Below are 110,130 nucleotides of genomic sequence, written 5' to 3'. Positions count from 1 at the left end.
CGCGCACCCACCCCCAGCCCCTCCCTGCAAGCAGGGAGGGGAGTGAGTTAGAAAATGCCTCTTCCCATCGTCGCCATCATCGGACGTCCGAATGTCGGCAAGTCGACCTTGTTCAACCGGCTCGTCGGCAAGCGGCTGGCGCTGGTCGACGATCAGCCCGGCGTGACGCGCGATCGCCGCGAGGGCGAGGCGAACCTGCTCGGGCTCGAATTCCGGGTGATGGACACCGCGGGCTATGAGGACAAGGACGTTGCCACGCTCCCCGGCCGGATGCGCGCGCAGACCGAGGCCGCGGTGCGCGATGCCGATGTCTCGCTGTTCCTGATCGACGCGCGGGCGGGGGTGACGCCGCTCGACGAGGAGATCGCCCGCTGGCTGCGCAGCACCGACCGTCCGGTGGTGCTGATGGCCAACAAGGCGGAGGGAAAAGCAGGCGAATCGGGCATAATCGAAGCGATGGCGCTGGGCCTGGGCGATCCGATCCCCTTCTCCGCCGAACATGGCGAGGGCGTCGCCGATTTGTTCGAGGCGCTGCTGCCGCATGTCGACCGCGACGAGGAAGAGGAGGCGCCCGAGGACGCGGAATCGCCCGATGCCCCGCTCAAGCTGGCGATCGTCGGCCGGCCCAATGCCGGCAAGTCGACGCTGGTCAACCGGCTGCTCGACGAGGATCGCATGATCACCGGCCCCGAAGCCGGGATCACGCGCGATTCGATCTCGATCGACTGGGAATGGGAAGATTTCGAAGGGGCGAAGCGCAAGGTCCGCCTGATCGACACCGCCGGCCTGCGCAAGAAGGCGCGCGTCGAGGAGAAGCTCGAAAAGCTCTCGGTGATGGACACGCTGCGTGCGATCGACTTCGCCGAAGTCGTGGTGCTGCTGCTCGACGCGACCCGCGGGCTCGAGGTGCAGGACCTCAAGATCGCCGATCGCGTGCTCCAGGAGGGCCGCGCGCTCGTCATCGCGCTCAACAAATGGGACGTCGCCGAAAACGCCTCCAGCCTGTTCAACGGCGTCAAGGGCGCGCTCGACGAGGGGCTGGCGCAGGTCAAGGGCGTGCCCTTGCTCACGGTCTCGGCCGAGACCGGCAAGGGGCTCGACATGCTGATGAAGGTGGCCTTCGAGACGCGCGAGGCCTGGTCGCGCCGTGTCTCGACCGGCCAGCTCAATCGCTGGTTCGAGCGCGCGATCGAAGCCAATCCGCCCCCCGCACCCGGCGGCAAAAGGATCAAGCCGCGCTACGTCACCCAGAACAAGTCGCGCCCGCCCAGCTTCATCCTGTTCGGCACGCGCGTCGACCTGCTGCCGGTCAGCTATCAGCGCTATCTGATCAACGGCTTGCGCAAGGAATTCGATTTCGGCGCGGTGCCCGTGCGCTTGACGCTGCGCGCGCCCAAGAACCCGTTCGATCACGACAAGAAGGGCTGACGCGCGCACCGCAGCGGAGGGCATCAACGCCCTGTTTACGTTCCCGATCTATGATCGCTCCGATACCGTCGGGGGGTATGCTTTGGGTATGAACGTGACGATCGGCAATGATCCGCTGGTGAACTGGGAGAATTTCCAGCAGGCGCGCTCCGAGCTGGGGGCGAACTTCGTGCGTATCCTCGGCTATTTCCGCGAGGACGGCATCAAGTCCGTCGACAGGATCGAAGACGCGATGCGTGGCCACAACGCCACCGCGATGGTGATCCCGGCGCACACGCTCAAGGGCGAGGCGCGCCAGTTCGGCGCCGATCCGCTGTCCGATCTGGCCGAGACGATCGAGATGATCGCGCGCGGCTGCATCGAGCGCCGCGAGACGCCGACCGAGGCGCTCGAACATGTCGTGAAGCTGCGCCCGTTGTTCGAAACCACGCTCGACATGCTCGAGCGCGAGGCAAATCCGCTGGTGGCGCGCAAACCGGCCGCGTTCGGGCGTCGGCCGGTTCTCTGAAGCAGCGTAGTGCTCCTGCGAAAGCAGGAGCCCAGGACCGCAAGCGATTCCTTCGTGACTCTGGACTCCGGCTTTCGCAGGAGCACGAAAGCGCTAGCTCGCTTCTTCGGCCTTGCTGTTGAGCTGGATGTAATTTTCCAGCCCCATCCGCGCGATCATGTCGAACTGGCGCTCGAGCGTGTCGACATGCTCTTCCTCGCTCTCGAGGATGTCCACGAACAGGTCGCGGGTGACGAAGTCGCGCACCGCCTCGCAATGCGGGATCGCTTCCTTGAGCACGGCGATCGCCTCGACTTCCACCGCCAGGTCGGCGCGCAGGATCTCCTCGACAGTCTCGCCGATGCGCAGGCGGCCGAGCAACTGGAAATTGGGAAGTCCTTCGAGGAATAGGATGCGCTCCGCCAATTTGTCGGCGTGCTTCATCTCGTCGATCGATTCGTGGCGCTCGAGCTCGGCGAGCTTCCGGACGCCCCAATTGTCGAGCAATCGGTAGTGCAGCCAATATTGGTTGATCGCGGTGAGCTCGTTCTTGAGCACCTCGTTGAGGAATTCGAGGACCTTTGCGTCGCCCTTCATGGCCGTCATCCCTATGCTTTACGGGGATGCCATAGCGCTAAAACAGGGGCGCGAAAACCGCAGAAATCCGCGGTTTTTTAGTTGCGAACGCTACGCAGCCGCACGCTCGGCGTTGATGATCTCGCGGGCAAAGGGCACGCACTGGCCGCATTTCGGGCTGCGTCCGAGCGCGCGATACGCCTGGCACGCACTGGTCGCGCCCTCGCGGGCTGCCGCACGCACGTCATGTTCCCGGATTGCATTGCAAACGCAGACGACCATCTGACCCTCACGCCTCGATGGTGGGGATGTACGGCTATTGAGACCGATTCGCAAGGGTATTGCGAAGCATTCGCACTTAAGCAGAGGCTGCTCCGCGCAATCTTTGTGGACTTCCCCGCGCCAGGCTACGCCACAGCCATTCGAACGGCCCGAATCGGAACCGCGCCAGCCAGGGCTTCGACCAGAGCAATATCATCGCCCAGATCGCGAGCACCACCGGATAGAGCTGCCAGCGCGACAGATGGCCGAACCAGCCGAATCCGTAGCCATAGAACAAGGTGGTGCAGATCAGGCTGGTCAGCAGATAATTGGTGAAGGCCATCCGCCCCGCCGCGGCGAGCCGTTCGGTGAGCGCTCCGCCGGGCTTCGCGAGCAGCAGGATCAGGCATGCCCAGCCGGCGATCATCGGCGGGCGCAGCGGCACTGTCAGCGCCCAGCCGCCGAGCGCTACCGAGAACAGGCTGAACTGCGCGAGGATCTGGTAGACCGCGAGCGCGCCGTAGAGCGGCAGCGCGATGCCCCAGCAGACCAGCAGCCAGCGCCGATAGCGTTCGCGGGTCCAATCCCCGCGCAGCATCCCGCTGCGGAGGCCCGCCATGCCGAACAGCATATAGGCCAATGTCTCGGGCCCGAAGAACCACAGCATCGCCAGCGGCGTCGCCGCATGCTCGGCAAAGCGCGCGTGCAGGATGCCTGCATAGTTGCCGCGATACAGTGCCAGCTCATGGGCGATCTCGCTCGGCGCGGGTATGCCCATCATCCGGTTGAGCGCTTCCAGCTCTTGCCCGGCGTGGATCGTGCCCGGCAGCCCCGCGAAGATCACGGTCGTGGCGAGGATAAGCCCGGCGCCCAGCCCCAGCAGATGCTCAACGGGGAGGCGGCGCAGCCCATAAGCGAGCATGCCGATCAGCGCATAATGCGCGAGGATGTCGCCGTGCCAGACCAGCCAGAGATGCGTCAGCCCGAACGCGAGCAGCCAGATCATCCGCCGGTAATGGACGCTGGCGGCATTCTTGCCGCTCGCTTCGGCGCGCTCGATCACGAGCAGCATCGAGGCGCCAAACAGGAAGGAGAAAAGCCCGCGCATCTTGCCGTCGAACAGCACGAAATTGATTGCCCAGACGCCCAGATCGGCGCCGTGCCAGCCGCCATAAGCGCGCGGATTGAGATATGCAGCTTCGGGCAGCCCGAAGCTCACTATGTTGAGCAGCAATATGCCGAGCACCGCCACGCCGCGTACCACGTCGAGCGAGGCGAGGCGCGCCGCCGGCAGGTTCAGGCTGGTGGCGGGCGGGTCCATAAAGGGACGGCTACAGCCAGGTCGCGAGCTGCTCCAGCGACTTCTTTTCCAGCGCATGCGCCGGAATGGTCGCATCGGTGGAAGGATAGCCCGCCACGATCACCATCACCGGCTTCTCGTGCTCGGGGCGGCGGCACACGCGATTGAGGAAGCGCATCGGGTTGGGCGTATGGACCAGGGTCGCGATCCCGGCCTGATGCAACGTGGCGAGGAGCAATCCGCAGGCAAGACCGACACTCTCGGTCACATAGTAATTCTGCTTCAAACTGTCGGGATCGAGCCCGCCGCGGCGCTGGCCGAAAGCGACGATCAGCCACGGCGCGGTTTCGAGAAAGGGTTTTTCGGCGCCCGTGCCGAGCGGCCACAATGCCTCCAGCCATTCGCTGCCGGCGCGGCCTTCATAGAAAGCGCGTTCCTCTTCCTCGGCGGCGACGCGGATCGCACTCTTCGCTTCGGGCGCGGACACGACGCAGAAATGCCAGGGCTGGTGATTGGCGCCGTTCGGCGCAGATCCGGCCGTGACCACCGCCGCCTCGATGATCTCGCGCGGCACCGGCTTCTCGCTGAACGCCCGGCAGCTGCGGCGGGTGCGCATGGCATCGCGGAACGCACGCGCGCGTTCGACGCGTTCGGCGTCAGTCATCTCGGGATAAGGCTGCCATGGCAGCGCCTCTGGATCGGGCATATTTCAAATGGTGCACAATCCGGAAAGCAAAAGCGAGTCAGAGCTTATCCTGAGCTATGGCAGAACGATTTTCCTTGCGGATCACTAGCTTGAGACCAGACCATGTCTCGTCGACCGCACATATTTTGATATCGACCAGGCCCCTTGGCAGCGCGATTTCGCGGATCACGTCCTCGGTCACGTCGGTTTCGACCTTGGCCGCCTTTTTGGGCCACGAGATCCAGATGAAGCCATTGGGCGCCATCAGCGGCTGCAAGGCGGCGAGCTCGTTCTCGAGCTTCCGGCGCTCGGTGACGAAGAGATGCGCGTATTGAAGCCCGTCGGATGCGGTCGGCTGTTCCTCCACCTGCGCGGCTCCGGGATCGATCGTCTCGCGCACACTGGCGGGCATGTTGTGGAACCAGCAGCGCATCCCGCGCTTGAGCCCGAGCTTGTCGGCGAGCGGCGTATCTGAATAGCCTGCGGTCATCGGCATGCCTCCGAGGGCACACCTTAGACGCAATCGGCGGAGGGGGAAGGGCTCTTCTCCCTCTCCCCTTCAGGGGAGAGGGTCGGGGAGAGGGGAAGTGCGGCGGATGCGGGGCTCTGGCCCCTCTCCCGCGCTTCGCTACGCTCGCTTGCCCTCTCCCCTGAAGGGGAGAGGGATTTCGCATCACGCCAGCGCGGCGTCTTCGCCCATCAATGCCGGGAAGAAGCCTTCGTGCGCCGTGCGGAGGTCGGCCAGCGATACCGTCCAGTCGCCTTCGTCGAGCTCGAAGATCAGGCGCTCCTTGATCGTCCGGCCGAGATGATCGGCGGGGACGTCGGCCTTGTGCGCCGCGACCATGAAGTCGGCGAGGCACGAATCGCAGACGGTGACGATGTAGAGCCCCTGATCCTCGCCGAACAGCGAGCCGGCGATGCCGAAGGGCTGCGGCTCGTTGACCAGCGCGCCGATTCCCGAGGCGAGCGCCATCTCGGCGACCGCCACGGCGAGCCCGCCGTCGGAGACGTCGTGGCACGCGGTGATCGCTCCCTTGGCGATCTGTTCGCGGATGAAGTCACCGGTGCGGCGCTCGGCGGCGAGATCGACGGGGGGCGGGGGGCCATCCTCGCGGCCATGCACTTCGCGCAGCCAGATCGACTGGCCGAGATCGCCGCCGCGCTCGCCGATCGTGAGGATGGTGTCGCCCACGCCCTTGAAGGCGATGGTGCAGCTGGTGGAATAGTCCTGGAGCAGCCCGAGCCCGCCGATCGCCGGAGTGGGGAGGATCGCCGATCCGCCGCCGGTGGCCTTGGACTCGTTGTAGAGCGAGACGTTGCCCGACACGATCGGGAAGTCGAGCGCGACGCACGCTTCGCTCATCCCTTCGAGGCAGCCGACGATCTGGCCCATGATCTCGGGGCGCTGCGGATTAGCGAAGTTGAGGCAGTTGGTCACCGCGAGCGGCGTCGCGCCGACCGAGGTCAGGTTGCGCCAGGCCTCGGCAACCGCCTGACGGCCGCCTTCGACCGGGTCGGCGAAGCAATAACGCGGGGTGCAGTCGGTGGTGATCGCGAGGCCCTTCTGCGTGCCGTGGACGCGGACCACTGCGGCGTCGCCGCCCGGTCGCTGCACCGTGTCGGCACCGACCATGTGGTCATATTGCTCCCAGATCCAGCGGCGGCTGGCGATGTCGGGCGAGCCCATCAGCTTGATCAGATCGGCGGCGGGATCGCTGCTCTCGGGCACGTCGGTCAGCGGCGCGCGCTTGGGCGTCGGGACGTGCGGGCGATCGTAGAGCGGCGCTTCGTCGGCGAGCGGGGCGAGCGGGATATCGGCGACCGTGTCGCCCTGCCATTTGAGCACCATCCGGCCGGTGTCGGTGACGTGGCCGATGACGGCGAAGTCCAGTTCCCACTTCTCGAAGATCGCCTTGGCGAAATCCTCGCGGCCGGGCTTGAGCACCATGAGCATGCGCTCCTGGCTCTCCGAGAGCATCATCTCGTACGGCGTCATGCCGGTCTCGCGCTGGGGCACGTCGTCCATGATCAGCTCGATGCCGACGCCACCCTTCGACGCCATCTCGACTGAGGAGGAGGTAAGGCCCGCGGCGCCCATGTCCTGGATCGCGACGATCGCGTCCGATGCCATCAGCTCGAGGCAGGCCTCGATGAGGAGCTTCTCGGTGAAGGGATCGCCGACCTGGACGGTGGGGCGCTTCTCTTCCGAATCCTCGCCGAAATCGGCCGAGGCCATCGTCGCGCCGTGGATGCCGTCGCGGCCGGTCTTCGAGCCGACATAGACGATCGGATTGCCCACGCCCGATGCGGCCGAATAGAAGATCTTGTCGGTCTGCGCGACGCCGACCGTCATCGCATTGACGAGGATGTTGCCGTCATAGGCCGGGTGGAAGTTCACTTCGCCGCCCACGGTCGGCACGCCGACGCAGTTGCCATAGCCGCCGATGCCGTGGACCACGCCAGCGATCAGGTGGCGCATCTTGGGATGGTCGGGCCGGCCGAAGCGCAATGCGTTCATGTTCGCCACCGGGCGCGCGCCCATGGTGAACACGTCGCGCAGGATGCCGCCCACGCCGGTCGCCGCGCCCTGATAGGGCTCGATATACGAGGGGTGGTTGTGGCTCTCCATCTTGAAGATCGCCGCCTGGCCGTCGCCGATGTCGACCACGCCGGCATTCTCGCCCGGGCCGCAGATCACCTGGGGACCGGTGGTGGGGAGCTTCTTCAAGTGGATGCGCGAGGATTTGTAGCTGCAATGCTCGGACCACATCACCGAGAAGATGCCGAGCTCGGTCAGATTGGGCTCGCGCCCCATCGCGTGCAGGACGCGCGCATATTCCTCGGGGGACAGGCCGTGCTCGGCGACGATCTCTGGCGTGATTCCGGTCATGGCCGCAGCCCTTAGCGGGGCGGTGCGCGAGGGGCTAGTCCCGCGCGCCGCTTCGTAACGCTCGGGTAACGCGTTGCGCCCTAGCTTGCGGCCATGGGATTCCTCATCCGGCCGATCAGCACTCGCTGGCCCGCATGGCGCGGCGCCCTGCCGGCCGCGGATCGCGCCATAGATGCCGGCCCGGCCGGCAGCTGGCAATGCGACCTCGCCGACAACTCCCTGCGCTGGTCGCCTGAGATATTCGACTTGTTCGGCCTGCCCCGCGGGACCGCGCTCGATCGGCGCGCGGTGGTCGAAATGTATGTCGACGAATCGCGCGAATTGATGGAGCGCCTGCGCGCGCGGGCGATCGCCGAGCGCGGCAGCTTCACCATCGAGGCGCAGATCCGCCGTCCCTGCGGAGAATTGCGCTGGATGCGGTTGACCGCCGATGTGCTGTGCCGCGGCGGTCGCGCGGAACTCCTCTACGGTTCGAAGCAGGATATCACGGCGGAGATGCTGGCACGCTGAGCGCCGCGCGGATCTCAGAGGATCTCGCGCACCACTTCCTGCGGGCGGCAGAGGCGTACGCCCTTTTCGGTCTCGACGAGCGGGCGGTTGATCAGGATCGGGTGCGCCATCATCCCATCGAGGATCGCCTCGTCGCTCGCTTCCGGCAGGCCGAGCTCGGCCGCCAGCGGCTCCTTGGCGCGCAGCCCTTCGCGCGGGGTGATGCCGGCGCGTTCATAGAGGGCCACCAGCTTCTCGCGGGAAGGCGGGGTCTTCAGATATTCGATCACCTCGACTTCGATGCCGGGCGTCTCTTCGAGAATCACCAGCGTCTTGCGCGAAGTGCCGCATTTCGGATTGTGCCAGATCGTCGCCTTCACGCGTCCTGCTTCGCCAGCCACTCTTCGAGCCACTTGATCGTGTACGCGCCCTGCTGGAATTCGGGGTCGTCGAGCAGCGCCTGATGCAGGGGGATCGTCGTCTTCATCCCCTCGATCACGAACTCCTCCAGCGCGCGCCGCAGCCGCATCAGGCAGCGTTCGCGCGTCGAGCCATAGACGATCAGCTTGGCGATCATGCTGTCGTAATAAGGCGGCACGCGGTAGCCGGTGTAGAGACCGCTATCGACGCGGACATGCATCCCGCCCGGCGCGTGGAACTGCTTCACCGTGCCCGGCGAGGGCGCGAAGGTGCGCGGATCCTCGGCGTTGATGCGGCATTCGATCGCATGGCCGTGGAAGTTGATCTGGTGCTGCTCGCAAGACAGGCCATGGCCCTCGGCGACGCGGATCTGCTCGCGGACGAGATCGAGCCCGGTGATCATCTCGGTCACCGGATGCTCGACCTGGAGGCGCGTGTTCATCTCGATGAAGTAGAACTCGCCATTTTCCCACAGGAACTCGATCGTCCCTGCGCCGCGATAGCCCATATCGGCCATCGCCTTGGCGCAGATCCCGCCGATCCGCTCGCGATCGGCGTGGCCGAGCACGGGGGAGGGGGCTTCCTCGAGCACTTTCTGGTGGCGGCGCTGGAGCGAGCAGTCGCGCTCGCCCAGATGCACGGCATTGCCGTTGCCGTCGCCGAACACCTGGATCTCGATATGGCGCGGATTGCCGAGATACTTCTCGAGATAGACCGTGGCGTCGCCGAACGCGGCCTTCGCCTCGCTGCCCGCCTGCTGCATCAAGGTCTCGAGCTGATCCTCGGACGTGCACACCTTCATGCCGCGCCCGCCGCCGCCCGAAGCGGCCTTGATGATCACCGGATAGCCGGCCTTGGCGGCGATCGCCTTGGCCTCGGCCAAATCGCTGATCGCGCCGTCCGATCCGGGAACCAGCGGCAGCCCCAGCGCGCCCGCGGTGCGCTTGGCTTCGATCTTGTCGCCCATCGTGCGGATATGCTCGGGCTTGGGCCCGACGAAGATGATCCCGTGCGCCTCGACGATCTCGGCGAACTGCGCGTTCTCCGAAAGGAAGCCATAGCCCGGGTGGATCGCGTCGGCGCCCGAGATCTCGGCGGCCGAGATGATGTTCGGGATATTGAGATACGAATCGGTCGCGCTCGGCGGCCCGATGCAGATGGCTTCGTCCGCCAGCCGCACGTGCATCGCGTCGGAATCGGCGGTCGAGTGCACCGCGACGGTCTTGATCCCCATCTCGTGGCAGGCACGATGGATGCGCAGCGCGATCTCGCCGCGATTGGCGATCAGGAGCTTCTTGATTTCGGCCATGCTTACTCGACGACCACGAGCGCCTGATCGAATTCGACCGGCTGGCCGTTCTCGATCAGGATCGCCTTGACGGTGCCCGCGGCCGGAGCCTGGATCGGGTTCATCACCTTCATCGCCTCGATGATCAGCAGCGTGTCGCCCGCGGCGACCTTGTCGCCCACGGATACGAACACCTTCGCCTCGGGATTGGGCTTCAGATAGGCCGTGCCCACCATCGGCGACTTGACCGCGTTCGCGGCAGCGGCGGCCGGCGCAGCTGCCTCGGCAACGGCAGGCGCAGCGGCAGTGACGGGCGCCGGAGCGGCGGCCGCAGGTGCATATTGCATCGCCGGCGCGGCGGTCACGGTGCGCGCGACGCGCACGCGGCGTTCGCCGTCCTCGACTTCAATTTCGGTAAGCTGCGTCTCGTCGAGCACGGCGGCGAGCTGGCGGACCAGCTCGATATCGACGTGCATCGCCCCTTGTTTCTTATCTTCGGCCATTGCGACCCTTTATCCGATGAAAGCGCGCGCTCATGTCAGAGACGCGCGGCGGCTTCAAGCGCAAGCATGTACGACAGCGCTCCGAAGCCGGCGATGGTTCCGCGTGCGGCACGACCGACATAGCTGATATGCCGGAATTCCTCGCGCGCATGCGGGTTCGAAAGATGGACTTCGATCACCGGCGTCGTGATGCTCTTCACGGCATCGTGCAACGCGATCGAAGTATGCGTGTACCCGCCCGGGTTGAGAATGACCGCCTTGGCGCCCCGGGCCTGCGCCTCGTGCAGCCAGTCGATGAGGTGCCCCTCATGGTTCGACTGGCGCAGGTCGATATCGAGGCCGAGCTCGCGTGCCCGGTCCTCGAGATCGCCCGCGATATCGTCCAGCGTTGCCGAGCCGTAGATCTCCGGCTCGCGCAGTCCCAGCAGATTGAGGTTGGGGCCGTTGAGGACGTAGATCGTATCGGCCAAGCCGGTGCCTTTCAGTTGCGGGTCTCGTGGCCACGTCCCTATATGAGCCCGCGTCCCCGATCAAATTTCCCAAGGACCCCCATGCACACCGACGGTACCGTCAGCATAGTCGTCAACGGCGAGCACAAGCGCGTCACCGCCGGCCTCACCATCCTTCAGCTCGCCGAGCAATTGGGGATGGTGCCCGAGAAGATCGCCGTCGAGCGCAATCTCGAAGTGGTGCCGCGCTCGACCCTGGGTGAGGTGTGCGTCGCCGACGGCGACGAGCTGGAGATCGTCCATTTCGTCGGCGGCGGCGATCATGCGCGGCCGGTGGAGGACGACAACTGGAGCGTCGCCGGCAAGACCTTTCGTTCGCGGCTGATCGTCGGCACGGGCAAGTACAAGGATTTCGAGCAGAACGCCGCGGCGGTCGCCGCCTCGGGCGCCGAGATCGTCACCGTGGCGGTGCGCCGGGTGAATGTCAGCGATCCCAATGCGCCGATGCTCACCGACTATATCGATCCGAAGAAGATCACTTATCTCCCCAACACTGCGGGCTGCTTCGATGCCGAGAGCGCGATCCGCACGCTGCGGCTGGCGCGCGAGGCAGGGGGCTGGGATCTCGTCAAGCTGGAGGTGCTGGGCGAGGCGCGGACGCTCTATCCCGACATGGTCGAGACGCTGCGCGCCACCGAAGTGCTCGCCAAGGAAGGCTTCAAGCCGATGGTCTATTGCGTCGACGATCCGATCGCGGCGAAGCGGCTCGAGGATGTCGGCGCAGTGGCGATCATGCCGCTGGGCGCGCCGATCGGATCGGGGCTCGGCATCCAGAACCAGGTGACGATCCGGCTGATCGTCGAGGGCGCGAAGGTGCCGGTATTGGTCGATGCCGGCGTCGGCTCCGCCTCGGACGCGGCAGTGGCGATGGAGCTCGGCTGCGACGGCGTGCTGATGAACACCGCGATCGCCGAGGCGAAGGACCCGGTCATGATGGCCGCCGCGATGAAGGCGGCGGTCGAGGCCGGCCGGCTGTCGTACCGCGCGGGCCGGATGGCGAAGCGGCGCTACGCCGATCCGAGCAGCCCGCTGGCAGGGCTGATCTAGCGTTTGCAGGGGCGGCGGGGGCTTGAGATCAACGGTCGCTTTCCAACCCCAATAGCCGCCATTCGCCTTGCAATGTAGGATTTGCTTTGCTTGCCTCGGGCGGTCGGTAGCCCCGGCCGCTCTTTCCTATCGTCGAGTCTCATCGCATCGCGCCCGCGTGTCGGAGGTGGCGCATCGGCGCGAAGGCGCCGCGTCGCCGTCGCATCATTGGCGCGTCGCAGCCGCGTGCGTGCGGCGTCCCCGTCGCGCCCGCGCCGCGCAACTGCAGCGTGCGCGGCGCATGACTGCCGCGTTCCCGGCGCAAAGCCGGCGCGTCGCAGGCGTTTCGGCGTCGCATCCCGCGAAAAATCCGAAAATGAGTCAATCAGTCAACCGACGGCGCGTTCGTGCAAACCTGCATTTCGCCTAACCTTTACTAACCTTTCGCGTCCCGATTGCTCAGCGCCCTTTGCGCGCCAGCCAGATCGCCCTTCCGCCGGTCCTGTGATCATGCGGCACGAATGCCACTTCGATCAGCCCATATCCGGCGAACAGCGCGCGATATTCGGCCGGGGCGAGGCTGGCATGGTAGAGTTCGTCGCCGAACTGGCAGCCGATCGTCTCGTCGCGCGCCGAACCGGTATTGAACAGAAAGGCGCCGTCGGGGGCGAGCAGCCCCGCCGCCTTGACCACCATCGCTGCCTGGTCCTCCGGGGGCAGATGGAAGATGCTGTCCCATGCGATCACGCCGTGGAACGGACCTTCCACCACGGCGTCGCGCATGTCGCCGCAGATCCAGCGATGTCCTGCGAAGCGCGTGCGTGCGAGCGCGATCATCCGTTCGGAGACATCGACGCCAGTCACCTGCCGCTCGCGGTCGATCAGGTACCGCGCGATGGGCTCCCCCGCGCCGCAGCCGAGGTCGAGGATCCGGCCTCCCCTCGGCACGGCGAGCAGGAAGCGGTCGAGCCAGCTCTGCTCGACGAAGTTCTGGCGGCGCGCTTCGTCGAAGGCATGGGCATGGCGCTGATAATGTTCGCGAATTCGATCGGGCATCAGGAACCCTCACCCGGCGCGGACCGTTATTGTGTCGGACTTGAGAAACAGGGCGCAGCCACGCGCCGATCCGCGGTCAGGAGTTTGGAATCATGGGTGAACTCGTCGACAAGATCAAGGGCAACCTCGATGAGGCGGCCGGCAAGATCAAGCAGCAGAGCGACAATCCCGACACCCGCGACGAGGGTGCCGCGCAGGAGATCAAGGGCAAAGGCGAGCAGTTCGCCGGCAAGGTCAAGGGCGTGCTCGGCGACGATATCTGAATACGATCACCGTTGAGGGCGAAAGGGGCGGTCTCGCAGGAGGCCGCCCTTTTTGTGTCAGTCGGGCCCTCTTGCCTTAATCGGGAACGTAGAACGACCACAGGCCGCTCGGCAGCTTGCTGGCGGCGAAGCGGACCGGCTTGTGGGAGGCGCCTATCTCGCAGATCATGAACGACTGGGTCTGCGCGGGTTCGAGCGGATTGGGCAGGTTCACGGTCTTGCTGCCGAGCCAGCGCCATTCCTGTTGCCACACCTTCACGCCGGAAAGCGCGAGATGATCGCCCTCGCTGCCGATGTGCGCCGTCTTCCAACCCATTTCAGTCTCCTTGCCCTTATTATAGAGGGCCCGGGACCGGTCAGGCGCCGCGGATCGCGCTGATTGTCGTCCCCGGCGTGATGAATTCGACATCGGTCTTGAGGTGGAGCAGCCGGACGCCCTTTTCCGCCAGCGCGCGCTCCAGCGCGGGAGCGAATTCCTCGGTCCGCTCGACCGTCTCCGCCCAGCAGCCATAAGCTCGGCCGAGCGCAGCGAAGTCCGGGTTGTGCAGCCGCGTGCCCGATAGGCGGGCCGGATATTCGCGCTCCTGGTGCATACGGATCGTGCCGTACGCGCCGTTGTCGATGACGAGTACGAGAATGTCGGCATTGTGCTGCACCGCGGTGGCGAGTTCCTGTCCGTTCATCATGAAATCGCCGTCGCCGGCGAGCGCGACCACCTGCCGCTCCGGTGCGCGCAGCTTGCCCGCGACTGCGGCGGGAACGCCATAGCCCATCGCGCCCGCGGTCGGCGCCAGCTGCGAGGGTTGCGGCCCGTAGTGCCAGTAACGGTGCCACCAGCTCGAGAAATTGCCCGCCCCGTTGCAGATGATCGTGTCCGCCGGCATTGCCTCGCGCATCGCCGCGACGCACTGGCCGAGATCGAGCGCCACGCCTTCCCGCGGCTTGGGGGTGGACCAGTCGAGCCATTCGGCATGCGCTTCGGCAGCGGCGCCGCCGCGGATCGGCGGGATGTTCTCCAGCGCCGCCGCGCCGGCGAAGCTCGTCATATCGGCACAGATCGCGATGTCGGCGCGATAGACCCGGCCAAGCTCGTTCGGATCGGGATGGACGTGGATCAGCGTCTGGCCTGGATGATCGGGGGTGATCAGCGTGTAGCCGTCGGTCGTCGCCTCGCCGAGCCGCGCGCCGACGGCAAGGATCAAGTCCGCTCCCTTGATCCGCGACGCCAGTTTCGGGTTGGGACCATAACCGAGATTGCCCGCATAGACCGGCGATCCGGCGGGCAGTGCGTCCTGCCGCCGGAACGCGCAGGCGACGGGCAGGCCGGTCCGCTCCGCGAAATTGGCAAAGGCCGCACCGGCCGCCGCCGTCCAGCCGGCGCCGCCGACGATCACCACCGGACGCTCGGCCTGCCTGATCAGCGCGGCCATCGCCTGCATCGCGTGCCGGTCGGGTGCCTGGGTCACGCGCGGCAAAGGCGGGCGGTCGATCGCTTCGACCTCATCGCACAGCATGTCCTCGGGCAATGCGATCACGACCGGTCCGGGCCGCCCGCTCGTCGCCACGTTCCAGGCGCGCGCGACATATTCCGGAATCCGCGCCGCGTCCTCGATCCGCGTCGCCCATTTGGCGAGCGGCGCGAACATCGCCGGGAAATCGACTTCCTGGAAACCCTCGCGGTCGCGCATGCCGCGGTCGACGTCGCCGATGAACAGGATCATCGGCTGCGAATCCTGCATCGCGACATGGACGCCGATGCTCGCATTGGTCGCTCCCGGCCCACGCGTCACGAACGCCACGCCCGGCCGTCCGGTCATCGCCCCGTCGGCGCACGCCATGAAGCCGACGCCGCCTTCCTGCCGGCACGTCACCACATCCACGGGCGTGTCGTGCAGCGCGTCGAGCACCGCGAGGAAGCTCTCGCCCGGCACGTGGAAGATACGGTCGCAGCCCTGTGCGACCAGATTGTCGACGAGGATCCGGCCCCCGGTTCGTTTCGCGGTCATCCCCGCTTCCTAGCGCGGCTCGCCCGTCCCGCGTAACCCCCAGCCTGTACGCCGGCTATGCCGCGGTGGAATGGCGCCCGCTCACGACGCCCATTGCGCGCGCAATTCGGCCTCGCTGCCGTTGAAGTGGTTATAGTCGATCTTGCCGCCCGCATTGCCGGGAATGCCGGGCACGGTCGATGCCTTCTCGGCATATTGCCACAGCCAATAGCTGGGCCAGCTCTTCTGGACATGCGCTGTCGGATTGTACTCGGCGAGCCACAGCCGGTGCGCTCCGAAGAAGGGGTCGACATTGTCGCCGAGCTTCTCCTTGATCAAATGCCCGCTGTAGAGCACCGCCCGGCGCCCCAGTTTCTCGTGGATCCGCTCGAGGAACTCGCGCGCCTGATCGAAGTTCATCTGGAACTTGGCGTCGAGCTCATAGTCGAGCGCGACCAACGTGTTCGGGCCGGGCTGCGCCTTGAGGAGGAAATTGTCGACCTGCGCCTTCACCGGCGCGTTGGTGCCCCAATGATAGGCGCCCCAGAGCAAGCCGGCGCCTTCGGCGGCGGCGCGACGCTCGGTATAGGCCTTGTCCTTGCCCGTCTGGCCGGTGGTCGCCTTGTGGATGATCCCGAGCACGCCGGCGGCACGCGCCTGCGCGAAGCTGTTGACCGCATTGCCGTTATAGAGGTCGATCACCACCGGAATCCGCGGCGCCTCGGCCGAAGTGGCGATCGGTGCGCGTGGCGCCGCTGCCGGAGCGGGGGCGGGCGCCGGAGTGGGCAGGGGTGTGGGAGCCGGCGTCGGGGCTGGTGCCGCCCCGGCGGCGAATGGCGTGAGCGGTCCGCATCCGCCGGCCCAGACATAGGCATTCTCGTCGGTCCTGTACCATAACGGGTTGCCGTCGACCGAGAGCCCCGCGACGATCGCGCGGACGTTGAGCGGCGTCCCCGCGAGCACTTTGCGGAGCACCGGCGCATCGGTGGTGGCGGCGCCCTGGCGCAGATTGACCTTGGCGGTGGTGGTGACCTGACCCGAGATCAGGATTTGCGGATGCTGCGGCATGGCTCAGCCCACCGCGTCGTCGGAGGTCGGCCCCATACCGGGCGCCGAGGTTGCGTTCGGTTCGGGCGGCGCTGCTGCGGCCGTGCCGACGCCGACCGCCTCCTGCCCGGCCGGCGTGGCCTGCGAGGGCATGGCCCGGCTCATGAAGCCCTCGATGAAATCGGCGCCCGAATAGCCGGCCCCCAGCATCGCGGCGATCTGCGCCGACGCGACTGCATGGATATTGTCGATCAAGCTCACGCTCGCCAGCGAACCCGCGATCGCGCCGATCACCAGCGAGGTCACGAGCCGGCTCGGCTCGATCGCTTGCGACATCGTGGTCGTGCTGTTGCTGACGGCATCGTTGAGCTTCTTGAGGCCGACGATGCTGCGAATAGCCTGGCCAAGCGCTCCCAACATCGCGCCGAGCCCGAGAAGCTGCATCCATGTAGTTGCGTCGAGTGTCGTTTCCACAGTTCAGCTCCCCTTTTGCCGACTGCCGAGTCTCTATTTGCGAGGATTGCATAGCTGCGCGGGAATGCAAGCTCTCTTCTTGCGATTTTCCTGATGCGCTGTGTGATGCAGCGCCGTGCGCGAACATCCTGCGGAAGCGTTCGCGGGAAGCCCATAAAAAAGGGCCGCGCGGCGGCGCCGCGCGGCCCTGACGTTTCCGCCCTGGATCAGAAGCGGTAGCCGATTCCTGCAACCACCTGGTCGCGGTTCAGATCGACCTTCTCGTAGCGCGAATAGCGATACTCGACCTTGCCGTAGAACTTGCCGAAGCTGCGCTCGAGACCGGCGCCGAGGCGGTAGCCATCGTAATTCTCGCCGGTGCCGGCAAAGCTGACGCGGGCATTGGTGTAGCCACCCTTGCCGTAGACGAGGATCGAGCCGGGGACGACGACGCCCAGGCGCGCGCCGGCATAGAGGTCGCGGCCGGCGCTGACGCCCGTTTCCTCGGTGGTCGCGCCGGTGATCTCGGCGTCGGCGCCGATCACCACGTTGCCCAGCTGCTTGTCATAACCGATCGCGCCGCCATAGGCGAAGCCCGACTGGCCGTCGCCGAGGCCACCGACATGGTCCCAGCCAGCGACGACTTCGGCGCGTGGGCCGGTGAAGCTGCCGTCCTGAGCGAAAGCGGGGGTTGCCGTCGCCGCCATCAGGGCGAGCGCCGTCGTTGCGAGAATACGCATTGTTCTTCCTATCTTTTGGACTTGGTACTTTAGGGTCGGATGGCCATCCGAGCGCCGAGATAGGCTTCCGTTTCGCAGGTGCAATATGGCAATTCAATTACAGTCTGCGCTGTGACTCTTTTGCCACAGCGCAAGATTCGAACGAAAGTTGAAACTTGGTTCAGGTTTGCTTGACCCGCCCTTGCGCGCGGGATTATCGCCGCGACGGGCCAGGAGAGAATCGCAGACCATGAAGAAGCTCTATGCGAACGCCGACGCAGCGCTTGACGGGTTGCTGTTCGACGGCATGACCTTGTGTGCGGGCGGTTTCGGCCTGTGCGGCATTCCCGAGCGGCTGATCGATGCGATCCAGGCCGCGGGCGTCAAGGACCTTACCATCGCCTCGAACAATGCCGGCATCGACAATGAAGGGCTCGGCAAGCTGCTCCGTTCGCGCCAGGTGAAGAAGATGATCTCCTCCTATGTCGGCGAGAACAAGGAGTTCGAGCGCCAATATCTCGCGGGCGAGCTCGAAGTCGAATTCTGTCCCCAGGGCACGCTCGCCGAGCGCTGCCGCGCGGGCGGAGCGGGGATTCCCGGCTTCTACACCAAGACCGGCGTCGGCACCCAGGTCGCCGAGGGCAAGGAATCGAAGGTCTTCGACGGCGAGGAATATATCCTCGAGCGTGGCATCCGGGCCGACCTCTCGATCATCAAGGGCTGGAAGGCCGACGAGAGCGGCAATCTCATCTTCCGCAAGACCGCGCGCAACTTCAACCAGCCGATGGCGACCGCGGGGCGGATCTGCGTCGCCGAGGTCGAGGAAGTGGTCCCGGTCGGCAGCCTCGATCCCGATCAGATTCATTTGCCGGGCATCTATGTGAAGCGGCTGATCGTCGGCGCGCCCTACGACAAGAAGATCGAGTTCCGCACCGTCCGCACCCGTGAGGCAGCATGAAAGGGCGGCCGGCGCTGATTTGCACGGCGCTTGGGGCCGCCGGGCTGGGGCTTTCGGGATGCGCGGCGGCGCTGGTCGCGGCGCCGCTTGCAGCCGGCGCGGGCGTGTACAAGTCGGCGCAGGATAGTCCGAACAGGAGCGAGCGCAGGCGCGCCCGGCAGCAGGCGCCGAAGCCGGGACAGGTGCTGACCGCGCCCGATGGCAGCAAGGTACAGGTCACCACTCTGACCGCGCTGCCTCCGCCCAGCGGCGCGCCGACCGGGCCGGGACCGGTTGCGGGCACGGCGCCCGCAGGCATGCAGTTCCTCTACGGCTCGGGCGAGGCGGCGGCGCTCAGCCTCCAGGCCTATCAGGCGCTGTGGAATTATCTGAAGGTCGAGATCGGCTATCGCCGTGACAAGACGCAGATCCGCTCGGTGGTGCTCGCGCCCGGCTCGACGCTCGACAATCCGCGCTTCGAAACCTGCGGCAAGCGCCCGCTCGCGGTGGTGCTCGATATCGACGAAACTGCGTTGCTCAATCTCGGCTACGAGCGAGACGAGGCGATCCGCGGCGGCAGCTATGATGCGGCGCGCTGGACGCGCTGGGAGCAGACCGGCGCCGACAAGGTGGAGGCCGTGCCCGGCGCGGCGGAAGCGCTCGCCGCCGCGCGCCGCGAAGGCTTCACGGTGATCTTCAACTCCAATCGCTCGATCGCGACCGCCGCGCAGACTCAGGCGGCGCTGGATCACGCCGGTCTTGGTCCTGCGGACCTCTTCGACACCTTGTGGCTGCGCGGCGAAGGCGAGCCGAGCGGCAAGGACGCCCGCCGCCAGAAGATCGCGCAGCGCTTCTGCATCGTCGCGATGGCCGGCGACCAGCTAGGCGACTTCAGCGACCTGTTCAACGCGGCGGATGCGCCGGTGCTCGCGCGGCGCAACAGCGTCGGCGGCACCTTGCTCGCGCCGCTCTGGGGTGCGGGCTGGTTCATGCTGCCCAATCCGGTTTACGGCACCGGGCTGAAGGGCGGCGTCCCCGATATCTTCCCGCCGGACGCGCATTGGACCGATCCGGGACAAGGAGCAACGCGATGAGCTTCGGACGCAAGGGCGTAGTCGCCAACGAACTCGATATCTCGGGCGCAACGCATCTGCTCCAGGGCAGCCGCGAGTTCCTGCGCATGTGGTCGCGGCCCGGCGGGCAGGCGACCTGCCTGATCGATCCCGCCGCGCTCGGCGCCGATCCCGCGGTGTTCGGCATCGCCCTGGTCGACAGCGTCCGCCACGGGGCGCGCGCCTGGGCGAATGCCTGCGGCATCAGCGAGGAAGAGGCGCTCGCCCGTATCTGGTTCGGCGTCGATGCCGAGCGCCAGTCTCCCACCGATCTTGGCAAGGAAGTGCATTGATGCCCTGGACCCGTGACGAAATGGCCGCGCGCGCGGCGAAGGAGCTGAAGGACGGCTTCTACGTCAATCTCGGCATCGGCATCCCGACCCTAGTCGCCAATCATATCCCCGAGGGCGTCGAGGTCACGCTCCAGTCGGAGAACGGCATGCTCGGCATCGGGCCGTTTCCTTATGAGGGCGAGGAGGATCCGGACTTGATCAACGCGGGCAAGCAGACCATCTCGGAGCTGCCCAGCTCGGTCTATTTCTCGTCGTCGGACAGCTTCGCGATGATCCGCGGCGGGCATATCGACCTGACCGTGCTCGGCGCGATGGAGGTCAGCGAGAAGGGCGACATCGCCAACTGGATGATCCCCGGCAAAATGATCAAGGGCATGGGCGGCGCGATGGACCTCGTCGCGGGGGTCAAGAAGATCATCGTGGTGATGGAGCATAACTCCAAGGCCGGCGACCCCAAGTTCATCCCGACCTGCACCTTGCCGCTCACCGGCAGGAACGTGGTCGATATGATCATCACCGATCTGGCCGTGTTCCAGCGCGCCGATCACGACAGCCCGTTCCGGCTGATCGAGCTCGCGCCGGGCGTGAGCGAGGAGGAAGTCGCGGCGAAGACGACGGCGGCCTATGATGCGGCGTTGGTGGCCTGAAAGAGGCGCCGGGCCGTCTCTGCAGGGAATGCGGATCGCGTGAGGCGCCGGTCGGCCGCAAAGCTGTTGAACCGATGGCTTTGTCGTGTGCACCAATGTCTGTGACGAAGCTGACCACTCCCCTCGCGCCCGATCGGCCTGCGTTGACGCTGTCCGGGGCGAGGCGTAGCCTCGGCCGATGATGGGCTGGTTCCGCCGCCGCTATCTCGACCTTCTGGGCTCGATCTACATCTACAACGAGCATCGCGGCTACACGAGCATCGATCGGGTGCTCGAGGCGGTACGCGCGCGCTCGCCGGACGATTTTGCGCTGATCGCCGCGATCGAGAAGCACCGCGCCGACGAGCGCAAGCACTATCTCATGTTCAAGCGCTGGTTCGAACTCCAGGGCAAGATGCCGCTCAGGGTCGATCGCACCTGCGGCCATATCGACCGCTTCGTCGAGATCATGTTCCGCCGCACGATCGACGATCTCGACACCGATGCGATCATCGCCAGCGACGACGAGTTCGAGAAGCTATGCCGGGTGATCTCGCTGACCGAGCAGCGCGGCTACAAACAGGTCGACATCCTGCTGCGCCATCCGCTGGTGACCGGCGACAAGGTGCTGATGAAGATCTTCAGGATCATCGAGAAGGACGAGCCCAGTCATTGGGCGCCCTATGACGGCTGGCTCAAGGCGAACGGCAAGCGCGATCCGAAATGGTGGGAGCGCGCGATCGACACCTTCATCCACTCTGAGCTGCTGTTCCTCAAGCTGCCGGTCTTGTTCCTCAATCCGTTCGTGGCGCGTCGCACTGACTGGGCCGATGCACAAGACCCAGCGCAGCGGCTGGCGACGCCGCTTCCCGCGGGACTGTAGTACGGGGCGGACCGAAGCCCGCCCCGACCCCTCACTTCACGACGCAGCACCAGCAGATCAGCTGGCCGTCCTCGGCGTCGAAGCGCTCGCCGTTCCGGACGAAGCCGTTGCGTGCAAGCACCTGTTGCGACGCCAGATTGTCGATCGCTGTCTCGGCGGTGATCGCCATGACATGCGGTGCCGCGCGCGCCCATGCGACCACGGCGCCGATCGCCCGCGTCGCGATCCCGCGGTGCTGGCGGCTAGGGGCGATGCCATAGCCGATGTCGATGCTGCCCCCTTCAGGCGGGCGCGTGATCGAGCACAGCCCGACGACCTCGCCCTCCTCGACGATGAGCCAGGAGGCCGGCGCGAAATCGGCGCCGATACGCTCCGCCAGCCCGGCGAGCATCTGGAGGATTTCGGGCGGCGCTATAAGGGTGTCGGCGAGTGCCAGCCCGCGCGGCGCACGCTCGTTCAGAAGCGCGGCATAGTCCGCCGCATTGGTTTCGATGATCATCTGGAGCCTCTGTAGATGCGGGAAGCCGGCAAAGGGCCGGCATTCGCTCTTGCGTCAGCGCCGCATCGTGCCCAACGTCGACGCTCGGCCGCGCAAGCGGTCGGAGGCGGCGGGGGTGAGCAAAGGCGATCTCCTGTGAGGCTGGCGGCGGTTTGCTGTGTCGTGCGCGGTTTGTAAAGCCGCTGGCATATTTCACGCCGCCGCGACGTCGGCTATCGCGCCCTTATGCGTATCCTCCTCACAGGTTCTTCCGGCTGGCTCGGCCGTTTCCTCGCGCCGATGCTGCGGGCCCGCGGCGATGTGGTGATCGGCCTCGACGTGGCGCCGGGCATCGATACCGACGTAATCGGCTCGGTCGCGGATCGCGCGTTGATAGACCGCGTCTTCGCCGACTATGGCATCGAGGCGGTGATCCACGGCGGAGCGCTCCACAAGCCCGATATCGCCCGCTATCCGGCGCAGGCGTTCATCCATGTCAACGTCACCGGTACGCTCAACCTGCTCGAAGCAGCGGCAAAGGCGGGTCACGACCGCTTCGTATTCACCTCGACCACCTCGCTGATGATCTCGACCGCGATCCGCAACGAACTCGCCGATCACGCCGTCTGGCTGGACGAGACCAGCGGCCCGCTCGAACCGCGCAACATCTATGGCGTCACCAAGCTCGCCGCCGAGCAATTGTGCCGCCTCGCGCAGCTCGAAAGCGGGTTGAACTGCGTCATGCTGCGCACCAGCCGCTTCTTTCCCGAGGACGACGACACGCATCGCGATCTCTCGGGCGAGAACATGAAGGCCAATGAGCTGCTTCACCGCCGGTTGACGGTGGAGGATGCCGCCCGAGCACACATCGCCGCGCTCGATCGGGCGCCCGAAATTGGCTTTGGCAGTTTCATCATATCGGCACCGACACCGTTCAACCGCAGCGAATGCGACGAACTCAAACGCGACGCCGCGACAGTAATCGCTCGTCATTTCCCCGATGCACCTGCGTTATACGCCGCCAAAGGCTGGGAACTGCCCAAATCCGTCGGGCGCGTATATGACGCCGCGCGAGCAGAGCAAGTTTTGGGCTTCCGCTGCGAGACGGATTTTAATGCGGTCGTGGAAGCATTGCGGAGTGGCGCCGCGCTTCCATTCACGCATGATTCGAATTACGTCTCGCCGAAGGAAGTACCCGGGATCGCATGACTTGACGGCTTCCGACATACATTGTCGGCGTAACAAGTATCTGATCTTGGGGGAATTATGCGTTGGATCATCCGCGGCCTGGCGGCGCTCGCCGGCCTTGTCCTGCTCGTGCTGGTCGTCGTCTATGCGGGATCCGAATGGGTGATCCGCAAGGGGCATGCAGTGCCCCTGGCTGAAGTCGCGGTCCCCACCGATCCCGCTTCGATCGCCGAAGGCGCGCGCATGGCGCGCCTCGCCAGCTGTCGCGATTGTCACCACGCCAATGGCGAAGGCGGGGTGCTGTTCGAGGATCCGATGCTCGGCCGCATCGCGCCGCCGTCGCTGGCGAAGGCCGCCGCGACGATGAGCGATGCCGAGCTCGTCCGCGCGATCCGGCAGGGCGTCCACAAGGACGGCTCGTCGCTGTTCATCATGCCGACCCACGCGCTCGGGCATCTTTCGGATCAGGACGTCGGCCGTATCGTCGCCTGGATTCGCACGCTCAAGCCGGGCCCGAAGGACTCGATGGCGACGATGTCCTACGGCCCGATCGGCCGCGCGCTGATCCTAGCCGGCAAGCTTCCGGCAATGGCGACTTCGGCCAAGGTCTCGGAGCCGGCACGCCCCGCCGACATGGGCCGCTACGTCGTCGATTTCGCCTGCACGGCGTGTCACAAGCTTCATCAGGACGGCACGATGGAAGACGGCAGCACCAGGGTTCCCGCGCTCGCGCCGATGGTCGCCGCCTATGATCCGGCGAAGCTCAAGAAGCTGCTGCGCACCGGCGTCGGCACCAAAGCCGACCATGGCGTGATGAGCAAGGTCGCGCGCGAGAGCTTTTTCGTGCTCACCGATCCCGAGATCGACGCGATCCAGATGTACCTCAAGGGTGAAGCCGAGCGCGCACCGGCGCAATAGCTCCGCTTCCCGACGCAAAATTGCGTAGCGGGTTGCTCTCGCGCACGATCGGACTAGATCGCCTGCATGGCCAGCAAACCCCTCACGCTGTACGAGAAGATCTGGGCGGATCATGTCGTCGAACGTCGCGACGACGGCACCTGCCTGATCTATATCGATCGGCACCTCGTCCACGAAGTCACCAGCCCGCAGGCGTTCGCTGGGCTCCGCGCCGCCGGGCGCCCGGTGCGCCGGCCCGATCTTACCCTTGCGGTGCCCGACCATAACCTTCCGACCACCGCGCGCGTCGATGCCGCGGGCAACGCGCTGCCGATCGCCGATCCCGCCAGTGCGGGCCAGCTCGCAGCACTGCGCAGCAACGTCGCCGAGTTCGGCGTGCCGTATATCGACGCGCTGGATGCGCGGCAGGGGATCGTCCATGTCGTCGGCCCCGAACAGGGCTTCACCTTGCCCGGCACCACGCTGGTTTGCGGCGACAGCCACACCTCCGCGCACGGCGCGCTGGGCGCGCTGGCGTTCGGCATCGGCACCAGCGAAGTCGAACATGTCCTCGCCACCCAGACGCTGCTGCTCCAGCAATCGAAGACGCTCGAGATCCGCGTCGACGGCGCCTTGGGTTTTGGGGTCAGTCCCAAGGACGTCGTCCTCGCGATCATCGGCAAGATCGGCGCGGCGGGCGGCACGGGCTATGTCATCGAATTCACCGGCGACGTGATCCGTGCGATGTCGGTCGAGGGGCGTCTGACCGTCTCCAACATGTCGATCGAGGGCGGCGCCCGCTCGGGCCTGATCGCCCCCGACGAGACTACCTTTGCCTATCTCAAAGGGCGTCCGCTGGCGCCCGCTGGCGAGGATTGGGACAAGGCGATCGCTTATTGGCGCACGCTCCCCACCGACGCCGGCGCGCGCTACGACAAGAGCGTCGCTCTGCAGGCAAGCGACATCGCCCCGTCGCTGACCTGGGGCACCAGCCCCGAGGACGTCGTCCCGATCACCGGCGCGATTCCGGATCCGGAGAGCTTCGCCGACGCCTCGAAACGTGTCGCGGCACAGAAGTCGCTCGATTATATGGGCCTCACTGCCGGCACCGCGATGCAGGACATCCCGATCGAACATGTCTTCATCGGCAGCTGCACCAACAGTCGCATCGAGGATCTGCGCGCCGCCGCCGCGGTGGTGAAAGGCCGGCATGTCGCCGACCGCATCCGCCAGGCGCTAATCGTGCCCGGCTCTGGGCTGGTCAAGCTGCAGGCTGAGGCCGAAGGACTGGACCGCATCTTCACCGAAGCTGGCTTCGAGTGGCGCGAGCCCGGCTGCTCGATGTGCCTGGCGATGAACCCGGACAAGGTTCCTCCCGGCGAACGTTGTGCTTCCACCTCGAATCGAAACTTCGTAGGAAGGCAGGGTCCGGGCGCGCGAACCCATCTGCTTTCCCCCGCCATGGCGGCGGCGGCGGCGGTAACGGGGCGCCTCACCGATGTCAGGGAGCTGATGTCGGCGGATGCGTGAGGGGAGTTCGTATGAAGCGCGCGTTGATCGTGTTGATTGTCGGCACCGTGCTGAGCGGCCTCGCCGCGGCCTATGCCTCGGCCCACAGCAAGCCATCGTCGGTGCAGTCGCCCGAGCCGAACTGACCGCCGCCCCGCGCGGCCCGCTGGAGGCGCGCCGCGGCGCCGGGGGAAATATTGCCATGAAGATCGCCGCCGCGCTGACCCTGCTGGGCGCGATGTTCGCCGCACCTGCCGCGCTCGCCCAGGCTGGGCCCGATGTCGAACTCTGGCGGCTCGATTGCGGCGACTTCCAGGTCTCCGACTTTGCGGAGTTCAGCGACACTCACCGCTATGACGGCAAGCCCTATGCCCTCGTCGACAGCTGCTACCTGATCCGCCACGGCAGCGACTATCTGTTGTGGGATACCGGGATCAGCGGCGACGTGCTCGGCAAGAAGGTCGTCGACGGCGCCTTCACGCTCACGCTCAAGGCGCGGGTCGTCAGCCAACTCGCCCAGATCGGGGTTAAGCCCACGCAGATCGCACGTGTCGGCATCAGCCATTATCACGATGACCATACCGGTCAGCTCGGCGATTTCGCGCACGCGACGCTGTTGATCGGCGCCGGCGATTTCGCCGCGATCAAGGCGGGTAGCGCTTCACGACCCAATTGGGCCACGCTGTTCAAGCCGTGGATCGACGGCACGGCCAAGGTCGACGCGGTCGCAGGCGACAAGGACGTGTTCGGCGACGGCAGCGTGGAGATGCTCGGCATGCCTGGGCACACGCCGGGGCATCATTCGCTGCTCGTCCGGCTCAGGAGCGGCCCGGTGCTGCTGTCGGGCGACCAGTTCCACGCGACCGAGAGCTTCGCGCACGATCAGGTGCCGACGTTCAACACCGATCGCGCCGACACGCTCGCCTCGATCGACCGCTTCAAACAGATCGCGACCAATCTAAAGGCGAAGGTGGTGATCCAGCACGAGCCCGCCGACGTCGCCAAGCTTCCCGCTTTCCCGAAGAGTATCCGCTGATGGAACCTGTTCGCCAGGTCGAGGGGCGCGCCTATCCGTGGGGCGCCAAGAACATCGACACTGACATCATCATCCCCGCGCACTGGCTCAAGACGACGACGCGCGAGGGACTGGGGCAGGGTGCCTTCGAAACGGTCCGCGCGCAGCCGGGCAACATCTTCGACGATCCGCGTTACTCCGGCAGTCCGATCCTCATCGCCGGTGACAATTTCGGCTGCGGTTCGAGCCGCGAGCATGCTGCCTGGGCACTCGCCGACCTGGGCATCAAGGCCGTCATCGCGCCGAGCTTCTCCGACATCTTCTCGGGCAATGCTTTCAAGAACGGCATCGTCCCCGTGGTGCTCCCGCAGGAGGCGATCGACCGGCTGGTCGAAGTCGCGCGCGACAATGAAGTCACGGTCGACCTCGAGACGATGACCGTAACCACGCCCTTTCAGGACCGTTTCCCCTTCCACCTCGATCCCTTCCGCCGCGACTGTCTGATGCAGGGGCTGGACGAGATCGGCATGACGCTGGCAAAAGATACCGAGATTTCGAAATACGAATCCGGTGTCGCCACGTCGCGGCCGTGGATCGCAGTGGGAGCGGGCAATGAAGGCACTTCTGTCGCAGGCGCCGGGCGGACCTGAAACTCTAAGCATAGCCGAACTGCCCGATCCCGTGCCGGGCAGAGGCCAGGTGCTGGTCGCGGTGAAGGCCTGCGCGATCAACTATCCCGACGTCCTGATCATCGAGGACAAATACCAGTTCAAGCCGCCGCGCCCCTTCGCGCCCGGCGGCGAGATCGCCGGCGTGGTCGAGGCGCTGGGCGAAGGCGTGACCCAGTTTGCGATGGGCGATCGCGTGCTCGGCGTGATCGGCCATGGCGGGCTGGCGGAGAAGGTCGCGGTCGACGCGGCCCGGCTCTATTGGCTGCCCGAGGGGCGCAGCTTCGAGGAAGGCGCGGCGCTGCTCCTCACCTATGCCACCACGATCCACGCGCTGCTCGATCGCGGCAGATTGGAGGAGGGACACACTTTGCTCGTCCTCGGCGCGGCCGGCGGCGTCGGGCTCGCGGCGATCGAGCTCGGCAAGGCGTTCGGCGCGCGCGTCGTCGCAGCGGTGTCGTCCGAGGCGAAGGCCGAAGCGGCGCGCGCAGCCGGCGCCGACGAGACTCTCGTCTACCCCCGCGCACCGTTCGACAAGGAACAGTCGAAGGCACTGAGCGAGGCGTTCAAGGCCGCGGTCGGCCCCAAAGGCGCCGACGTGATCTACGACCCAGTGGGCGGCGACTATGCCGAGCCCGCTCTGCGGGCGATCGGCTGGGAAGGGCGCTATCTCGTCGTCGGTTTTCCCGCCGGTATCCCGAAATTGCCGCTCAACCTGACCCTGCTCAAGAGCTGCGACGTCTGCGGCGTCTTCTGGGGCGCCTTCGCCGCGCGCGATCCGCAGGCCAACCAGGCGCATGTCGAGCATCTCTTCCGGCTCTGGTCGCAGGGCAAGATCGCTCCGCGCGTGATCGAGACCTTCGCGTTGGCGGACGGCGGCAAGGCGATCGCGAAGATGGCGGCACGGCAAGCGATCGGGAAATTGGTGGTGACGGTTAACTGAGAGAGCCCCCCTTGAATGGGAGGGGCTTAGAGAGTTGCCAGCGCTGCGCTCCCCTCCTATCTCGACGGAAACCGACACCAAAAGGCAGCACCTATGACCACATTCGACGATCGCGAGCGCGCATTCGAGGCGAAGTTCGCCCGCGATGAGGACATCGCTTTCCGCGTCAGCGCGCGCCGCAACCGTCTGCTCGGTCAATGGGCCGCCGCCAAGATGAACCTCACGCCCGAAGAGACCGACGCCTATGCCAAGGCGGTGGTCCAGGCCGATTTCGAGGAAGCCGGCGACGAGGACGTGATCCGCAAGCTGCTCGGTGATCTCATCGCAGCCGGCGTCGAGGTCGACGATGCGACGATCCGTCAGGCGATCACCGAGCAGACCGTCGAGGCGCGTCGCCAGCTGATGGAATCGAAGTAAGATGGCGATGGCCGCCTCCGAGATAGAGGAGCTGATCCGCGCCGGCATCCCCGATGCCCGGGTCGAGATCACCGACCTTGCCGGCGACGGCGACCACTATGCAGCGCGTATCGTCGCCCCCATGTTCAGGGGGATGCCGCGCGTGCGCCAGCACCAGGCGGTTTATGCAGCGCTCGGCGGGCGCATGGGCGGCGTGCTTCACGCGCTCCAGCTGACCACCGAAGCGCCAGAGGAGTGAGTGAAGTGACCGACGACGTTCAGGCGCGCATCCAGGGACTGGTGGATGCCAATCCCGTTTTGCTGTTCATGAAGGGCAGCCCGCTCTTTCCGCAATGCGGCTTCTCGAGCCGCGCGATCGCCATCCTCAACCATCTCGGCGTCGAGTTCGAGAGTGTCGACGTGCTCCAGGACCAGGGCGTGCGCCAGGGAATCAAGGCCTTTTCCGACTGGCCGACGATCCCCCAACTTTATGTGAAGGGCGAATTCGTCGGCGGATCGGACATCATGATGGAGATGTACGAGAGCGGCGAGCTCGCCCAGCTGCTGGCCGACAAGGGCGTCGCGGCGCAGGCTTGAAGCGACCCATATAATTATCGTCACCCCGGCCTTGTGCCGGGGCCCACTGCGCCGCGATCGAGAAGCAGGAACCTCTTGCTGCTCGCCCGGCCTCCCGGTGGGCCCCGGCACAAGGCCGGGGTGACGCATATTTTGAGTCAGCTCCGCACGACTGGCTCGTGTTCGCTGCCGAGTCGCGCTGTCGATGTGGGGGGGAGCCCGGGTCGGGTGGGTCGACGCGAGACCGGGAAGTAAGCGGTCGACCCACCCTGGAATGAAGCGTTGAACGCTCGGGGTATCTCTACCTCTGCACTCGCCGTGCCACTTTCCGCGAATGGCACTTTTCCAGCCCCTTCAGTGGTTAACGTTTCCGATCGCCTCGGCGGCGCTGTAAATTTCCCCGACAGGCGCGTCCGCACGGGCGACGCCGGTCGCGCGCCAGACATAATCCGTTCATCGGTCATTCAGCGACTTGACTACAGACGTAATCGTAACGATTACACAAGTAGTCACGAAGAGGGACTCATGACCGAACGGATCAGCGACGCCGAACATGCCGTGATGGAGGTACTCTGGGAGGAGTCGCCCCTGACCGCGCAGGAAGTAGTCGAGCGCGTTCCCACCGAACGCGACTGGAGCGCCAATACGGTCAAGACCCTGCTCGGCCGCTTGCTCGCCAAGAGCATCATCGCGCATGAGGAAGACGGCCGCCGCTATCGCTACCGCCCACTGGTGGCGCGTTCGGACTATGTCGTCGGTGAATCGCGCCGCTTCATGGACCGGCTGTTCGGCGGCAAGCTCACACCCCTGGTCGCGCACCTCGCCGAGCGCGATGCGATCACCGACCAGGACATCGCCGAGATCGAAGCGCTGCTGAAGGAGCTGAAGTCATGATCGGCTTTGCTATCGAGACCTTCGTCGCCACCACGCTGCTGATGCTGCTCGTGCTCGCGGTGCGCGGGCCGGTGCGAAAGACGTTCGGGCCGCATATGGCCTATGCCTTGTGGCTGCTCCCGGTGGCGCGCCTGATCCTGCCGCCGCTCCCCGAAGGCTGGCGCGAGCAGGCGGCGGCGCCGGTCGCCGCGGCGAGCGACATCGTCGCGGTCTATTTCGTCGAGCCGCTCGGTGCCGCACCTGCGGCGGGGGCGGAGGGCGGCTTCGGCCTGTGGACGGCAGTGCTCGTGCTGTGGGCGCTCGGCGCCGCGGCGTTCCTCGCATACCACCTCGTCTCGCACAGCCGCTACACTGCGAACCTGTTGCGCCGCGCCCGCGTCGATCGCACCGTGGCGCAGGGCAAGGTCCGCGTGATCGAGACAGATGCCGCGCACGGGCCGCTGGCCTTCGGCATCTTCCGCAAATATGTCGCGTTCCCGCGCGATTTCTCCGAGCGTTACGACGAGCAGGAGCGCGATCTCGCGCTCGCCCATGAGCTCGGCCACCATGTCCGCGGCGATCTGATCGCGAACTGGGTCGCGCTGATCGTCCTTGCCCTCCACTGGTTCAATCCGGTCGCCTGGAAGGCTTTCCGCGCCTTCCGTGCCGATCAGGAAATGGCCTGCGATGCCCTGGTGCTCGCCGGCCGCGCCCAGGCGCTGCGCCATGCTTATGGTCGCGCAATCGTCAAGTCCGCGCATGGGGGTGCGGTCTCGGCGGCATGTCACTTGCACACGATAAACGAAGTCAAAGGGAGGTTACGCATGCTTTCGAAGACCCGGCAATTTTCCCCCGCCCGTGCTGCCACCGGCCTGATCGGCATCGGCGCCCTGTCGGTCGCCGCTCTGGGGTTCACCGTCTCGGGCACCCAGGCCGCCGAAACGCTCAAGAGCAAGGTCGAGACCGTGACCGGCGTCAGCTTGGGCCAGGAAGTGCCCGCGCCGCCGGCGCCGCCCGCGGCGGCTGAAGCCCCCGAGGCGCCCGAGGCTCCGGAAGCGCCAGAGATGGCGGAAGGCCCGCACAAGGTCGAGCGCCATGTCTATCGCTATACGGCCGATGACAAGAAGGACGGCAAGCGGGTCCGGAAGATGGTCATCGTCCGCGCGGACGGCTCGAAGGACGAGATCGCGATGCCCGATCCCGAGGCGATTCGCAGGTCGATCCCCGAGGTACGCGACGGCAAGTGCGGCACCGGCGACGGCAAGCCTTCGGTCGAGCACCGCAGCGAGGCCGGCAAGAAGATCATGATCATCTGCACCGACCGGATCGAGATGGCCGCGGCCGACGGCGAGCGCCTTGCCATGCGCCACAAGGAGTTCGGCCTCGAGAGCGCCCGGATGGGCCTGCGCATGGCGCGCCGCTCGCTCGAGAACGAGACGAACATGAGCGCCGATGAGCGTGCCAAGGCGCTGAAGGGCATCGACGAGGCGATGGCCGAGCTCGAGAAGCAGCACGACAAGGACTGACGAGTGGGGAGGGGTGTCCGCTGCCCCGCGGACATCCTTCACGACGGGGTCGGCTGAACTCCTTCGCAGCCGGCCCCGTTTTAATTTTGCCTGGTCCCCTCCCTGCAAGGGAGGGGTTAGGGGTGGGTAAGGAAAGGCCGGGCTCGATGCCCGGTCTTTCCTTTTTTCTCTGCGTCTCGACGGGCTCGCTGCCGCTCGCACCCACCCCCAGCCCCTCCCTTGCAGGGAGGGGAGGCTTGCGCTGCGCCCCTCCACCCGCCACATCGCACCGATGATCGAGGCTCCCACTGGCGTCGCGCTCGCGGTCGAGCCGCTGGTCACGCGCGTCCTCGCGCCGAACCCGTCGCCTTTCACGTACACCGGCACTCAGACCTATCTGGTCGGCACAGCCGAACTCGCGGTGATCGATCCGGGGCCCGCCGATTCCCGGCATCTCGACGCTCTGCTGGCTGCGATCGGTGGCCGTCCGGTCGCAGCGATCCTCTGCACCCACACCCACCGCGACCACAGCCCCGCCGCCGCCCCGCTAAAGGCCGCCACGGGTGCTCCGATCATCGGCTGCGCCCCGCTGACCCTCGAAGACGCCGGTCCCCGCGCCGACGCTGCCTTCGACACGCATTACGTCCCCGATCGCGTTCTCGTCGACGGCGAAAGCGTGACCGGTCCCGACTGGACGCTCACCGCCGTCGCCACCCCCGGCCACACTTCGAACCATCTCGCCTTCGCGCTTCCCCAAGCCGGCGCGCTCTTCACTGGGGACCATGTCATGGGCTGGTCGACCACCGTGGTCGCGCCGCCCGACGGCGATATGGCCGCCTATATGGCCAGCCTCGACAAGCTCATGGCGCGCGACGATCGCATCTATTACCCCGCGCATGGCGAGCCGATCGAGCGCCCCCGGCGCTTCGTCCGCGGCCTGATGGGGCACCGCAAGCAGCGCGAGGGCCAGATCCTCCGCCTGCTGCGCAAGGATGTCGGCGAGATTCCCGCGATGGTCGAGCGCATGTATGTCGGCCTCGATCCGCGCCTCACCGGTGCCGCGGGCCGCTCGGTGCTCGCGCATCTGCTCGATCTACGGGCTCGCGGCCTCGTTGAGGAGGAAGGCGAGGCGTGGAGGATCGCGGCGTGAGACGCTGGGGCCTGCTCCGCTTCGCATTGCTGCTGGTCGCGTTGATCGTCACGATTGGCGCCGGCTTCTGGTTCCTGAGCACCACCGTCAAGAGCCAGTTCCGCGGACCCGACCCGATCACCGTCGCGCAGGCCAGCCTGCAGGGCCTGCGCGAGCAGAACCGCCTCTCCACCTTCGCCGCGCGCTACGTCGCGGTGGTCACTTCGAAGCAGAGCCGTCTCGGCCTCAGCGCGGAGAAGACGCTGATCATGCCCGGCATGGTCCGCTACGAAGTCGATCTCGCCAGGCTCCAGCAGAAGAGCCTCTCCTGGGACGCCGCCAACAGGCGCCTGACCGTCCTGCTGCCGCCGCTCGAAGTAATCGGACCCGATGTCGATCTCGACGGCATCCGCGAGTATTCGGAAGGGGGCCTGCTGATGCGCTTCACCGATGTCGAGACTCAGCTAGACGCCGCCAATCGCAAGGCCGGCCAGCAGGAGCTGATCCGCCAGGCCCGCGGCCCCATGCCGGTCAAGCTGGCGAAAGAGGCCACGCGCCGCGCGATCGAGCGCAGCTTCGCAATGCCGCTCAAGGCCGCCGGCCTCGATGCCAGGGTCGGGGTGTTCTTCCCCGATGAGCGCCCGAGCGAAGACTGGGACCGCTCGCGCCGCCCCGAGGACGTGCTCGCCAACCGCTACTGATCGTCGGGATGACGGGTAAGGCTTGATCCCCGCCGCAACCGGGGCCATCTGCCTCCGCATGGATGCACGCAACGGAATGGGCGGAAGCCTCGCTGGCCTCGATCTTCGCGCCGAGATCGATCGGCTCCGCAAGGAGCGCAACGCCGTCATCCTCGCGCATTATTACCAGAAGCCCGAGCTGCAAGACCTGGCGGACTTTGTCGGAGACAGCCTCGATCTCTCGCGCAAGGCCGCCGAGACCGACGCCGACGTGATCGCCTTTTGCGGCGTGCGCTTCATGGCCGAGACCGCCAAGATCCTCTCGCCCGACAAAGTCGTCGTGCTCCCCGACATGAACGCCGGGTGCAGCCTCGAAGACAGCTGCCCGCCCGAGCAGTTCGCCGCGTTCCGTGCGCAACATCCCGATCACATCGCTTTGACCTACATAAACTGCTCGGTCGAAGTGAAAGCGCTGAGCGACATCATCGTCACCAGCTCCAGCGCCGAGAAGATCCTCAGCCAAATCCCGCCGGAGCAGAAGATCATCTTCGGCCCCGATCGCAATCTCGGCGGCTATCTCACCCGCACGCTCGGGCGCGAGATGCTGCTCTGGCCGGGTGTGTGCATCGTCCACGAGGCATTCTCCGAGACCGAATTGCTCAAGCTGCGCGCCCAGCATCCCGGCGCGCCGATCGCCGCGCATCCCGAATGCCCGCCGCACATCCTCGATCATGCCGACTATGTCGGCTCGACGCGCGGAATCCTCGATTTCGCCAAGAGCTTCCCGGGCGACACGCTGATCGTCGCCACGGAGCCGCACATCATCCATCAGATGGAAAAGGCGCTGCCGGAGAAGAATTTCATCGGCGCGCCCGGCGCGGACGGCAACTGCAACTGCAACATCTGCCCGTACATGGCGCTCAACAACATGGAGAAGCTCTACCTCGCACTGCGCGACCTGGAGCCGCGCATCGAGATCGAGGAAGGCATGCGATTGAAGGCGAAGAGGAGCCTCGATCGCATGCTCGAAATGGCGAGCGCGACGGTGGGGCAGGGCGATCTCGGCCCGGTCCCCGCGGTGGGCGGCGATCCCCGAAAGGGCGACTAATCTTTCCGGAAATCCGTCATCCCGGCCTTGTGCCGGGATCCACTGTGCCGCAACGGAGAAGCTGGAAGCGAGAACGCATCGCGCGCCTCCCGGTGGACCCCGGAACAAGTCCGGGGTGACGGGTTAGGATGGGGGTCGGCGCCGGCAACAGCAACGGGTGCGACTACACCGTCACCATGTCGTACACGATCACCTTCGCCCAGAGATGCTCGCATTTCGCGACGAAGTCCTTGTGCACCGGATGGTCCTGATAGGTCTTCTGGTCGACGACATTGTCGAACACCATCAGCTCCGAGACGTGGAAGCTCGAATCGACCACGTCACGCTGCTCGGTCGACGCCGGCACGCCGATCTGCAGGCTGCGGACGACCTCGACCTTGGCGAGCTTGCGCAGCCCTGCGATCAGCGCATCGCGATCCGCCGCCGATCCCGGATTCTTCAGCCAGAAGAACACGTGATGGACGATCTTCCCGTCCAGCGCTGCCGCTGCGGCCGGGCCGGAGGCCATGGCGGCCGCGCCCAATGCGGCACCCTTCACGATATCCCTGCGATTGACTGGCATCCTGTCATCTCATCCTTCCGATGCCGCGACCGGGCGGCGTTGTCTTCGCCGGGATAGTCTTCACGCTGTGGTTCGAGGTCAAGCGTTTGCGTCGGGCAGGCGACCGGACTTCCACCCGGCGCGACGGATCGGCCGCGGAGGTTCCCGCCGGATAGCGGTCAGGTAAGGAGCCTCGCATAAGGCTCTGGATGACGAGAGAGTATACGTGATTCGCGATGCGGGAGCTGCGGGACAGCCTATGGCCATCCCGCAGCCTATTTCCGCTATATGCTTACTGGAAGCCGACTGGCCCGGTGAACGCGCCGTTGTTGGCCGCTCCGTTGGTAGGATTGCCGATCAGGCTGTTGTTCCCGTAGGTCGTGATCGCCGCACCGCCGAATGAGGTGATGCCAAGTGCGTTTCCGGTAATCGTGGTATTTTTCACCCGGATCGCCATCGAACTGCCGTTGCCGATCAGCCCTGCCCCGACATTGTTGTTGAGTGTCGAGTCGGCGATCATCATCGCAACCGGGTTGGTGCCGCCGGCGTTTATCGCCGTAACCCCGTTGCCGTTGCCGTCGAACTGGCTGTCGGTGATGCCGACCGTGAGACCGCTCAGGTTGGTGTTGCCGGTCGAATCGACTTTCAAGCCGTTGCTGGCATTATTGACCAGCCGAACGTTCTTGATGCTGACCTTCCCATTGCCGCCCGCACCGGTCGGTTGCACGAGAATGCCGCCTCCGGTGGCGCCATTGCCGTTGTCCGCGATCGTGGTGTTGCTCACATAGAGCATGGCGCCGCCGCTCGGCTGGAATGAGATGCCGAAGCTGTTGGCCGCATTGAACCGGCGGATCGTGGAATCCTCGACGTAGAGCGAGCCTTGGCCGATCATGCGGATGCCGTTGGACGGCGGGTTGACGCCGAAGATGTCGAGGCCGCGGATATAGACCGAATCGGTAACGGCCGGGAGGTTGACGACGATGCCGTTGCCTCCGGCCAGCGCACCGCCTTCGGTGTAAGGGCAGGAGATCGTCATCGACTTGATGATGGTCACCGCGCCGAACCCGGCCGGATCGAGGCAATTGATCTCACCACCTGCCGCTGTTTTGGAGATCGCGCCGGCAAAAGTCTTGCACGGCGCCGTGCGACTGCACGGATTGACGTCGTCGCCGACGCCCGAAACCCATGTGCGCGTGGCCTGGGCTTGCGCAGGCGTAGCGGTTAGAGCCATGGCGGCGGCGAACGACAGCGCCGACATTCCCGACAGCGTCGCATATCTGATTGGTTTCATTGCAAATATCCCCTGATTTTAGCATGGGTAAACGCTTGGTTACTCTTTTCGCGAACCCCCCGATCTGCGGACTAGCCCACTGGCTTTCCAGTTTGCTTGAACAGGCCACTCTGTCCGGGCGAATTATTTGCCGCAGCGCAGATCAGGCTTTCGGTATGGTCGTATTGCCCAAAGAGTCAACTCGCCCAAGATTTTGGTCAACTTTCCCTATTGTTTCACAGCATTAGGGCATTTTGCTGCGAATTCGGCTCAGGTCGGACTTCACTTGTGTCGCCTGTCGGGCCCGGCCGCCGATCCCGCGACGTCCATTCGACCAGCGATGACCGGGCGAAGGCTGCTTTGCGCGATCAGCCGAAATTCCCTGGCGGGTGCGCCTCGAGTTCTCCGTTCGATCCGAACAACGGCAGCGCCTCCGCCCCGCCGGGCTCCGTCTCGAAGTTCGAAACCGTCACCCCCACCAGCCGGATCCCCTTCTCGGGGGGCAGCACCAGCCCGATCAGTTCGCGGCTCGTCTGCCGAAGCAGTTCCTGGGTCCGCACCACCGACGCGAAGCTCTTGCTCCGGGTGATCTGCCTGAAATCGGCGAACTTGACCTTCACCGTCACGGTCCGCCCGAACGCCTGCGCCTTGTCGCACCAGTTCCAGACGTCGTCGGCCATGCGCAGCACGCCCGCCTCGATCTCGGGCGGATCGGTCAGGTCACGGTCGAACGTCGTTTCCGATCCCGATGACTTGCGCTCGCGCGACGGATTGACCGGCCGATCGTCCTGCCCGCGCGCGATCGCGAAATACCATTCGGCCGCGCTGCCGAAATGCGTGCGCAGGAAGTCGAGCGACTTGTCGCGCAGGTCTGCCCCCGTCTCGATCCCCAGCCGCTTCATCTTCTCCGCAGTCACCGGTCCCACGCCGTGGAAGCGCGCCACCGGCAGCGTCTCCACCCACGCCGCGCCCATCTCGGGCGTCACTGCGAACTGGCCATTGGGCTTGCGCTGGTCCGAGGCCAGCTTGGCGAGGAACTTGTTGTACGAAATGCCGGCCGATGCGGTGAGACCCGTCTCCTCCAAAATCCGCGCGCGGATCTCCTTCGCAGTGGCCCAGGCGGTCTCGATTCCGCGGCGGTTGGCGGTGACGTCGAGATAGGCCTCATCGAGCGACAGCGGCTGGATCAACTCGGTATAGTCGGCGAAAATCGCATGGATCTGCTTCGACACCGCTTTGTACACTTCGAAGCGCGGCCGCACGAACACGAGCTCGGGGCAGCGCCGCAGCGCAGTCACAGATGGCAATGCCGATCGTACGCCGAACGCCCGCGCTTCATAGCTCGCCGCCGCGACCACCCCGCGCGCGGCGGCATAGCCCACCGCCACCGGCCTGCCGCGCAGCTCAGGCGCGTCGCGCTGCTCGACCGACGCATAAAAGGCGTCCATGTCGATATGGATGATTTTCCGGTTGGCGGACGGTTGATTGTCCTGGGACGTCAACGACCTGGTTCCTGACCCGTATTGGCTGCGATGGGATGAAAGCCCCTCGCGCTTACGGTAGCCGGATTACTCCGTGCTTGCCCTGAACGCCACTGTGAAGAAGAACATAACGGGAAATATTTGGGTTCCGGACTGAACGTCGCCGGTCGGTGACTTCCTCCCTCACTGGAGCGTCGCCGCGTACAGGCTGTGATGCGTGAGAATGAACAGGGTGCGCCGGTCCGCTCCGCCGATCAGCACTTGCAGCGGGCGTTCGGGAATGTCGATGCGGCGGATCGGCTTTCCGCCGGCGTCGTAGACGAACACCTGTCCGTTCGCGACATAGAGGTTGCCGGCGGCGTCGCGTGCGACACTCTCTCCGCCGCGATCGGCAACGACCTGGAGATCGGTGACGCTGCCGGCCGCACCGACCAGCCCGCTATAGGTGCGGTTTTCCGACGCGTTCGTCAAAACCACCCGCTCGCCGGGCCGCGCGGTGACGAGACCATAAGCGTCGAGCGAGTCCGACCAACGCCAGCCCTGATGGTCGTCGGGCCCCTGGTTCCAGACGCGGAATGCAGGGAGAACCAGCGATCCGTCGGGCGAGACATATTCCTGCGGCTTGGGGGCAGCCATCGCGCGCAGGAAGAAGTCGGCCAGCGTCGGGAACTGGTAGGTGGCCGGATCGATCCGGTCCGCGAATTCGCCATTCGCCCACATGTTGACCGGCAGCGCCGTCGCGGCGCCGTCGCGCGGTTTGGCCGGCGTCGGCGCGATCACGCGCACGTCGGAGGGTCTGGCCGGATCGATGCTGTAGACCGTCGCATCGCGTCCGGCCGAGGACAGCACCATCAGCCTGCCCGATCGATCGATCGCCAGATTGACCGGATCGAGCGGCGCGTCGGCGAGGATCGACAGGCCTTCGGCTTGCGACCAGCCATGGATGCGGTGGAACTGGCGGTCGACGAAATAGAGCTTGCCCTTGGCATCGACCGCCGCGCCCGCGATCGAATAGAAGCCGTCCGCCAGCTTTCGAACGTCGGGCGAGACCGGGACCGCCGATGCAGTGGCGGCGGGGACGGGAGTAGCCGGCAGATCGAGCCGGGCGAACTCGCGCTCGCGCACTTCGCGCTGTCCGGTCATGTCCTTGATCGCGTTCTCGAAGGGAAACTTGCTCGCGCGCAGATAGGTGCCGCAGCCCTTGGCGTCGCAGCTGGCGAAGCCGCTCTCGGCGTTCACATGCACGTTGCGGAAGCGGATATCGCTGGAATTGTACAGTTTCACCGCCGCATCCATCGGCTTGATCGAACGGGTGACGCGATAGCCGTGATAATTGGCGAACAGGATGTTGCGCGAGTTGCGGAACTCGGTGGAGATCGCATTCACGCCGTCGCGCACCTCCTGCTCGGTCTGGGGGGCGAGGAATTCCCAGTTCTCGACATTGTCGAGCACGATCTCGACGCGATAATGATGCTCCGCCGAAAGCTCGTAGACATGGCCCGGCGTACGGGTGTTCGAGACATAGAAGCCCGCCGATGCCAGCGTATTGGGCGACCAGATCGCCGCGAAGGTGCCACCGCCGCCGTCTGTCACCCAGATGCTGGGATGCTGGCCGTCGAAACGCGCTTTGGGGTCGCCGAAACCGATCGGGCTGCCCTTGGTCAGCACCGTGCCGCCGCCGCCCTGGATCTTGACGTCGTTGACCATCGACGCCGCACCCGCTTTCCACAGCAGTGCAGTGGCGCGCGGATTGACGCCGCCGGTCCACAGCCCGAGCCCGGAGACGATCGCATCTCCACCGCGAGCGCTCTCGATCAGTGCTTTGGCGCTGCCGACTCCCATATAAGCGGGCGTCTCGTCAGGCAGATAGAGATGGGTGAGGCTCGGGTGCAGCGAGATGAGCACGCTGTCGGGGCGCAGCCTGATCGTGTCGGTGACACGGTAGCGGCCCATCGGCAAATAGAGCACGCGGTGCGTGTCGATTGCCCGCTGCAGCGCGGCGGTGTCGTCGGTCTCGTCGTCTCCCTTGACTCCGAGGCCGCGGACATTGGCCCATTCCCGCACCGGCGGCAGCGCGCGGATCGCCGGTGCGCGGCGCGCCGGCATCCGGACGAGCGGGGCCATGGTCACGTCGGTCGCGAATTCGCCCATCTGGCCGAGCGCGGGCAGCTTGAGGCCATACGAGAAGTCGCTGACGCGGTAATGCCGGCCTTGCCCGGGCACCGTTTTCCCGCTGTCGCGGAAGCGGGCGAAGACCGGCGTGTTCGACGCGATCGCATTGTCGAAGCCGATCTGCGTGAAGACGTTGTTTTCGTTCGAGATCACCACGCCGGCATGGGAGACGTTCTCGAAGCGAACGTCCTTGCCCCACAGCGAGTCCGAATGGCCGCGATCGATCTCGATCCCGACGGGCGTGTCGCGGATCGCGACGTTGACCAAGGTCAGGTCGACTTCGTGCTCGCGGATCGCGGCGTCGCGCTGGCCTTCGAATTCGGAATCGATCAGCGTGAACTGCCAGGCGGGCGAGGTTTTTTCGGTAAGGATGCCGTAGCGCCCGCCATAGAAGCGGAGGTTCTCGCATTCGTTGCCCGCCTGGTAGATGCCGGCAAGGCCTGATCCGAGGTGGAAGTCGATATGGCGCAGGAAGCCGTGCTGGGCGACGCGGAAACGCACCGCGACGGCGCCGGCATTGCCTTGGCCGATCTCGAAATCGACATTGGACAGCGCCGAATAGAAAGTGCTCGAAGTCGCGTCGAAGATGTTCGGATTGGCCGGAACGCTGGTCGGCGGGGGCACCGGCACGTTGCCGACGCGATACTGGTCCTCGCCCGTGAAGCTGACCATTGCCGCCACGCCTGCGCCGAAGCCCGCGCTATTGTCGGCAAGCGATATTATCGGTCGCGTCGCCCCGACGCCGAATATGCGCACGGCCGAACGCACGAAGATCGTGCGGCTGATCCGGTAGCGGCCCGAGGGCAGGAAAACCACGCCGCCATGGCCTCCCACGGCCGCGGCATCGATCGCATGCTGGATCGCGGCACTGTCGTCGGCGCGGCCATCGCCGACGCCTTTCACCGTGACGGCGCGCGGATCGTCCGGAGCGGTCAGATAGACCGAAGTCGATCTGGCCAAAGCGGGGAGAGGCGACAGCAGCAAAGCGACGCAGAGCAGGCAAATGGCCTTCATCGTCTATCTCCCGGATGGACCAATTCGAAGGATAGCCGGCATTCCGTCGGTCAGCGGTACGGCCGGATCAGCAGCGACCCCGCTTTGGGGAGCGGAAGCGGTATCAGAAGCCCGACAGGGCGAATTCCTGTGCCGCGATCGCGACCTGCGTCCGATTGCGCACGTTGAGCTTGCGCATCAGCGCGGTCATGTGCGCCTTCACGGTCGCCTCGGCGATCCCGAGCTCGAATGCGATCTGCTTGTTGAGCTGGCCCGAGCGAACGCCGCGCATCACCTTGATCTGCGTGGGCGTCAGCCGCAACGGCGCGCTGGTGGCGGGCATTTCGGCGCGTTTCGCGGCCGTCGGGCCATCTTCGAAGTTTCCCTTCATAGCATCCTCGCTCCCTCGGCTCTTTGGCCTGTCGTGCCGCGATTCCGTGTCTGCGGCAGATGCGTCCGTGTTCCAGTTGGATGGAATCAGTTGGACAGGTTTTGACTATGTTCCGGTAATCTTCCCCGAATCAAGCCTTTTTCGTGCCTTTGTGCAAAAATCTGTCCAACAGATTGTGTCGTGAGGGTGCCGCGCAGCGACGCGCTGGTATCGGTCCTGGGCACAGCGACAGATGCCGATAGGACGGAGATGGATCCGGCTGGTTTGACGCACTTGTGTTCCCCGGCGAAGGCCGGGGCCCAGTCGCGAGTCACTGTCGAGGGCGGGATGTCTTCTCAAGTCCGTCGAAACTGGGACCCAAGGCCGGCGAACAGTTCTAAATGAGCTGAATCCGACTCTAGCGGGTCGCGTCGATCCCGACCTTCGCCCATGCCAGAACCTCGCTGCACAATTGCTCGACCGGGCCGTAGCAATGCAGCACCAAAGCCCGCTCGTCGGGCATGGGACGCTCCAGCGCGGCAAACTGACTGCCGAGCAGGCTGGGCGGCATGTAATGACCGGTTCGGGTGGCGAGCCGGTCCGCGATTTCCTCGGGTTGGCCGTCGAGCAACACGAAAAGCAGCGGCACGCCCGCCGCCTGCTCGAGCCGTTCGCGATAGCTGCGCTTGAGCGCCGAGCAGGCGGCGAGCGCGACACCGTTGTCAGCCACGGCCGTGCCGATGGCGGCGCCGAGCCGGTCGAGCCAGGGCCAGCGATCGGAGTCGGCCAGCGGCTGGCCGGCGCGCATCTTGGCGATGCTCGCCGCGGCGTGGTAATCGTCGCCTTCGAGCGCGGGGCAGGCGAGATGCGCGGCCAGATGTTCGATCAACGTCGATTTGCCGCAGCCGCTCACGCCCATCGCGACGATGGCGCAGCGCGGCAATACCTCCAGATTGCTCAGTGATTGCACCGCCGGCTTCAACCTTTCGTCACCATTCGCGCGGTCCCGAGCCACGCATCCGATGCGATCCTATCGGGCGGGCGGCATGCTTTGACCATTGCGACCTTTGTCGCGGTCGCCGCGGCCACGCCTGCGACCATGGTCGTAGATGATGGGGGGGCCTTGATCCGGTAAGACCGAGACACTGCAGCGTGGCGAGTCACCGAACGCACGCGCCAAAAACAAGACGGGGATGGATGATGGGGAATTTTTCTTTCGATCGTCGCGCATCGGCGATCGCGCGTGTTACCGCTACCAGTCTCGCGGCGCTCGCTACGGCACTGACCTTCTCGCCTGCGGCCGCGCAGACCGCGCCGGCCCAGCCCGTTGCGCAGGAAGCCGAAGCGCAGGCGGCCGTCCCCTCCGCACAGGAGCCGGAAGCTCCGGGCGACATCGTCGTCACGGGCACACGCATCCTTTCGAGCGGCTTCACTGCGCCCACGCCCACCACGATCATCGGCGAGGAGCAGATCGCGGCCAACGCGCAGCCCAACATCTTCAACACGATCGCCCAGCTGCCTTCGCTGCAAGGCTCGACCGGCACTTCGACGGGCACGTTCAGTACTTCGAGCGGGCTGCAGGGGCTCAGCTCCTTCTCGCTGCGCGGCCTTCAGCCGATCCGTACGCTGACGTTGCTCGACGGCCAGCGCGTGGCCGGCGCCAACGTCACCGGCGTGCCGGACGTCAGCCTGTTCCCGCAACTGCTGATCAAGCGCGTCGACATCGTCAACGGCGGCGCCTCGGCGACCTATGGCTCGGACGCGGTCGGCGGTGTCGTCAACTTCATCACCGACACCCGCTTCAAGGGCTTCAAGGCCAATCTGCAGGGCGGCATCACCACCTATGGCGATAATGCGCAGATCCTCGCGCAGGGCGCCTGGGGCGGGGCATTGTTCGACGACAAACTGCACCTGGTCGTCAGCGGCGAATATGCCCATGACGAGGGCGTCGGCCCGGGCGATTTCGGCACCGACCTTGCCGGCAAGCGCGACTGGTATCGCGCCAGCACCTTGCTCAACACCGGACAGGCTAACAACGGCCTGCCGCAATTCGTCTACAGCGATTACGCGCAGCCTTATCAATATGCCCGCTACGGACTGATCAACAACGGCCCGCTGCAAGGCATCGCATTCGACGTGAACGGCGCGCCATACAATTTCAATTACGGATCGGGCGGGGCGCCGCTGGGCAATGGCCGCGTGTCCAATTGCTATTCCGGCAACAGCTTCTGCGTCGGCGGCGATCTGTCGGGCGCGCCTGGATCCGGCGCATCTCTGGTGTCGGCGCTCCAGCGCGTCACCGGCTTCGGCCGGATCGGTTACGATTTCGCCGAGAACAACGAAGTCTACGTCACTTTCAGCGCGGCACAGGTCAAGACCAGCAACCAGCCGAGCCCGGGTTACGGCCGCCCGAGCCTCACGGTGCAGTGCGCCAATCCGTTCCTGCCGCAACTCATTCGCGACCGGTGCACCAGCGCAGGAATCACTTCCTTCAACTTCGGGACGAGCAACGGGAATTTCCCCGATCCGAGGGTCTATACCGATCGACGCCAATATCGCGTCGTCGGCGGCCTCAAGGGGCAGTTCGGCGTGGGCGGGGGCGACTGGAATTACGACGCCTATTACGCGCACGGCACCACCATCTCCGACGTCGACGTGAACGACATCGTCCTGCAGAACCGCTATGCCGCCGCGGCCAACGCGATCACGCTGAACGGCGCGATCGTCTGTGCCGATCCCGCGGCGCGCGCGGCGGGATGCCAGCCGATCAACATCTTCGGCGGCTTCGCCCCCTCGGCGGCGGCGCTCGCTTATGTCACGCCGCAGAACGGCCCGTTCCAGCACACCAGGCTGACCCAGGACGTCGCCAGCCTCAATTTCTCCGGCAATCTGTTCGATCTATGGGCAGGGCCCCTCGCGCTCGCCTTTGGCGGTGAGTATCGCCACGAATTCTACGAAGTGAACGCCGATCCCTATGGCGCGGGCGTGAGCACGCTGAGCCCGAACAGCGAGGCCTATCCGGCAGACCCGCTGCTCAACGCACCTTTGGGGAGCAATTGGGCGGCCGGCAATTACAAGAACGGCCGCGGCGCCTATGACGTGTACGAAGCCTCGGCCGAATTCAATCTGCCGCTGTTCGACGGCGGCGGGGCAGGCAAGGCGAACCTGACCGGCGCCGCCCGCGTGACGCATTACAGCACGTCGGGCACCGTCTGGGCGTGGAAGATCGGCGGCACCTGGGATACGCCGCTCGACGGCTTCCGGCTGCGTGCAGTGACTTCGCGAGACGTGCGCGCGCCCAATCTGTCGGAGCTGTTCGCGGCGCCGACCGTGACGACGCTGCCGAACTTCGCCAATCCGTTCCCGCCCGCCGGCGCGGTGCAGGCGTTCCAGAACACGATCGGCAACCCCGATCTGAAACCGGAAATCGCGCGCAACACCGAAATCGGTGCCGCACTCGCCAATCCGTCATGGTTGCCAGGGCTCAGCCTTTCGTTCGACTATTACAGCATCAAGCTGAACGGCGTGATCTCGACGCTGACGGCGGACCAGATCGTCCGCCTCTGTTTCGACGGCAATCAGGCGTTCTGCGGCGGTTTCGTACTCAACAGCCCGGTGCAGGGCGGCAACTTCATCAACGTCCAGCCGTTCAATCTCGCCTCATGGAAGACCAGCGGGTTCGATATCGAGGCGAGCTACCGCTGGAGCAGGCCGCTGGGCCTCCCGGGCAGCTTCACTGTCCGCGCGCTCGGTACCCATATCCGCGAGTTCGTGGTCAACGCGGGCGCGCCCGGCGTCGACAAGGTCGACCAGGCCGGCGCCAATACCGGCGCCACGCCCAACTGGAAGTGGCTGGCGATCCAGACCTACGACAACGACGCGTTCAGCCTCACCGTTCAGGAACGCTGGTTCTCGGACGGCGTGTTCGGCAACCAATATGTCGTGTGTAGCTCGAGTTGCCCTGCTTCGACCGCCAACCATCCGACCATCGATCGTAACCGCATGGAGGGCGCCTTCTATGTGGATGTCGGCGGCACGGCGAAGATCACCGAAAACGTCAGCACCTACTTCAAGGTCGACAATCTGTTCGACCATGATCCCGCGCCGTCGCCGCAGACCAATACCGGCCTCGACGTGAACCCTGCGCTCTACGACACGCTCGGCCGTACCTATCGCATCGGCGTGCGGGCAAGGTTCTGATCGACTGCCGGACCGATCCTCCCCTGGGCTTGGCGAAATTTACGATGTTCACGAACAGGGCCGCATCGCGCGGCATGCCGTGACCGGAATTTCGCCAAGCCGATTTTTTTGGAAGGGAAGACCGGCAAGACGGTGCATTCCTGGTAGCGCCATGATGGCCGTGTTCGCCCCTTCTCCGTTTTTGCTGAACGACTGCCAAAGCCCACGCTGACACGCACAAGTGGAGCGGCCTGCCGCCACGTGAACCTTTTCCGTCGAGAACCGACTACGAAGGAAACGATGGGGCCAGTGATGCGACAAGCAGCCGCGAGCGAAGAACCGCAAATCGACGACGAGCTGCTCGTCATCCGCTGCCAATTGGGCGAGCGCCGCGCATTTGACGAGTTGGTCGCGCGGTGGGCGGCGCCGATCGCCGGCTATGCCCGACGCGTGTCGCAAGATGGCGACGCGGCAGCCGAACTGACGCAGGACATCTGGCTGCGGGTGCTGCGCGGAATCGATCGCCTCCACGATCCGGGTCGCTTCCGTTCATGGCTGTTCGGCATCGCGCATCGCGCGTTCATCGACACGCTTCGCAGACGATACAGGACCCTTCCGCCGCCCGGCGACGCCGTCGATCCGTTGGCCGAGGACGAGATTCCGGAAGATCGCCATGACCGCGAGGACATCGAGCTCGGGCTGGCCCGGCTGCCACCCGCCGAGCGTGAGATCCTGACCCTGTTCTATTTGCACGAGCTGACGATCGAGGAAACGGCGGACGCTCTCTCGATACCCCCGGGCACGGTCAAATCGCGGCTGCATCGTGCCAGGCGCCTGCTGCGCCTCGCGCTCGAAGGAGATTTGACGTGACTGCCATCCAAGATGTCGATGCAATCGATCGCGTGCGGCGGATCGCCGGGGCCGAGCTTTCCCTGCAGTCGCGAATCGCGCACGGCGTCCTGCTGGCCGCCGCGCTGGCGATGACGACGGTCCTCGCGGCGCTTTTGCTGACCGAGCCGGATCTGCCGCTGCGCACCTGGGCAGCGCTGGCGGTGCTGACGATGATCGGCGCGATCTGGACCGGCTATGCCGCTTGGGTGCTCGCCCGGCGCCGCGTGCTGTTCGCCCGCCAGCGAGTCGTCGCCGGATGGCTCGCGGTGATCTTCACGTCGATATTCACGATCGGCGCGTTCGCCATCGGGATCGCGGGCGATGTGCCGGCGGGTTTCGCCGCCGGCGGGCTGGGGCTGGCGCTCGTCGCCGGTTCCGGGCTGCTGCTCGCGCGCGCCCGACGGCGCCTCGCGGCGCTCCTCGATCGCAGGCGCGAACTCGAATCCCTTCACGCCGGAGTTGCACGATGATCGCGCGTCGCCTGTTCGCGGTCCTGCTGGCCTTCGCTGCAATGGCCCTCGCGGGCGGGGCCGATGCCCAGTCCACGGATCCCGTTGTCGACCGGGTCCAGATCCGCTCGATCGCCACCCCGGATGGGCGCGCGATCGAAATCACCACCGGCTATGTCAGCGTCCCCGAACAACGCATCGGCGCGACCACGCACTCTCGAAGGATCGATCTCGCGGTCATCCGGCTGCGCTGGGCCGGAGGGGCGGGGAAGACCGCGAACATGCTGCTGGCGGGCGGTCCAGGCGATTCGGGCATACGGCTCGTGTCGGGTTTGCCCGAACGACGGGCGGCGGCGTTGCTCGATCTGATGGGCGGCGACGTGATCAGTTTCGACCAGCGCGGCACGGGGCGGTCGCAACCCGGCCTCGCGCTGGCCGAGCCGACTCCGTTGCCTCTCGATGCACCCGGCTCGGCTGCGGCCTGGTTGCCGCTGATGGAGCGCGCGTCGCGTCTTGCCGCGGAGCGCTTCGCCGAGGCCGGCATTCGGCTCGCCTCCTATACGACTGTGGAGAGCGCCGATGACGTCGACGCGGTCCGGCGCGCGTTCGGCTATGCCGGGATGAACCTCTGGGGTCGCAGCTACGGCTCACACCTCGCCCTAGCGACGATCCGACGTCACCCCGACAGCGTCGAGCGACTGATACTGGTCGGCCCGGAAGGTCCCGATCACACGTTCAAATTACCCTCGCAGACCGATGCGGTGATCCGCCGCATCGGCGAGCGGGCGGGCGTAGCCGAGCTGCCGGATACCATGCGCGCCGTGTTCGAGCGCCTCCGCCGCGCGCCCGTGACGCTGGACGCAGCCGGCCCGGACGGTGTGGAACGCAAGCTCGTGATTGGCGCATTCGACCTGCAATGGATGACCGCGCAGGCGCTTGCCGATCCGCGGGCGCTCGCCACCTTGCCGATCGCGTATCGGGAGATGGCAGCCGGCGATTTCCGCCGCATCGGCCCGCTCGCGCTGGCCTTGCGCACGCGATGGCGGCTCGGATCGGCGATGAAATACATGATGGACCTCGCCTCCGGCGCGAGCCCGCAGCGTCTCGACCGGATCCGGCACGAAGCGCGCGCGGCGCTGTTGGGCGATGCGATGAATTTTCCGACGATCGGCCTGCAGCCGGCCTGGCCCGACGCCGATCTCGGGGCCGATTATCGCAGGCCGGTACGCAGCGCAGTGCCGGCGCTTATCCTCGTCGGCGATCTCGACGCACGCACGCCGGTCGAGAACGCCCGCGAGATTGCGGCTGGCCTGCCGCACGCCAAAGTGATCGTGCTCGAGAATGGCGCGCACCAGTTCGATCTGTTCGGCGATCCCGCCATCCAGCCGCTGCTCCGCGACTTCCTTCGTGACCGGGCGATCGGCGTGGACCGCGTTCGCCTGCCGGCGATCCCGTTCCAGCGATGAGCGTATCGATGGCATCCATCGCGACCTGGCCCATGCGGCCATTCGGCGATTTCAACCGGGCGCAACAGGCGATAAAGCGCCCCATGGCCTTCTCACTCGACAATTTCGACCTCGACGCCTTCGTCCGCGCCACGCTCGCCGAGGACCTCGGCGATGCCGGTGACATCACCTCCGCCGCCGTCATCCCCGCCGACGCGGTGTTCGAGGGCGTGATGGACAGTCGCGACGCGATCACCGTCGCCGGCCTGCCGATCGCCGAGGCGTTCTTCCGCGCGCTGGATCCCGAAGTCGGGATCGAACGGCTGGTCGAGGACGGACAGGGCGTCCCTGCCGGCACCGATCTGCTCCGCCTCCGGGGGCGGGCACGCGCGATGCTCACCGCCGAGCGCTCGGCGCTCAACACCGTCCAGCATCTTTCGGGGATCGCCACGATGACGCGCCTCTATGTCGACGCCATCGCAGGTACCGGCGCGACGTTGCTCGACACGCGAAAGACCATTCCGGGCCTGCGCGTCCTCGAGAAATACGCCACGCGCATGGGCGGCGCGCAGAATCATCGCATTGGGCTGTGGGATGCGGCGATGATCAAGGACAATCATGTCGGCGTCGCCGGTTCGATCGGCGAGGCGGTCCGCCGCGCCGTGGAGGCTGGGATCGCGCGGATCATCGTCGAGGTCGACCGGATCGATCAGATCGCCCCCGCGCTTGACGCTGGCGCCACGCACCTGCTGCTCGACAACATGGCGCCGGCCATGCTGCGCGAGGCCGTGGCGCTGGTCGCTGGCCGTGTGCCCACCGAAGCATCGGGCGGCGTCCGCCTCGACACGATCCGCGCCATCGCGGAGTCGGGCGTCACGTATGTCAGCGTCGGCCGCCTGACCCAATCGGCCCCGGCTGCCGATATCGGGCTCGATTTCACCGCCGCCTGAGCGGCCTTGCAATGTTGGATTTCGTCTGTTGTGCTGCCCGCCGGCGCGGGCCTTGGCGGGCCTTTGCCGCGCTCTTTGAATTCGTGGACGTCACGTCGTTCCTCGCGTCATAATCTGTCGCGAGTGGGAAATTTTATGTCACGATTCGCGGGAAAAGTGCGAAGTTAAGCCCGCCGAATCCAACATCAGCGTTGGTCGATCGTCACCGTCGCCGGGTGATGCTTGTCGAGATGCTTCTTGATGATCTTCAGGTTGCGCGAGTTCGATCGGAAGAACATGTCGGGGATCGCGCCCACGAACGGGATCAGGCCCAGCATCCAGTCGAAGCCGACATTGCCCGCCATGCGCGCGATCTGGGTCTTGGACATGCCGAGATTGCGCGCTTCCCACGCCATATAGGCGCCCATCGCCGCGGCGACGGTAGTGCCGATGCCGGGGACGAGATCGAGTACGACGTCGAGGCCGATCGGGAAGCGGGTGCCCGGAATCGTCAGGCTGCGCTCGAGCAGATGCTCCATCGCCACGATCCGCCGGCGGACCGACACCGGGTCCTTGCCCAGCGGCAGGTTCTTCGCTGCCGCAGACCAGCCCGATGCCATTCGCTCCGTCTTCGCCACAACCTACTCCGTCTCGTTTCGCAGGTGGTTCAACGGGTGCCATGCCCGCGTGTTCCGCTGCCAGGCGTCGAGCCGCAGCGCGACGAGCGACCAACGTAGGGGTTGAGCGATTGGAATATAAGAGGAATCCGCGGTGAGTGCGGCATCGGCCTCGGCGATGCGCTGCGCTCGGGCAGCGAGGTCCGGGGCGTCGCGGGCGGCGTCGATCAGTGCCCTTGCCTCGTCGGAACAGGCGATGCAGGCGGTATTCAGGAACCAGCGGCCGCTGTCATAGGGCGCGACCGCGTCGATCAGCCGCAGGTCTGCCGGGTCGCCGATGCCCACGCGCCTCGGCTCGATCCCGATCCGCTGCATCGCCAGCGCCAGATGCGCCCAGACCAGAGTCGCGCCGGGGCCGGGGGGCAATGCGATGCGCAGCGTCAGCGGCTCCGGATGCGCTTGTCGCCAGCCGGCGACTCGTGCGCGTGCCGTCTCGCGCCGCGCCTCGATAGGCGCTGTCCACCAGCTGGGCTGGGCAGGCGGCGCCGCCGAATCGATCTTGCTTGGCAGCAGCGTTTCCATCGGTGCCCAATCCGCGTCGAGCTGCTGGGTCAGCGCCGCGCGATCGATCGCCATCGCAATCGCGGCGCGGTTCGCGGCATCGGCCAGGAAATCGCGGCGATGGACCATAGCGAGCCCGAACAGCCCGATCGCATGGTCCACGTGAAGATTGGCGGGCGCAACCTTGGCCGGCTCGAGGAGCGGCCAGTCGGCAAAGGTGCCGCCGAGGATCATGTCGGATTCGCCCGCCTTGAAGCGCGCGAGCGCCAATGCGGCGCGCTCGCCATAGAGCTGCACGGTTTCCTCCGGCTCGGGCGTGGCATTGTCCTGCCGGGCGGGATCGGGCGCGGGGCGCAGCAGGAAGCCGTGCGGGATCTTCCGGGCAAGGAAGGGGCCGCTGCCGTCGAGCGTGCCGGTGCGGAACACCGCCAGCTCGGGCTGGGCGAACAGTTTGAGCAGGTCGGGGCGGGGCCGCTTCAGGCGCACTTCGATCACCGTCGGGGTCATCTCGACGATCTCGTCGATCACTGTGAGGAACGGCGCCAGCGGGTTGCGGCCGTCGGGCGCGGCAGCGCGGCGCAGGACGCGGATCACCTGCGCCGCAGTGACGGGCGTGCCGTCTGGCCAATAGGCCTCGCGCAGGCGGAAGATGTAGCTGCGTCCGTCGTCGATGACGATCCAGCGCTCGGCGAGCCCCGGCTCGATCTGGCCGGCGGCGTCGAACCGCACCAGCCCCTGCGCAGTCGCGCCCATCAGCACGCGCTCGGCCGGGTCGAGCGGCCCGGCGCTCGGATCGGCTAGTTGCGCCTCGCCGCCGATGGCGCTCACCACCACCGGCGAATCGTCCTTGCGCTGTCCGCCGTTGCACCCGCCGGCCGCCAGCCCCAGGGCGAGCAAGACAGCTAAGGCGGAGCGATTCATGCGGGCGGTTTCCACCGGTGGGAGACAAAGGCGGTGTATGGTCCGGACAGCAAGCTGCCAACCCTCTCCGTTCCTCCTGGCGGGATGCGCTTGCTCTCCATTCGCCGCATTGCAGCGAATGCGGGGAACTTGCGTCCAAGTTGAAGGTTTCCTCGTTCTCCCCCCATTTCGAGGACTAGTTCGATGGCGCGTATCCTGGGACAAGTTGCGACCGCGATGGCCGCACTCTCGCTGGCGACTACGCCGGCGCTCGCCGCACAAGGCTCGGCATCGAAGCTCTCGCTTCGTGCCTCGACTGCGGCGGAGAATGAGTCGGAGTTGGGCGGCGGCCCCATCATTGCGATCGTTGGTCTGGCCGCGATCGTCGCGGGCGCCATCATCATCGCGACCGACGACGACGACCCCGACAGCCCCTGATCGGGCCTGGTGCGGACGGCGGGACTCGAACCCGCACGCCCCGTGGGGCAGAAGATTTTAAGTCTCCGGCGTCTACCGGTTCCGCCACGTCCGCACGTGCCTTCTTGCCAAGCGCATGAGGCCGAAACCGTCAAGCGGTTCCGGCCTCATTTGCGTGCTGGATGGCTTTGATGGGGTTCAGACGTTGAGGCGAACCCGCATTTCCTTGCCCGGCTTGAAATAGGGCACGCGCTTGGGCGCGACTTCCACGGTTTCGCCGGTGCGCGGGTTGCGGCCGGTGCGGCCGTCGCGGGCGCGGGTGGAGAAGGCGCCGAAGCCGCGCAACTCGACGCGGCCGTCCTCGGTCAGGCGGCCGACGATCTCGTCGAAGAAGACCGAGACGATCTTCTCGACCTCGCGTGCCGCGAGGCCCGGGTTTTCATCGACCAGCAGTTGCACGAGTTCCGAACGGATCATCCGCACCCTCCCTTGGCGCAAGCGGACTGCGGACGGTCCGCCGCGGCTACGCTGACAGGGGTTGCTCTAGCGCCCTTATGCAACTTGCATCAACCCGAAGATTAACAGTTTAGGGCATTTATTTCTGAAATGAGGGGGGAAGCGGCCGAAACCGCTTCCCCGACCGCATCAGTTCTTCTCGTTGCGGGCCTTGAGGGCCTCGCCGAGAATGTCGCCCAGCGACGCGCCCGAATCGGACGAGCCGTACTGCTGGACGGCCTGCTTCTCTTCGGCGATCTGCATCGCCTTGACCGAGAAGGTCGGCTTCTTCGAACGATCGAAGCCAGTCACCATCGCGTCGAACTTCTGGCCGACCTGGAAACGCTCCGGACGCTGCTCGTCGCGGTCGCGGCCGAGATCGGTGCGCTTGATGAAGCCGGTCGCGCCGTCGTCGCCCGCCTGGACCTCGAGGCCCGCGTCGCGGACTTCGAGAACGGTGACGGTGATGACTGCGTTCTTGTTGAGCTTGTCGGCACCACCCGCAATCGCCGCGGCCGAGGGGCCGCCACGCTCGAGCTGCTTCATGCCCAGCGAGATGCGCTCCTTGTCGGGCTCGATCGCGAGCACGATCGCCTTCACGGTCTCGCCCTTGCGGTGCAGGTTGAGTGCGTCCTCGCCCGAGATGCCCCAGGCGATGTCCGACATGTGGACCATGCCGTCGACGTCGTTGTCGAGGCCGATGAACAGGCCGAATTCGGTGGCGTTCTTGACTTCGCCCTCGACTTCGGTGCCGACCGGGTGCGCGGCCGCGAAGGCCTCCCACGGATTGTTCTGCGCCTGCTTGAGGCCCAGCGAGATGCGACGCTTCTCGGCATCGACCTCGAGGACGACCACTTCGACTTCCTGCGAAGTCGAGACGATCTTGCCCGGATGGACGTTCTTCTTGGTCCAGCTCATCTCCGAGACGTGGACCAGGCCTTCGATGCCCGGCTCGAGCTCGACGAACGCACCATATTCGGTGATGTTGGTCACGCGGCCGCTGAGCTTCGCGCCGACCGGATATTTGGCGGCGGCGCCATCCCACGGATCGCTCTCGAGCTGCTTCATGCCGAGGCTGATGCGCTGCGTGTCGCGGTTGATGCGGATGATCTGCACCTTCACCGTGTCACCGATGTTGAGCACTTCGCTCGGATGGTTGACGCGCTTGTAGCTGAGATCGGTGACATGGAGCAGGCCGTCGATGCCGCCCAGGTCGACGAACGCACCGTAATCGGTGATGTTCTTGACGACACCGTCGATCACCTGGCCCTCGGCCAGCGACTGGATCAGCCCCGAACGCTGCTCTGCGCGGGTCTCCTCGAGCACCGCGCGACGCGACACGACGATGTTGCCGCGCTTGCGGTCCATCTTGAGGATCTGGAAGGGCTGGGGGATGTCCATCAGCGGCGTGACGTCGCGCACCGGACGGATATCGACCTGCGAACCGGGCAGGAAGGCCACCGCGCCCGAAAGGTCGACGGTGAAGCCGCCCTTGACGCGGCCGAAGATGACGCCCTCGACGCGTGCGGTCTTGGCGAATTCGGTTTCGAGATTGTCCCAGGCGGCTTCGCGGCGGGCGCGGTCGCGGCTGAGCATCGCTTCGCCATTGGCGTTCTCGACGCGGTCGACATAGACCTGCACTTCGTCGCCGATCTTGAGGTCTGCCTTCTGGCCAGGCGCTGCGAATTCGCGCAGCGGCACGCGGCCTTCGGACTTCAGGCCGACGTCGATGACCGCGAGGTCGTTCTCGATGCCGGTGACGGTGCCGATGACGACGCGGCCTTCAAAGCTTTCTGCGCCGCCGAGAGTTTGTTCGAGGAGCGCCGCGAAATCGTCGCGGCTGGGGTTTGCCGTAGTGGCCATAAGAGGGTCAGTTCCCGTTTAACGTTTTTCCGGCCGGCCGGTTGAATCCGGCGGTCTTGAAAGGCCGAAATTGCCACGGCGGCCGAATGCCGGTCGCGGCATCCGAGCGGACGAAAACAGGCGGAGGACCAGACGCGGTAAAGTGCGAAAAGGGCGCGCGAGACTCGTCTCTTCGCGCCATACCTCCGCGAGCAATTGCCCGCAGGACGCGCGCCCCTTAGCCGAACCGGGCCCGAGAGGCAAGCTGCCCGGCCGGGCGAGGGCGGCGAAGTCACTCTGCCGGTCGGCTGAATTCAGCGCGCGGCGGCGGTTCGCGCCTCCACCAGAACGATCGCGCGCTGGATGGCGGCGTCGATCGACAGGAAGCTGGTGTCGAGCACCGCTGCGTCCTCCGCTTGCCGCATGGGTGCTTCGGAGCGGTGCGAATCGCGCTCGTCGCGGGCGCGGATGTCGGCCAGCACCCTGTCGAGGCTGGTATTGGCGCCCTGCTTGCGCAACTCGAGGTGGCGCCGCTGCGCGCGGATCGTGGGGGTCGCCTTGACGAACAGCTTCACGTCGGCATCGGGCGCGATCACCGTGCCGATGTCGCGTCCGTCGAGCACTGCCCCGCCGGGTTGCCGCGCGAACTTGCGCTGGTGATCGAGCAATGCCGCCCGCACCCCCGGGTGGGCGGAAACCACCGATGCCACCTTGCCGACCTCGTCGGTGCGCAGCCAGGGATCGTCAAGCAGTCCGTCCTCGAAACCGCAGGACGCGACTGCATCCGCCGCCGAAGCCGGATCGAGCCCTCCACGCAGGACCGTCGCGGCGACGGCGCGATAGAGCAGGCCGGTATCGAGATGCGGCAGTCCGTAATGGCGCGCCAGTGCGCGGGCGATGGTGCCTTTGCCCGAGGCGGCGGGTCCGTCGACGGCGATGAGCATGCTACGCACTATTGTCCAAGGGACTCGAGAGTCTGGAAGAAATCGGGATAGCTGGTCGCGACCGGGCCGACATCGTCGATCGTGATCGGCTGCGCGGCGCCGAGTCCGGCAACGGTCATGCTCATCGCGATTCGATGATCGAACTTCGAGGCGACCGGCGCGTTGCCGGGCAGCGGCTCACCGCCCGAACCCTGGATCGCCAGCCCGTCCTCATATTCCTCGGTGCGGACGCCGGCGGCTTCGAGCGCGGTGCGCATCGTCGCGATCCGATCCGATTCCTTGACGCGCAACTCGTGCGCGCCGCGCGCCACGGTGCGACCTTGCGCAAACGAAGCCGCCACGAACAGGATCGGATATTCGTCGATCATGCTCGGGGCGAGCTCGGGCGGCACTTCGATCGCGCTCAGCGGCGCATGGCGCACGCGCAGATCGGCCACTGCTTCGCCGCCCACTTCGCGCGCGTCGACCTCGACGATATCGGCGCCCATCAGCTTGAGCGCAGTGATCAGCCCGGTGCGCGTGGGGTTCATGCAGACGTTGCGGATCAGGATCTCCGAGCCCGGCACGATCGACGCCGCGACCATCCAGAAGCCCGCGGAGGAGGGATCGCCCGGCACCCTGATGTGCTGCGGCTTCAGCTCCGCCTCGCCGGTGATCGAGATGATCTTGCCGTTCGGGCCATCCTCGACGGTCAATTCGGCGCCGAAACCGCGCAGCATCCGCTCGCTATGATCGCGTGTCGGCACCGGTTCGATCACGCGCGTGATACCGGGGGTGTTGAGCCCGGCGAGCAGCACTGCCGACTTCACTTGCGCCGAAGCGACGGGGAGGGTGTATTCGATCGGCACCGCGGGGTTGATCCCGCGCACCATCAGCGGCAGCCGCCCACCGGGCGACGAGGTGATGTCCGCGCCCATCCGGGAAAGCGGCTCGATCACGCGCCCCATCGGGCGGCTGGAGAGCGAAGCGTCGCCGGTGAAGGTCGCAGTGATCGCGTGGCTGGCGACGAGTCCCATCAGGAGTCGGGTCGACGTGCCCGAATTGCCCATGTCGAGCGCGCCCTGCGGCTGGAGCAACCCGCCGACGCCGACGCCGTGAACGCGCCAGACGCCGTCGCCGCCGCGTTCGATATCGGCGCCCATCGCCCGCATCGCCGCGGCGGTGGCGAGTACGTCCTCGCCTTCGAGCAGCCCTTCGATCCGGCTCTCGCCCACCGCCAGCGCCGAAAACATCAGCGAGCGATGGCTGATCGATTTGTCGCCTGGGACGGTGACGGTGCCGCGCAGCGGACCGCGGGCGGAAACGGCGAGGGGGCGGGATGGAGCGTGCGACATCGCGCGCGGCTTTGACAGCCGCCTTGCGTCATGGCAAGGCGCCCCCCACTTTCCGGGTCACACCCGAAATCACGATATTTTGAAAGGCAAGAGGCAACACATGGTGAAGCCGGAATGGGGCACCAAGCGCGCGTGCCCGAAGTGCGGAACGCGCTTCTACGATCTGACCAAGGACGAGCCCGTCACGTGCATCAGCTGCTCCTATTCGTGGGAGCCCGAGCCGATTCTCAAGTCTAAGCAGCCGATGCCCTTCGAAGCGGTCAAGGCGGCTCCCAAGCCGGAGGCGGCCGATTCCGATCTGGGCGATGAAGATCTGGACATCGCCGAGGACGAGGAGCCGTCCCCCGACGACGATGTCGATCTGGGCGGCGACGACGATCTCGGCGTCGAGACGAGCAGCGACGAGGACGAGCAGTAAGAAAATCGGTGCGGCAAGGGCGTATGCGAAAAGCGTCCTTGCCAAACCCGCGGAGCCCTTCTAATGGGCCCGTCTTCCCGGGGTTTGGGGCCGTAGCTCAGCTGGGAGAGCGCTGCAATGGCATTGCAGAGGTCAGGGGTTCGATCCCCCTCGGCTCCACCATTCCCCCTAAGCAGTTGAAAAGCTGCTAAACTCGCGGAAAACCTAGGCTTTTTACAGGCGGCTGTTACATTTGTAATAGGACGCAGAGCCATGTGTACGTTCCTCGCCAAGCGCAATTCCACCTACTATTTTCGCCGTGTGGTGCCCGCTGAACTGCGCCCATTTTTTGGGGGTCGCCGGGAGTGGATGGTATCGCTCGGCACGAAGGATCGGGACACCGCCAAGCGGCTCATTCCCGACAAAACCAAAGAAACAGATCGGCTCTTAGATGAGGCGCTAGCCAGTCTTGGCCGCGTCGTGCCCTCCAATCCTTCATCAGCTTCTCAGCCGATGAACGGGCTCGATCCGTTCGCGGGGATGTCGCAGGAGGCAATTGAACGGCAGCTAGAGCACGAAGCTGCAGAGGGGCGGCTGGCCATCGCTCAGGATGATGCGTGGGAGGAGGCGGTCGAGTGGGAAGCGGCCTTGCCGCCCGATCATCCTGCGGCCCGACTGCTGAGGGATGCCCGTGAGGAACGCGACCGGTACCGTGGCAGATATCGCAGGCGGAAGCAGCGGGACCGGCACGATGAAACCCCGCCTAAATCGCCCGGAGAGGCCCCGCAGGGCGCGTCCGCAAAGCAGGTCGAGGAAATCCCCGGCGTCATGCTGGATCCCACCATTGTCGATCTGTGGGCGGCTGAGCGAAAGGTCGTGCAAAAGGGTATCGACACCCATCGGGGTGTGGTCCGCTGGTTCTATGAACGGGTGGGAAAGAAGCCCGTTGACCAGATTACCCGCAAGGATGTGCTGTCTTTCAAGGATAGCCTGATCGCCGACAACACCGCCGCAAACACCAACATGAAGCTATCCCGGCTCCAGACGCTCCTCCAGTGGGCCGAGGACAACGACTATCGCGAGGGCAACCCTGCCAAGGGCGTCCGTGTGCTCAACACAGATGCCGCGAAAAACAAGCGTAAGCCCTTCGACATCGGCTCGCTCAATGCGATCTTCTCCAGCCCGGTCTATTCGGAGGAGGCGCGGCCAACGCAGGGTAGGGGCGAGGCCGCATATTGGCTGCCCCTGCTGGCGCTGTTCACGGGTGCCCGTCTTGAGGAGCTTGGCCAGCTTCGCCCGGTGGACGTGCAGCTAGAGCGCTATCCCGACGATACCGGCGAGGAACGCTCGGCGTGGTTCATCCATATCCGCGAGGACGATGAAGATAATCTCAAGCTCAAGAACGCGGCCAGCGAACGGGTAGTGCCTGTTCATCCGGAGCTACAACGGCTTGGCTTCGTGGCTTTTGTTGAGGCGGCCAAGAAGGTGAAGCAAGCGCGCTTGTTCCCTTTGCTCAAGCCGAACATCTATGGGCGGCTGACAGCCAAGTGGGGCGAGTGGTTTGGCCCGTATCTTCGCAAGACTGTAGGCATCACCGACAAGCGGTTAGTGTTCCATTCCTTCCGCCACACGTTCAAGGACTACGCCCGCCATGCTGGCATCGTTGAAGGCGTCCAGCGACAGATAATGGGCCATAGTCCCGGCGATGTGGCCGATGAGTACGGCAGCGGATACAGCTTGCACCAACTTGTCGAGGGAATGAAGCTCTATAAGGTGCCGGGCCTTAAGGTTCTGCGTTAAGCGGCGACCACGCGAGGGGGATGCAATGGCGATTTGGGAGCTATTTTCGAAGCGCGCGGCCGATTTGGCAAAGTCGGGTGTCGAAGATGTCTATCAGTACACGGACATTCCTCAGCCACTTCGTGTCCAGATAAGCCAAATTGCGATCGAGGCGCTAGGGATGGCAGCTAGTTACGGATATACAACCTCCGAAAATCCCCGTTGGGTTGAAATTGAAAATATCTTCTGTCGGGAAAAGGGGTCTTATGCGCTTGGTAACGCCCGTACTTCAGGTGATCGCGTCATTACATATATGTCAGGTTGTTCAACCGAAGATTGGATCGACTTACTAGAGCTATTATGCTTTTCAATAATTGTGGTTAACCAAGATAATCAGCACTTCTTTCGTCAGCAATGGGGCGTGGAAGTCGAACAGGAAGCCGCGCTGGACGAAGTTAATTATCGCTTGCGAGAGGCTGGGGTTGGTTATCAATTTGAAGAGGAACAGGTCATTCGCGTGGATAGTCAGTTTATTCACGCTGAGGTGGTTAAGCCCGCTTTGTCGTTGCTAACAGGTCGCGAGTTCGACGGGCCTCGGGACGAATTTTTGACGGCGCATCAGCACTATCGTCGCGGTGAGCATCGGCAAGCCGTAGCCATGGCTGCTAATTCCTTGGAAAGCACGTTCAAATCCATCTTTGATAAGAAGGGATGGGAGTATCAGAAGGGTGCACGCATCTCGGATCTAATAAAGGTGGCGCGTTCCCACTCGCTCTGGCCCGATTATCTCGATGCCTCGTTCGACCAACTGGTGGCCACGCTGCAATCGGGGTTGCCAAAGATACGGGACAACGATGCCTCGCACGGCCAAGGGGCTGTTCCCAAGGGCGTGCCAGCTTTCGTTGCGGCATACGCTTTGCATCTTGCGGCGAGTAAAATCGTGTTTCTTGTCGGGGCCGCGAACGCCTGAGCGTGGGGGATTGCTCGCCGGATCGTCTTAATCGTCCGTTTCCTTCGGTAGTCTCGCGCGCTGCTCAACGACCGTTCTCGGCTCCATGAGGGAATGGCAAAGCGGTTGCTATCCGTTGGCTCGGCCACAGATCTGCGCCCGGCTCTCATATTCCTCTACTGCCTCAGCACTCACTCGCCAGAGCTTGCCGCCGAGCTTGAAGGCGCGAAGCTCCCCGCATTGATCCTATCGTAGATGAATGTGTCGCTGCACTGCCAATAGGCGGCGAGTTGGGCGACGGTGTAGGGTCTTTCTTGCATCGGGGCCTCTGGCGAAATGGCAGGCCCGCCCCAGTGGGAACGAAGCCTGCCTAGTTGTTATCTGCGGAAGTAAGTTTCCCTGCGCATCTTCTCGCGCTCGGTGGCAGAAAGCGGGCGGTTGTTCCGCAGACGCTGTGCGTGCTCTTCCCTGAACGCTTGCATGGGGATGAGTATGTTTCGGGAGTTGCCCTCTCGATCCCTGCCGATAACGTGCAGAGCCTTCTGGCCGTTGGGCATGTCGATATAGTTGATGTCGAGCGTCGAGTTGATGCCAGACTTCGAGCCCGCACGACGCAGGCGGAAGTCCACCTGTGCGCGGAACACTGCGTCCGCCTCATCCTGCTGTAGGCCGAGTTGGACGCGGAAGGGCTTGGTGCCCGGCGCTGCCCGCCATGCCTCGCCACCGGCGACCTGTAGCGAGCCATCCGACAAGGCCGCGTTCATAGCCTCGGGGGCCAAAGTGGATGACGGAGTGTCGCTGTTCTGGAGCCCGAGGGCCACACGCTCCCGCACCAAGTTTTGCATTACGCGGATGGCCTGCGGCGAGTAGCGGGTTCCGAACGGGTTGTACCATGCGGATTGCTTGGACATGACCGCAGCGGCCACGGCTTCGTCGGCTTCCTTGCGGAGCGCGGGAGGAACCGTTGCCGAGCTATAGCGGGCGGGGTCGCCAAAGGCTTGCCGGTAAGCTGCCTCGGGTCCGACCGTCTTAGCCAGAGTGCCGAACGCGCGCATCTTCTCGTGGTACTCGCCGTAGTATTCGGAGGTCATGCCGGGATTGACCTGCATCATGCCCTGCCAAGTCTGGAAGGCTCTGCCGAAGTTCTTGCCGTACTGCTCCTCAAGCGAGCCCTTAACCGCGCCTTGGATGTCGTTCTTGACAGCCGTGGAGGTGTAGTGGCCAACGGTGAAAGCACGGGCGAGGCCTCGGTAATCGCCATTGCGGAAGTCGCGCAGAGCGAGACGATTGAAATGTTTGGCCTCGATCCCTTGCGCAATGGCCGCCTCTACGTCGCCGCTAGCCCACGCCATGCCGGACGCCGCCGCAGCTTCGCGGTTGTCGCGTTCAGCAACCTCGATAGCGGTCTGGCGTGCGTATGCGCGGTCCTCTTTCTGCCAATCGCGCTGCTTTTTGCGCCACCAATTGGCGACAGCTAATTCCATTAGCGATCGGGTTTCGCCCTTCATATCGGTGAAGTCGAACAGGTCTTCCTCAAGCCCCGTGAAGCGCTTGACCTTGGCATTCATGGCCATGAGCCGATTGGTGGCGTCCAGCGAGGACATGCTACTCGTCGCCCGCGCTTCCTCGTAATCTGCCATGTCCTCGACAAGCAGGCTGATAGAGGCGTCCTCCATGGCCCTTTGGCCGTAGCGGTGCTGAGCATCGTCCAGCTTCACCTGCTCATCCTCGCCGAATATCTTATCGATACCGGCCTTGCGCATCAGGCTGACGGCATAGAAGTTCCCATCCTGCATAGCGCCGCGCATGAAGTTGTAGAGGCCCTTGCGGTACGTCTCGTCGTCCATGCCCTCTGGCTTGACCATCCCGCCAAGGAAGGCCTGGCTCTGCTGAATGAGCGCGCTGCTCGGCCCCTCGGTGGGGCCTGCCGTGACTGCCTGCGCGGAGGCAGCAGCCTGCAATGCACCGGCGCCGGACTTGCCCGAGGCGGTCCAAGCGTTGATGGCCTGCTCCTGCCCGTAGGCGTACCGAGCTTTGGCGACCGCGTTCATCAGCGGGCCGGTGGCCTCGATCAGCCCGGCTTGGATCATCTGATTGGCAAACGGGTCCTTGGTCATCAGGGACCGGGAAGTGGCCGCAAGCTCCTTGGCTGCTTCTTTGGGGTCCAGCGTCTTGAGCCGGTCCATGTCCGCGTACCGGTCCTGCGTCCACTGATCCAGCGTGGTCTTCGCCGTGAAGAACTGCGCGCCCTGCTCGAAAGCAGTTGGGCCGAAGATCGTCTTAACGGTGCTGTCGGAGTTGTTAAGCTCCTCTAGGGCGATGCCCTCCTGCGCCATCGTAAAGCCTTCGAAGAACTTCTCCGATTGCTTGCGCTCGATGTAGGGCTGCATGAGCCCTTCAAAGAACTGCCCGAGCTGGCCCGCTACGGGGCCGGGATCGGTCTGCGGGCCAGCGACGACTACACCGCCGCCGCTCTGCCCGCCCACGATCTGAGCCCGTGCACTGGCCCCATTGGCGGCGGGGCGGGCCTGCGAAGGCTTAGCGCCCTCGAACGCGAAGCTCTGCCGCGTTACTTGCCGACTGTCGAAGCCAGTGGCCATCAGGCCGCCTGCGGCGTTGCTGGAAGGACGGGTTTGCCGAATGTGCCCGTGCCATGGCCGCCATTCACAGCTAGGCGGGCGGCCTCTTTGGCGGCGGCGAAATCCGTGGGCATCGCGGGCATAGCCTTGGAGGCCGAAAGCGGGCCGACGTAGGGCGCGCTGGCCCATTCCCGCTGCGCCTTCGGAGCGACCATGCCTGTGGCACCGCCGCCCATTGAAATCTGGCTGCTGGTGCGGACCATGGGAGAGCCATCGGTGTCCCGTCCGACGACGGGTCGTCCGGCGAACGTCTCAGGCGCAGTCTGGATGTCGAAAGCGAAGGTGCTGGTGCGGTGCTCGACAGCCTGTTGGGGTGGGGCGGCAGCGACCGCCTCCTGAAACTCCGGGCTGAACTCCGGTGCCGGCTCGCCAGTGCGGGCAGCAAGTGTTGCCATATCCTGCGCAATCATTGGGGCGAGCGCCCGCACAGCACTGTCATCGCCGCTCTGGATGTAGCTGGACAGTGCAGCATCGTACTGCGCTACGGTGGCGTCATCGCTAGCCTCAACCAGCCCGACCACCTTGGAGAGCGCCGGAAGCATGCCGGGGTTCGTATCGGCAAAGGTGTTTAAGGCTTGCGTGTAAGCGCTTCGGGGGTCCGTGCCGACGCCAATCATGCTGCGAGCCATGGCGGTGATGGCGCTGGCGTCGTGCCCGCTGTCGTGGATCAGGCAGAGGGCGGCGTTAATCTTCGCCCGCTGCTTAACGGTAAGGGTCATTCGGTTTCCTGTTTGGTCGTTTTGTTGGCGTGGCGGACGAGCCAAGCTGGCGAGCTAGTGACGATCTGAAAGACGAGTTTCGTCCGGTCGGGAGTGAGGTGAGGGCGTCCTGCGCGATCCCAACTAAGGCGTGCCGCATCGGCTAATCGCTGGGCCTTCTGCTGCTCCTCATGGGATAGGCGATAGTAGATCGGGTCGCGGGAGGGCTGTTCAGCGAGCGGAGGGAAGCCGAGGAGCACCCGCTCATATGCTCGGATGAGCGACACTGAACTTCGCGTCTCATCCAGCGAGGTGATTCCCTCGGGGTCTGTTGCGCCCCACAGCCAGCGCTCGACGCACATCCACTGGCATTCGATGAAAGCGGCGACGCCGTACTCTAGGCAGCGATCCTTCAATTCCTCCAAAGTTCGCGGCCATGGGCTGTAGGGTTGTTGATCTGCTGTCGGGGCCGGTCGGAAAGCAGCGTCGCCTTGATCCCTGCGCGGCTGCGCCTCTCGTAACTGCTTGAGCGTCATGCCTTTCGCTTCGGCAATCTTACGTTGGCGTGCCCGCCATTCGCTCCGCGCTGTCACGCTGCGATAAATCCACGGGTGAGGCCCCGGAAGTATCGGGCGAACGCTTCCTTGGGATCGTTCGGGGCAAGCGCCATGATCTTCGCGGGGATGCGATCCGGGTGCTGTTCGATGAGGAGGGCGAACACGTTGTCGGGGAGACCACCGAACCCGCTAATGGCCACCGGCTGGGGCACGTTGCGGCCACTGTCCATGTCGTAAGCGATGCGGGTATAGTTGATCGTCCACGCGGAACGCAGGACGCCTTCGTCCGTCTTCCCGACTTCGACTACGCGAAGGTCGCTCAGGTCCTTGAAGCGGGCATCCTCTCGAGCCTTGCGTTCGACAGCCAGGGCGGTGTCACGGTCGCCCACGGCCTTCGCTCGGTCGGCGGTGAGGCGCTTTACTCGGTCGCCAGCAGATTTGAGGCGTTCGAGGAGTGCCAAGTCCTGTTCGGCTTGGACAAGATCTGCGCTGATCTGCGCGAGGGCAGCGGAGGCCTGTGCTGCGGTGATTTTGGTAGTGGTCATTTCAGTCCTTGGAGGTGGTGTGAGCGCGGGCGCATGGCCTCGCGTCGAGTGGGTAAAAATCGGTCGTGGAGTGCGGCGCGAACGGGGAGCGGACGGGTGGCAAGTCGTACAGGCCCATGGCCCGCAGCTTGGCTATCGCCTTGGCGGCCAGTGGGTCAGCGTGCATGCGGGCGCTGGCGATAATCGGCCACGAAGCGAGCATTGGCCTCGGCTGCGGCTGCGGTCTCTTTGGACCATGATGGCAGGGTGAAGCCGAGCGCGATGAGCGCGCCCCGCAGCACCGCACGACGGAAGTTGCTCCGCACGATGTAGTAGCGCGCACGGTCGCCCACGGCCCCGTCCGGGTCGAGCCGATCGATAATGGATTGGAGAACCGGGAGACGCCCCGGCTTGCCGCGCAGGTAGGTGGCCAGCATTGCCTCGCCCGGCGTGGTTGGGGTGAACGGAAGTTCGATCACGTATCGAGGAACGACGTGTCGATGGGGGCGCACGCCAGCGGATCGCTTGGCTTGGCGAGGCGAGTTGTGTGCTCCCCGTGCTTTCGCACCGTGGCTTGATGCAGCGTCTCAGGATTATCCGACCGGAATGCAGCCAGCATGTTGCGGTTGGCAGCGGCACGACCACTGATGTCCCGCTGAGCCCACACCGGAAACGGAATGGAGAGCAGGTCGAGCATGGCGCGAACGGCTGCCATGCGATGGGGGTTGCGGGTGAAGTAATCGGCTGCGCCGGGGTGGGAGAGCCGGTCTGTATCAACCGGGCAAACGGTCATGGTGCTCTTTCTGTGTTGCGATTGAAGTGACATGAATTTTCGATAGATGGCCCTCGCCTGTATTCAGGAGGGCACAGGTTTCGCAGCGAGAATGGCCAAGGTGCGCTCAGCCAGATGGGGCGGGCATGCGTACAGGGTGCAGCGACCGGCCTTGCTGAGTTCAACCCGTCCGATGTTCGCCAGCTTGCGGAGATAGCGTAGCGCCGTGTCCTCGCTAACCCCTGCCATGGTGCCAATATCGGCTGCCGAGCGGGGCGCTTCCCCTTGATGGTAGGCGGTGAGCAGCGCCAGCCCGATACAGGCTCGTCCCCATAGGGTTTCGAGTTGCCTGAGGCGCTTCTGCGCTTCTGCGGCTAGAGCCAACGAATGGTGAGAGGTTATTGGCACAGCAGCCTCCGAAAGTGGAGGGCGGCAATGGATGTGCCAATGGGACTAATCAATACATTGTCCGTAGTCGACGTTTGATTTTAGCGGTGTGTGCTTAATTAGCACCCGTGACACCTTGAGTGTTACTAACAAGATGCTTGTGATTGCAGCCCAATGGCTTCGGCATATGAGCAGGCAACCACAAGCTCTAGTTAGCTAGGAGCAAGCCAGTAGGAGACAGCCACTGGTGGGTGAGAGGAGAGGCTTCATGCGCCGTGGTCCGGGTCGGATGCGCTAATGACCTTTGGGGTGGCCCAATGAAGCTAAGCCACGATGCTGCGCACGGCCTATTGCTCTCCCCTTGGAATGATCCAGCCTAGCCGAACAATCTGCAAAGACCGGAAGTGCAGACAGAAGGATACGGGTGACCAGCCGTGACTGGCTGGATCAATCGAAAGGGAGATAGGTGGTGGTCCACTCGTTATGAGTAGTATGGAGGATACCATAGGTATCACCATAGATTTGATAAGAAGGTTAGCCATGCCCTCCCCGGCCAGCATAGATATGGGTTTGCTCCTAAGAGCCCCAATCTATCTGCCGTAGGAAGCAGGCTACGCATCACCATGAGTTTGATTAAGCGTTGAGCCGATGCCCTGCTAGCTGTCAGGCCGCTATGGATTTGCCACTGCGCCTAACCCCGGAATGGCTAGCTGCTTGTTTAACGTCCAGCCGGGACGCCACATGGTTTCTGTGGCTGATGGTATCAATTCAGATGACATCCGCTGGCGCGCTCGCATCGCGATTTCGGATATCAGCCGTGGAATGCGGCGGTGCGGCTGTGACCAGCGGTTAGGCCGATTGAACCACGATTAGCTGCGCGTTGAATTGGCTTTGCGCTTCATCGCTGAGGACCCGCAAAATCTCATGCTCTGGCGTGAGCTCTTTGGGCGCTCGAACGGGCATTGTCGGAACCCTATCCTCAATTCGACGGATGCCTGCCGGGGAGGGTGGTCGCAGGGCAATCGATTGTTGGAGGTCTGAGAGACCCTCGATGGCAGTGTCCGCGTAGAGTTTCGCTTCGAGGTCTGACTGAATTTCACGCGCTCGCGTGGCCGCAGCCCGATTTTGCGCGAGCCATTCCGTCAACTTATCCCGCACAGGACGGGCATCGGACTGCAGTTTTTCAGTGAGGCGTGCCCTAAGGCTTTCAATGCCCACAGGTTCTATCTTTTGGGGCTCGGAGCAGAAATATGCGGAGGTATCATCGAAGGATACCGTGTGTCGAAAATCGTCGGCGATCACACCAATGCTGGCGGGAGAAATGAAGATCGATCGTTGTGCAACCTTCTGGCTTGACCACGCCGCGTTGATACCGGCCAGTGTGTGAAATCGCGGGGCTACATAGAACACTTGATTTGTGCCGTTATCGAGCGTGACGAGCGCGGTGTGCTGGAGTGATCGCTTGCGTTCGGTGATAGCAAAACGATGGAAAGGCACATTTAGGCTTAGGCCGAGATTTTTAATCTCATTGGCGCTTCTACGTGTCATCACGTGAGATCGTTTAAATTGTAGGTAAAGCGGTACGCCGGGTGCATCTAACTTAACGTCATAGCCCCCTGTCGCTTTTCCTTCCTCTATCAGGCTAGGAAAAATCGGAACCGCCGAAAGCGCCATCCAGCCCACCAGTTCGTTGGTGAGGGCAAAGCCGTAGGTAAACTCTGATATATCCGGGGTCATTCCCCACCATCGTTGGTATTAGTCACGCTCGCAATATTAATAACGTCGCTCACTGACTGAGCAGCCCACCTCCCGCCACGCGCCGTCACTATGCCCCTGCTGTTCAACTCGCTAGCGATAGCCCTGAGGCTAGTGTGGCCCTCCGACCGAATGGCATGGATGATCGGCATGACATCCGCAGCGAACGCCTTGGCCTTGGCCTTGATCGCATCCACCGCAGCGCCATTGCCCTGATAGGCGCCGAACGCTTTTGCGCCCATTGGATTGCCGAGCTTCTGGCCTCGGGCTTTTGCTGCTGCCAGTGCCTCTTTGGTGCGCTTGCTAATGGCCTTCCGCTCAGCTTGCGCCATGGCTGCCATAATGTGGATCGTAAGCTCGTTGGCTTCGGGCATGTCCGCTGCCAAGAACTTGGTGCCAGCGTCCTGTAGGGCAGCGAGGAAAGCGAGATTACGGCTCAATCGATCTAGCTTGGCAATCACCAGCGTGCCCCCCGTCACCTTAGCATGGTGCAAGGCCTTGGCGAGTTCGGGCCGGTCATCGCGCTTGCCGCTCTCAACCTCGATGTATTCTCCCAAGGGCTCGCACCCTCGGGCTGAGCAGAACGCATCAATGGCGGCGCGCTGCGCTTCCAGCCCTAGGCCGCTGCGGCCCTGCTTCGCTGTCGATACGCGGTAGTAGTTGATCGTCCGCATGGTGGCTCCAGTCGTTGTTGATCGACCGGATATGCAGGATGTCCAGAATAGTCAAACGTTCGTTAGATATTTCTGGACATATGGCGGTCCTGGTCCCCATGGGGGGATTTTGCCCTTTGTACGATCCGAGTTGTCCTCTCGCATAAGTGCAGCGAACTCAGGTCGTAAGTTACGGATAACTCGCCATTATTGGAGGAAATTGGGCGGCCTTCCCAATAGAAAACCGCTGTGTCATACCACCCTGGGGGGAGAGCTTGTGTCGCTTGGTATCAGTTATATGGGGACCAAGAGGCACCTTGTTCCCGACTTGAAGGAAATCATATCCTCTTGCCGAAAGGGGATCTTCCTCGACGTCTTTTCCGGAATGTGTTCGGTTGGGCGGGCAGTGGCTCCAGATCGGCAGGTTTGGTCAAACGACCTTCAGTCGTTTGCCCAGCTTGTGGCGGCGACCCACTTTTGCTCCAGCGACCCGCTGATCTCTCGCTTCGAGGCGTTGGGAGTGACTGCGGCGTACAGGCGCTCCAAGATTGACGAGTTATCCGACACGTTCTCTGCGTTTCTGGCGGCTGAGCATGCCGCGCTTGAGAATTCGGACATTGGCGCCCTCGCCACCATTTTCGATCAAGCAGTAAGCAGCGCCCAATCAGCCCTCCAAATCACAGCGGCGGGCGACTATGACCTGTTCAGTCGCCGATATGCCGGGACGTATTTCGGGTATCAGCAGACCGTCGAAATTGATGCCATTCGCTTCGCTCTTGATCGCCTGAGGGCTGAGGGCAGAGCCACCGCAGATCAATGGCAGGCGCTGGTTGTAGCGTTGTGCATAGCCATGTCACGCTGCTCAAACTCAACCGGCCATTTTGCGCAATCGCTGTACCCAAAAGCCGCAAACATAAAGAAGGTCATTGCAAAACGGCGCAGGAACATCACGTCTGAATGGCTCACGGCGATTGACGAAGTTATGCCCATCGCCAGCCAAGATTGGCGGAAGGGTAACCACGCGTTCCGCAAGGATGCAACAGATCTTCTATCAAGTCTGCGAGAGTTTCAAATAAAGCCGTCTGTAGTCTACGCAGACCCGCCATACACGAAAGATCAATACTCAAGATACTACCATGTTTACGAGACGGCGGTCCTATACGACTATCCGCCTTGCAGCGGCATGGGCCTTTACCGGCCAGATCGAGCGACCTCTCCGTTCTCACTCGCCTCGAAGGTGGAAGAAGCAATGGACGGGCTGATCATGGCGGTAGCTAAGATCGGAAGCTGCCTCGTCCTTAGCTATCCACAGGATGGGTTGCTGCACAACTCAACCGAAGCGATCCCCAAAATGATCAGGAAGCACTTCGGCTGCGATGCTGACCATATCAATATTTCTCACCAGCACTCTACAATGGGGGCTTCTAAAGGTGCCTCCACCCACGATGTTACGGAAGTCATCTACAGGGTAGCAATATGAGCGGTGTTAGCCAAAAGCAGCAATTGAAGCTCATATCTCCGTCTGAGATAGAGCCAAATCCGGAAAATCCGCGTCTAGTTTTTAGGCAGGAAGAGATGGAGAGCCTAATGCTCTCCATCGATCGACACGGCATTCAGGTACCACTTACCGTCTATAAAGACGACAGTGGATACAAGTTGCTTGATGGCGAGCGTCGTTGGCGGTGCGCGAAAAAGCTCAATTTAAAGACCATACCTGTAATTATTCAGGACAAGCCGACCGAGCTTGAGAACCTAGTTATAATGTACAACATCCACGCTCTTAGAGAGCAGTGGGACTATTTCACTATCGCCTCTAAGCTTGAGCGGGTCATCGAACTATACAAGGTTGAGAACGGAAACCCGCCGAACGAGGTCCAACTATCTGAACTTACCGGGCTTACGCGCGGCGCAATACGCCGATGCCAGCTTCTTATAAATTTGCCCGACCGCTTCAAGCGCATGATCCTTACGGAACTCGAAAAGCCCAAACTTCAGCAAAAATTCACGGAAGATTTCTTCATTGAAATGGAGAAATCAATCAAGACTATCGTTAAGCGCATTCCGTCTTACAACAGCAAAATTGACGAAATCAGGGATACTTTAATCGATAAATTTCGTCGTGATAAAATAACGGCGGTTACCGATTTCCGTCAGCTGTCCAAGATTGCGACGGCGCTTGATAGTCTTGATGTACAGAAAGGTGAGGCGAAGAAAATACTTGATCGGGTATTCGATCCGACCAACGGGATGGGCATCCGAGAGGCATACGAGCAATCGGTAGCCTTTGAGTACGAAGAGCGTAAATACTATAAGTACGTCGATAACATAGATGATTTTTTGGTGGAAGTCATTGACGACGATCGCATAAGCGATCTGGACGATGATTTAATGAAGCGTTTGCGTGAACTGTACAACACTATTGCTCGTATCTTGGAGCAATAACTCATGGCAGGGATCAGCTCCGCAGAAGATTTCATCAAGGCCTCTGTCAAGCAATACCTGATTTCTACATACTCTAATCCACCTGTTCGGTGTGATGAAGAGGTGGATCAGAAACTTGGCTGGGTTCCATCAATTAGTTGTCCGGTGAACAATCAACTGATGCTTATTGAAGCGTCTGAAAAGCCTTATCCGGAAATTTTGCGGATGCGCCGAGCCGAGATGGTAGAGGTCCCGGCCCCAATTGCGGCCTACGCCGCCTGTCCGGAAGAGGCTTACACGCAGAACCAGAAGGAAGCGACTGATCTGATGCTGCACGGCTTTGGCCTATTCACGGTGGACGCAGCGGGCAATGTTACGGCGAAGTTCCCCGCGATCCCGATCGCCCAACATATACCGGAAAGTCAGTTTAAGGATGACGTGGACGGCTTGCCCGCGTTGCACAAGCGCCAAGCGAGAGAGTGCTTTGAATTGTACAAGCACAATGCGCCTGCAGGCGTAGCAAGTCTGGCAGAACGCGTTGAAGGTCTCATTATGCGGGCAGGAAAGGACGCTGCTAAGAGGGGTTGGATCACGAAGGCCCAAGCGAAGGCTAGTGCGGCCAACGTGTTGGTGAGCCTCCAAGGCGCTCCTCAATTCAACAACGCCGACACGGTTTTGTCCGCCGTGCGTATGTTCGTTCAGCGATATCGGAACGTTGCGCATCATGTGCCCAAGGACAAGAAGTCCGCGTATCGGAAATATCGCGATTGCCGCCATGCGTTCTTGGATGGGCTGCGAAATATGCGAGATTTTAAGGACGCTATGAAATCGCTCGGGTTGTCCGGAGGGTTCTGAATGTAATCGGCTGGGTTCGCTACGGACCTTGCGCTGCCGTCGGGAACTGTTACATCCGGGTGTGCCAACGGTAATAGGCGCTCTAAAAAAGTCTTTGTTTTCCAATGGTTAAGTCGGGGCTGTTCGATCCCCCTCGGCTCCACCATTCCCCTTGATTTCATTGGATTTTTTAGGGGTTCGATCCCCAAGTGGACCACCGCGGACGTTGGCGGACGCAGGTGGACGACTCCGGAGTTAGGGCAAATTGGGAAGATCGCTGAAGCGCGCAGCGATCAGGACGGGCATTTGTTAGCCAATCCCGGCCAAATCCGAGCGTAAGAAACGCATTATTTGTAGTTAGTTAGTGGGCCAATCTAGGCATTGGTGATCGCTTGAGCGTCCATCTGCGGAGCTTGATACTGTGCCCTCACTTGTGTGGGCTTCGTACCACCAGGAGCATGCTCCTCACTTGCAGTTTTCACTTGGACGGTGCTGGTTCCAGCTTTTGTCGAGATCGAAGAGGTTTGGCTTATGCCGTTATTAGGACGCACCGAGCATTAGAGACGGCCCGTAGTTTCCGCTTTGCGCTCATTATCGGACATAAAGCGACGGCTCGTCCCATAAGGAGTGAGCCGTTGCCGTTGCGGCGGCGCCTAGCTAATGTCGCCGATATGAGAGCGCCCGGGGTGGATTTTTCGTGATTGAAGAAAGAGGCGAATTACGCGTAGGTGCGCATGTTCTCGTTCAGCTCGGCAGCGAACTCGTCACTGACGTCGAACAAGCGCTGCTGGAATGCGTGAAGAATGCGTATGACGCCGATTCCCCCGGCTGCCGCATCAGCATCGATACGCAAACTTCCGGATCGCTGGAGGAAGTCGCGTCCGCAGGTGCGCTCATGCCGTTCGGAGAATCGGCTGAAAACGTCAATGTCAGGTTCGAAACAATTGAAGGTGTTACTCTAAAAAGCCGGCCCGACGCCGATAGCTTGATCCGCCGGAAACTCGATTTTCGTGGGCGCATTTCAATAGAAGACGCTGGCACTGGCATACCTTTCGAGGATTTGAGCCGATCCTGGCTCGTTATTAGTGCCTCGCTTAAGCGAAGCGGCACGCAAGGGCCTAAAAAGAAGACGGCGCTCGGTCGGACCCCGCTCGGAGACAAGGGCCTCGGCCGCCTTGGCACCATGAAGCTGGGCGATATCCTGCTCGTCGAGTCCGCAACGTCCCCCACCGCAGAAGTGGCCTCGGCCTGGTTTCGATGGGCGGATTGCGAACGCGCACGCACCGTCGATCAGATTCCAGTGAACCTTAGCCGGACGAGCAATGATGAGGGCTTCAAAGGCACACGCGTTTCCATCCTGGGCCTGCGCGATCTTGATGAATGGAAGCGGAGCGGGCGGCTGAATGAAATCACGCGCAGCCTGGCCCGACTTATTTCGCCGTTTGAGGCGACTGCGACATTTCCGGTCACCGTCGAGCTCGACGGTGGGGAGCAATCATTGGCGCTGGTCACGGAACAGCTTCTTGCTCGTGCCGTCGCCGACTTCAGGTTCGACTGGCAGAATGTGGACGGCAAGCCGACGCTCATCGCTCGAGCCAGGCTGCGGCGACGTCTGTTGGCGTCCAAACGTTCGCAGGCGCTGCGCGAGAGGACCGAACGGGTCTTCGAGCAGGATGAGGGGAGTGCCTTCGCGGAATATTTGAAGACCAGCCGTCGCATGAAGGGATATGCGCAGAAGAAAATCGACGCAAAATCCCCTTGGTTTGCTGAGATCGAGCATCGCTTCGAGGGCCGCTCGCTTTTAAGAAAGTCAGGCCATTCCACTCAGAACCCCGGGCGGTTTGGCGGCGCCTTTTATTTCTTCCATTTCGTCGGGGACGAGGAGGATGAGTTCGGAGCGGCATCCGGAGCTCGGGCGAACTTGCAGCTGGTTCGGGATCTGGCCGGAATTTCAATCCTTCGGGACGGCTTCCAGGTGAGAAATAGGGGCGATTGGCTGGGATTGTCGGCTGGCATGACGTCCGGCAGCACCTACAACATGCGGCCCGAAAACACTCTTGGCTATTTCGCGCTGAGCGGGGAGCAGAATTTCGGACTCGTCGAGAAATCGGACCGGGAAGGATTTGTCGACAACCCGGCCTACCGCGGGTTTCTCGCGATCGCGCGACAGTGCCGCGATTTCGCGAACGATGCCATCGTAGCCGTTCGCAGGTCCTTGGACGAATATGACAAGGCGCTCCTGGCGGCGCGCAAGGAGCAGGAAGCGTCATCGACGAAGAGCGATCTTGCTCGTGTCGGGTCCATGGCCACGGCCTCGCTCAAGGTGGGGCAGATCACCGCGACGCTCGCGGAAGAAGTCGAGCTGCTAACGGCACCGCAAGGCAATAGCGCCGAACGCCGTCAGCGGGTCCTCGCACTCGCGCAAGAGGCGCTCCGAGCCGCAGCCGGAAACATGGATTCGGCGGAAACTCCTGCCGTGCTCATCGAGCGGATTGAGCAAGAGATCATCGAGGGACGCGAACGGTCCGCAGCCTTGGTCGAAAGCGCAGCAGCGGGCTTGGCGGCGCGCGGCCTCACCCATGAGCTCAGGGCACATCTCGCGGCCATACGACATAGCGTGAGCGCGCTCGAACGTAGCGGCTCGGTTGGCAGAGGATCGGCGCCGCATTTGACGGCGATCCGCCGGTCTTGCAACGCCATTGCTCAGGCAGCCGCACAGATCGACCCGTTGATTCCGCGGGTAAGCGAGACAAAGCAAAGCTTCGACGTGCTCGAGTTTATCGCTGACTATTTCAAGCAGCGGGCGGGAGTCCTTGGCACATCGGGCATTGGTGTCGGGGTAAAGGGAGAACCGCTCTTGGTGCAGATGCACCAGTCTCACCTTTTGCAGACGCTCGACAATCTCATGCGCAACAGCGTCTTCTGGCTAAGCCATCTTCCAAAGGGAAGAGAGCGTGAAATAGAGGTTGACGTTACATCGGGCGGCTTTACCTTCGAAGACAATGGTCCCGGCATCGATCCGCTTGTCGAAGAAACGCTATTCGATCTGTTCGTAACCACGCGGCAGCATGAAGAAGGCGGACAAGGGCTGGGTCTCTTTATCACCAGCGAACTGCTCGCATTAGACGGCTGCAGCATTGCCCTTCTTCCCGATCGGAACAAAGCAGGGCGAAAATATAGGTTCTTGATCGATCTGATGGCAGTGCGTCGAGAGAGCTGAGCATGGCGCTGAAGGAAATTCGAGATGCGCTCGGCATCGAACGCGTGATTTGGGTCGATGACGTATTCGGTGAACCCGAAGAAGATCTCGCGCTCCTAGCAAGCGGTCAGCCCGGCTTGCAGGAGGCGTTTCCGGAGTTCGCCGCCGCCTTTGCGCTGCAGGGCTTTGGCGATGTCGACGCCGCGCTTAGGCAAGCGGTCCGCGACCTCAATGACGATCGGCGTGACGAACTCCGGATAGCGCTTCTGCAGGCCGATGCTGAGGATGCGCCGGCGCATGAGTTGGGCCGGGGAACGATCGCCGCAGCCTGCAAGAAGCTGAATGTCAGCAAAGGCGATCGATGGACCTTTGAAGACGCCGACGGGAAACTTGGCGAAGGCGCAGGCGATGACGCGAACGTCGCCTATGTCATCGACCTAAAAGAGGCCGGCGGTCAGGACCGTCGAGGGCTGGATATCGTCAAGCTCCTAAGGGCTCACGGTTCGAAAGGACTAGCCTTCATCCTCACCCACGAGGCAGCGGCCGTCGGCGAGTCCGCCCTGGAGGGCCAGCTGACTGATGAGCTCGGCGAGGCCGCACGCATGGCCCCTCCGATCACAGTGATCTCAAAGGAGAGATTGACCGAGGACGGCGCCAATATCGAAACGGCACTGAGCATTGCATTGAAGAGGGCGGGCCTGCGGCGCGCTCTCTATTATGTCCTGCAGGACGCCTCGCAGCGAGGAGCGGAAGCCTATGCTACTACCGCAACCGCACTGCTTGGGATCGATCCTGAACGGCTGGAGCAATATGTCTATCGGCGAGGACGAATAGAAGGCGTGTCCGAGTTGAGCGTGGTCGAGCGTGCGCTGAGCGCCGGTGCCTCGAAGGCCATGCGCACGTTCTTCGGAACGGACGCCGCCGTTCTCCGGGCCATGCAGACCTTGAGGGAACTCCAATCCATTGCTCTCGACCAAAAGGCATTGGATGCAGGTCCCATATTGTCCGACTTGCGGAACGCCGAAATTTGGGAGAATGGCGAGCTGATCAACGGCGCGCTCACTCCCCTCGCAAATGGCGACGTATTCAAATTTGACAACGCCGAACCGGATGGGCCCAAATCGCCGCGCTTGTTTGTGCTTCTAGGACAGCCTTGCGACATTACGCTGCGTGCCAACGGCAAGCGCGCGAGTGAGATTGCGATGCTGGTGCCGCTGATCGAAGTGAACGAGGAAGGGGCGCCGCCAGCCGACCCGAACGAAGCGGCGGAGGATGAATCCGACAAAGATCCTGAAATGCCATTCCGGCTCAAGGGCAAGCGTTTGAAGCTAAATCTTCGGCAGCTGGCCTATGTCCGCTCCGCTATACTCGACCTGGCCTGCTTCCGCGCCGATGGATGCGTCCGCGTGGAAGCCCAGCATGTGCCCGCGGCAGGACTGCTTGCTGGGGCAAGATCAATCTATCCCGGGAGAACCTCGGCCGCTGATGCCGCGCTTGCCGCGCCGATGCCTCCCCCGGTCGCAGCGGGCGCGATCGTGACCATCGACGACCGTCTCCTGCTGACGATGAGCAACGACAAGCCTTGGGACAAGATACGCGTCGGAACGAGGCTGGCGGCCTACCAGCCTCCGCCAGGGCACCATCTGGGCGCTCTTCCCGATCGCGTGACGTGGTTCCTTCGCCGCGAAGGGCGCATTCGGGCACCTTATTCAGCATTCCTGCTCGAGCGAGCGCTGAGAATGTTGGGCCGGCGCGCTTTCGACTCCGATTTCACGACCGATATCCATTGAGGTCGGAAACGCTTTGGATCATCCCAACAACGACTATTGGTCCGCCCCCTGAAAGCGAGCCGATTGCGTTGAGCGGTTGGAAACTCTGGGCGGTCGCGAAACGAGACGCGGTCCCTTCGCGGAAGCGCCGACCGGCGCGCGCGTCGAAGGTAGAGTGCAGCGCCGCATCGACCTCTTGGGCGGGCGATACGCGCTGCTCGAAAGATCGACGGAATTCACGCGGTGTCCTGGCGCGACGTGTTGGAGCGCTATCTCGGCAAGCGCCGCTTTGGATCATGCGGGAAGGCGGCGTGAATTGGTCGCTCACGCGTGGGCGCAGCATCGAATAGTTACGTAAGATTGCATTTAAGTTCACATGGAGCTATGGTCGTTCCATGCCGCAATACGCACCCGATCTCGACCTGAGGGATACCGCCCTCCGCTATGCGACCGAGGTCCATGGCTCCGTTAAAAAGCGCGCTGCCAAGGCGCTGGGCCTGGACTATGGCATGTTCCGCCGGTTTCTGAAGGGAGGCTCTGCTAGCCCGGAGCATAGACAAAGCATCCGAAATGCGCTTGAGAGAGCGGGTTACGAGATCGCAAAGAAGCACAATATTGCACATGAAATTCCAGTCGACGTGACCCGATCGATGCTCACGCAATTGCTGCAGGCCCTCGATGCCTATCAAGGCACGGCCGCGGCGGGTCAGTCCAATTGAGCGGCATCGCCCCGTTCGACACTGCCCTCCGGCCGATGCTCGAGGCCGGGAGAGCGCCCTTGATCGGCGGGGGAGGGCGGCTGACGATCGGCTTGAGCGCAGACCAGCAACGCCGACTGATCGATGCCGCGCACAGCATGGCGCCGGTCGCCGGCCTCACCCACAATTTCTATCGCTATCCGGCCCGCTTTTCCCCCCAAGTCGCTAGAGCCGCGATCGAGACGCTGTCGGAGCCCGGCGATATCGTGGCCGACAGCTTCGTCGGCGGCGGCACGAGTCTGGTCGAGGCGCTGGCGTCTGGCCGGCACGCCATTGGCAGCGACATCAGCACGCTCGCCGTGTTCGTTGCGCGCGTGAAGACCACGCTGCTAGACGCCGATCGTCTGCAGATTGTCGAGCGCTGGGCCGAACGAACCGCCACGGCGATCAACATGCGAGACGAGGCGCCGCCGTTCGAGGATTGGGCCGAGGCAGGCTATCTGCGTCACCTCGACCATCGCGATCGCTGGCGGATCCGCAAGGCGCTCGCCCAGGCGGTGGGCTGGGTTCCCAGCGGGGATCAAGCGCTCGAAGACTTGGCCCGCTGCATCGTGCTTCGCACCGCGCAATGGGCGCTCGATGGCCGGCGCACCATTCCCTCGCTCGCCGAGTTCAAGGCCAATCTGGTCAGCTCGGCGAAGGCGGCCACGGCTGGCTTGACCAGCCTGGCGGCGGCCGCCGGCGACGACCCGGCGAACATCCTCATTCTCAATCGCTCGGCGGTGGGCCTGGAGACCGACCCATGCCTGTCGGGCTGTCTCGCCGAGCGCAAGCCGCGGCTGATCTTGACCTCGCCGCCCTATCCCGGCGTGCACGTGCTCTATCATCGCTGGCAGGTCGACGGACGCAAGGAGACGCGGGCGCCCTTCTGGATCGCCAATACGCTCGACGGCGCCGGCGGCTCCTACTACACGATGGGCGATCGCAAGCGCCCCGACCTGCCAGTCTATTTCGAGACGCTCGCGGCCGCGCAAAAATCGCTCGCAGCAATCTCCGATCCGGACACGACCATTGTCCAGATCGTGGCCTTCTCGAAGCCGGATAGCCAGCTCAAGCGCTACAATGAAGCCGCGGCTGCCGCCGGGCTGGAGGAATTGAGGCTCGACCTCCTTCGCGACGAAGGAGACGGCCGGCTCTGGCGCGAGGTCCCGAACCGCAAATGGTATAATGGAACGAGGCCAGCGACGCCGGCCAGCAATGAGGTCGTGCTATTCTATCGGCTCGCGCGCTAGCCTCACGCGGCATGGCCGACCAAGTCGCTTTCGTCGAGCTCGAACTGACCCAGATCGGCGAGATTGTTGATCAAGGGCAGCAGCACCGGAGCGATCGCGCGAGTGGCGCGGCGCACGCGCTCGCGCGTCGTCTCAGGTGTGTCGGCGGCGCTCCCATCGTCCACCGCATCGCCCCGGTCTCCGGTGGCAAGCGGGTTGCGCTCCGAATCGTAAAGGATCGCCAACGCGACCAGGGTAACGGCGATCTCGAACTGCTTCTTGACCGCCGCCGCGGCGAGCTTGTTTGAGCTGAGCTCGAAACGAAGCGCCCGATTGTCTTCATTGAGATAGAATTTGTAGTCGTGCTTCACATTGCCGGGCTCGTCGCTATCCGCATCGTCGATGACGTCGAGGCAGTCGTCATGGCCGGCGAAATGCTCCTGCCAGTTCGGCTCCTCCTGCGTCAGCCAGATCACCGCCGGCAGCTCGATGCCGCTCGGGCCGTCGATCCCGGACCGTTCGGTCTTGCCGGGCTGGCGCCGCGGTGTCCTGGTGCCGGGAGTGGGGACGGCCGCCGGCCTGACGACGAGCTCGGCACAGTTGACGAACCGGCTTCCCATGACGGGATCGCTCACCTCCAGCTCGAAGCCGAGCACGTCACCAACCTCGGCTTCGGCCGGCAGATCAAAGGTGAGCGTCGCCGCGCCGTCGTTCAGCGTCGGGCCGGTGAAGTTCGCGACTTCGTCCCGTCCATCGGCGCGCAGCCGGAAGAGCCGGCGCTCCCCACGATCGACCCGCCGCGTGAAATATTCATTCTCGACGTCGGTCTCGAACCGGATGCGGACGCGATGCCCGACAAACGCCTCGCGGCGCAGGATCACGCCTTCGGCCTTGCCCTGGAAGCGGAAGAAGGTGGGGTGGGGCTTGCCCTTGTACACGGCCTTGATTGGCTGGACACGGGTCGGCACCATCGGATTGTGCAGCCTTAGCCCCTGTCCGAACAAGCGAGCCAAAGCGGGCGAGGTCTTCAGCACGCGCTTCAATACGTCTTCGAGCGGCTTGTTATCGGCCAGCTGTCCTTCAAGATCTGCGGCCGCCCGGCGCGCTTTGAGCTCACGCAGGCCCTCATGGTCGTGCAGCGCCGCTTCGATCCTCTTTTCGATCTCCTTGGCGAAAGGATTGTCATCGACCAGCCGATCGCGGCTGCTCATGAACGCATCGGCGAGTTCGGTGGTCGAAAGCGACGAGCAATCGACGTAGATGAGCAGGTCCGACGCGAGCCGCTGGAGGCCGACACTCTTGCGCGCAAAGATATTGGCCTTGATGAACGCATGCGCCTGGCCATTGACGGTGAAGACGACGCCTTCGCTCTCGCGGTAGGTTCCGGACTTGTCCGGCTTGAAAGCGAAGATCTTCATCGCAAGCTCGCGACCATCGACATTGATCGGCACCGAACTCGGCGAGACGGGTTCCAAATTGTCGCTGTTCTGCAAGCGAGTGAACAAGCCTGCCATGGTCGTCGTCTGCTCGCTGGCGCCCCTGTTCAGGCGATCGCGGCATTCGTGCATGCGGACCGGCAAGGCCGGATCCGGCAACAACAGGTCGAGCCGCATCAGTAGGCCGTTACGACGAAGAATGGGCCCCGAATTGGGAAGCTTATATTCGTAGAGCTTGATCAGCGTGCCCCACTCGACCTCCCGAGCATAAGGGTTCGAGCCTTCCGGGAACAGCGGCATGGAGTCCGCCGCGAAATGCAGCACGCCGCCCTTTCGTTCGCCCAGATCGCTGCCGAGCGGCGCAAGATAGCTATAGGCCGGCATCCGCGCCCCGCCTTCGCGCCGAACGACGGTAAAGCCCCAGTCACCGTCGCTGGCGGGATCGTTCGGATAGGTTTGCGGGGCGGCGGGCGCAGCGATCAGCGCGGGCTTTCGGCGCGAGACGACCAGCTGGAGCTTCTCGGTTCCGCAAAAGCGCAGGGCTCCGGATCCGCCCTGATTGAACTTGCCCTGCACGAACGGGATCGAGACTTTGTTATGCTGCCCCAATGACACGAACGTCTTGGGAAAGGCAGCCGGCGTATGGCCTTCGCCGAGATCGGCGATCGAGATTGTGGGACGCTGCCGGGAAGTCCAGCCCGAAGGCTCGGTCGCAAAGACCGAGATATTCTGCGCGACGGTGCGGCGAAGATCACGCGTCCAATCCTCGATGCGGCCCGCCGTGGTCTTGAGGGTCTCGCCACTGGATCGCTCGACCAGGCGAGCGACGGCTTCGCGAATCGATTTGGGCGCGGTGGGACCATCGGGCGCAATGCCTGCCTCGATCGCAAGGCGGGTCAGGACGGAGTCGATGGCATTGACCACCTTCTCGTTGAAGGCAAAGTCGGCGCGCGCTTGTTGGCCGCCTGCTTGCGCGAAATTGAGCTCGTTGTCGCCATAATAGCGCCAGACCGTCGGATCGTCCCAATAGCCCGCCGCTTGTAGAAGGCCGATGACCTCGGCTTCGGATTCAGCGTGCATCAAGCTCAAGCAAAGCGCGCGTGACACCGGCGTCCCCCTCCTTCGAATCTCAGAGCTTGAACTCCACCTTATCCCTGGATCCGCGATCGCCCATGCGGGCCTTCATCGCATCGATTTCCTTCATAAGCGCTCCAGCGATCTTGCGAATGTCCGATTCGTCGAATTCATACTGAGCCTTGTTGCCCAGCTTGCCGATCGTCCTGATCGCCCGGATCGCATTGCTAGTGCGGCTCTCGGCGAGGCGCACGAAGCGGTCCCGTTTGGTCTCGCTGCTGGCTTTCCGATCGTCTCCACGGGCCACAGATGCCTCCCATTTTATCGATTCCTCTTGCTAAATATGCGCTTACGATGTGTGAGACAATATCGGCCGTCTTTTTTTCAAAATATTGTACAAAAAAATGGAAATTGAGCGCCGCCTTCGGACGAAGCCCGGAGGCATGTCGCCAGCATGGCGAAGAGCGCGCGTGATGAGCAGCGTCCCGCTCGACGCGGCGGACCGGCTCATCAAACTGACCGAGGTGATGCATAAGGTCGGCTGGGCAAGACGATGATCTATCGGAAGACCAAGGAGGGGACGTTTCCAGCCCCCTATAAGCTGTAGCCCTTCGCCGCTCGGTGGAGCGAAGCCGAGGTGCTCGCCTGGATTCGAACGCAAAGGACAGCGGTTAGGGGAGATCGCGGGGCGAGACTTCAGGAAGCAAATTTGGGGCAGCCGGATCATGAGTGCTGAGCTCTTCGATCGCAGCTTCAGCCTGGTTCCAAGCCGCTTCCAGCAGGTCTTGAGGACATTGCACGCGCTCGAACATCGTTCGATTGACGGCGAGCCGTTTCAAGAGTTCCTGCTCCATCGCATAGGCCCATTCTTGCGAGGGCCAGTACCTGCTCAGGACTTTGACCCAGCGGCGCCCGACCACCTCGACAGGAACATGGCGATTGATGGTCGAAAGGCGTTCATCGAGATCCGAGGCAAATCCCACCTTCCACAGATCCGATCCTTGAAATTGAAACACATAGGTCGAAGCAGGGCCTTCCACGCGCACTATCATGCTTTCCCATAATGTAGGGCGCGGTCCAGTCGTCGGCCGTTCGACCAGTTCTCGAGTTCGGGCGATGGGAAGGGGGGATGTGGCTATCTCGACCTCGGGTCTGGCGAGGTCGCTGTCGCGTCTGAGCCGGTTTTCTCGGATGATGCGGCGGGCCTCGGCAGAGGTGAGCCCTCCTTCGGACTGCGCCGTGAGCACCCAGATATGGTCCTTGCTGACGATCAATCCGCCGTCGGCGAGTTCCTGGCGCGCGAACCTTACCTCGCGCTCATAGTGCCGCTCAGGATCTATGCCTTCGGGCGCCTTCTGCGGCCGGCGCAGGCCATTGTCGGTGAGCCACGCGTAGACATAACCGGGCCGCCCAGATCCTCCATTGGCTTGGAGGGCGTCGATCATCGCCCGCATATAGTGTACTCGCGTGGAATCCGGTCGGTGTTCGGCCGGTGGAGCCCCACCGATATCAGTCATTGAAGGCACTTTTTCGCGCTGCTGGACTTGGCTCGTCCCAACCTCGGTCGATGGATGCACCTTCCTCCGGCTCCCAATTACACAGAGATAATCTAGCCGGGGCGCACGAGGCGGGCAACTCGCTGATGGTCTGCCAACTATCCGATTGAGCTCGACCGCGCAGCTCCGTGAGTAATTCAGCGGCCGCTTTTAGATAGACGAATGGGTGGATGGCAGTAATTGGGCACAAAAGCGGACGCTGGCACGCGCAACGCTCATGTCCGAAATGGGCGCATTCCGGCCGCCGGATTGCTGCGAAGGAACGTCCGCTCTGGCCTGTTCGGCTCCCGAAAGCTGCCCGTCGGCTATTGATGCTGTGGACGGCTCGGGCTCAACCCCGTCCAGTTCAATGTCGTCATGCATCTTTTCGACCAGTGGTGGTCGGCTGACCGGCGGCCGTGGCCGTCGAAGGCCACGCTGGCAGAGCGGATGGGCATGAGCGAGCGCCAGATACAACGCCATATTGCCGAGATGGAGGGCGCGGGACTGATCCAGCGGATCGGGCGCACCAGCCCGGGCAAGGGCAAGACCAGCAACGAGTACAATCTGTCGGGTCTGGTGAAGAAGATGAAGGAGCTGTAACCCGAATTCACGAAGGCGAAGGAGGAGACGCGGGCCAAGAGCAAGGCCAAGCCGCGGGTGGACAAATTTCGTCATCGTAGAAGCGATATTTCAATGTCAGCTTCTCTTCCGATGCGCCTGGAGCAGTCAGTCGACTAAGGGCCCAGGAGAAGTGAGCCACGCATGCCTCGAGTGTGCACAGGCGCTCGAGGCTATCGTCGTCTTCTAGCCGCTTTCGAACAAATGTTACGGCTCGCGATCAATCGCTCTCTCGGCTACGGGGGCGAACCCCAGCGGCCATGCGGAGAGCTAAAATGCCCAAAACATTGATAATCCATTCAAAACGATCGCGTTGGGCGCACCAGTACGTATGAACATGGGGCCCTCGATCTCGTACCTCCCTGCTAGCGATCGGCTAGCCACCAAGTGGCAGGACTGCCGGGCCCGTGCTCGATTGCACTCTGATGTCCGATATAACTGATGAGGAAACGCGCCATCAGATGGCGCTTGGCAACCTGCTTCAGTTAAATTTCAATGGCAGTCATATCTGCTCCATCTCCGTTCCAGCAGGAGACGACGATCCGAGGTTCAAGCGGATTTCTCCCCCGCCGAAGCCGCTATGCGTCCGCATTAATGTGGCAGCGCAAATGATCGGCATCGGCAAGACAAAGATGTACGAACTGATCAAAACCGGTGAGGTCGATACCCTGAAGATTGGTAAATCGACGCTGGTTACGATGGCGAGTCTGGAAGCGTTTGTGCAAAAGCACCTAAGGTGCAGTACCCTGTAATGTCGCCCCGTCCGACGCGCTTCTCCTGCGTTCGTCTGCTGCCCTGCGATCTGAGTGGATCGTCGTCTCGGCACTATTACCTATTAGATAGTTCGCCCAGTCCTGCATGACCAGACGCCGCTTTTCGAAGGCATCTTTGCGACGATAGGCACGTACCGTGGCATCACCTACTTGATGCGCTAGCGCTTGCTCGACGATCGATTCTGCATGCGGGGTCATATCGCCCATATAGTCTCTGAATGAACTCCGCATCCCATGTACGGTGAACTGTCCCAGGTTCATCCGTCGGAGCACCATGGTCATGGACATTTGGGAGAGCGGCTGCCCGGGCTTTTGACCTGGGAACACATAGGCATCTCGCGAGGTCTTGGCATCCCGGGCGAGCCGCTTGAGAATTGCGACCGCCTCGGACGAAAGCGGAATGCGGTGCTCCACCCCCATCTTCATACGCTCGGCGGGTATCGTCCATGTGGCACGCTCAAGATCGATTTCGCGCCACCGCATCTTCAGCGTTTCGCTGGTTCTCGTTGCGCACAGGATCGTCAGTTCCAGGGCGCGGGCGGCCGGGGCGGGGCGCTCTCGCAGCAACCCGAAGAACGCTGGAAGATTCTCATACTCCATTGCTGAGTAATGACCGGTCTTCAGCTTTGTTCGCTTTGGAAGCTTGAATTCGAGATTGCCGCTCCATCGAGCGGGATTCTCCCATGGCGGGGCAATGTGATTGTCCGCTCGCGCCGCATCCAAGATCTTCTCGATCCGTGTCCGTACGCGGCCGGCGGTGTCCGGAATCTTGCGCCATATCGGCTTCAGAACATCAAGCACGTCATCCGTTGTGATGGCATCAACCGGCTTGCTGACAATGGCTTTGCAGTGGTTCGTGATGGAGTTGCGCCATTGCCAGCGATGCTTGGCATTCTTCCAGCCATCTTCATGGGTATCGATATAGCGGTCGGCGAATTTGCCAAATGTGGGCGACTGGGATTTCGCTGGAGTTGGAGTGACCTGTGACCTCAACTCGGCCATGCTTCTTTCGGCAGCCCTTCGCATCTCCAATGGATCAAAGCCTTGCTGCAGTAAGTGCCTGGCCGCCGCCGCCATGTCGCGCACTTCCTTGAGCGTGAAATCGTCTGGAGTACCGAGAAACATTTCCCGGCGCCTGCCGTCCCGCTTCCAAACAAAGATCCAGCGTTTCGCACCGTCCTCACGGATGCGGAGATAGAGGCCGCCACCGTCGCCGTGCCAGCTATTTGCGTGAGGGCTTCGATGCGGCGTACGGTCAGTTTGTGAATGGGGCGCGGCACTCTGAAGCACTCCTTCTTTCGTCTTTGTCGCACCGCCCTCTTTCTGCCCTACCTTTGAGCGCGAATCGGAGTGGACGTCAGCGAACCATGGCGGACGCCAGTGGAAAATGAACTGGCATCGCACCGAATGAAGTATAGCAAAATCAATCCTCTATGCCTAGAAAATCGTGTTTTCCAAAAGGGTTAGCTGAAGTACTCCGATACACCTCGGCTCCACCATTCCCCCCGCTTCCATCGAAGCATTGTCGATCCCGATAACGACGTTCCAGCGGCCTTGCCCGCCGGTATAGTTGCACTTGTTGCACATATCTTTGCTTGCGCGGTGGCAGCGCTGTCAAATATGCCCTGTACCGGCCGCTTTCGGCCGGGGGTGCGCAATGTCCAGCCGTCCGACGATCAAGGAAGTTTCGAAGATCGCAGGCGTGTCTTTCAAGACCGTCTCGCGCGTCCTCAACAACGAGAAGCATGTCAGCGAGGAAACGCGCCGGCGCGTCGAGGAAGTCGTCGCGCGGCTCAATTTCCGCCCGAGCCATGCGGCGCGCACGCTCGCCGGGCGGCGCTCGTTCCAGGTGGCTTTGCTCTACGACAATCCCAGCCCTTATTATGTCTATCACATCCAGCTCGGCGCGCAGCAGCGCTGCAGCGAGCTCGGCTACCGGCTGCTGCTCCAGCCGATCGACAGCCAGTCGCCCGATCTGGTCTCGAACGTGATGGCGCTGGTCGACGAGGCGCATCTGGACGGCGTGATCCTGTCGCCGCCGGTGACCGAGATCGCGGCCCTGCTCGATGAGCTCGATCGGCGCGGGCTCCCTTATGTCCGCATCGCCCCCGGCGCGCGCAAGGACAGCGGCATGGCGGCGGCGATCGACGATGTCGCGGCGGCGCGCGAAGTCACCGAGCATCTGATCGGTCTTGGCCACCATGCGATCGGCTTCATCCGCGGGCTCGACAGTCACGTCTCCACCTGGGAACGCCTCCAGGGCTATCGCGAGGCGCTCGAGGCGCATGGCATCGCCTTCGATCCCGAACTGGTCGTCGCGGGCGAAAACAGCTTCACTTCGGGCGGCGAGGCGGCGCGTGCGCTGCTGGATCGCACGCCACGGCCCACTGCGATCTTCGCCGGCAACGACGATATGGCGGCGGGCGCGCTGGCGGTGGCGCACGAGACCGATATCGACGTGCCTGGCCAGCTCTCGATCGTGGGCTTCGACGATTCGGATCTGGCCAAGGCGGTATGGCCTCCGCTGACGACGATGCGCCAGCCGGTGCGCGAGCTGGCTTATGCCGCCGCCGATCTGATGCTCTCGCCCGAAACCGGGCAACGAGTCACGCTGGAGCACAAATTGATGGTGCGCTCGACCACCGGTCCCGCGCCGCGTTAACCCCGATCGCGATCGGAATCCTCTCCGGCAGCGTCCGCACGCCTGTCCCGCAATAAAACGCGCGTTAACTTTCTTATGTGCTGGCCATAAAAGTAAACGAAGCGTTAACTCCTGTCATGCAGACTCGTCTCGTCGCCGAGGGCCACGCCCGCCGCCATCCGTTCCGGGCGCAAATGCGCCGCGTGGTCGCGATCGAGCGGAAGATCAGCGACGACAGCGACCTCAAGCTCTTCGCATTGAGCTTCAGCGCCTTTTTCGTCTGCTTCTACACCTTCATCCTGTAGCGCGGTCCTGGCCTCACGCACGAAGCCTCAGTCGAAGGCGCCCTCGTTTATCTTGGCGATCCAGCCCTCGTCGAGGTTCAACAGCGCTTCGGCGACTGGAATATGACCTTTGGCGACAGCCTGTGCCGCAGCGGCGCATAGCAGCATCTCCTGATCCCAAGGGTGGTGGCGTTGAAGGGCGACAATCTCGACAAGGTTGGCGATGGCCCGGAAATGCGCGTCCGCTAGTTCGGCAGCGATTTCCGGTCCGTGTTCTGTGCAGCGAGCCACTTCGATGCTCGCCGGTAGCTGCAAGAACGAGAAGTGGATGGGCGTCGTCGTTTCGAGAGCAATCTGTACGATGTGCGGAACGGCGGCATAGGAGGCCGAATAGACCTGCCCCTGATGGCACAAGCTCGACCAGAGGCTGAACCACGGCTCATCCCGATAGTCACTTCCCGGCGCCGTTGAGGATCGCAGCTGGTGCAGCAATGGCGGGATATCGGATGCGCTGCCATAGGCATGGCGCAATTCCGACCAGCGGGGATTGTCGAGCGGGAGCATGTCGAAGTCTTGCGGGCGACCATCTCGAGGTCAAGCTCAGGGAATCGGATCGAGTCCGTGGGGCAGGTCCTCGGCCTTGTAGAGCCGCCATGCGCAATAGGCCGAGGCGAGGCATAACAGGAACACGATCCAGATCGCGTGGACCACGTCGACGCCCGGGATATTGGTGAAGCCCAGGATTCCGACTGACCCCGCCACCATCGCGCCCGAATTGACGATATTGTTGGCGGCCACCGTACGCGAGGTCTGCGACTTGTCGACCGTGGTGGTGAGGAAGGCATAGAGCGGCACCACGAACATGCCGCCGGTGATCGCGATCATCGCCAGATCGAGCAGCACGCGCCACGCATCGGGCAAAGCGAGGAAGTTCGCCGTCTTGAGCAGCGGCCCCTCGCTCACCGGGAAATACAAAGCGGCGAAGAAGAAATCGACGACGAACAGCGACATCGCGAGCACCGACGCGGTCGCATATTTCGCCGAGACATGCCCCTTGAGCAGCCGGTTGATCACCACCGATCCGATCGCGATGCCCACCGAGAAGATCGCGAGGAATACGCTGGCGACGTCCTTCTGGGCATGGAACACGTTCTTGACCAAAGGCGGAAAGAGCACGCCCAGCACCGCGGCGATCGTCCAGAACACGCTGATCGCGACGATGGCCAGATACAGGCGCGGGATATGCATCGTCGCGCCGATCAGCCGGGCGGAGGCGCGGAAGATGTTGAAATCGAGCTTGAGCTTCACGAGCGGCGGCGCCGGCGGGATCTTGAGCGATGCCAGCCAGCCGATCATCGCCACGCCCACCACGGCGAAGGCCGCGACGGTAGGGCTGATCAGTCCGCCCGTGATCGTGCCGAACAGGATGGCGATATAGGTCCCGGCCTCGACCAGCCCGGTGCCGCCCAGCACTTCGTCTTCGTTCAGGTGCTGGGGCAGCACGGCATATTTGATCGGACCGAAAAAGGTGGAGTGCACGCCCATGCCCACCAGCGCGACCAGCATCAGCGGCAGGCTCTTCACGAAGATGCCGAGCGCGCCGACCAGCATGATCACGACCTCGGCGGCCTTGATGATCCGCATGATCTTCGCCTTGTCGTAGGTGTCGGCGAGCTGCCCAGCGAGCGCGGAAAAGAGGAAGAAGGGCAGGATGAAGATGCCGGTGGCGATCGCGCTGAACTGCGTTTCCTGCTCGACCGAGTTGAAGATCTGATAGGTCGCGAAAAAAATCATCGCGTTCTTGAAGAGGTTGTCGTTGAACGCCCCCAGGAACTGCGTGACGAACAGCGGCAGGAACCGGCGCTCCTTCATCAACCCGAGCGCACCGATCATATCCAACCACGTCCTTGAAGCGCGGGAGGACCCCGCCAAACGACGCGTCGGCATAGCCGAGCGTCACGGAACGTATCAACCGCCATGTGCGTCCCACCATGATGAAGACTGTTTCGGCTCCCGCACGACCAATGCTAGGGCAGGCGCGATGCTGACCCTGCCCAACATCCTGACGCTTTCCCGGATCGTCACGGTGCCGCTGCTCGCGGCCTTTCTGTGGTGGCCCGAGTGGCGGACCGGCTATGCCGTCGCCTTCGCGATCTACTGCCTGATGGGCGTGACCGACTATTTCGACGGCTATCTCGCGCGCGCGCAGGGCACCGTCTCCAAGCTCGGCATATTCCTCGATCCGATCGCCGACAAGATCATGGTCGCCGCGGTGATCCTGATGCTGGTGGGGAAGGGCGTCGTCGCCGACCTGCACCTGATCGCCGCCCTGATCATCCTGCTCCGCGAGATCACCGTGTCGGGCCTGCGCGAATTCCTCGCCCAGCTCCAGGTTTCGGTTCCCGTCTCGCAACTCGCCAAGTGGAAGACGACGTTTCAGCTGGTTGCGTTGGGCGCGCTGATCCTCGGCCAGGCCGTGCCGCAATATCCGTGGGTGACGTGGCTGGGCCTGGTCACTCTGTGGAGCGCCGCAGTGCTGACCGCGATCACCGGCTGGGACTATCTGCGCGTCGGCCTCAAGCACATGGACAGCTGATGGACCTGCTCTATTTCGCCTGGGTCCGCGAACGAATCGGGACGGGAGCGGAGCAGCGCGATCCGCCCGAGGCGGTGCGCAACGTCGCCGATCTGATCGAATGGCTGGCGACGCTCAGCCCCGGCCATGCCGAGGCGATGCGTGAGCCCGAACGGCTGCGGGCCGCGATCGATCAGAAGTTCGTGCCGCTCGACACGTTGCTCGGCAGCGCGCGCGAAGTCGCGATCTTCCCGCCGGTGACCGGCGGATGATCCGAGTCTCGATCGACGACGCGCCGATCGAGCTGGCCGTCGAAGTCGCTGCGTTGGAAGAGCGTGGTGCAGGCGGCGTCGCCACCTTCACTGGCGTCGTCCGTGGCGATGACGGCGTGACCGCGCTCGAGCTGGAGCATTATCCCGGCATGACCGAACAGGCGCTGATCGCGCTCGCCGAAGCCGCCACCGTGCGCTGGTCGCTGCTCGGCGTCACGATCGTCCACCGCGTCGGCGCGATGGCTCCAGGCGATCGCATCGTCTTCATCGGCACCGCAGCGGAGCATCGCCGCGAGGCACTGGAAGCCTGTGCCTATCTGATCGACCGGCTCAAGACCGATGCGCCCTTCTGGAAGCGCGAGACGCGGGGTGACGCGGCAAGCTGGGTTGAGGCGCGCGACAGCGATGCCGCGTCGGCGGAGCGCTGGGCGCGCGATTAAAACCATTGTGCTCCGGTCTTCGCCGGAGCGCGAACAAGCGTGTTGCGGGTCCGGCATTCGCCGCCAGCGACTGGTCGCGGCGTAGGAGTGTCATGGCCGCACGGTGAGAGCGGTCAGGCGGCGTCCGCCAGTACCTTCGCCAACAGCCGGAAATCGCGCTCGCGTGGGCTCGCCTTGCGCCAGACCAGGGCGATGTGGCGCGATGCATTTTCGGCGTCGAGCGGGCGCGCCGTGACCTTGGTGTGGTCGAGGATTCCGGCGTCGACCGCCATCTCGGGCAGCATCGTCACCCCGAGCCCGTTATCGACCATTTGCACCATCGTGTGCAGCGACGTGCCCAGCATCGTCGCTTCGGCGCGCAATTCGGGGCGGTTGCACGCCGCAAGCGCATGGTCCTTCAGGCAATGCCCGTCCTCGAGCATCAGCAGCCGGTTGGCGTCGATGTCCGCCGGGCGGATCGTCGGGGTCGGGTCCATCTCGCCCTCGGGAAAGGCGACATAGAGCCGGTCGTCGAACAAAGGCGCCGATTCGACTTCGCCGCACGCGAAAGGGAGCGCGAGCAGCACGCAGTCGGTGCGCCCGTGATGGAGCTGCTCGCAGGCCTGGCCGCTGGTCTCCTCGCGCAGGAACAATTTGAGGTCGGGATATTCGCGCCGCAGCCGCGGCAGGATGCGCGGCAGCAGGAAGGGCGCGATCGTCGGGATCACGCTCATCCGCATCTCGCCGGAGAGCGGCCGCCCCGCCGCGCGGGCCAGGTCGCCCAGCTCGTCCGCCTCGCGCAGCACCCGCCGCGCCTTGTCGACGATCCGTTCGCCGAGCGGCGTGAAGCGCACCACGCGCCGCGTCCGCTCGACCAGCACCACCCCGATCAGCGTCTCCAACTCGCGAATGCCTGCGGAGAGGGTCGATTGCGTGACGAAACACGCCTCCGCCGCCCGCCCGAAATGGCCGGAATCATGCAGCGCGACGAGATATTGGAGCTGCTTGAGCGTGGGAAGGTAGGTGGCCGCCACTGATCGCCTCTATCGATTGTGAGCGCGATATAGAGTGGCAGGGGCGATTATTCTACCCCTCCGTCACCCCGCCCTTGGGCCGGGGTCCACCGGGAGGCAAAGGATGGGAAAGCGGTTCGAGGCTGGTCGGTGAGGCTTGGTGGACCCCGGAACAAGTCCGGGGTGACGCCTGAAGGACTAAGCCGCCGCTTCGACCGGCTCCTCGCTCGGCAGCCGGATCAGGTAATCGAATGCCGACAGCGCCGCGGTCGAGCCCGCGCCCATCGCGATCACGATCTGCTTGTACGGCACCGTGGTCGCGTCCCCCGCGGCGAAGATGCCGCGTTGCGAGGTTTCGCCGCGTGCGTCGATCTCGATCTCGCCGCGTGGGCTCAGCCCCACCGAATCCCTGAGCCACTCGGTGTTCGGCACCAGCCCGATCTGGACGAAGATGCCTTCGAGCTCGATCTCGTGCTCGCTGCCGTGGTTGCGGTCCTTGTAGACCAAGCCCGACACCTTCTCGCCATCGCCCTTCACTTCGGTGGTCAGCGCCGAAGTGATCACCTTGACGTTGGCCAAGGTCGCCAGCTTGCGCTGGAGCACCGCGTCGGCGCGCAAGTCGCTGTCATATTCGATCAGGGTGACGTGCGCGACGATCCCCGCGAGGTCGATCGCCGCCTCGACACCCGAGTTGCCGCCGCCGATCACGGCGACGCGCTTGCCCTTGAACAAGGGGCCGTCGCAATGCGGGCAATAGGCCACGCCCTTGTTGCGATATTCGTCCTCGCCGGGCACCCCCATCTGCCGCCAGCGCGCGCCGGTCGAGAGGATCACGGTCCGCGCCTTCAGGCTCGCGCCATTGGCCAGCTTCACTTCATGCAGCCCGCCCTCGATCGGCGCCGGGATCAATTTCTCGGCGCGCTGGAGGTTCATCACGTCGACGTCGTAATCCTTGACGTGCTGCTCGAGATGCGCGGCGAGCTTGGGACCCTCGGTGTGCGGCACCGAGATGAAATTCTCGATCGCCATCGTGTCGAGCACTTGCCCACCGAAACGCTCCGCCGCGACACCGACGCGGATGCCTTTGCGTGCGGCGTAAATCGCCGCCGCGGCACCGGCCGGGCCGCCGCCGACGACCAATACGTCGAATGCATCTTTCGTCTTGATCTTCTCCGCCGCGCGCGCTTCGGCGCCGCTGTCGATCTTCGCGACGATCTGCTCGAGTTCCATCCGGCCCTGCCCGAAGGGCTCGCCATTGAGGAACACGGTCGGCACCGCCATCACTTTCCGGGCGTCGACTTCGTCCTTGAACAGCGCGCCGTCGATCGCGACGTGCTTGATGCGCGGATTGAGGACCGCCATCAGGTTCAGCGCCTGCACCACGTCCGGGCAGTTCTGGCACGACAGCGAGAAATAGGTCTCGAATTCGTAATCGCCGTCGAGCTCCTTGACCTGCTCGATCAGTTCCTGCGCCGCGCGCGACGGATGTCCGCCGACCTGCAGCAGCGCGAGCACCAGCGACGTGAATTCATGTCCCATCGGCAGACCCGCGAAGCGCACCCCGATATCGGTGCCGGCGCGGCGGATCATGAAGCTGGGTTTGCGCGCATCGTCCTTCCGGACGACCGTGATGTCGTCGGACAGCGCCGCGATGTCGTTCAGCAGTCGCTCGAGCTCGCCCGATTTGGCATCCTCGCCCAGGCTGGCGACGAGCTCGATCGGCTGCCTGATGTTGACCAGATAGGTCTTGAGCTGCTGCGTCAGATTGGCGTCGAGCATGGCGAAACTCCGGTAATTCGAAACAAAACGGCCCGGGACAGATCGAAATCCACCCCGGGCCGAATGGGCGCCCCCACAAGGGGGAGGGGGAGGGCGCCTTAGATCTTGCCGACGAGGTCCAGCGACGGAGCGAGGGTCTCTTCACCCTCTTCCCACTTCGCGGGGCAGACTTCGCCCGGATGCGCGGCAATGTACTGCGCAGCCTTGATCTTGCGGAGCAGCTCGGCGGCATTGCGGCCGACGCCTTCCGATGTGATCTCGACCAGCTGGATCACGCCCTCGGGATCGACGACGAAGGTACCGCGGTCCGCAAGGCCCTGGCCCTCGCGCAGCACCTGGAAATTGGTGCTGAGGACGTGGTTCTGGTCGCCGAGCATGTAGTAGTTGATCTTGCCGATCGCCGGCGAGGTGTCGTGCCACGCCTTATGGCTGAAGTGCGTGTCGGTCGACACCGAATAGACTTCGACGCCCATCTTCTGGAGCGTCGGGTAGATGTCGGCCAGGTCTTCGAGCTCGGTGGGGCACACGAAGGTGAAGTCGGCCGGATAGAAGAAGAAGACCGCCCACCTGCCGCGCGTATCGGCGTCGGTGACCTGAACGAACTTGCCGTCCTTATAGGCCTGTGCCGCGAACGGCAGAATCGTGCTTCCGATGAGCGCCATGCGAATTTTCCTCCAAAAGGCGTTGTGTTGCGAAGCACCACATAGGTACGCCGCACCGCCGAGGGAAATGGGAAGCCTCACTCTTGCTGATCGATTGTATCACTTAATAGGCGTGGATTAATCGAGCGGCCCTCGATGGTATCTGCATCGGCTTGCAAGTCATTGCTCACACCTAGCGCGGCGAGCCAACCAATCGACCCATATGCACTGCAGCGCAGCGTAGATCGTTACCGCAGTGCGAGGTAAAGATTGTAGACGCTGGTCAGCGTCAGCACCACGCCGACCATCAGCATCAGCTTCTTGGGCTCGATCCGCTTGGCGAGCATCGCGCCCAGCGGAGCGGCGATCACGCCCCCGATCAGCAGGCCAACCGTAGCGAGCGTGAACGCCTCCCACCCAAGCTGGGTGATGAAGGTCGCCGAGATGGTTGTGGTCACGAAGAACTCGGCGGTGTTGACGGTGCCGATCGTCATGCGTGGGCTCGATCCCTGGACGAGCAGGTTCGAGGTCACCACCGGACCCCAGCCGCCGCCGCCCGCGGCGTCGAGGAAGCCGCCGGCGAGGCCCAACGGCTCGACGATCTTGGGGCTGCGCTCATGCGGCGGATAATGCTGCGCGCGCCAGAGCAGATAGATGCCGATCGCGGTCAGATAGGCGAGGATGAACGGCTTGGCGGTCGCCGCATTGATATTCGAGAGTACATAGGCGCCCAGCGCGCCGCCGATCACACCCGGCACCGCGATCCGCAGGAACAGCTTCCAGTTGACGTTCTTGTGGAGCGCGTGGCTGATCCCGGACACTGCGGTGGTGAAGGTTTCGACGGTGTGGACGCCCGCCGATGCCATCGCGGGAGGCACGCCAAGGCTCAGCAGCAGCGTGTTGGAGATCACGCCGAACGCCATGCCCAGTGCGCCGTCCACCATCTGCGCGGCGAAGCCCACGGCTATGAAGGGAAGCAGCGCCGTGAGGTCTATTCCGAAGATCATCCGCGCCCTTCACATTCGATTGGACGGGCAGGAATGCCGTGCCCTTCGAATTCCCACAAGATACATCGTGTTTAGATGGGACAAGCCGCGCGAGGGGCCGTTCTGGAAATCGGGCGCGCGGTGTACTAAATGGACGCGGCAAAGGGGAACCGGCCATGTTCCGTCGCTTGAAGGCCTATCTCGATTCGATTCACGCGCGCGATCCCGCGCCGCGCAGCCGTGCCGAAATCCTGCTCTATCCTGGCGTGTGGGCGGTGTTCTATCACCGCATCGCGCACCGGCTCTACAAGGGCCGCTGGTTCTTTCTCGCGCGTGCGGTCAATCACTGGTCGCGCTGGATGACGGCGATCGACATCCATCCGGGCGCGACGATCGGCCGCAACTTCTTCATCGATCACGGCTTCGTGGTGATCGGCGAGACCGCCGAGATCGGCGACGATGTGACCATTTACCAATGCGTCACCCTGGGCGGCACGAGCCCCGACAACGGCGTCGCGGGCAAGCGCCACCCGACGCTCCTGAACGGCGTGATCATCGGCTCGGGCGCACAGGTGCTGGGGCCGGTGACGGTCGGCGAGCGCTCGCGGATCGGCGCCAACGCCGTGGTCACCCGCGACGTGCCCGAAGGCGCGGTGATGGTCGGCATCCCGGCCCGGTCGACCTTGGTCGAAGCGGCGACCTGGCAGAAGGATTTCGTCCCCTATGGCACGCCGTGCAGCGAGCTGTTCGATCCCGCGACGCAGAAGCTCGAGATCATGCGCTGCGAGATGGAGACGCTTCGCAAGCGGCTCGACGCGATGATCGAGGCCGGTGAAAAGGGCAGCGGAAAGCCTAGTGGCAGGGAGCGCCGCGACCGCGCCTGATGGGTATCGTCACGCCCTTGCCCGTCGGCCGTCCGTCGCAGGTCGGTTTCGAACGCCTCGAATTGACGCGCATCCTCGATCTCTACGGCCGGATGGTCGCGGCCGGGCACTGGAGGGATTATGCCATCCAGTTCGATCACGACGCCGCGGTGTTCGCTGCCTTCCGCCGCGCCGCCGAACGCCCCGAATACCGGATCGAGAAGCGCCCGGCGCTGCGCAACCGTCAGGGCATGTGGGCGCTGGTCCACGAAGCGGGCATGGTGCTCAAGCGCGGGCACGAGCTGGGTCCGGTGCTCGCGCCGGTCGAGCGGCGGTTGATGAAGCTGGTCGGGGAATAGCGACCGGCTGGTGATCGCCGGCTGTTGGGGAAAGCGGGCATCGACGCGCGGAGATGGCCAATCCATCGAATGCCGTGACGGGCGGGGGATCAACTGCTACGGCAAGGCCGGCGACAGGGAGGCCCTTATGACCCGCCAGATTCGTTGGTTTGCGATATTTGTCGTCGGCCTTTTGGGCGCTGTTCCGGCATCGGCCCAGGTCGAGAAATTCCCTTCTACCTTCGAGACGCGCGATATCCCTGTCGATGGAGCGACGATCCATACGCGGATCGGCGGACATGGGCCGGTTGTCCTGCTGCTGCACGGGTTTGGCGATACCGGCGACATGTGGGCGCCGCTTGCGCGCAGGCTGGCCGCCGATCACACCGTCGTCGTTCCGGATCTTCGCGGCATGGGTCTCTCGTCGCATCCAGAGACCGGCTACGACAAGAAGAGCGAAGCCGGGGATATTGCGGCGGTACTTCACGCGCTCGGGCTCGACGGGGCGCTGGCACTGGTCACGCACGACATCGGCAATATGGTCGGCTACGCCTTCGCCGCCCAGAACCGCGACCGAGTCAACCGCTGGGTGGTGATGGACGCGCCGCTGCCGGGGCTTGGCAATTGGGACAGCGTGGTCAAGGACCAGCGAACCTGGCACTTCGACTTCTTCGGGCCCGACGAGGAGAGGCTCGTGGCTGGCCGGGAGCGGATCTACCTCGATCGCTTTTACAACGAACTATCTGCCGACCCGAAGCATGTCGGCGAAGCGACACGCGCCCATTATGCAGCGCTCTACTCCCGTCCGCATGCGATCCATAACGCGTTCGCCCAATTCGCCGCTTTTCGTCAGGATGCCGTGGACAACCAGAAATTCGTCGCCGAGGGCAAGCTCGCCATGCCGGTCCTCGCGATCGGCGGGGAAAAGTCGTTCGGGCAGGGCTTCGCGAACGAAATCGCCTTCGCCGCGACCGATGTCCGCGCACTCAGCATTCGCGATTCCGGTCACTGGCTGATGGAAGAGCAGCCCAGGGCGACAATGGACGCGATCATGGCTTTCATCGTGGAACCGGCCAAGCGATAGCAAACGGCACCCCCAAGGCGACCCCCGGGACCAATCTGCATTCAGCGGTGAGGAATGCGGCTCGCCATCTCGCCAACCGTCACCCCGGCACTTCGGCCTGGGTGACGGCGTGGGGAACCCTTCCAGAATCCTGAATGCCGGTCCGCCCTGATGTCCGCGACCGGGTGGTGCGGTCGTGCCGAGGCCGCGTCACTGCCGGAGCACAGAAAAGGGCCCGGGAAGCTCCCGAGCCCTTTCTTGACCGTTGTTCCGCCTCAGGCCGCGACGAGTTGCTGCGTCGGCGGCAGGCGCCCCTCCAGTTCCTTGCCGAGCAAGCCCACTACGCTGCGGCGCATCGGCTGCCAGAAGGCGGAAAGCGTGAGCAGCGCCGATCCAATCACCAAAGCGGTCAGCGCCGCCGCGAGTTCGACCGCGCCGCTCTGCTCGAACAGCGCATACATCGCCCACAGCACATAAACGAGGCTGGAGACGAGCAATGCGCGGCGGTCGACTGCCAGCGCTACGGCGGCAAAGACGACGTAAAGCGCGATCACCACGCCCGCCATCGGCCCGGCGATCTCGCGATCGAACACGCCGAGCATGTGGAACACCGGATGCGCGATCAGCGGGGCCGCCGCCAGATGGAGCCAGAAGGCGACATCCGAGCGACGCGTCCGACGCTCGCGGTCCGACATGTCCCAGCGCATCGCGAATACGAAGACGAGAACGCCGGCGATCAGCAGCATCAGGTTGAGCGAGTCCTGCGAAGCGGGAACGAACGCCGTGATCGCCCCGACCGCAACCGCCACGAGCGCCAACGCGCCGACTGCAACGGTGATCGGAACCATGAAGCGACGCCAGTGGAGCCACGTCGCGCCGGCGGTCGCGATGCCGACCACCACGCCGATCGCGCCGGCAAGCTGGCGGTGCTGAAGGTCGGTAGTCAGGCCGAACTGCTCGGAGAGCCAGGGTGCGTTGGCGCCCCAGACCGCGCTCAATCCAACGAAGAAGCCGCCGGCAAAGCCGATCAGCAGCAGGATGCTCGGCAGCGCCATGCGGCGTTGCTTCGTGAAATATTCGGCGAGCAACCAGCTCGTGATCGACACTGCGAAGCCGCCGAACGCCGCGGCAACGCCCACTTGCCGCGGACCCTCGTTCACATCGAGATCCATGATCTTGGCGCCAATGTAGAAGCCGATCCAGCCGACCGCGACGAGGATCAGGATCGCTGCGATCCCGACGAAGATATCGTTGAAGCCGGTCAGCAGCCGGAAACTCTCTTCGTCGACAGTGGGCGTCGATCGTATCGCCGCCACATGGTCTCTAAGGGCGGCCGCCGCTTCGGGGGATATCGCTCCCGCCTCCACGGCGCCTGCCAGGTCGCTCTCGCTATACATTGGCAATCCTCCTGTTGTGAGAATTGCATAGCACAAGTGTATTAGTGAAACAATACGGTGAGGCGCTATTGCAGCCGGGACATGATCGACATGGTCTGCTCGGCGCCCGAATTGGGGACGATCTCGCTTTTGCGGTCGATGATCTCGGCCCATTGCGCGGCGACGCTTTCGGGCGTCGGCGCCTCTAGCTTCACTCCCTTGGTGAGCGTTACGTAAGCGGCCTGCACCACGCCGGCGCCGGCGCCGATGATCATGTTGGTGGGCGCGTCCTCCGAGACGAGGTACAGCGCCGCGGGCGCCACATTCTCCGGCGCGAACGCCTTGAACGCCGCCTCGGGGAAGATGTCCTCGGTCATCCGCGTGCCGGCGACGGGGGCGATGGTGTTGACCTTGATGCCGTATTTCGCGCCTTCGAGATGCAGCGTCTTGGCAAGGCCCGCCAGGCCGAGCTTCGCCGCGCCGTAATTCGCCTGGCCGAAATTGCCGAACAGTCCGGTCGATGAGGCGGTCATCAGGATCCGGCCGTAATTCTGCTCGCGCATCGTGTCCCACACCGCCTTGGTACAGTTGGCCGATCCGTTGAGATGCACGTCGACGACGAAGCGGAAATCCTCCGGCTCCATCTTGGCGAAGCTCTTGTCGCGCAGGACCCCGGCGTTGTTGATCAGGATGTCCACTCGGCCCCAGCGCGCCTTGGCAGCTTCGACCATCGCGACCATCTGGTCATATTCGGTGACGCTGCCGCCGTTGGAGAAAGCCTCGCCGCCTGCGGCCTCGATCTCCCGCACCACCGCGAGCGCGGCATCCGAATGGCCCGTGCCGTCGCGCGCGCCGCCGAGATCGTTGACCACGACCTTCGCGCCGCGCCGCGCCAGTTCGAGGGCATAGGCGCGGCCGAGGCCGCCGCCCGCGCCCGTCACGATGGCGACGCGATTGTCGAAACCTATGGTCATGGAAGCGCTCCTGAAACCTGTGGAGCGCTTCCTATGATGCCATCACCGCGGGCGCAAACCCGCTTTGGCCCTCAGCGGCCGCCGCGCTGGCGGCACTGATCCTTCACGGTCTTCGAGCAGGGCGGATATTCCTGTTGCGCGGCAGGCGCGGGGCCGGCCGTCATCGGTGCGGGAGCCGGTGCCGCGGCCGGAGCCGGCGCGGCTGCAGCGTCGGGCGTCGTCGGAGCAGCTGCCGCATCGGGCGCAGCCGGCGTCGCAGCGGCCGCGTCGGGCGGAGTCGCCGTGGTGTCGGTCGTCGTGCCCGAGCCGGTGGTGCCCGGCGTGGTCGACTGGGGATCGGCGGTCGTCGTCGCGTCAGGCGTCGTGGTCTGCGCGGGGGTTTGCTGGGTGGCGGGCACGTCCTGTGCCGCCGCGGTGCCGCTGATGATCAGCGCGGCGGCCATGATCGTCCATTTCATTCGCAAATCCTCTTCTCGCTACGGGCCCCCCGTTGCGGAAGAGAAACGTCCGTAGCGAACAAGTTGTTGCGCTCCCGGCACGCTTCACCTTGCCAAAAGCGGCGTTCGTCGCTCAGCCGCCCCGCTGCTTGCAGCCGTCAAACTGGCCGCGCTTGCAGAAGGGAACGTTTTCGCGCGGCGGCGGCGGCGGGAAGGCCTCGCTAGGGGTCTGGGGATTGGGGACGAACACCACTTGTTGGCCGGGGGCAGGCGGCCCGTTCGGCCACGGGCTCGCGGGCGCCAGCCCACCGAGGCGCGCCGGCGTGTCGGCAGGCGGGTTGGTCTGGGCAGGCGTATCCTGCGGGAACGCACCGCTGCTCATCGCGAGTGCGGCCAAAATGATCAGAGTCATCACAGGTCTCCGAACAGTTTCTCGAGCGCAACCGACTGCGCTTTTCGAGAACGCGAGACCTACGAGATGGCTCCGGATTTAGTTCCCGGTGTCCAGCGCATAGCCCGCCGAGCGGACGGTGCGGATGATGTCGGGGCGGTCGCCATGGTTGATCGCCTTGCGCAGCCGCCGGATATGGACGTCGACGGTGCGCGATTCGATGTCGCTGTCGTGCCCCCATACCGCGTCGAGCAGGCGTTCCCGGGAAAACACCCAGCCCGGATGCTCCAGAAAATGCTTGAGCAACCGAAACTCGGTCGGCCCGAGCGAAATCACGTCGCCGCCGCGGCGAACCTTGTGTCCCACCGTGTCCATTTCGATATCCGCATAGCTCAACGCCTCCCCCGCCAACGCCGGACGGACGCGGCGCAGCACCGCGCCGACGCGGGCGACCAGCTCGCGGGGGCTGAACGGCTTGGTGACGTAATCGTCCGCACCGGTCTCGAGCCCGCGCACGCGGTCCTCTTCCTCGCCGCGCGCGGTCAACATGATGATCGGGATATTGGCGGTCTCGGGCATGCGGCGCAGGCGGCGGCACACTTCGATCCCCGAAAGCCCCTCGACCATCCAGTCGAGCAGTACGATGTCGGGCGTCGCTTCCTTGGCGAGCAACAGGGCCTCCTCGCCATCGGGGGTGTGCTTGACCTCGTAATCCTCACGCTTGAAATGCCACGTCACCAGTTCGGCGATCGCCGCGTCGTCCTCGACGAGAAGCATTTTTACCCGGGCCATCTTCGCGTCCTTAACCAGCAGCCGCTTCGTCGGCCAGATAGCGGCCGGTCGCGGCGAAATACACCATCTCGGCGACGTTGGTGGCATGGTCGCCGATCCGCTCGATATTCTTGGCGACGAACAGCAAATGCGCAACCTGGCTCACCGTGCGCGGATTTTCGACCATGAATGTCACCAGGGTGCGGAAGATCGCGTCATAGAAATCGTCGAGCGCAGTGTCTCGCACGCAGATCTGGGCGGCCACCTCGGCATCGCGTGACGCGAAGGCGTCGAGTACGTCGTGCACCATGTCGCTCGCCATCCGCGCCATTGCGGGCAACAGCGACAGCGCCTCGATGCGCTCCTCGCCTTCTGCGTGGATCAGCGGCACGCGCTTGGCGATGTTTTTGGCATAGTCGCCGATCCGCTCGACCACCGCGGCGATCTTCAATGCGGCGATCACTTCGCGAAGGTCGTCGGCCATCGGCGCGCGCAGCGCGATGACGCGGACCGCGAGCTTCTCGACCTCGGCCTCGATCGCGTCGATCGCCTTGTCTTTCTTGCGGACTTCATCGGCAAGCACGGTGTCGCCGCGCTGCAGCGCCTTCATCGCGTCGTCGATCGCCTGCTCGGCGAGCCCGCCCATCTGGCTGATCAGCGCGCGGAGCTGCTTGATGTCCTGGTCGAACGCCTTGACGGTATGTTCCTGGCCGATCGCCATTAGCCGTACCTTCCGGTGATATAGTCCTTGGTGCGCTCTTCGCGCGGCGTCGTGAAGATCTGGTCGGTCTCGCCATACTCCACCAGCGTGCCGAGGTGGAAGAAGGCCGTGCGCTGGCTCACGCGTGCCGCCTGCTGCATGTTATGCGTGACGATGGCGATGGCATAGCGGCCGCGCAGTTCGTGGATCAGTTCCTCGATCTTGGCGGTGGCGATCGGATCGAGCGCGGAGGCCGGCTCGTCCATCAGGATCACTTCGGGATCGACTGCGATCGCGCGCGCGATGCATAGCCTTTGCTGCTGGCCGCCGGAAAGCGCGGTGCCGCTGTCCTGCAGCCGATCCTTCACTTCCTCCCATAGGCCCGCGCGTTTCAGCGAGCGCTCGACGATCGCCTCGAGCTCGGGCTTCGACGCGGCGAGCCCGTGAATGCGCGGGCCGTAAGCGACGTTCTCGAAGATCGACTTGGGGAAGGGGTTGGGCTTCTGGAACACCATGCCGACCCGCGCGCGCAGCTGCACCACGTCCATCGCCGACGAATAGATGTTCTCGCCGTCCAGCATGATGTCGCCCGTCACGCGCGCGCTGGCGATCGTGTCGTTCATCCGGTTGAGCGTACGCAGGAAGGTCGATTTGCCGCAGCCCGACGGGCCGATGAACGCAGTCACCTTGTCCATGTCGATGTCGATCGACACGTCCTTCACGGCCTGTTTGTCGCCGTAGAAGACGCTCACGCCGCGGGCGGACATCTTATGAGCTGTTTCCGTCATCACCAGCGGGTCTCGAACTTGTTGCGAAGATAGATGGCCAGCCCGTTCATGGCGAGCAGGAACACCAGCAGCACGATGATCGCGGCGCTGGTCTTCTCGACGAAGCCGCGGCTGACTTCGTCGGACCACAGGAAGATCTGGACGGGCAACACGGTGGCGGGATCGGTGAACCCGCCCGGCGGCGTCACGATGAACGCGCGCATGCCGATCAGGAGGAGTGGGGCGGTCTCGCCCAATGCGCGCGCCATGCCGATGATCGTGCCGGTCAGGATGCCGGGCATCGCCAGCGGCAATACGTGGTGGAACACCACCTGAATCGGGCTCGCGCCGATGCCGAGCGCCGCGTCGCGGATCGAGGGCGGCACTGCCTTGATCGCGTTGCGGCTGGCGATCACGATCACCGGCATGATCATCAGCGCCAGCGTGAGCCCGCCGACCAGGGCTGCCGAGCGGGGCAATAGCGGACCGAACTGGTAGCCGAACAGGCTCCAGCTGCCGAGGAACACCGCCAGTCCGAGCAGGCCGAAGATGATCGAGGGTACCGCCGCGAGATTGTTGATCGAGACTTCGATCAGGTCGGTCCAGCGGTTCCGCGGCGCATATTCCTCGAGATAGATCGCCGAGAGCACGCCGACCGGGAAGGCGATCAGGAACGTCACCACCATCGTCAGCAGCGAACCCTTGAGCGCGCCCCAGATGCCAACCGCGACCGGATCGGTGGAATCGGATTCGTGCAGGAAATCCGTGTTGAAGTGTCGCGACAGCGCGCCCGCTTGCTGCAGCCTCGCTACCGTCGCTTTGGTTTCGGCATTGCCGTCGCCACGCACGGCCTGATCGATTTCGGTCGAGACCGGTACCTTGATGCTGACCTTGCGGTCGAGGATCGACGGGTCCGTCTTGATCGCCTCGCGCACGCGCAGCCAGGCGTTCTCGGAGATGAAATCCTCGCCGCCCGTTCCGAATGCCGTTGCCGCTGCGCCCTTCACCGTATTCTCCAGCCCCGCGCCCGCCAGCGCGAGATCGGCGGCGGGCGTCCGGAGCTGGGCGCGCTCGATCAGCATTCCCGACGCCGGGAAATCGATCGGCAGCGCCACATCGGTACGCGTGAAGCCCCGCCAGCCATTTGCCACCATCGTGATCAGCAGGAAGGCGAGGAACGCCGCCGACAGCGTCACCGCCGCCAGCCCGAAGAAGCGGAAGCGCCGCTCGCGGGCGTATCGCCGACGGATGCGCCGCTGCATCGCCGCGGCGTTCCAGTCGGTCGGCGTGCGCTCGGGGCCAGGAGCAGAGGGAACGGCGCTACTCATAGGCTTCCCGGTATTTCTTCACGACGCGCAGCGCGACGATGTTGAGCAGCAGCGTGATCACGAACAGGGTCAGCCCCAGCGCGAACGCCGCCAGCGTCTTCGGACTGTCGAACTCGCTCTCGCCCGTGAGCAGGTCGACGATCTGCTTGGTGACCGTGGTCGCGCTCTCGAACGGATTGAGCGTGATGTTGGCGGCGCCGGAAGCGGCCATCACCACGATCATCGTCTCGCCGATCGCGCGGCTGACTGCGAGCAGCACGCCCGCGACCACGCCGGGGAGCGCAGCCGGAATCAGCACCTTCGAGATCGTCTCGCTGGTCGTCGCGCCCATCGCGAGGCTGCCGTCGCGCATCGCGGTCGGCACCGCGGCGATCGAATCGTCGGCCATCGAGGAGACGAACGGGATGATCATCACCCCCATTACCAGCCCCGCGGCGAGCGCACTCTCGGACGAGGCATAGGTATAGCCGAACGAGACGGCGAGATCGCGCACTGCCGGCGCGACGGTCAGCGCGGCGAAATAGCCGTAAACCACCGTTGGCACGCCGGCGAGCATCTCGAGGATCGGCTTCATCCAGCGGCGCACGCGCGGCGCGGCATATTGGGTCAGGTAGATCGCGCTCATCAGCCCGAACGGGATTGCGACGATCATCGCGATCACTGCGCCGATAAAGAACGTCCCCCAGAACAGGGGCACCGCGCCGAGCGACTTGCCCGGATCGGCGGCGTCGATCACCTGCGGGCTCCAATGCGTCCCGAACAGGAAATCGGTGATCGGGACCTGCTGGAAGAAGCGCAGCGATTCCCACAGCAGCGACAGGAAGATGCCCAGCGTGGTCAGGATCGCGATCAGCGAGGCGACCAGCAGCAGCACCATCACCCCGCGCTCGACCTGGCTGCGTGCCTTGAAATGGGCGCGGACGCGCGTGAGTGCGAAAGCGGCGCCGGCAAAGGCGAGCAGGATCGCGACGCCGGTCCCCATCCAGCCATAGCGCGATTGCGCGGCGCGAGTGGCGGGGACCAGTTGTTCGGCGACCGGATCGAAGGCTTTGGCGCTATCGTCATTGGCCACGCGCTTGGCCTCGGCGAGCAAGGCATCGCGCTCGAACGCGAATTGGGGAAGCTGCGCCGCGGCCGGATGCGCGAGCACCGCTTCCTTGACGAGCCCGGGGCTCACTGCGCTCCACACCGCGACGAACAGCAAGGCGGGCAATGCCGTCCACATCGCGACATACATGCCGTGCTGGCCGGGCAGCGAATGGAGCCGCTTGGCGCCGCCGCGGTCGAACCGGGTGGCGCGCGCGCGCGCCGTCAGCCAGCCGATCAGGCCCAGCCCGGCGATGAGGAAGAGGAGCGTGAAGGCGTTCATCAGTGCAGCCCGGCGGGATCGAGCGCGATGCGCTGTGCCACCACCTGCGCCGAATGCATCCGCAATGCGTCCGGCGCGGCGATCAGTCCGCGCTGGGTGAGCTTGCCCTTGGGGTTCCACATTGTCGTGTAGAGTGTCAGGAAATCGGCGAGCCCCGGCACTGCGCGCAAATGGCGCTTCTTCACATAGAGGAACAGCGGCCGCGCGCCCGGATAGGTCCCGTCGGCGATCGTCGCATAACTCGGCGCGACGCCTTCGATCGGCACGCCGTGCAGGCGATCGATATTTTCCTCGAGATAGGAATAGCCGAAAACCCCGAGGGCGTTGGGATTGGCGGCAAGGCCCTGGACGATCAGATTGTCGTTCTCGCCCTTGTCGATATAGGGCCCGTCGTCGCGGATGCGCTTGCAGCGGCTGTCATAGGGCGCGGTGTCCTTGGCGGCCTTGAGCGCCTTGGCCTCGGGATCCGCGGCGGCGCAGCCGGGCTCCATCACCAGTTCGACCAGCGCGTCACGCGTGCCGCTCGTCGCCGGCGGCCCCATCACCTGGATCGGAATCGCCGGGAGCGACGGATTGACGTCGCGCCAGCTCCGCGCCGCATTGGGCTTGCCGAAGGGATTAGCGGCGAGCGCCAGATAGACATCCTTCTTGCTCAGCGCGAGCCGCGGGCCGTTATTCGCCTCGGCCAGCGCGACGCCGTCGACGCCGATCTGAACTTCCATGATCTCGCCGACGCCGTTGGCCTGGCATAGCTCGTATTCGGATTTCTTGATGCGGCGGCTCGCATTGGCGATGTCGGGGAATTCCCAGCCCACGCCTTCGCAGAAGCGCTTGAGCCCTGCACCGGTACCGATCGATTCGACCACCGGCGCCTTGCGTCCGCCGCCCTGGTTGACGAAAGTTTCGGCGACGGCGGTGGTGAAGGGATAGACGGTCGACGAGCCCACGACGCGGATCTCGCGCGCCGTGTTGCTGTCGCAGCCGGCCAGCGTGAGCGCCGCCGCTGCAATCAGGGCCAACCTGCCGAAAATGTGCGAACTCCCCGCTTCACCCGAGTCGTGCGCCGCGGCACGCAAGCCGCGTGTCTTGCAAGTCGGTTACGGCTTTATGACACTCGCTGTACCGGCAGCAGGATACTGACGGTCGTACCCTTGCCGACGCTGCTGGCGATATCGAGCCGGCCGCGATGCCGCTCGACGATGTGCTTGACGATCGCCAGGCCCAGCCCGGTGCCGCCCAGCGATCGGCTGCGCCCGGAATCGACGCGGTAGAAGCGCTCGGTCAGCCGGGGAAGGTGCTGCGGCGGGATGCCTTCGCCTTCGTCCGCGACGGTCAGCCGCACCATCGCTTCGCCCTCGGGCTGGAGCGAGACAGTGACCGGCGTAGCCTCGCGGCCGTATTTCATCGCGTTGCCGATGACGTTGTGGAGGAGCTGGCTCAGCTGGGTCGGATCGCCGGCGACCGGCGCGACATCGCCGATCTGCGTGACGAGATCGGCGGCGCGCGGGCTACCCGAGAGCTCGATCGTCACTTCCTCGATCAAATCGGCGAGATCCACGGCCTGGATCGGTACGCGATATTTCTCGGCCTCGATCCGGCTCAGCGAGATCAGATCCTCGATCAGCCGCTGCATCCGTTGCGCCTCGCCGAACACGATCTTGAGGAAGCGCGCACGCGTTCCGGGATCGTCACCCGCGTCTTCGCGCAGCGTCTCGACATAGCCGAGCAGCGAAGCGAGCGGAGTGCGCAGTTCGTGGCTGGCGTTTGCGACGAAGTCGACGCGCATCCTTTCGGCCGCATAGCTGCCGGTGCGATCGACTAGATGCACCACGCGGCGCCCGTCGCCCAACGTGCGCACGCGCATTTCCCAACGCTGATCGCGTGCCCCAAGCCCCACCAGATGGATCGGCGCGCCTGGTGCACCGTCGTCCGCGCCGGTCAGGCGCTCGGCCGCGGCAGGATGGCGAATCGCCACCCGGACGTCCTCGCCCAGCACATGTTGGCCCAGCAATTCGCGTGCGCCGTGATTGGCCGCCTCGACGCGGCTGCCAGCGATCACCAGCAGCGGTTCGGCGATCGCTTCGATCACATCGGCGATGGCGGGCTCTTTTCCCGGCTCGAGTCCGGCGCGCTCGGGCACCGAAGGCGCCTCGGTGCCGCTAGCCGCGATCAGCACCGCTGCGACGGCGCAGACCAATATCACGAGGCTCGCCTGGACGTCGCCGTTCAGCAACAGGCTCACCCCCGCCGCGATTACCGCGACGACGAGCGCCAGTGCTGTCCGGATCCCGAGAAAGGAAGGCATATGTCCCGTTCTAGGCACGGATTTACGATTGCGAAAGCGGCGCGGGCGCATGACAAGGCATCATGGCCGACGAAACCACCGGACCCACCGCCTCACGCCGCCGCGCATTGATGCTGGGCGCCGCCGGCGCGTCGGCGATCGTCTCGATCCGCCCCGCACTCGCCCAGACCAGCGCGTCGGTGATGAATTGCGAGATTCCGGTCCCCGATCCGGCACGCGCCGGCAGCTATATCGCCGCCGACGGGACCTTGGTGCCCGCGGGCACGCCCGGCGCCTATCCGCCTCCGGGGACCGCGTTCAAGGCCGAAGACGTCAAGCGCGCGCTGTCGGGCGGCACCTTGCCCGGCACCGATTATGAACGCAGCCGCGCCTACACCAACTATATCCGCCGCCTGCAATCGGGCACCAGCGGCTTCACTTGCTTCGCCTCGCTGCAGATGCCGCGCGGCTGAGGCCGACGCCGCTGTTTTGCTCTCCACCGGGGCGCCGATGACGCTTTACAAGGCCGCAGCTCCCGAGACGTTGCGCATCGTACCGCTCGATGCGCTGACGCTGGTCTACCATCGGTCCTCCGGCGTCACCCATATCGTCGACACGCCGGTTCCCGAGATTCTCGAAACGCTTGCCGAGGCACCGCTCACGGCGCCCGACCTGCTCGCGCGGCTGGGCGAGCGTTTCGATCTCGTCGATGCCGATCCGGCGGCGCTCGCGGTGCGCCTCGACGAACTCGCCGCGGTCGGCCTCGTGGAGCAACTGTGCGTCATCTGACCCGGCTCCGCATCGGGCCGGTGGGTTTTCGCATCGGCAGCGACTGGCAGGCGCCGATCGCCGCGCTCGACGACCTCTACCGCGATTACCCCGCGCCCGAGGGCGGCATTCCCGACTTCAACGTCCATCTCTTCGCCGCGCGGCCGTGGCGCCGCTTCGTTCGCCCTTCGGTGAACATCGGCGGCGACTTCGTCATCCCCGATGCCGCGCCGCTGCCGCTCGCGCAGGGGCTGCTCGCCGCCGAGATGGGGATGAACCTGCAAATGGCGCTCGGCCAGCGCCGCTATCTGCTGCTCCACGCCTCGGCGGTCGAACGCGACGGCAAGGCGCTGCTGATGACCGGCATGTCCGGCGCGGGCAAATCGACGCTCGCCGCGTTGCTGATGGCCAAAGGCTGGCGGCTGATGGGCGACGAGTTCGCATTGCTCGATCCCGCGACCGGGCGGATCCACGGTTTCCCGCGGCTGATCAGCCTCAAGAACGAAGCGATCGGCGTGATGGAGCGCACACTGCCCGGCGCGCGCTTCGGCCCGGTGCTCGAAGGCACGCCCAAGGGTACGATCCGCCATCTCGTCCCCGATGCCCGCGCGATCGCCGCGATGGCCGAACCCGCTCAGCCCCGGCTGATCCTGTTCCCGAGCTACGGCTTCGCCGCCGCCGAGCGCGAAGTCTTGCCGAGCGAAACCTTCGTCCGCCTCACGCAAGCCTCGACCAATTATGTTGCGCTCGCCGAACGCGGTTTCGACGCGCTCACCCGGCTCGTCCGGACGGTGCCGGCACGTGCGCTCGATTATCCAGACACCGGAACGGCGCTGGCGCAGGTCGAGCGGCTGTGGGCGGAAGCGTGATGGATGCGCGTATCCTCGCCGACGCGCTGCGCGATCCGGCGACCACCGCCCGGCTCGATGCGGCGGGCTGGACCGCGTTGCTCGCCATCGCCCGCGCCGAGCAACTGATCGGCACGCTGGCCCACCGCCTAAACGGCCTGGCGATGCCGGCGGCGATCGCGCGCATCCTCGACGACGCCCGCACCTCGTCCGCCCAGGGCCGCACCGCTGCTTTGTGGGAAGCCGAGATGGCGCGCCGCGCGCTCGCGCCCATGGGAATGCCGGTGATCCTGCTAAAGGGCACCGCTTATGCCGCCGCGGGGTTCGCCGCGGGCAGGGGCCGCTCGATCGGCGACCTCGACATCCTCGTGCCCCGCGCACGGATCGAGGAGGCGGAGGCCTGCTTGCTCGCCGCCGGCTGGGAATGGGTCAAGCCCGATCCCTATGACGACATTTATTATCGCCGCTGGATGCACGAGCTGCCGCCGTTGATCCATCGCGAGCGCGATCGGATGATCGACGTCCACCACACGATCCTGCCGCTTACTGCACGCATCACCCCCGATGCGGATGCGCTGATCGCCGACAGCGTCGCGCTGGAGAATGGCCTGCGCATCCTCAGTCCCGCGGACATGCTCTGCCACGCCGCGGCGCATCTCTTCGCCGACGGCGATCTTGCAGGTGGCATGCGCAACCTGTGGGATGTGCATTGCCTGATCGAGGAATTCGGCATCGTGGGCCTTGAGGCAAAAGCTGGCCGGCACGGGCTGGCGGCGGCGGTCGCCCGCGCGGCACGCCAGGCGAACAATCTCTACGGGACCACGATTCCCGAGAGCTGGCGCATATGGGACAGTGCCGACCCGCTCTATCTCCGTCGCCTCCTCGCGCGCGACGATTGGGGGCGCCCGGCGCGCAGGGTGACCCGGCTCGCTTTCTACATGCGGAGCCACGCTATCCGGATGCCGCTGCCCATGCTGGCAAAGCACTTGTTCATTAAATGGCGTAAAAAATAGCGTCAGTTGATTAAATCATTATTTAGTCGTCTCTCATCATCGCAATGATATTCGAGAGGGCGACCGGGATTTTGTTGATCACTCATGCTTATCGCTTATGGTGATTTGCGTTCTTCATAGCAGAAAAGGTGAAAAACGAACATCAGATCGCCTTGGCTATGAGCTGTTTTGTGATCTGCGAGGCGCAAGTTATGCTAATAACTGGTTGATAAGATACGTTATTTTATCGACCGCGAAGCTGGGGTGTCGCGAGCGGGATGAAGGACTAGGTTAGGGATTTGTTAACCTTTGTTATGCGAAGGTTAATCGGCTCCACAATAGACGGAGCAAGATCAAGGGGGCGCAGAAGCGATGTAGGTCGGGCAGTGAGGCAGTTTGTGATCGACGAGAACGCGCAGGCTTTTGGAAGCGCCGACGCCAAGACCATCGTCGAGGCGCTCTGGTCGAGCTGGCCCATCGTCGTGACGCTGTGCGCCGCCGATGTCGCCATGGACGACTCCCCTGAGAGGCACATCGATTTCATCAAGGCGCTTCAGGAGCTGGGCGATTCCGGCCTCATCACCTTCGAAGCATTCATCGTCGGGCCCGGCGGGCCGCAAATGATCGATGCCGCGCTCACCGCGCGCGGCCGGGCGCTGCTCGGACCGGGCGTGGACGCCGCGGAGATTATCCGTCAGTTGGCGAACTGAGGCTGGCGGATCAGGTCCGCCACGATATCCGCCACCGTCCGCAAGATCTTGAGGTCATGGCCGTCGAACTGGCGCTGGCCGCGCTGGATAGCGACGATCCGGCCCAACGGTGCGCCGTCCACGTCGTGGAGCGGAACGCAGGCATAGGATTGGAAGCCGAGCGCGCCTGCCTCGACCGGATCGGCGAGCCGCCACAGCAACGCTTCGGAGGATTCGGTTGCGCCTCCGGCGATCAGCACGCCCGCTGTCTCGAGCCGTTCGGAAGCGCCGGTGGCACGCTGCCGGATTGCATAATGGTGGAGATCAATGATGACGCCATCGGCGACGAGGGTCAGTTGAACCAGTTCCGCCAGCTTCGCGGATGCGATCCCCGCGCCTGGGTGCAGGCCGGCGGCAGTCTCCCGAGAGGCATAGCCTGACCCCTTCAATGCGATCCCCCTGTGACCCACGCCTTTTTCCCCTACATGTATGCTCCACCCCTTGTAGGGGAAATGCAAGATGCCGGGGAACTCAGGTGAATCACGGTTCAGAACAGATACTGATTCAGGCACCGTGATATCTGGCGGCGGGACGATCGCGCGAGCAGTTCTTCGCAACCAATGCTTCGGCGGCGACGTAATTGTCCCAGTCGCGAATTTCGGGAAGCGAGGGGATGCACACCGGCTCGTCCATTTCGAGCGCGCGTAGCGAGGCGACCACTAGATCGTCGGCCTGCATCACGCGTTCGGGTGGGAAATTGGCGATGTCGTTGCCGGCGACTTCGTGG

General features: G+C 64.1%; 115 protein-coding genes, 2 tRNA genes and 1 pseudogene (1 of these 118 running past the window's edge). 57 read left to right on the top strand and 61 right to left on the bottom strand.

The genetic code is table 11. From position 1 onward, the window contains the following. Nucleotides 1-54: 54 nt before the first annotated feature. Complete coding sequence (gene der / locus BR78_RS0110705; RefSeq protein WP_025556856.1) at nucleotides 55-1,428, top strand: ribosome biogenesis GTPase Der; 1,374 nt, start codon at nucleotides 55-57, stop codon at nucleotides 1,426-1,428. Nucleotides 1,429-1,516: 88 nt separating this feature from the next. Beyond that, complete coding sequence (locus tag BR78_RS0110700) at nucleotides 1,517-1,936, top strand: Hpt domain-containing protein (protein ID WP_025495712.1); 420 nt, start codon at nucleotides 1,517-1,519, stop codon at nucleotides 1,934-1,936. Nucleotides 1,937-2,029: 93 nt separating this feature from the next. Here the strand turns inward: BR78_RS0110700 and bfr are convergent, their stop codons facing one another. The 6 genes from bfr to purL form a co-directional block, all read right to left on the bottom strand. Beyond that, on the bottom strand, nucleotides 2,030-2,512 hold the full coding sequence (bfr, locus tag BR78_RS0110695) for a bacterioferritin (protein WP_025556858.1): 483 nt from the start codon (nucleotides 2,510-2,512) through the stop codon (nucleotides 2,030-2,032). A gap of 90 nt (nucleotides 2,513-2,602) precedes the next feature. Next, complete coding sequence (locus tag BR78_RS0110690; protein ID WP_029936441.1) at nucleotides 2,603-2,773, bottom strand: (2Fe-2S)-binding protein; 171 nt, start codon at nucleotides 2,771-2,773, stop codon at nucleotides 2,603-2,605. A 76-nt stretch (nucleotides 2,774-2,849) separates the two neighbouring features. Next, entirely contained in the window at nucleotides 2,850-4,073 is a 1,224-nt protein-coding gene (locus BR78_RS0110685; RefSeq protein WP_025556860.1) for a DUF418 domain-containing protein, read from the bottom strand. Nucleotides 4,074-4,083: 10 nt separating this feature from the next. Continuing rightward, nucleotides 4,084-4,758: a nitroreductase family protein gene (locus BR78_RS0110680; RefSeq protein WP_025556862.1), complete on the bottom strand. Its 675-nt coding sequence runs from the start codon at nucleotides 4,756-4,758 to the stop codon at nucleotides 4,084-4,086. A 37-nt stretch (nucleotides 4,759-4,795) separates the two neighbouring features. Continuing rightward, entirely contained in the window at nucleotides 4,796-5,227 is a 432-nt protein-coding gene (locus BR78_RS0110675) for a DUF3052 family protein (protein ID WP_025556864.1), read from the bottom strand. A 183-nt stretch (nucleotides 5,228-5,410) separates the two neighbouring features. After that, complete coding sequence (gene purL, locus BR78_RS0110670; protein WP_029936440.1) at nucleotides 5,411-7,630, bottom strand: phosphoribosylformylglycinamidine synthase subunit PurL; 2,220 nt, start codon at nucleotides 7,628-7,630, stop codon at nucleotides 5,411-5,413. 93 nt (nucleotides 7,631-7,723) lie between these two features. On the opposite strand from purL, the gene BR78_RS0110665 reads away from it, so the two are divergent. After that, nucleotides 7,724-8,140 (top strand): PAS domain-containing protein, encoded by a 417-nt coding sequence (locus BR78_RS0110665; RefSeq protein ID WP_025560741.1) that lies wholly within the window; start codon nucleotides 7,724-7,726, stop codon nucleotides 8,138-8,140. 14 nt (nucleotides 8,141-8,154) lie between these two features. On the opposite strand, the gene arsC is transcribed toward BR78_RS0110665, so the two are convergent. From arsC to aroQ, 4 genes are read right to left on the bottom strand one after another with little or no spacing between them, the layout of a single operon-like run. Next, nucleotides 8,155-8,499 (bottom strand): arsenate reductase (glutaredoxin), encoded by a 345-nt coding sequence (arsC, locus tag BR78_RS0110660; RefSeq protein ID WP_025560740.1) that lies wholly within the window; start codon nucleotides 8,497-8,499, stop codon nucleotides 8,155-8,157. Next, nucleotides 8,496-9,848 (bottom strand): acetyl-CoA carboxylase biotin carboxylase subunit, encoded by a 1,353-nt coding sequence (accC, locus tag BR78_RS0110655; RefSeq protein WP_025560739.1) that lies wholly within the window; start codon nucleotides 9,846-9,848, stop codon nucleotides 8,496-8,498. The genes arsC and accC overlap by 4 nt, the downstream gene beginning before the upstream one ends. A 2-nt stretch (nucleotides 9,849-9,850) precedes the next feature. Further along, the gene (accB, locus tag BR78_RS0110650; RefSeq protein ID WP_025560737.1) at nucleotides 9,851-10,330 is read right to left on the bottom strand and encodes an acetyl-CoA carboxylase biotin carboxyl carrier protein; all 480 of its coding nucleotides are present in this window, start codon (nucleotides 10,328-10,330) and stop codon (nucleotides 9,851-9,853) included. Between the two features lie 35 nt (nucleotides 10,331-10,365). Beyond that, nucleotides 10,366-10,800, bottom strand: coding sequence for a type II 3-dehydroquinate dehydratase (gene aroQ / locus BR78_RS0110645; RefSeq protein ID WP_025560736.1), 435 nt, complete (start codon nucleotides 10,798-10,800; stop codon nucleotides 10,366-10,368). An 81-nt stretch (nucleotides 10,801-10,881) separates the two neighbouring features. Here aroQ and thiS point away from each other — a divergent pair, with 81 nt between their 5' ends. Continuing rightward, complete coding sequence (gene thiS, locus BR78_RS0110640; RefSeq protein WP_081855731.1) at nucleotides 10,882-11,886, top strand: sulfur carrier protein ThiS; 1,005 nt, start codon at nucleotides 10,882-10,884, stop codon at nucleotides 11,884-11,886. 438 nt (nucleotides 11,887-12,324) lie between these two features. Here the strand turns inward: thiS and BR78_RS0110635 are convergent, their stop codons facing one another. Beyond that, the gene (locus tag BR78_RS0110635) at nucleotides 12,325-12,921 is read right to left on the bottom strand and encodes a class I SAM-dependent DNA methyltransferase (protein WP_029725396.1); all 597 of its coding nucleotides are present in this window, start codon (nucleotides 12,919-12,921) and stop codon (nucleotides 12,325-12,327) included. Between the two features lie 92 nt (nucleotides 12,922-13,013). Here BR78_RS0110635 and BR78_RS0110630 point away from each other — a divergent pair, with 92 nt between their 5' ends. Continuing rightward, nucleotides 13,014-13,184, top strand: a complete 171-nt coding sequence (locus BR78_RS0110630) for a CsbD family protein (protein ID WP_025560935.1) — start codon at nucleotides 13,014-13,016, stop codon at nucleotides 13,182-13,184. A gap of 76 nt (nucleotides 13,185-13,260) precedes the next feature. Here BR78_RS0110630 and BR78_RS0110625 read toward each other — a convergent pair whose 3' ends face one another. The 5 genes from BR78_RS0110625 to BR78_RS0110605 all read right to left on the bottom strand — a co-directional run bounded on the left by BR78_RS0110625 (nucleotide 13,261) and on the right by BR78_RS0110605 (nucleotide 17,409). Next, the gene (locus BR78_RS0110625) at nucleotides 13,261-13,500 is read right to left on the bottom strand and encodes a hypothetical protein (protein WP_025560934.1); all 240 of its coding nucleotides are present in this window, start codon (nucleotides 13,498-13,500) and stop codon (nucleotides 13,261-13,263) included. 40 nt (nucleotides 13,501-13,540) lie between these two features. Further along, nucleotides 13,541-15,190, bottom strand: a complete 1,650-nt coding sequence (locus tag BR78_RS0110620; protein ID WP_025560933.1) for a thiamine pyrophosphate-binding protein — start codon at nucleotides 15,188-15,190, stop codon at nucleotides 13,541-13,543. Nucleotides 15,191-15,271: 81 nt separating this feature from the next. After that, nucleotides 15,272-16,237: a glycoside hydrolase family 25 protein gene (locus BR78_RS0110615; RefSeq protein ID WP_025560931.1), complete on the bottom strand. Its 966-nt coding sequence runs from the start codon at nucleotides 16,235-16,237 to the stop codon at nucleotides 15,272-15,274. Nucleotides 16,238-16,240: 3 nt separating this feature from the next. Then, nucleotides 16,241-16,690, bottom strand: a complete 450-nt coding sequence (locus BR78_RS0110610) for a hypothetical protein (RefSeq protein ID WP_156022291.1) — start codon at nucleotides 16,688-16,690, stop codon at nucleotides 16,241-16,243. 206 nt (nucleotides 16,691-16,896) lie between these two features. Beyond that, entirely contained in the window at nucleotides 16,897-17,409 is a 513-nt protein-coding gene (locus tag BR78_RS0110605; RefSeq protein WP_025560929.1) for an outer membrane protein, read from the bottom strand. Nucleotides 17,410-17,638: 229 nt separating this feature from the next. Between BR78_RS0110605 and BR78_RS0110600 the strand changes: the two genes are divergently transcribed. The 5 genes from BR78_RS0110600 to BR78_RS0110580 all read left to right on the top strand — a co-directional run bounded on the left by BR78_RS0110600 (nucleotide 17,639) and on the right by BR78_RS0110580 (nucleotide 21,239). Beyond that, nucleotides 17,639-18,346 carry a CoA transferase subunit A gene (locus BR78_RS0110600; RefSeq protein WP_025560928.1) on the top strand — a complete coding sequence of 236 codons (708 nt, stop codon included), beginning with the start codon at nucleotides 17,639-17,641 and terminating at the stop codon, nucleotides 18,344-18,346. Continuing rightward, nucleotides 18,343-19,419, top strand: a complete 1,077-nt coding sequence (locus BR78_RS0110595) for an HAD family acid phosphatase (RefSeq protein ID WP_231478231.1) — start codon at nucleotides 18,343-18,345, stop codon at nucleotides 19,417-19,419. Before BR78_RS0110600 ends, BR78_RS0110595 begins: the two co-directional genes overlap by 4 nt. After that, on the top strand, nucleotides 19,416-19,730 hold the full coding sequence (locus BR78_RS0110590; RefSeq protein ID WP_025560926.1) for a DUF5076 domain-containing protein: 315 nt from the start codon (nucleotides 19,416-19,418) through the stop codon (nucleotides 19,728-19,730). The genes BR78_RS0110595 and BR78_RS0110590 overlap by 4 nt, the downstream gene beginning before the upstream one ends. After that, complete coding sequence (locus tag BR78_RS0110585) at nucleotides 19,730-20,377, top strand: 3-oxoacid CoA-transferase subunit B (protein ID WP_025560925.1); 648 nt, start codon at nucleotides 19,730-19,732, stop codon at nucleotides 20,375-20,377. The genes BR78_RS0110590 and BR78_RS0110585 overlap by 1 nt, the downstream gene beginning before the upstream one ends. 178 nt (nucleotides 20,378-20,555) lie before the next feature. Beyond that, nucleotides 20,556-21,239 (top strand): hypothetical protein, encoded by a 684-nt coding sequence (locus tag BR78_RS0110580; RefSeq protein WP_025560923.1) that lies wholly within the window; start codon nucleotides 20,556-20,558, stop codon nucleotides 21,237-21,239. A gap of 31 nt (nucleotides 21,240-21,270) precedes the next feature. Here BR78_RS0110580 and BR78_RS0110575 read toward each other — a convergent pair whose 3' ends face one another. After that, entirely contained in the window at nucleotides 21,271-21,738 is a 468-nt protein-coding gene (locus tag BR78_RS0110575; RefSeq protein ID WP_025560922.1) for a GNAT family N-acetyltransferase, read from the bottom strand. Between the two features lie 225 nt (nucleotides 21,739-21,963). Between BR78_RS0110575 and BR78_RS0110570 the strand changes: the two genes are divergently transcribed. From BR78_RS0110570 to nadA, 14 genes are all read left to right on the top strand, one after another. Next, a complete protein-coding gene (locus BR78_RS0110570) occupies nucleotides 21,964-22,926 on the top strand; it encodes an NAD-dependent epimerase/dehydratase family protein (RefSeq protein WP_025560921.1) in 963 nt (320 codons plus the stop codon). Between the two features lie 57 nt (nucleotides 22,927-22,983). Continuing rightward, nucleotides 22,984-23,823, top strand: a complete 840-nt coding sequence (locus tag BR78_RS0110565) for a c-type cytochrome (protein ID WP_025560920.1) — start codon at nucleotides 22,984-22,986, stop codon at nucleotides 23,821-23,823. 66 nt (nucleotides 23,824-23,889) lie between these two features. Further along, on the top strand, nucleotides 23,890-25,332 hold the full coding sequence (leuC, locus tag BR78_RS0110560; protein WP_029936438.1) for a 3-isopropylmalate dehydratase large subunit: 1,443 nt from the start codon (nucleotides 23,890-23,892) through the stop codon (nucleotides 25,330-25,332). 181 nt (nucleotides 25,333-25,513) lie between these two features. After that, on the top strand, nucleotides 25,514-26,347 hold the full coding sequence (locus BR78_RS0110550) for an N-acyl homoserine lactonase family protein (RefSeq protein WP_029936437.1): 834 nt from the start codon (nucleotides 25,514-25,516) through the stop codon (nucleotides 26,345-26,347). After that, the gene (gene leuD, locus BR78_RS0110545; RefSeq protein ID WP_025561194.1) at nucleotides 26,347-26,976 is read left to right on the top strand and encodes a 3-isopropylmalate dehydratase small subunit; all 630 of its coding nucleotides are present in this window, start codon (nucleotides 26,347-26,349) and stop codon (nucleotides 26,974-26,976) included. Before BR78_RS0110550 ends, leuD begins: the two co-directional genes overlap by 1 nt. Further along, entirely contained in the window at nucleotides 26,939-27,937 is a 999-nt protein-coding gene (locus BR78_RS0110540) for an NADPH:quinone oxidoreductase family protein (protein ID WP_025561193.1), read from the top strand. The genes leuD and BR78_RS0110540 overlap by 38 nt, the downstream gene beginning before the upstream one ends. Before the next feature lie 93 nt (nucleotides 27,938-28,030). Then, the gene (locus BR78_RS0110535; RefSeq protein ID WP_025561192.1) at nucleotides 28,031-28,354 is read left to right on the top strand and encodes a DUF1476 domain-containing protein; all 324 of its coding nucleotides are present in this window, start codon (nucleotides 28,031-28,033) and stop codon (nucleotides 28,352-28,354) included. Nucleotide 28,355: 1 nt separating this feature from the next. Further along, nucleotides 28,356-28,592 (top strand): BolA family protein, encoded by a 237-nt coding sequence (locus BR78_RS0110530; RefSeq protein ID WP_025561191.1) that lies wholly within the window; start codon nucleotides 28,356-28,358, stop codon nucleotides 28,590-28,592. Nucleotides 28,593-28,597: 5 nt separating this feature from the next. After that, the gene (gene grxD, locus BR78_RS0110525; RefSeq protein ID WP_025494857.1) at nucleotides 28,598-28,930 is read left to right on the top strand and encodes a Grx4 family monothiol glutaredoxin; all 333 of its coding nucleotides are present in this window, start codon (nucleotides 28,598-28,600) and stop codon (nucleotides 28,928-28,930) included. 504 nt (nucleotides 28,931-29,434) lie between these two features. Next, the gene (locus tag BR78_RS0110520; RefSeq protein WP_025561189.1) at nucleotides 29,435-29,803 is read left to right on the top strand and encodes a BlaI/MecI/CopY family transcriptional regulator; all 369 of its coding nucleotides are present in this window, start codon (nucleotides 29,435-29,437) and stop codon (nucleotides 29,801-29,803) included. Beyond that, nucleotides 29,800-31,308, top strand: a complete 1,509-nt coding sequence (locus BR78_RS0110515; RefSeq protein WP_029936436.1) for a M56 family metallopeptidase — start codon at nucleotides 29,800-29,802, stop codon at nucleotides 31,306-31,308. Before BR78_RS0110520 ends, BR78_RS0110515 begins: the two co-directional genes overlap by 4 nt. Before the next feature lie 271 nt (nucleotides 31,309-31,579). After that, a complete protein-coding gene (locus BR78_RS0110510; protein WP_029936435.1) occupies nucleotides 31,580-32,437 on the top strand; it encodes an MBL fold metallo-hydrolase in 858 nt (285 codons plus the stop codon). Beyond that, nucleotides 32,434-33,117 carry a DUF4230 domain-containing protein gene (locus BR78_RS0110505; protein ID WP_443027675.1) on the top strand — a complete coding sequence of 228 codons (684 nt, stop codon included), beginning with the start codon at nucleotides 32,434-32,436 and terminating at the stop codon, nucleotides 33,115-33,117. The genes BR78_RS0110510 and BR78_RS0110505 overlap by 4 nt, the downstream gene beginning before the upstream one ends. Before the next feature lie 58 nt (nucleotides 33,118-33,175). Further along, nucleotides 33,176-34,204 carry a quinolinate synthase NadA gene (gene nadA, locus BR78_RS0110500; RefSeq protein WP_029936433.1) on the top strand — a complete coding sequence of 343 codons (1,029 nt, stop codon included), beginning with the start codon at nucleotides 33,176-33,178 and terminating at the stop codon, nucleotides 34,202-34,204. Nucleotides 34,205-34,367: 163 nt separating this feature from the next. Here nadA and BR78_RS0110495 read toward each other — a convergent pair whose 3' ends face one another. From BR78_RS0110495 to BR78_RS0110470, 6 genes are all read right to left on the bottom strand, one after another. Continuing rightward, nucleotides 34,368-34,766 (bottom strand): Dabb family protein, encoded by a 399-nt coding sequence (locus tag BR78_RS0110495; RefSeq protein ID WP_029936432.1) that lies wholly within the window; start codon nucleotides 34,764-34,766, stop codon nucleotides 34,368-34,370. Between the two features lie 271 nt (nucleotides 34,767-35,037). Continuing rightward, a complete protein-coding gene (locus BR78_RS0110490) occupies nucleotides 35,038-36,003 on the bottom strand; it encodes a right-handed parallel beta-helix repeat-containing protein (RefSeq protein ID WP_037566586.1) in 966 nt (321 codons plus the stop codon). Nucleotides 36,004-36,383: 380 nt separating this feature from the next. Next, nucleotides 36,384-37,517, bottom strand: coding sequence for a DNA polymerase IV (gene dinB, locus BR78_RS0110485; protein WP_037566456.1), 1,134 nt, complete (start codon nucleotides 37,515-37,517; stop codon nucleotides 36,384-36,386). Nucleotides 37,518-37,679: 162 nt separating this feature from the next. Next, on the bottom strand, nucleotides 37,680-40,682 hold the full coding sequence (locus tag BR78_RS0110480) for a glycosyl hydrolase family 28-related protein (RefSeq protein ID WP_029936429.1): 3,003 nt from the start codon (nucleotides 40,680-40,682) through the stop codon (nucleotides 37,680-37,682). Between the two features lie 103 nt (nucleotides 40,683-40,785). Next, nucleotides 40,786-41,004 (bottom strand): response regulator transcription factor, encoded by a 219-nt coding sequence (locus BR78_RS0110475; protein ID WP_037566584.1) that lies wholly within the window; start codon nucleotides 41,002-41,004, stop codon nucleotides 40,786-40,788. A 445-nt stretch (nucleotides 41,005-41,449) separates the two neighbouring features. Continuing rightward, the gene (locus BR78_RS0110470) at nucleotides 41,450-41,974 is read right to left on the bottom strand and encodes a gluconokinase (protein ID WP_331280240.1); all 525 of its coding nucleotides are present in this window, start codon (nucleotides 41,972-41,974) and stop codon (nucleotides 41,450-41,452) included. Nucleotides 41,975-42,228: 254 nt separating this feature from the next. Here BR78_RS0110470 and BR78_RS0110460 point away from each other — a divergent pair, with 254 nt between their 5' ends. The 5 genes from BR78_RS0110460 to nadC all read left to right on the top strand — a co-directional run bounded on the left by BR78_RS0110460 (nucleotide 42,229) and on the right by nadC (nucleotide 48,945). Further along, on the top strand, nucleotides 42,229-45,231 hold the full coding sequence (locus BR78_RS0110460) for a TonB-dependent receptor domain-containing protein (protein ID WP_051683293.1): 3,003 nt from the start codon (nucleotides 42,229-42,231) through the stop codon (nucleotides 45,229-45,231). A gap of 291 nt (nucleotides 45,232-45,522) precedes the next feature. Next, a complete protein-coding gene (locus BR78_RS0110455; protein WP_051683292.1) occupies nucleotides 45,523-46,080 on the top strand; it encodes an RNA polymerase sigma factor in 558 nt (185 codons plus the stop codon). After that, nucleotides 46,077-46,571 (top strand): hypothetical protein, encoded by a 495-nt coding sequence (locus BR78_RS21975; RefSeq protein ID WP_051683291.1) that lies wholly within the window; start codon nucleotides 46,077-46,079, stop codon nucleotides 46,569-46,571. Before BR78_RS0110455 ends, BR78_RS21975 begins: the two co-directional genes overlap by 4 nt. After that, nucleotides 46,568-48,016 (top strand): alpha/beta fold hydrolase, encoded by a 1,449-nt coding sequence (locus BR78_RS0110445; RefSeq protein ID WP_029936423.1) that lies wholly within the window; start codon nucleotides 46,568-46,570, stop codon nucleotides 48,014-48,016. The genes BR78_RS21975 and BR78_RS0110445 overlap by 4 nt, the downstream gene beginning before the upstream one ends. Before the next feature lie 83 nt (nucleotides 48,017-48,099). Next, nucleotides 48,100-48,945 carry a carboxylating nicotinate-nucleotide diphosphorylase gene (nadC, locus tag BR78_RS0110440; protein ID WP_029936422.1) on the top strand — a complete coding sequence of 282 codons (846 nt, stop codon included), beginning with the start codon at nucleotides 48,100-48,102 and terminating at the stop codon, nucleotides 48,943-48,945. A gap of 185 nt (nucleotides 48,946-49,130) precedes the next feature. Here the strand turns inward: nadC and BR78_RS0110435 are convergent, their stop codons facing one another. Both BR78_RS0110435 and BR78_RS0110430 read right to left on the bottom strand, forming a co-directional pair. Next, nucleotides 49,131-49,544 carry a DUF4112 domain-containing protein gene (locus BR78_RS0110435; protein WP_029936421.1) on the bottom strand — a complete coding sequence of 138 codons (414 nt, stop codon included), beginning with the start codon at nucleotides 49,542-49,544 and terminating at the stop codon, nucleotides 49,131-49,133. Between the two features lie 21 nt (nucleotides 49,545-49,565). Continuing rightward, nucleotides 49,566-51,023 (bottom strand): ABC transporter substrate-binding protein, encoded by a 1,458-nt coding sequence (locus BR78_RS0110430; RefSeq protein ID WP_029936420.1) that lies wholly within the window; start codon nucleotides 51,021-51,023, stop codon nucleotides 49,566-49,568. Nucleotides 51,024-51,206: 183 nt separating this feature from the next. Here BR78_RS0110430 and BR78_RS0110425 point away from each other — a divergent pair, with 183 nt between their 5' ends. Next, nucleotides 51,207-51,440, top strand: coding sequence for a hypothetical protein (locus BR78_RS0110425; protein ID WP_029936419.1), 234 nt, complete (start codon nucleotides 51,207-51,209; stop codon nucleotides 51,438-51,440). Between the two features lie 7 nt (nucleotides 51,441-51,447). On the opposite strand, the gene BR78_RS0110420 is transcribed toward BR78_RS0110425, so the two are convergent. The 5 genes from BR78_RS0110420 to aroA form a co-directional block, all read right to left on the bottom strand. Beyond that, a tRNA-Leu gene (locus tag BR78_RS0110420) sits at nucleotides 51,448-51,534 on the bottom strand. An 83-nt stretch (nucleotides 51,535-51,617) separates the two neighbouring features. After that, entirely contained in the window at nucleotides 51,618-51,896 is a 279-nt protein-coding gene (locus BR78_RS0110415; protein ID WP_029936418.1) for an HU family DNA-binding protein, read from the bottom strand. A gap of 168 nt (nucleotides 51,897-52,064) precedes the next feature. Further along, nucleotides 52,065-53,777, bottom strand: coding sequence for a 30S ribosomal protein S1 (gene rpsA / locus BR78_RS0110410; protein ID WP_029936417.1), 1,713 nt, complete (start codon nucleotides 53,775-53,777; stop codon nucleotides 52,065-52,067). 293 nt (nucleotides 53,778-54,070) lie between these two features. Beyond that, nucleotides 54,071-54,700: a (d)CMP kinase gene (locus BR78_RS0110405; protein ID WP_029936416.1), complete on the bottom strand. Its 630-nt coding sequence runs from the start codon at nucleotides 54,698-54,700 to the stop codon at nucleotides 54,071-54,073. 8 nt (nucleotides 54,701-54,708) lie between these two features. Beyond that, nucleotides 54,709-56,034, bottom strand: coding sequence for a 3-phosphoshikimate 1-carboxyvinyltransferase (aroA, locus tag BR78_RS0110400; protein WP_029936415.1), 1,326 nt, complete (start codon nucleotides 56,032-56,034; stop codon nucleotides 54,709-54,711). A gap of 100 nt (nucleotides 56,035-56,134) precedes the next feature. Between aroA and BR78_RS0110395 the strand changes: the two genes are divergently transcribed. The 4 genes from BR78_RS0110395 to BR78_RS21715 all read left to right on the top strand — a co-directional run bounded on the left by BR78_RS0110395 (nucleotide 56,135) and on the right by BR78_RS21715 (nucleotide 59,180). Continuing rightward, nucleotides 56,135-56,452, top strand: coding sequence for a TIGR02300 family protein (locus BR78_RS0110395; RefSeq protein WP_029868153.1), 318 nt, complete (start codon nucleotides 56,135-56,137; stop codon nucleotides 56,450-56,452). Between the two features lie 86 nt (nucleotides 56,453-56,538). Continuing rightward, nucleotides 56,539-56,614 (top strand) — tRNA-Ala (locus BR78_RS0110390). 90 nt (nucleotides 56,615-56,704) lie between these two features. Continuing rightward, the gene (locus BR78_RS20940) at nucleotides 56,705-58,231 is read left to right on the top strand and encodes a DUF6538 domain-containing protein (RefSeq protein WP_049813647.1); all 1,527 of its coding nucleotides are present in this window, start codon (nucleotides 56,705-56,707) and stop codon (nucleotides 58,229-58,231) included. Nucleotides 58,232-58,256: 25 nt separating this feature from the next. Then, on the top strand, nucleotides 58,257-59,180 hold the full coding sequence (locus tag BR78_RS21715) for an STM4504/CBY_0614 family protein (RefSeq protein ID WP_029868155.1): 924 nt from the start codon (nucleotides 58,257-58,259) through the stop codon (nucleotides 59,178-59,180). A gap of 356 nt (nucleotides 59,181-59,536) precedes the next feature. Here BR78_RS21715 and BR78_RS0110375 read toward each other — a convergent pair whose 3' ends face one another. The 8 genes from BR78_RS0110375 to BR78_RS0110335 all read right to left on the bottom strand — a co-directional run bounded on the left by BR78_RS0110375 (nucleotide 59,537) and on the right by BR78_RS0110335 (nucleotide 67,165). Continuing rightward, complete coding sequence (locus BR78_RS0110375) at nucleotides 59,537-61,759, bottom strand: hypothetical protein (protein WP_029868156.1); 2,223 nt, start codon at nucleotides 61,757-61,759, stop codon at nucleotides 59,537-59,539. Then, nucleotides 61,759-62,517, bottom strand: a complete 759-nt coding sequence (locus tag BR78_RS0110370) for a hypothetical protein (RefSeq protein ID WP_029868157.1) — start codon at nucleotides 62,515-62,517, stop codon at nucleotides 61,759-61,761. The genes BR78_RS0110375 and BR78_RS0110370 overlap by 1 nt, the downstream gene beginning before the upstream one ends. Then, nucleotides 62,514-63,032, bottom strand: coding sequence for a hypothetical protein (locus BR78_RS0110365; RefSeq protein WP_029868158.1), 519 nt, complete (start codon nucleotides 63,030-63,032; stop codon nucleotides 62,514-62,516). Before BR78_RS0110365 ends, BR78_RS0110370 begins: the two co-directional genes overlap by 4 nt. Nucleotides 63,033-63,085: 53 nt before the next feature. Beyond that, nucleotides 63,086-63,598 (bottom strand): hypothetical protein, encoded by a 513-nt coding sequence (locus tag BR78_RS0110360; protein WP_029868159.1) that lies wholly within the window; start codon nucleotides 63,596-63,598, stop codon nucleotides 63,086-63,088. Nucleotides 63,599-63,753: 155 nt separating this feature from the next. Next, nucleotides 63,754-64,056 carry a hypothetical protein gene (locus BR78_RS0110350; RefSeq protein ID WP_029728742.1) on the bottom strand — a complete coding sequence of 101 codons (303 nt, stop codon included), beginning with the start codon at nucleotides 64,054-64,056 and terminating at the stop codon, nucleotides 63,754-63,756. Beyond that, on the bottom strand, nucleotides 64,053-64,403 hold the full coding sequence (locus BR78_RS0110345) for a hypothetical protein (RefSeq protein ID WP_029728743.1): 351 nt from the start codon (nucleotides 64,401-64,403) through the stop codon (nucleotides 64,053-64,055). The genes BR78_RS0110350 and BR78_RS0110345 overlap by 4 nt, the downstream gene beginning before the upstream one ends. A 1,182-nt stretch (nucleotides 64,404-65,585) precedes the next feature. Beyond that, on the bottom strand, nucleotides 65,586-66,473 hold the full coding sequence (locus BR78_RS20930; protein ID WP_049811823.1) for a hypothetical protein: 888 nt from the start codon (nucleotides 66,471-66,473) through the stop codon (nucleotides 65,586-65,588). Continuing rightward, nucleotides 66,470-67,165, bottom strand: coding sequence for a recombinase family protein (locus BR78_RS0110335; RefSeq protein ID WP_029728746.1), 696 nt, complete (start codon nucleotides 67,163-67,165; stop codon nucleotides 66,470-66,472). Before BR78_RS0110335 ends, BR78_RS20930 begins: the two co-directional genes overlap by 4 nt. 256 nt (nucleotides 67,166-67,421) lie before the next feature. Between BR78_RS0110335 and BR78_RS0110330 the strand changes: the two genes are divergently transcribed. The 8 genes from BR78_RS0110330 (at nucleotide 67,422) to BR78_RS0110295 (ending at nucleotide 77,357) form a co-directional block, all read left to right on the top strand. Beyond that, on the top strand, nucleotides 67,422-68,624 hold the full coding sequence (locus BR78_RS0110330) for a DNA adenine methylase (protein WP_197021349.1): 1,203 nt from the start codon (nucleotides 67,422-67,424) through the stop codon (nucleotides 68,622-68,624). Next, nucleotides 68,621-69,586, top strand: coding sequence for a ParB/RepB/Spo0J family partition protein (locus tag BR78_RS20925; RefSeq protein WP_029868163.1), 966 nt, complete (start codon nucleotides 68,621-68,623; stop codon nucleotides 69,584-69,586). The genes BR78_RS0110330 and BR78_RS20925 overlap by 4 nt, the downstream gene beginning before the upstream one ends. A 3-nt stretch (nucleotides 69,587-69,589) precedes the next feature. After that, a complete protein-coding gene (locus BR78_RS0110320) occupies nucleotides 69,590-70,420 on the top strand; it encodes a hypothetical protein (protein ID WP_029868164.1) in 831 nt (276 codons plus the stop codon). 676 nt (nucleotides 70,421-71,096) lie between these two features. Further along, complete coding sequence (locus BR78_RS0110310; protein WP_029868165.1) at nucleotides 71,097-73,619, top strand: ATP-binding protein; 2,523 nt, start codon at nucleotides 71,097-71,099, stop codon at nucleotides 73,617-73,619. A 2-nt stretch (nucleotides 73,620-73,621) separates the two neighbouring features. After that, nucleotides 73,622-75,388 carry a hypothetical protein gene (locus BR78_RS0110305; RefSeq protein ID WP_029868166.1) on the top strand — a complete coding sequence of 589 codons (1,767 nt, stop codon included), beginning with the start codon at nucleotides 73,622-73,624 and terminating at the stop codon, nucleotides 75,386-75,388. Nucleotides 75,389-75,464: 76 nt separating this feature from the next. Continuing rightward, nucleotides 75,465-75,725, top strand: a complete 261-nt coding sequence (locus BR78_RS22375; protein WP_156022289.1) for a DUF3363 domain-containing protein — start codon at nucleotides 75,465-75,467, stop codon at nucleotides 75,723-75,725. A gap of 37 nt (nucleotides 75,726-75,762) precedes the next feature. Continuing rightward, nucleotides 75,763-76,086 carry a hypothetical protein gene (locus BR78_RS0110300; RefSeq protein ID WP_029868389.1) on the top strand — a complete coding sequence of 108 codons (324 nt, stop codon included), beginning with the start codon at nucleotides 75,763-75,765 and terminating at the stop codon, nucleotides 76,084-76,086. A 59-nt stretch (nucleotides 76,087-76,145) separates the two neighbouring features. Next, nucleotides 76,146-77,357, top strand: a complete 1,212-nt coding sequence (locus tag BR78_RS0110295) for a DNA methyltransferase (RefSeq protein ID WP_029936409.1) — start codon at nucleotides 76,146-76,148, stop codon at nucleotides 77,355-77,357. A gap of 2 nt (nucleotides 77,358-77,359) precedes the next feature. Here the strand turns inward: BR78_RS0110295 and BR78_RS0110290 are convergent, their stop codons facing one another. The 3 genes from BR78_RS0110290 to BR78_RS21705 all read right to left on the bottom strand — a co-directional run bounded on the left by BR78_RS0110290 (nucleotide 77,360) and on the right by BR78_RS21705 (nucleotide 81,291). Further along, nucleotides 77,360-79,852 (bottom strand): hypothetical protein, encoded by a 2,493-nt coding sequence (locus BR78_RS0110290; protein WP_029868387.1) that lies wholly within the window; start codon nucleotides 79,850-79,852, stop codon nucleotides 77,360-77,362. 49 nt (nucleotides 79,853-79,901) lie between these two features. After that, complete coding sequence (locus BR78_RS20480; protein WP_029868386.1) at nucleotides 79,902-80,099, bottom strand: hypothetical protein; 198 nt, start codon at nucleotides 80,097-80,099, stop codon at nucleotides 79,902-79,904. 418 nt (nucleotides 80,100-80,517) lie between these two features. After that, nucleotides 80,518-81,291, bottom strand: coding sequence for a GIY-YIG nuclease family protein (locus BR78_RS21705; protein WP_156022288.1), 774 nt, complete (start codon nucleotides 81,289-81,291; stop codon nucleotides 80,518-80,520). A 444-nt stretch (nucleotides 81,292-81,735) separates the two neighbouring features. Here BR78_RS21705 and BR78_RS21360 point away from each other — a divergent pair. Next, nucleotides 81,736-81,984: pseudogene (locus BR78_RS21360) on the top strand (helix-turn-helix domain-containing protein); the annotation flags it as partial. A 443-nt stretch (nucleotides 81,985-82,427) separates the two neighbouring features. Then, entirely contained in the window at nucleotides 82,428-82,754 is a 327-nt protein-coding gene (locus BR78_RS0110260; protein ID WP_049813654.1) for a helix-turn-helix domain-containing protein, read from the top strand. Here BR78_RS0110260 and BR78_RS20470 read toward each other — a convergent pair. Next, nucleotides 82,734-84,065 carry a tyrosine-type recombinase/integrase gene (locus BR78_RS20470; protein WP_156022287.1) on the bottom strand — a complete coding sequence of 444 codons (1,332 nt, stop codon included), beginning with the start codon at nucleotides 84,063-84,065 and terminating at the stop codon, nucleotides 82,734-82,736. The genes BR78_RS0110260 and BR78_RS20470 overlap by 21 nt on opposite strands. A gap of 367 nt (nucleotides 84,066-84,432) precedes the next feature. On the opposite strand from BR78_RS20470, the gene BR78_RS0110245 reads away from it, so the two are divergent. After that, a complete protein-coding gene (locus tag BR78_RS0110245; protein ID WP_029868203.1) occupies nucleotides 84,433-85,437 on the top strand; it encodes a LacI family DNA-binding transcriptional regulator in 1,005 nt (334 codons plus the stop codon). Between the two features lie 116 nt (nucleotides 85,438-85,553). Next, nucleotides 85,554-85,721: a hypothetical protein gene (locus BR78_RS21970; protein WP_197021348.1), complete on the top strand. Its 168-nt coding sequence runs from the start codon at nucleotides 85,554-85,556 to the stop codon at nucleotides 85,719-85,721. 27 nt (nucleotides 85,722-85,748) lie between these two features. Here BR78_RS21970 and BR78_RS0110235 read toward each other — a convergent pair whose 3' ends face one another. After that, complete coding sequence (locus BR78_RS0110235; protein WP_029868202.1) at nucleotides 85,749-86,264, bottom strand: hypothetical protein; 516 nt, start codon at nucleotides 86,262-86,264, stop codon at nucleotides 85,749-85,751. Nucleotides 86,265-86,300: 36 nt separating this feature from the next. Further along, nucleotides 86,301-87,593 carry an MFS transporter gene (locus BR78_RS0110230; RefSeq protein WP_029868201.1) on the bottom strand — a complete coding sequence of 431 codons (1,293 nt, stop codon included), beginning with the start codon at nucleotides 87,591-87,593 and terminating at the stop codon, nucleotides 86,301-86,303. Nucleotides 87,594-87,741: 148 nt separating this feature from the next. On the opposite strand from BR78_RS0110230, the gene pgsA reads away from it, so the two are divergent. From pgsA to BR78_RS0110215, 3 genes are read left to right on the top strand one after another with little or no spacing between them, the layout of a single operon-like run. Continuing rightward, complete coding sequence (gene pgsA / locus BR78_RS0110225; protein ID WP_029868200.1) at nucleotides 87,742-88,296, top strand: CDP-diacylglycerol--glycerol-3-phosphate 3-phosphatidyltransferase; 555 nt, start codon at nucleotides 87,742-87,744, stop codon at nucleotides 88,294-88,296. After that, nucleotides 88,296-88,547: a molybdopterin converting factor subunit 1 gene (gene moaD, locus BR78_RS0110220; RefSeq protein WP_029868199.1), complete on the top strand. Its 252-nt coding sequence runs from the start codon at nucleotides 88,296-88,298 to the stop codon at nucleotides 88,545-88,547. The genes pgsA and moaD overlap by 1 nt, the downstream gene beginning before the upstream one ends. After that, nucleotides 88,544-88,987 carry a molybdenum cofactor biosynthesis protein MoaE gene (locus tag BR78_RS0110215; RefSeq protein WP_029868198.1) on the top strand — a complete coding sequence of 148 codons (444 nt, stop codon included), beginning with the start codon at nucleotides 88,544-88,546 and terminating at the stop codon, nucleotides 88,985-88,987. Before moaD ends, BR78_RS0110215 begins: the two co-directional genes overlap by 4 nt. 113 nt (nucleotides 88,988-89,100) lie before the next feature. On the opposite strand, the gene BR78_RS0110210 is transcribed toward BR78_RS0110215, so the two are convergent. From BR78_RS0110210 to BR78_RS0110195, 4 genes are all read right to left on the bottom strand, one after another. Next, the gene (locus tag BR78_RS0110210; protein WP_029868197.1) at nucleotides 89,101-90,000 is read right to left on the bottom strand and encodes a hydrogen peroxide-inducible genes activator; all 900 of its coding nucleotides are present in this window, start codon (nucleotides 89,998-90,000) and stop codon (nucleotides 89,101-89,103) included. A gap of 177 nt (nucleotides 90,001-90,177) precedes the next feature. After that, on the bottom strand, nucleotides 90,178-91,758 hold the full coding sequence (gene ahpF, locus BR78_RS0110205; protein WP_029868196.1) for an alkyl hydroperoxide reductase subunit F: 1,581 nt from the start codon (nucleotides 91,756-91,758) through the stop codon (nucleotides 90,178-90,180). A 98-nt stretch (nucleotides 91,759-91,856) separates the two neighbouring features. Beyond that, entirely contained in the window at nucleotides 91,857-92,420 is a 564-nt protein-coding gene (gene ahpC, locus BR78_RS0110200; RefSeq protein WP_029868195.1) for an alkyl hydroperoxide reductase subunit C, read from the bottom strand. A gap of 227 nt (nucleotides 92,421-92,647) precedes the next feature. Beyond that, nucleotides 92,648-93,406, bottom strand: a complete 759-nt coding sequence (locus BR78_RS0110195) for a sulfite exporter TauE/SafE family protein (RefSeq protein WP_029868194.1) — start codon at nucleotides 93,404-93,406, stop codon at nucleotides 92,648-92,650. Nucleotides 93,407-93,561: 155 nt separating this feature from the next. Here BR78_RS0110195 and epsC point away from each other — a divergent pair, with 155 nt between their 5' ends. The 3 genes from epsC to BR78_RS0110180 all read left to right on the top strand — a co-directional run bounded on the left by epsC (nucleotide 93,562) and on the right by BR78_RS0110180 (nucleotide 95,670). Continuing rightward, the gene (gene epsC, locus BR78_RS0110190; protein ID WP_029868193.1) at nucleotides 93,562-94,269 is read left to right on the top strand and encodes a serine O-acetyltransferase EpsC; all 708 of its coding nucleotides are present in this window, start codon (nucleotides 93,562-93,564) and stop codon (nucleotides 94,267-94,269) included. Further along, nucleotides 94,269-94,607: a DUF2794 domain-containing protein gene (locus tag BR78_RS0110185; RefSeq protein WP_029868192.1), complete on the top strand. Its 339-nt coding sequence runs from the start codon at nucleotides 94,269-94,271 to the stop codon at nucleotides 94,605-94,607. Before epsC ends, BR78_RS0110185 begins: the two co-directional genes overlap by 1 nt. Before the next feature lie 127 nt (nucleotides 94,608-94,734). After that, nucleotides 94,735-95,670, top strand: a complete 936-nt coding sequence (locus tag BR78_RS0110180) for an alpha/beta fold hydrolase (protein WP_029936406.1) — start codon at nucleotides 94,735-94,737, stop codon at nucleotides 95,668-95,670. A gap of 254 nt (nucleotides 95,671-95,924) precedes the next feature. Here the strand turns inward: BR78_RS0110180 and BR78_RS0110175 are convergent, their stop codons facing one another. The 11 genes from BR78_RS0110175 to BR78_RS0110125 form a co-directional block, all read right to left on the bottom strand. Then, nucleotides 95,925-97,046 (bottom strand): hypothetical protein, encoded by a 1,122-nt coding sequence (locus BR78_RS0110175; RefSeq protein WP_029936405.1) that lies wholly within the window; start codon nucleotides 97,044-97,046, stop codon nucleotides 95,925-95,927. A 65-nt stretch (nucleotides 97,047-97,111) separates the two neighbouring features. After that, the gene (locus BR78_RS0110170; RefSeq protein ID WP_029936404.1) at nucleotides 97,112-97,999 is read right to left on the bottom strand and encodes an SDR family NAD(P)-dependent oxidoreductase; all 888 of its coding nucleotides are present in this window, start codon (nucleotides 97,997-97,999) and stop codon (nucleotides 97,112-97,114) included. 71 nt (nucleotides 98,000-98,070) lie between these two features. Then, entirely contained in the window at nucleotides 98,071-98,457 is a 387-nt protein-coding gene (locus BR78_RS20920) for a hypothetical protein (RefSeq protein WP_051683287.1), read from the bottom strand. Nucleotides 98,458-98,569: 112 nt separating this feature from the next. Beyond that, the gene (locus BR78_RS20915; RefSeq protein ID WP_029936402.1) at nucleotides 98,570-98,848 is read right to left on the bottom strand and encodes a hypothetical protein; all 279 of its coding nucleotides are present in this window, start codon (nucleotides 98,846-98,848) and stop codon (nucleotides 98,570-98,572) included. 78 nt (nucleotides 98,849-98,926) lie between these two features. Further along, complete coding sequence (phoB, locus tag BR78_RS0110155; RefSeq protein WP_029936401.1) at nucleotides 98,927-99,619, bottom strand: phosphate regulon transcriptional regulator PhoB; 693 nt, start codon at nucleotides 99,617-99,619, stop codon at nucleotides 98,927-98,929. A gap of 10 nt (nucleotides 99,620-99,629) precedes the next feature. After that, nucleotides 99,630-100,319, bottom strand: a complete 690-nt coding sequence (gene phoU, locus BR78_RS0110150) for a phosphate signaling complex protein PhoU (protein ID WP_029936400.1) — start codon at nucleotides 100,317-100,319, stop codon at nucleotides 99,630-99,632. Continuing rightward, nucleotides 100,319-101,086, bottom strand: coding sequence for a phosphate ABC transporter ATP-binding protein PstB (gene pstB, locus BR78_RS0110145; RefSeq protein ID WP_029936399.1), 768 nt, complete (start codon nucleotides 101,084-101,086; stop codon nucleotides 100,319-100,321). The genes phoU and pstB overlap by 1 nt, the downstream gene beginning before the upstream one ends. After that, nucleotides 101,086-102,393 (bottom strand): phosphate ABC transporter permease PstA, encoded by a 1,308-nt coding sequence (gene pstA, locus BR78_RS0110140; protein ID WP_029936398.1) that lies wholly within the window; start codon nucleotides 102,391-102,393, stop codon nucleotides 101,086-101,088. The genes pstB and pstA overlap by 1 nt, the downstream gene beginning before the upstream one ends. Then, nucleotides 102,386-103,762 carry a phosphate ABC transporter permease subunit PstC gene (gene pstC, locus BR78_RS0110135; RefSeq protein ID WP_029936397.1) on the bottom strand — a complete coding sequence of 459 codons (1,377 nt, stop codon included), beginning with the start codon at nucleotides 103,760-103,762 and terminating at the stop codon, nucleotides 102,386-102,388. The genes pstA and pstC overlap by 8 nt, the downstream gene beginning before the upstream one ends. Further along, nucleotides 103,762-104,781 (bottom strand): substrate-binding domain-containing protein, encoded by a 1,020-nt coding sequence (locus BR78_RS0110130; protein WP_443027674.1) that lies wholly within the window; start codon nucleotides 104,779-104,781, stop codon nucleotides 103,762-103,764. The genes pstC and BR78_RS0110130 overlap by 1 nt, the downstream gene beginning before the upstream one ends. A gap of 86 nt (nucleotides 104,782-104,867) precedes the next feature. Continuing rightward, a complete protein-coding gene (locus BR78_RS0110125) occupies nucleotides 104,868-106,067 on the bottom strand; it encodes a sensor histidine kinase (protein ID WP_029936395.1) in 1,200 nt (399 codons plus the stop codon). Between the two features lie 62 nt (nucleotides 106,068-106,129). Here BR78_RS0110125 and BR78_RS0110120 point away from each other — a divergent pair, with 62 nt between their 5' ends. The 5 genes from BR78_RS0110120 to BR78_RS0110100 all read left to right on the top strand — a co-directional run bounded on the left by BR78_RS0110120 (nucleotide 106,130) and on the right by BR78_RS0110100 (nucleotide 109,364). After that, on the top strand, nucleotides 106,130-106,519 hold the full coding sequence (locus BR78_RS0110120) for a hypothetical protein (RefSeq protein WP_029936394.1): 390 nt from the start codon (nucleotides 106,130-106,132) through the stop codon (nucleotides 106,517-106,519). Between the two features lie 37 nt (nucleotides 106,520-106,556). After that, nucleotides 106,557-106,835 carry an HPr-rel-A system PqqD family peptide chaperone gene (locus BR78_RS0110115; RefSeq protein WP_029936393.1) on the top strand — a complete coding sequence of 93 codons (279 nt, stop codon included), beginning with the start codon at nucleotides 106,557-106,559 and terminating at the stop codon, nucleotides 106,833-106,835. Then, complete coding sequence (locus BR78_RS0110110) at nucleotides 106,823-107,683, top strand: HprK-related kinase A (protein WP_029936392.1); 861 nt, start codon at nucleotides 106,823-106,825, stop codon at nucleotides 107,681-107,683. Before BR78_RS0110115 ends, BR78_RS0110110 begins: the two co-directional genes overlap by 13 nt. Next, complete coding sequence (locus BR78_RS0110105; RefSeq protein ID WP_029936391.1) at nucleotides 107,683-108,675, top strand: nucleotidyltransferase domain-containing protein; 993 nt, start codon at nucleotides 107,683-107,685, stop codon at nucleotides 108,673-108,675. The genes BR78_RS0110110 and BR78_RS0110105 overlap by 1 nt, the downstream gene beginning before the upstream one ends. A gap of 377 nt (nucleotides 108,676-109,052) precedes the next feature. Beyond that, nucleotides 109,053-109,364 (top strand): hypothetical protein, encoded by a 312-nt coding sequence (locus tag BR78_RS0110100; protein ID WP_051683286.1) that lies wholly within the window; start codon nucleotides 109,053-109,055, stop codon nucleotides 109,362-109,364. Here BR78_RS0110100 and BR78_RS0110095 read toward each other — a convergent pair. Together BR78_RS0110095 and BR78_RS0110090 are read right to left on the bottom strand one after the other, a co-directional pair. After that, complete coding sequence (locus BR78_RS0110095; protein WP_197021347.1) at nucleotides 109,349-109,813, bottom strand: GAF domain-containing protein; 465 nt, start codon at nucleotides 109,811-109,813, stop codon at nucleotides 109,349-109,351. The two genes, BR78_RS0110100 and BR78_RS0110095, sit on opposite strands and share 16 nt — an antisense overlap. A 94-nt stretch (nucleotides 109,814-109,907) precedes the next feature. Continuing rightward, on the bottom strand, nucleotides 109,908-110,130 hold the 3' end of the coding sequence (locus BR78_RS0110090) for an SDR family NAD(P)-dependent oxidoreductase (RefSeq protein ID WP_029936388.1). Its footprint extends 566 nt past the window's final position; only the last 223 of its 789 coding nucleotides appear in the window; its start codon lies beyond the right edge, outside the window — the gene reads right to left on this strand; its stop codon occupies nucleotides 109,908-109,910.

Source organism: Sphingomonas sp. UNC305MFCol5.2 (genome assembly GCF_000712135.1).
Taxonomy (GTDB): domain Bacteria; phylum Pseudomonadota; class Alphaproteobacteria; order Sphingomonadales; family Sphingomonadaceae; genus Sphingomonas.
The sequence above is the reverse complement of the archived record's forward strand: the minus strand, read 5'-3'. Positions and strand labels throughout refer to the sequence as shown.

Bases quoted from the DNA above. Each gene is read 5' to 3' on its own strand.
- der (WP_025556856.1), top strand. From the start codon at position 55: ATGCCTCTTCCCATCGTCGCCATCATCGGACGTCCGAATGTCGGCAAG.
- BR78_RS0110700 (WP_025495712.1), top strand. From the start codon at position 1,517: ATGAACGTGACGATCGGCAATGATCCGCTGGTGAACTGGGAGAATTTC.
- bfr (WP_025556858.1), bottom strand. From the start codon at position 2,512: ATGAAGGGCGACGCAAAGGTCCTCGAATTCCTCAACGAGGTGCTCAAG.
- BR78_RS0110690 (WP_029936441.1), bottom strand. From the start codon at position 2,773: ATGGTCGTCTGCGTTTGCAATGCAATCCGGGAACATGACGTGCGTGCG.
- BR78_RS0110685 (WP_025556860.1), bottom strand. From the start codon at position 4,073: ATGGACCCGCCCGCCACCAGCCTGAACCTGCCGGCGGCGCGCCTCGCC.
- BR78_RS0110680 (WP_025556862.1), bottom strand. From the start codon at position 4,758: ATGCCCGATCCAGAGGCGCTGCCATGGCAGCCTTATCCCGAGATGACT.
- BR78_RS0110675 (WP_025556864.1), bottom strand. From the start codon at position 5,227: ATGACCGCAGGCTATTCAGATACGCCGCTCGCCGACAAGCTCGGGCTC.
- purL (WP_029936440.1), bottom strand. From the start codon at position 7,630: ATGACCGGAATCACGCCAGAGATCGTCGCCGAGCACGGCCTGTCCCCC.
- BR78_RS0110665 (WP_025560741.1), top strand. From the start codon at position 7,724: ATGGGATTCCTCATCCGGCCGATCAGCACTCGCTGGCCCGCATGGCGC.
- accC (WP_025560739.1), bottom strand. From the start codon at position 9,848: ATGGCCGAAATCAAGAAGCTCCTGATCGCCAATCGCGGCGAGATCGCG.
- accB (WP_025560737.1), bottom strand. From the start codon at position 10,330: ATGGCCGAAGATAAGAAACAAGGGGCGATGCACGTCGATATCGAGCTG.
- thiS (WP_081855731.1), top strand. From the start codon at position 10,882: ATGCACACCGACGGTACCGTCAGCATAGTCGTCAACGGCGAGCACAAG.
- BR78_RS0110635 (WP_029725396.1), bottom strand. From the start codon at position 12,921: ATGCCCGATCGAATTCGCGAACATTATCAGCGCCATGCCCATGCCTTC.
- BR78_RS0110630 (WP_025560935.1), top strand. From the start codon at position 13,014: ATGGGTGAACTCGTCGACAAGATCAAGGGCAACCTCGATGAGGCGGCC.
- BR78_RS0110625 (WP_025560934.1), bottom strand. From the start codon at position 13,500: ATGGGTTGGAAGACGGCGCACATCGGCAGCGAGGGCGATCATCTCGCG.
- BR78_RS0110620 (WP_025560933.1), bottom strand. From the start codon at position 15,190: ATGACCGCGAAACGAACCGGGGGCCGGATCCTCGTCGACAATCTGGTC.
- BR78_RS0110615 (WP_025560931.1), bottom strand. From the start codon at position 16,237: ATGCCGCAGCATCCGCAAATCCTGATCTCGGGTCAGGTCACCACCACC.
- BR78_RS0110605 (WP_025560929.1), bottom strand. From the start codon at position 17,409: ATGCGTATTCTCGCAACGACGGCGCTCGCCCTGATGGCGGCGACGGCA.
- BR78_RS0110600 (WP_025560928.1), top strand. From the start codon at position 17,639: ATGAAGAAGCTCTATGCGAACGCCGACGCAGCGCTTGACGGGTTGCTG.
- BR78_RS0110595 (WP_231478231.1), top strand. From the start codon at position 18,343: ATGAAAGGGCGGCCGGCGCTGATTTGCACGGCGCTTGGGGCCGCCGGG.
- BR78_RS0110590 (WP_025560926.1), top strand. From the start codon at position 19,416: ATGAGCTTCGGACGCAAGGGCGTAGTCGCCAACGAACTCGATATCTCG.
- BR78_RS0110585 (WP_025560925.1), top strand. From the start codon at position 19,730: ATGCCCTGGACCCGTGACGAAATGGCCGCGCGCGCGGCGAAGGAGCTG.
- BR78_RS0110580 (WP_025560923.1), top strand. From the start codon at position 20,556: ATGATGGGCTGGTTCCGCCGCCGCTATCTCGACCTTCTGGGCTCGATC.
- BR78_RS0110575 (WP_025560922.1), bottom strand. From the start codon at position 21,738: ATGATCATCGAAACCAATGCGGCGGACTATGCCGCGCTTCTGAACGAG.
- BR78_RS0110570 (WP_025560921.1), top strand. From the start codon at position 21,964: ATGCGTATCCTCCTCACAGGTTCTTCCGGCTGGCTCGGCCGTTTCCTC.
- BR78_RS0110565 (WP_025560920.1), top strand. From the start codon at position 22,984: ATGCGTTGGATCATCCGCGGCCTGGCGGCGCTCGCCGGCCTTGTCCTG.
- leuC (WP_029936438.1), top strand. From the start codon at position 23,890: ATGGCCAGCAAACCCCTCACGCTGTACGAGAAGATCTGGGCGGATCAT.
- BR78_RS0110550 (WP_029936437.1), top strand. From the start codon at position 25,514: ATGAAGATCGCCGCCGCGCTGACCCTGCTGGGCGCGATGTTCGCCGCA.
- leuD (WP_025561194.1), top strand. From the start codon at position 26,347: ATGGAACCTGTTCGCCAGGTCGAGGGGCGCGCCTATCCGTGGGGCGCC.
- BR78_RS0110540 (WP_025561193.1), top strand. From the start codon at position 26,939: ATGAAGGCACTTCTGTCGCAGGCGCCGGGCGGACCTGAAACTCTAAGC.
- BR78_RS0110535 (WP_025561192.1), top strand. From the start codon at position 28,031: ATGACCACATTCGACGATCGCGAGCGCGCATTCGAGGCGAAGTTCGCC.
- BR78_RS0110530 (WP_025561191.1), top strand. From the start codon at position 28,356: ATGGCGATGGCCGCCTCCGAGATAGAGGAGCTGATCCGCGCCGGCATC.
- BR78_RS0110520 (WP_025561189.1), top strand. From the start codon at position 29,435: ATGACCGAACGGATCAGCGACGCCGAACATGCCGTGATGGAGGTACTC.
- BR78_RS0110515 (WP_029936436.1), top strand. From the start codon at position 29,800: ATGATCGGCTTTGCTATCGAGACCTTCGTCGCCACCACGCTGCTGATG.
- BR78_RS0110510 (WP_029936435.1), top strand. From the start codon at position 31,580: ATGATCGAGGCTCCCACTGGCGTCGCGCTCGCGGTCGAGCCGCTGGTC.
- nadA (WP_029936433.1), top strand. From the start codon at position 33,176: ATGGATGCACGCAACGGAATGGGCGGAAGCCTCGCTGGCCTCGATCTT.
- BR78_RS0110495 (WP_029936432.1), bottom strand. From the start codon at position 34,766: ATGCCAGTCAATCGCAGGGATATCGTGAAGGGTGCCGCATTGGGCGCG.
- BR78_RS0110490 (WP_037566586.1), bottom strand. From the start codon at position 36,003: ATGTCGGCGCTGTCGTTCGCCGCCGCCATGGCTCTAACCGCTACGCCT.
- BR78_RS0110480 (WP_029936429.1), bottom strand. From the start codon at position 40,682: ATGAAGGCCATTTGCCTGCTCTGCGTCGCTTTGCTGCTGTCGCCTCTC.
- BR78_RS0110475 (WP_037566584.1), bottom strand. From the start codon at position 41,004: ATGCCCGCCACCAGCGCGCCGTTGCGGCTGACGCCCACGCAGATCAAG.
- BR78_RS0110460 (WP_051683293.1), top strand. From the start codon at position 42,229: ATGATGGGGAATTTTTCTTTCGATCGTCGCGCATCGGCGATCGCGCGT.
- BR78_RS0110455 (WP_051683292.1), top strand. From the start codon at position 45,523: ATGCGACAAGCAGCCGCGAGCGAAGAACCGCAAATCGACGACGAGCTG.
- BR78_RS0110445 (WP_029936423.1), top strand. From the start codon at position 46,568: ATGATCGCGCGTCGCCTGTTCGCGGTCCTGCTGGCCTTCGCTGCAATG.
- nadC (WP_029936422.1), top strand. From the start codon at position 48,100: ATGGCCTTCTCACTCGACAATTTCGACCTCGACGCCTTCGTCCGCGCC.
- BR78_RS0110435 (WP_029936421.1), bottom strand. From the start codon at position 49,544: ATGGCATCGGGCTGGTCTGCGGCAGCGAAGAACCTGCCGCTGGGCAAG.
- BR78_RS0110430 (WP_029936420.1), bottom strand. From the start codon at position 51,023: ATGAATCGCTCCGCCTTAGCTGTCTTGCTCGCCCTGGGGCTGGCGGCC.
- BR78_RS0110425 (WP_029936419.1), top strand. From the start codon at position 51,207: ATGGCGCGTATCCTGGGACAAGTTGCGACCGCGATGGCCGCACTCTCG.
- BR78_RS0110415 (WP_029936418.1), bottom strand. From the start codon at position 51,896: ATGATCCGTTCGGAACTCGTGCAACTGCTGGTCGATGAAAACCCGGGC.
- rpsA (WP_029936417.1), bottom strand. From the start codon at position 53,777: ATGGCCACTACGGCAAACCCCAGCCGCGACGATTTCGCGGCGCTCCTC.
- BR78_RS0110405 (WP_029936416.1), bottom strand. From the start codon at position 54,700: ATGCTCATCGCCGTCGACGGACCCGCCGCCTCGGGCAAAGGCACCATC.
- aroA (WP_029936415.1), bottom strand. From the start codon at position 56,034: ATGTCGCACGCTCCATCCCGCCCCCTCGCCGTTTCCGCCCGCGGTCCG.
- BR78_RS0110395 (WP_029868153.1), top strand. From the start codon at position 56,135: ATGGTGAAGCCGGAATGGGGCACCAAGCGCGCGTGCCCGAAGTGCGGA.
- BR78_RS20940 (WP_049813647.1), top strand. From the start codon at position 56,705: ATGTGTACGTTCCTCGCCAAGCGCAATTCCACCTACTATTTTCGCCGT.
- BR78_RS21715 (WP_029868155.1), top strand. From the start codon at position 58,257: ATGGCGATTTGGGAGCTATTTTCGAAGCGCGCGGCCGATTTGGCAAAG.
- BR78_RS0110375 (WP_029868156.1), bottom strand. From the start codon at position 61,759: ATGGCCACTGGCTTCGACAGTCGGCAAGTAACGCGGCAGAGCTTCGCG.
- BR78_RS0110370 (WP_029868157.1), bottom strand. From the start codon at position 62,517: ATGACCCTTACCGTTAAGCAGCGGGCGAAGATTAACGCCGCCCTCTGC.
- BR78_RS0110365 (WP_029868158.1), bottom strand. From the start codon at position 63,032: ATGACGCTCAAGCAGTTACGAGAGGCGCAGCCGCGCAGGGATCAAGGC.
- BR78_RS0110360 (WP_029868159.1), bottom strand. From the start codon at position 63,598: ATGACCACTACCAAAATCACCGCAGCACAGGCCTCCGCTGCCCTCGCG.
- BR78_RS0110345 (WP_029728743.1), bottom strand. From the start codon at position 64,403: ATGTCACTTCAATCGCAACACAGAAAGAGCACCATGACCGTTTGCCCG.
- BR78_RS20930 (WP_049811823.1), bottom strand. From the start codon at position 66,473: ATGACCCCGGATATATCAGAGTTTACCTACGGCTTTGCCCTCACCAAC.
- BR78_RS0110335 (WP_029728746.1), bottom strand. From the start codon at position 67,165: ATGCGGACGATCAACTACTACCGCGTATCGACAGCGAAGCAGGGCCGC.
- BR78_RS20925 (WP_029868163.1), top strand. From the start codon at position 68,621: ATGAGCGGTGTTAGCCAAAAGCAGCAATTGAAGCTCATATCTCCGTCT.
- BR78_RS0110320 (WP_029868164.1), top strand. From the start codon at position 69,590: ATGGCAGGGATCAGCTCCGCAGAAGATTTCATCAAGGCCTCTGTCAAG.
- BR78_RS0110305 (WP_029868166.1), top strand. From the start codon at position 73,622: ATGGCGCTGAAGGAAATTCGAGATGCGCTCGGCATCGAACGCGTGATT.
- BR78_RS0110300 (WP_029868389.1), top strand. From the start codon at position 75,763: ATGCCGCAATACGCACCCGATCTCGACCTGAGGGATACCGCCCTCCGC.
- BR78_RS0110290 (WP_029868387.1), bottom strand. From the start codon at position 79,852: ATGCACGCTGAATCCGAAGCCGAGGTCATCGGCCTTCTACAAGCGGCG.
- BR78_RS21705 (WP_156022288.1), bottom strand. From the start codon at position 81,291: ATGATCGACGCCCTCCAAGCCAATGGAGGATCTGGGCGGCCCGGTTAT.
- BR78_RS0110260 (WP_049813654.1), top strand. From the start codon at position 82,428: ATGTCCGATATAACTGATGAGGAAACGCGCCATCAGATGGCGCTTGGC.
- BR78_RS0110245 (WP_029868203.1), top strand. From the start codon at position 84,433: ATGTCCAGCCGTCCGACGATCAAGGAAGTTTCGAAGATCGCAGGCGTG.
- BR78_RS21970 (WP_197021348.1), top strand. From the start codon at position 85,554: ATGCAGACTCGTCTCGTCGCCGAGGGCCACGCCCGCCGCCATCCGTTC.
- BR78_RS0110235 (WP_029868202.1), bottom strand. From the start codon at position 86,264: ATGCTCCCGCTCGACAATCCCCGCTGGTCGGAATTGCGCCATGCCTAT.
- BR78_RS0110230 (WP_029868201.1), bottom strand. From the start codon at position 87,593: ATGATCGGTGCGCTCGGGTTGATGAAGGAGCGCCGGTTCCTGCCGCTG.
- pgsA (WP_029868200.1), top strand. From the start codon at position 87,742: ATGCTGACCCTGCCCAACATCCTGACGCTTTCCCGGATCGTCACGGTG.
- moaD (WP_029868199.1), top strand. From the start codon at position 88,296: ATGGACCTGCTCTATTTCGCCTGGGTCCGCGAACGAATCGGGACGGGA.
- BR78_RS0110215 (WP_029868198.1), top strand. From the start codon at position 88,544: ATGATCCGAGTCTCGATCGACGACGCGCCGATCGAGCTGGCCGTCGAA.
- ahpF (WP_029868196.1), bottom strand. From the start codon at position 91,758: ATGCTCGACGCCAATCTGACGCAGCAGCTCAAGACCTATCTGGTCAAC.
- ahpC (WP_029868195.1), bottom strand. From the start codon at position 92,420: ATGGCGCTCATCGGAAGCACGATTCTGCCGTTCGCGGCACAGGCCTAT.
- BR78_RS0110195 (WP_029868194.1), bottom strand. From the start codon at position 93,406: ATGATCTTCGGAATAGACCTCACGGCGCTGCTTCCCTTCATAGCCGTG.
- epsC (WP_029868193.1), top strand. From the start codon at position 93,562: ATGTTCCGTCGCTTGAAGGCCTATCTCGATTCGATTCACGCGCGCGAT.
- BR78_RS0110185 (WP_029868192.1), top strand. From the start codon at position 94,269: ATGGGTATCGTCACGCCCTTGCCCGTCGGCCGTCCGTCGCAGGTCGGT.
- BR78_RS0110180 (WP_029936406.1), top strand. From the start codon at position 94,735: ATGACCCGCCAGATTCGTTGGTTTGCGATATTTGTCGTCGGCCTTTTG.
- BR78_RS0110175 (WP_029936405.1), bottom strand. From the start codon at position 97,046: ATGTATAGCGAGAGCGACCTGGCAGGCGCCGTGGAGGCGGGAGCGATA.
- BR78_RS0110170 (WP_029936404.1), bottom strand. From the start codon at position 97,999: ATGACCATAGGTTTCGACAATCGCGTCGCCATCGTGACGGGCGCGGGC.
- BR78_RS20920 (WP_051683287.1), bottom strand. From the start codon at position 98,457: ATGAAATGGACGATCATGGCCGCCGCGCTGATCATCAGCGGCACCGCG.
- BR78_RS20915 (WP_029936402.1), bottom strand. From the start codon at position 98,848: ATGACTCTGATCATTTTGGCCGCACTCGCGATGAGCAGCGGTGCGTTC.
- phoB (WP_029936401.1), bottom strand. From the start codon at position 99,619: ATGGCCCGGGTAAAAATGCTTCTCGTCGAGGACGACGCGGCGATCGCC.
- phoU (WP_029936400.1), bottom strand. From the start codon at position 100,319: ATGGCGATCGGCCAGGAACATACCGTCAAGGCGTTCGACCAGGACATC.
- pstB (WP_029936399.1), bottom strand. From the start codon at position 101,086: ATGACGGAAACAGCTCATAAGATGTCCGCCCGCGGCGTGAGCGTCTTC.
- pstA (WP_029936398.1), bottom strand. From the start codon at position 102,393: ATGAGTAGCGCCGTTCCCTCTGCTCCTGGCCCCGAGCGCACGCCGACC.
- pstC (WP_029936397.1), bottom strand. From the start codon at position 103,762: ATGAACGCCTTCACGCTCCTCTTCCTCATCGCCGGGCTGGGCCTGATC.
- BR78_RS0110125 (WP_029936395.1), bottom strand. From the start codon at position 106,067: ATGCCTTCCTTTCTCGGGATCCGGACAGCACTGGCGCTCGTCGTCGCG.
- BR78_RS0110120 (WP_029936394.1), top strand. From the start codon at position 106,130: ATGGCCGACGAAACCACCGGACCCACCGCCTCACGCCGCCGCGCATTG.
- BR78_RS0110115 (WP_029936393.1), top strand. From the start codon at position 106,557: ATGACGCTTTACAAGGCCGCAGCTCCCGAGACGTTGCGCATCGTACCG.
- BR78_RS0110105 (WP_029936391.1), top strand. From the start codon at position 107,683: ATGGATGCGCGTATCCTCGCCGACGCGCTGCGCGATCCGGCGACCACC.